We start from the raw sequence: 114,912 nt of genomic DNA, 5'->3' as shown, positions 1-114,912 counted from the left end.
GATAGTCCACCGCCGTCCGGCCCCGCTACGAGCCGTCGTCGTCCTCGACGTCGTACGAGAGGACGACCCCGTCGTCGAGCCGCTCCACGTCCGTGAGCGTCAGGTCGGGGAACGCCTCGATGAACCCGCTCCCGTCCGCCAGCGTGGGCGCATCGCGCCCGCCGACGACCATGGAGCCGACGTAGACGTGGAGTTCGTCGACGACGCCGGCCTCGAAACACGAGAAGATCACCTCGCCGCCCCCCTCGACCATCAGGCGGTCGACGCCGCGGTCCGCGAGCTTCTCCACCCCCGCCCCGATGTCGACGCGCTCCTCGCCGGCGACGATCACCTCCGCGCCCGCGTCGGCGAGCGCCTCGCGACGTTCCCGGTCGGTCGCCTCCGAGACGAGCAGATACGTCGTCGCCGCGTCGTCCAAGATCCGGGCGTCGGTCGGGGTGCGCCCGGTGGAGTCGACCACGACGCGGGCTGGGTCCCCGGACCGACCGGCCCGCAGGCGCTCGACGCGGCGGTCCTCCTCGTCGAGCGTGAGGTGCGGGTCGTCGGCGAGAACGGTCCCGACGCCGACGAGGACCGCGTCCGCGGCCGCTCTGACGCGATCGACCCGGTCGAAGTCCTCCGGGCCGGAGATCCGGAGCTGTTCCCGGCTACGGGTGGCGAGCTTCCCGTCGACGCTCTGGGCCGCGTTGACGACCACGTACATACGACAACCCTCTCGGGGCTCCCGGTTGGTCGTTTCGGTGGGGCGGGCGATCCCGGCGCAATACCTATCCGACGAGCCCTCATGATTGGAACAATGAGGCTCTCGACAATTCTCATCGTCCTCGGCGCGGTCGTGTTCGTCCTCCCGATCCCCGGTACGTTCATTCTCGGTGCGCTGATCGTGCTCGCCGGCCTCGCCGCTCGCCTGTTCGGGCTCTGACTCGACACGGTTTTCCCGACACCGACCGATCGGCCACCCGTGTCCGACCCAACCGCGCACCACGTCGGGGTCACCGTCGCCGATCTGGACCGCGCCGTCGACTTCTACACGGAAACGTTCGACCTCGACGTCGTCGCCGAGTTCTCCGTCGGCGGCGACGCCTTCGCCGAAGCGGTCGCCGTCGAGGGCGCGTCGGCCGAGTTCGCGCACCTCGACGCCGGCGACGTGGTCGTCGAACTCGTCGCCTACGAACCGACGGGCGAGGGAAGCACGGATCCCGAACTGAACCGCCCGGGCGCGACCCACCTCGGTCTCGGCGTCGACGATGTCGAGGCGTTCTACGAGGACCTCGCGGACGACGTGGAGACGCTCTCGCCGCCCCGGACCACGTCGAGCGGGACGACGATCTGTTTTGTCAGTGACCCGGAGGGGAACCTGATCGAAGTGCTCGACGCCTGAGGAGGCGGTCCGCGGTCGACCGCACCGCGGCCGGACTACCGGTTCATCTCGCGAATCACCAACATCGACATCGGGAAGCTCGCGGCGACGAGTCCGTACACACCGCCGAGAACCGGCTCGACGCCGAACTCCGGCGCGAGCAGGTAACCGGCTCCGAAGCCGATCGGGTCACACACGAGCGCGACGAGGATGAGCTGCGTCTGGAAGGACTTGGACTCGAACCAGTGGGGAAGGAGGGCCATTACGGGCGTCCGTTGGCCGGCCGCGACATAAAACTTCGAGAAACTGACCGGTCCGCGGGGGACGCTACTTCACCTTCGTGCCCGGCCCGGCGTCCTCGTAGGTGGTGAGGAGGTCGGCCTCCTCGCCGGCGGCCAGCACCATGCCGTTCGACTCGACGCCGAACAGCTCTGCCTTCTCCATGTTCGCGAGGACGATCACCTTCGTGTCCGGCAGGTCGTCGACGTCGTGAAGCTGCTTGAGTCCCGCGACGATCGTCCGGCTCTCCGCCCCGAGGTCGACGGTGAGTTTCACGAGGTCGTCGGCACCCTCGATCCCGTCCGCCTCCTCGATCCGGCCGACCCGGAGGTCCAACTCCTGGAACTCGTCGAAGCTGATGCGGTCGTCGCTGAGGGGTTCGATGTCGCTCATGTCGGTGTCTCGGGTTGCGTCGCCGTCGTCGTTCTCGTCGTTCTCGTCGTTCTCGTCGTCGCTGTCGTCGCTCTCGTCGTCACTGCTGTCGGCGTCGTCGCCGTCGTCACTCTCCGACTCGGCGACTCGGGCTTCGAGCTTCTCGTTGAGCGCCTCGACGCGCTCGTCTTCGATCTGTTCGAACAGCTCGGTCGGCTCGCTCAGGTCGCCGGCGGGGGCCTCGCCGGCCGCCTCGACGGTCGCGTCGTGGACGGAGCCGGGCTCGCCGAGCTGGTCCCAGAGCCGCTCGCTCTTCTCGGGGGCAAGCGGCTCGAAGAGGACGGCGATGGCCTTCGCGAGCGCGACGCAGTCGTAGATGACCTGCTCGGCCTCGTCGGGCTCCTCGTCGACGAGCTTCCACGGCTCGTTGCGCTGGATGTACTCGTTGCCGAAGCGGGCGAGGTCGGTGACGGCGTCGCCGAGCGCCCGGACGGAGTAGTCGTTGACCGCGGCGGCGACGTCGTCGACCGCCTCGTCGATCCGCGCCGCCACGTCGTCGCTCGGGGCGTCGGCGTCGGGACCGTCCTCGTAGTTGCGGTGGGCGAAGAGCAGGGAGCGGTAGAGGAAGTTGCCGACGGTCCCCACCAGCTCGGTGTTGACGCGCTCGGCGAACTTCTCCCACGAGAAGTCCACGTCCTGCTGGAACCCGCCGTTGGTCGCGAGGTAGTAGCGCAGCGGGTCGGGGTGGAACCCCTCCTCTAAGTACTCGTCGGCCCAGACGGCGCGGTCGCGGCTCGTCGAGAACCCCTTCCCGTCGAGGGTGACGAAGCCGCTGGCCATCACCGCGCGCGGCTCCGCGTGGTCGGTCGCCTCCAGCATCGCGGGCCAGAAGATCGTGTGGTGCTGGATGATGTCGCGGCCGATCACGTGGACGATCTCGCCGCCCTCGGGGAACTCCTCACTCGCGCCCTCCTTCCAGGCGGTCTCCCAGTCGAAGGCGTCGGGACCGACGCGCTCGGAGAACTGCTTCGTCGAGGCGATGTACTCGATCGGGGCGTCGACCCAGACGTAGAGCACTAGATCCTGCGGATTCTCTCCGGGGTAGTCCACTCCCCAGTCCATGTCGCGGGTGATACACCAGTCCTGTAGCCCCTGCTCGATCCACTCGCGGGGCTGGTTCCGGGCGTTCGGCGTCCCTTCGAGCCGGTCGAGGAACGCGGAGAGGTAGTCGGCGAACTCCGAGACCGCGAAGAACTTGTGGGTGCGTTCGCGGTACTCCGCGGGGTTGCCGGTGATCGTCGACTCGGGGTCCTCGATCTCGCCGGGTTCGAGGTGGCGCTGGCACCCCTCGTCACACTCGTCGCCGCGGGCGTGCGCGCCGCAGTACGGGCAGGTGCCCTCGACGTAGCGGTCGGGGAGGTACTGGTCGTCGACGGGGTCGTACGCGACCATGATCTCCTTCTCGTAGAGGTGGCCGGCCTCGTCGAGGTCGCGGACGAGCTCCTGGGTCAGCTCGACGTTCGTCTCGTCGTGGGTGTGGCCGTAGTTGTCGAACTCGACGTTGAACTTCGGGAACGTCTCGGCGTAGCGCTCGTGCCAGTCGAGCGCAAAGTCCTCGGGCGAGACGCCCTCCTGTTCGGCGTTGACCGCGACGGGCGTGCCGTGCATGTCGGAGCCGGAGACGAACGCGGTCTCCTGTCCGAGTCGTTCGAGCGCGCGGCTGTACACGTCGCCGCCGACGTAGGTGCGGAGGTGACCGATGTGGAGGTCGCCGTTGGCGTACGGCAGTCCACAGGTCACCACCGCCGGGCGGTCGGTGGGGAAGTCGTCGTGGCTCATGTGGTGTGTATGTCGTGTGTCGGTCGATCGGGTCTAAAGCCCGCTGGTTCGGGGCCGTCCGCGGAACGGTCCGTTCGCGTCGGCGGTCTCGCTCGCGTCTCGTCGATCACAGCGCGTCGCTCGCGTCTCGGCGGCGGCCCGGGCGCTACGGGAAGGCGACGGGCTTCGCCGCCGCGCCGCCGCCGACCGCGTTACCGGTCGTCGCCGACGCGACGGGTCCACCCGTCGCTAGAAGGAACGCATCCGCATCGCGGGCCGCCGGTGTCGCGTCACGAACGGTCGTTCGTCGTCGCGGAAAATAAAAGCACCCGTGTCGGCGGCTCACGGCGGGCCGCGGGCGATTCGCCCAGACTCACAGCGGGCCGCGAACGATTCGACCCGGCTCACAGCGGGCCGCGAACGATTCGCCCAGACTCACAGCAGACCGCGGACGATCCGCGCCGCCTCCGCCGCGGTCGGCGCGAGGACGTAGACGATCGGCTCGACGCCGACCGCGCCCGTCTGGTACACCACGAGCGACTCCCCGTCCTCGTCCCCCGAACGGTCCACGCCCGCGACCGCGTCGGCGACCGCATCGCGGGTCGGCCGCTCCGCGTCGAACTCGACGGTCGGGTGGTCGGCCGCGAGCGTCTCGACGGTCTCGGGGTCGTACCGCACGTTGACCGCGCCACGGACGTTCGCGCCCCCCTCACGCGCCGCGAGCAACACCGTCGCGACGTGTTCGCTCACGCCGAACTCCGGCTCGCCGGGGACCATCGCCCGGCCCTTCACGTCGACGAGCCGACCGGGGACCGCGGCGACGTCGTCGACCGTGGCCGCGTCGGCGAGACACTCCGCGACGTTCGCGCCGACGTTCGGGATCAGCCCGGCAAAGCCGGAGGCGTTCGTCAGGGTGCGGAGCCCCCGCCGGACCGACGTGAGGACGCGCTCGCGCTCGCGGAGGCCGCTGTCCGGGTCGTGGACCGAGAACTCCACGTCGGCGTCGGCGAGGGCGGGCATCGCCTCCTCGTGGAGGTCCGCGAGCAGGTCACCCTCCTCCAACTGCCGGATCAGCACCTCGATCTCGACGAGCGCGCCGACCGGCGTGAGATCGCCGCTCGCGAGCCCCTCGCCCACGCGCTCGACGAGTTCGCGCACGCGCTCGTCGGCGACGATCCGGTCGTGTCTGGCCACGTCGCCCGCGGCGTACTTCGAGACCGCCGACTGCGAGATGCCGAGCGCGTCGGCGACCTCCAACTGGGTGAACCCCCGGTCGCGGAGGTCCTCCGCGAGCATCGAACGGACGGTCGGGAGGAACTCGTCGACGACGACCTCCTCGATGAACTTCATGGCTCTCCCTCCGCGGCGTTTCGCTTGTCACCTGCGAACTCCGGATCGTCGCCGATCCGCGACGCCTGCGGGCCGTCCTGTCCCTGATACTTGGAGCCGCGCTCGGCACCGTACGGGCGGTCGGCCGGTCGTTTCAGCTCCGTGAAGGTGAGCTGCGAGACGCGCATGCCCGGCGAGAGCGCCACCGGCGCGGTCCCGAGGTTCGACAGTTCGAGGGTGATCTGCCCCTCGTAGCCCGGGTCGCACAGCCCCGCGGTCGCGTGGACCACGATAGCGAGCCGCCCGAGCGAGGAGCGCCCCTCGACGTGCGCGACGAGGTCGTCGGGGATCGCGACGCGCTCGACCGTCGTCCCGAGGACGAAGTCCCCGGGGTGAAGGATGAACTCGTCGCCCTCGGGGACGGTCGTCTCCGTGACGTACTCGCCGACCTCGTCCGCCTCGGTCGGGTGGATACACGGGATGTTGGTGCGCTGGAACTCTAAGAATCGCTCGCCGAGCCGCAGGTCGACGCTCGCGGGCTGGACCTGCTGATCGACGTCGTCGAGCGGCTCGATCGCGAGGTCGCCCTCCGCGAGCCGGTCGAGGATGTCGGCGTCCGACAGGATCATGTCGGAAGGGCGAGCGCCGTCGGCTTAAAAACTCCCGAAGTTCGCGGGCACGGCGAGCAGGAGGGCGACGGCGGCGAAGACCGTCGCCACGCCCGCCGCCGCCCCGCGGTCGAGGTCGTGGTGGGCCTCTAACCCCCCGACGACGATCACCCACTGGACCGCTATCGCGACCGCGGACGCAACGAGCAGGGGGCCGGTCGTGCCCGTTATGGCGGCGACTATCTCCTCCGCGATCGCCTCGAACGTCGACCCCGTGATCGCCGCGTTCGAGAGGGCGACCCAGATCGCCGCGACGCCGGCGATCACCCGAAGCAGTTCGCCGACGAGCGCCCAGCCGGCGATCACGAAGGTGTCGCCGACGGAGCCGGACCCGCCGGCGAACAGCGCGCCCACGTGGAGCGCGAGCGAGAAGATCCCCCACCAGACCGGCACGCCGATCAGGCCGTAGTGGAGGTAGCCGTTCGCGGCGTCTCGGAGCTCTTCCCCGGCGTCGACGTCGATCCGCGCCGGCTCGTCGCACCGCTCGCCGAACACGGAGTCGGGGTCGTCCCCGAACCTCTCGCAGGTCGACTCGGGCGGGCGGTCCGGGTTGTCGACGGTGACCTGCTGGTCGACGGTCGCGTCGAAGATTCCGCCGAGCGCGACGATCCCGAGTGTGGTACCGATCGTGACGACCACGAGGATCGCGACGGCGATCGCGCCGGCACGGGGGGTGTCGAAGGCGTCGCGGACGCGGTCGAGAACGCTACCGATCGGTCGCGAGAGGAGGGCGAGCGGGGAGGGCATGGTCGAGCGTCCCGACGCGAGCGGTAAGTGTTTTGCTCACCGGCGGCGCGCGCCGCGGCCCGAGGTCGGCCCGTCACTCCCGCTCGACTTCGGTCTCCGCGTCGGCCTCGCTCTCTTCGGTACTCTCCACGTCGGCCTCGCTCGCCGCGGCCTTCCGGGCGCGGTCGGCCGCGAGCTCGCGGTCGATGTCGTCCTCGACGTATCCCATCGACTCCACGGTGACGACGTTGCCCCCGCCGGGGTCGACGACCATCACCTCCTCGCCCTCGTCGATCTCGCCGTCCATCGACCGCGCCGAGTAGTGGGGGTTGAACCCGCCGCCGGCGAGTTTCACCTCGCCACCCGTGGGGGTCACGCGCTCCGTGACGGTCCCCGTCTTCCCCTTCAGCGAGTCGCTGTCGCTCGTCTGTTGCTGTCCCTTGCCGCCGTAGAGGTCGAACTCGTGGTACCCGTAGAAGGCGGCAGCGCCGAACGCCAGCGTCAGGAGCGCCATGAAAAGCGTGAGGAGCGCGCCGGCGACGCCGAGCGAGGTCAGGAGTAGCCCCCCGAGTCCGGCCCCGATGAGCGCGATGCCGACGACGATGAAGTTCGCTCCGGGTGCCAGCGCCTCCGCCATCGAGAGCAGCAGTCCCGCGGTCAACAACAGGAGCGGGAGGGTGTCCGGCGAGAGGAGGCCGGCCTGTGCGAGCGCGTCCATGTTCGGTCCTACGGCCGCGGCCTGATAAGTGGTGGTGCGCGCGGTCGCGGCACGAAGCGTCGGTGCGCGGCCGCGGCGCTCGCGATCAGAACCCGCCGACTAGGACGCCGACCGTGAGCGCGACTCCGAGGACGACGAAGACCGCGTGTTCGAGGGTGACGTCCCCCGGCTCTATCGGCTCGCTCTCCGGCGTGGCGGTGTCTTCGGTGACGCCGTCCGGCCCGACGTCGTCGAGCGCGAAGCGCCACTCTCCCTCGTCGCCGTCGGTCTCGTCGCCGGCGTCGTTGGCTCGGCTCCTGTCGCCCGAGACCGGGGCGTCGTCGCCGGCGTCGGCGGCCGGCCCCTCGTCGCGGGCACCGTCGCCGGATTCGTCGCTCATGGACGCACCTACGCGGTTCCGTGATAAATGGCTGGCGGGCCGGCGGGGATCGACGCGGCCGGGGCGGACGCGGGCCTACCGCTTCCGGGCGGCGGCGATCACGTCGCCGTCGTACACGACGCCGCGCTCGCCGTCGAGGGTCACGACGGTCCCGTCCGCGACCGACTCGGGCAGGCGAGCGCCGGAGACCATCGGCACGCCGAGTTCGCGGGCGACGACGGCCGGGTAGCCGGTCATCCCCTCGCGGGCGTCGACGATGCCGGCGATCCGGTCGAGGTCGCCGGAGAACTCGCCGTCGAAGTCGGGGCCGAGCGCGACGACGGAGCCGTCAGGGAGCGCGTCGATGTCGCCGTCCGCGGTCCGGTGGACGGGGGCGGAGACGTGGCCGGCGACGACCGCCTTGCCGGTCACGAGCGTCTCGGCGGCGACGTGGACCTTCAGCGTGTTCGTCGTGTTCGTCCCCTCGAACTCGGTGAGCATCCCGGAGAGGACGACGAGCGTGTCCCCGGACGCGGCACCGCCGCGGTCGAGCGCGGCGTCGACCGCGTTGTCGAGGATCCCCTCCATGTCGTCCGCGTACTCGGTCAACACGGGGCGGACGCCCCACGAGAGCGCGAGCTGCCGGCGGACGCGGTCGTTCGGCGTCGTCGCGACGACCGGGACGCCCGGTCGGAACATGGCGGTCTTGCGCGCGGTGAAGCCCGACTCGGAGACGGCGACGACCGTCGAGGCACCGATGTCGCGCGCGAGGTAGCGCGCCGAGCGCGCCAGCGCTTCCGTGCGGGACCCCTCGTCCGCGGTCGGGACGCGCTGTTCGCGCGTCTCGGCGTACTCGTCGCTGGACTCGACCCGCCGGACGATCCGGTCCATCGTCTCGACGACGTTCACGGGGTCGTCGCCGACCGCGGTCTCGCCCGACAGCATTACGGCGTCGGTGCCGTCGAGGACGGCGTTGGCCACGTCGGAGGCCTCCGCGCGGGTCGGCCGCCGCGAGGAGACCATCGAGTCGAGCATCTCCGTCGCGGTGATGACCGGGACGCCCTCGTTGACGCAGCTGCGGATGATCCGCTTTTGAATCACGGGCACGTCCTCAAGGGGGCACTCGACGCCGAGGTCGCCGCGGGCGACCATCACGCCGTCGGCGGCGTCGACGATCCCCTCCAAGTTCTCGACCGCGCCGGCGCGTTCGATCTTGGCGACGATCGGGATGTCGTCGCCGCCGCGGGCCTCCAGCTCGTCGGCGATCTGGTAGACGTCGTCGGCGTCGCGCACGAACGAGGCGGCGACGAAGTCCGCGTCGGTGCGCGCCGCGAGGTCGAGTTCGGCCTCGTCCTCGGGGGTGATCAGGTCGACGTCGATGGCGACGCCCGGGAGGTTCACGCCCTTTCGCGACTTCAGCGTCCCGCCGGAGACGACCGTTGCGACCACGGTCTCGCCGTCGACGCGTTCGACGCGACACTCGATCCGGCCGTCGTCTAAGAGGATCGTGTCGCCCGATCCGGCGGCCGCGATGGAGTGGGAGAGACCGACTCGCTCGGGTGTCGCGTCGTCGCCCTCGACGAAGGCGACCTCGGAGTCGGTCGGGAGTTCGATCGGTTCGTCGATCTCGGCGGTCCTGACCTCCGGTCCCTTCAGGTCGACCATCACCGCGAGCGGGTCGTCGATCTCGTCGTCGACGGTCCGGGCGCGCTCGATCACCGTCTCCCGGTGGTCGGTCGTTCCGTGGCTGGCGTTGAGTCGGACGACGGACATCCCCGCCTCCGCGAGGTCGCGGATCGTGTCCCGGTCGTCCGAGGCGGGACCGATCGTACAGACGATCTTGGCATTGCGCATACCGCCGGGTTCGGCGCAGGGGCGGAAAAAGGGCCACGATTGAATCGTTCCCAAGTGAACGTTCGTGAGGAACAGCGACCACGAGACGGTCATACCCACAGACGCCGCGACGAGGCAGACCGAAATCCGCGGTGGCGCGCGCCTCCGAGCGCCCTTTTATTGGCGCGAGGAGCGCCGCGCGAGGGAGTCAGTCGCCGGAGCAACGCGGAGGCGACCGACGAGGCTGGGGAGGCGTGAGGTGCGGTGCTGTCGCGGGGCGGGAATCGAAGGGGCAGCCGCGAGGACGAAGCACACCGACGTAAGCACTGGAAGGAGTGAGCGAAGCGAACGACTGAAGCGCGCAGCGAGGTGCGCGAGTCCTCGCGGCTGGGGCTTCGGCGGTCTCGGTCAGAGCATCGGTAGCGACTACGTCGTAGCGAGCGGCTGGAGGGCCGGAAGGGGGTGGATCTCGCCGATCGTTCCGATCTGATCTCGGAACCGCGATCCGCGTCTCAGTCGTCAGCGGGGGCGGGCGCGCCGCCGGTCGATAGTTCGACCTCGGGCGCGTCGGAGCCGAGTTCGTCGAGCGCCGTCTGCGCCGCCTTCTTTCCGGAGACGAGCATCGCGCCGAACGTCGGTCCCATCCGCGGGAGGCCATGGGCGGTCGCGACCGCCATCCCGGAGGCGATCAGGCCGTCGTGGACGACGCCGGTGTGTTCGACCACGGCGTCCTCGCTCTCGCCCACCCACATCGAGTCGTGGCCGGGCGAGTCGTGGCCGGGCGCGCCGTACTCGCCGTCGCCGGTCTGGTCCATCCCGGTGTTGTGCTCTTTCGCGTGTTCGATGCCGGGCGCGGAGAGCACGCCGCGCTCGTCGAGCTTGCTGATCGCGACCGCGTCGTGTCCGGTCGCGTCGATGACGAGGTCGGACTCGACCGCGATGGGGTCGACGCAGGTGATCTCGCGCGGGAGCGCGTGGACCGGCGTCCAGTTCATCACGATCCCGCCGACGCGGTGGTCCTCGCGGACGACGAGGTCGGTGAACTCGGTCATGTTCTGGACGCGCGCGCCGGCGTCGCAGGCCGCCTTGATCAGCCCGGAGCAGGCCTCCGGCCCCGGCGCGGTGTAGAGGCCGTCGACGTCGTCGACCGGCTCGTAGTCCACGTCGAGGTCGTCGAGGATCTCCTGTGCGGGGTCGCGGACCGTCACCGTGTTCATCAGGAACCCACCGAGCCAGAACCCGCCGCCGAGGTAGTTGTTCTTCTCGACGATCATCACCTTCACGCCGCGCTCGGCCAGCTCCTTCGCGGCCATCAGCCCGGAGGGACCGCCCCCGAGAACGATGACCTCGGAGTCAGTGAAGTCTAAGAAGCCGTCGGTCCACTCGGTACCGATAGCCCGCGTTACGTCGGTCTCGCTCACGTCCGCAAAGCCGTTGAATCCGTCCATACAACTCGGTAGTATTACTCAGTTGTGAAATGTGTTGCGGTCGAAAGACGCGTCTCCCCATCTCCGAACGACGGAGAGAGCGGTCGACGTGCGTGATCGGAGTCCAGACCGGCGAAATCGTGAAAACAGAACTCCCGAATCAGACGACGTGCGGCTCTTCGAGCGACGCGTTCGCCTTCGCGTCGACCGCGAACTCGAACCGAGCGCCGCCCGCGTCGCTCTCCGTCACGTCGACCGCCCACCCGTGCGCGTCGGCGATCCGTTTGACGATCGTCAGTCCGAACCCGGTGCCGTCGGACGCGGTCGTGAACCCCGGCTCGAACACCGCGTCGACCATGTCCTCGTCGATCCCCGGACCGTCGTCCTCGACGTGGAACCCGCCGGCGTGTTCGCGGACGCGCACCGTCACCGGGGACTGCCCGTGGTCGACGGCGTTGCGCAGAAGGTTCTCGATCAGCTGTCGGACCCGGGCGGAATCGCCCTCGACGACCAGCTCACCGTCGGGCAGTTCGAGCTCGTCGGTCGGACAGCCGAACGACTTCCACGCCTCCGACGCGACCGCACCCACGTCGACGGGCTCCGTCTCCGACACCGTCCGTCCGTTGCGGGCGAGCCGCAGCAGGTCTCGGATCATCTGCTCCATCCGTTCGTGTTCCGACGCGAGCCGGTCGAAGTGTTCCTCGTCGCCGTCCAGTCGGGCCAACTCCGCCGCGGCCTCGGCGTTGTTCAGCGGCGTCCGGAGGTCGTGGGACACCACCGAGGTGAACTCCTCTAACCGCTCGTTCTGCCGGAGTAGCTCCTCGCGCCGCCGCTGTTCCTCGGAGGCGTCCCGGAGGATGCCGACGGATCCCCGGAACTCCTCGTCGAACGGTAACGCCGCCATGTGGTCGTAACACGGGATTTCCTTCCCGTCCTTTGACCGGATGTCGACGCTGAACTTCCGTCTCTCCGGTCCCGTCGACGACACGATCTCCGCGAGCTTCTCGTTCGCCTTCTTCACGTCCGATTCGGTCTTGATCAACCCCGGCGAGCTCCCGATTATCTCCTCGCGGTCGTACCCGGTGAGATCGACGAACGGCTCGTTGACGTACTCGAACTCGGCGTCCTCGTTGACGACGTATATCGGGTAGTCGAGCGCCTTCAGAACCGTCGAGTACCGCTCGGACTCGATCTGGCTCCGGTACTCCACCGCCGCGTGCTCAACCCGGTTGGCGAGCCGTCGGATCTGGTCCGGGCCGCCCTTCTGAAGGTAGCCGGTGACTCCGGCGTTGATCGCCTCGGCGGCGATCTCTTCGCTCCCCTTCCCGGTGTACAGGATGAACGGGAGGTCCGGGTACTCGTCTCGCACGTCACAGAGCACCTCCAGCCCGTCGCGGCCCGGCATGTCGTAATCGCTGATCACGCAGTGGAACGTCCCGGCCGCGAGGTGGTCGATCACCCCCTCAGGCTCGGTCGTCGTCGTGACCGCGACCCCGTCCAGCTCCGCGTCGAGGAAGGATTCGGTCAGATCGAGCACCGACGGATCGTCGTCGACGTGGAGTACTTCGACGGGCGCGGTCGCTGCCTCTTGAGGGTCTTCGATAGACATGGAGCTACAGTTGTAAGGGGATACACAGTATAAAACCCTACGACGAAGAAACGGCATCGAGACGGTTTCAGGACCGACGTGCGTCGCGTATCGGCCGTTCTGTCTTCAATAAAAATACTTCGGATTCTCGCGGCGGTAACGAACCCGGCCGGACGGCGCGGGCCGACGCGGCTCGCGGCCGTGTCGCCCGCTGCGACTCGTAGCCTTTTTACCCGCGCTGGCGGTAGACGGACTCACTATGGCTGAGGACAAGGCACGAAGCACCGGAAGTGCGGGCCGATTCGGTGCCCGCTACGGCCGGGTCGCGCGCAAGCGGGTCCAGGACATCGAAGCGGAGATGCGCAACGCGACCGTCGACGGCGACGACGTCACGCGCAAGGGTACCGGCATCTGGGTCAACGAGGAGACCGGCGAGACGTTCACGGGCGGCGCGTACCGCCCCGAGACGCCCGGCGGTCGCACCGTCCGCCGCTCCATCCGCGCCGCGCTCGCCGACGAGGAATAGGACGATGAGCTACAAGTGCTCCCGCTGTAAGCGCGACGTCACCCTCGACGAGTACGGCGGCGTGCGCTGTCCGTACTGCGGCCACCGCGTCCTCCTGAAGGAACGCGGCGGCGACGTCAAGGAAGTCAACGTCGAGTAACGCCGCTTTCTCTCCGGACCGTGACGGCGACGCGACCACACGAGACGGTCCTCTCCGTTACCTACCCCTCCGAGCGACGCGCTCGCGTCGTGGCCGACGCGCTCGGTCCCGAAGTGGGCGAAATCGACGACGCCCGCTCGACCGCGACCGTCGACCGCGACGGCACCGCGGTCCGCGTCCGGGTGCGCGCCGACGACCTCGTCGCCCTCCGCGCCGGCGTCAACAGCTGGTCGCGGCTCGTCGCGGTCGCCGAGCGCGTCGGGGGGAGGCCCGATCGGGGGTAGCGCGGAGACACCGATAACGGCCTCTTCCGGGGCTGTCACGCCCGCATTGGCCGTCGTCGGAGAAGTCGGGGGTTTTTCCGTCCGGGCCGCGTCGTTCCGTCCATGCAAGGGAACATGCCGCCCGAGGCACAGGAGAAGATAGAGGAGCTGCAGGAGCTTCAGGAGACGGCCCAGCAGGTCTCCGAGCAGAAAGAGCAGGCGCAGTCCGCCTTGAACGAGTCGAAGACCGCCCTCGACGCCCTCGAAGATGTCGACGAGGACGCGGGGATGTACCGAGAGATCGGCGAGGTCCTCGTCGAGACGGACTACGAGTCCGCCTACGACGACTTAGAGAACAAGGTCGAGTCGCTCGAAGTCCGCGTCGAGCAGCTCGAAAAGCAGGAGGAGCGCGTCGAAGAACAGTTCGACGAGCTTCAGAGCGAGCTCCAGCAGATGCTTCAGGGCGGCGCGGGCGGCGGCGGCCCGATGGGACCGGGCGGCCCGGGCGCTGGCGGCGCGTAAGGCCGTGACCGACGACACGAGCGACGCCTCAGAGTCGATCGACGCGGACGGGCCGGACGACGACGAGGTCGTCCGCACCGCCGCGGAGGCGGCCGAGGGGATCGTGTTCAAACACTACGACCAATCGGCGGTGACGGACCTCGACATCACCGTCACGTTCGAGGAGGGCGTCCTCGACGTCGACGTCTACCTCAACGCCCCCGAGGACGCGGACCCAGACCGGGAGGCGGTCGCGCAGGAGGCGGTCGAGACCGCCGGCGAGGCGGTCGACGAGCTGTTCGCGGAGTAGCCGCCCCACCGGCTCCGAACTCCGCATATTTCCGTCGCCTTCGATTCACCGACCACCGAGCCGCCGCTGTCCGCTCCTCGCGCGTCGACGCCTCAACTCACAGCGGTACAAGTGCGGAAGCCAACGAGTTCAGTCGTGGGGGGAAGGCCGACATGGTGATGGAACAACAGATTGACACCTCGTTCTCGCAAAAACGCTCGTAATCCCTGACAGCCACATGTGTTGGCAGGGATGGGCTGTCCGTCAGCCAGCCCCAACATCGGGGGCACGCCTGGCCCACCGATAATTAAATTGGCGCTGGCCCTGCGGTGTAGGGCCATCCAAGCCCACGACTTCAGTCGTGGGTAGCTGACACGCAGTCCTTTTTACCCTCTCGCTCCGATAACAGAGCGTATGGACCTCTCGGTCGTCGTCCCGACGCTCAACGGTCGGGACCGGTTGGCCGCCTGCCTCGACGCGCTGGCGGCCGAGGCCCCCGACGCCGAGGTGATCGTCGTCAACGGTCCCTCGGCCGACGGCACGACCGGCATGGTTCGCGACCGCGACGACGTGGACGTGTTAGTCGAGATCTCCGACCGGACGGTGAACGTCGCCCGCAACGCCGGCATCGAGGCCGCGACGGGCGACGCGGTCGCCCTGGTCGATTACGACAACCGGATCGAGACCGGCTGGCGCGACGCGGTCGCGGCCGGTCTCGACGCGGCCCCCGTGGTCTCGGGACCGGTGACGCCGATCCCGCCGGGCGAGACGCCTTCCGCCGACACCGACTTCGGCGAGGGGGTCGGGCCGGAGATCCCGGAGGGCACGGACGCCGACGGCCCGGACGAGCCGGAGCGCAGCCGGATCGCGGGTCGAGACGTCACCTACTTCGAGGGCGGCAACGTCGCCTTCCGACGGGACGCCCTGCGCGACCTCGACGGCTTCGACGAGTACCTCCGGGTCGGCGGCGCGCGCGACGCCGCCCACCGGCTCGCGCGCATGGACCGCGAGGTGGCGTGGCGACCGGACCTGTCCGCGCGGAAGGAGCTCCCGAACCCGACCGCCGCCGACGGCGGGCGGAGCGCCCACGAGTGGGGCTGGAAGTACCGAGCGCTCGCCTACCGGCTGTTGAAGAACTACGGCGTGCGGCCGACGGTCCTCCTCCGAACGGGGTCGCACGCCCTGGGCGACGCGCTCGACGCGGGCCGAGACGTGGCGCGCGGCGAGTCGACACCCTCGCGGTGGGCCGCGACGGGCCGCGACGTGCTGTTGGGCCTCACCGGCGGGAGCTCCGACGGACTGGTCGCGCGGCGGCGGGACCGGAGCCCCGCGCGGAACCCGAACGGCGTCTCGACGCGCGCGGACCGCGCCGTCGCGAAGTACGACAGGCGGGAACAGTCGGGCGGGACCGAGGCGGCGACGACCGAGATCGACGACGCCGAGTGAGGTCGCGTCCGTGGCCCCCGACGAGTAGTGGCGCGTTCGCGGCCCCCGACGAGCGCGCCCCGCGCCTTTTAACCCGGCCGACGGCCAACGCTCCGGCAACGAATGGGACTCACGAAGCGCATTATCCCCTGTATCGACGTCGACCTCGACGAGGAGGGCGACGCCGCGGTGTACACCGGCGTCAACTTCGAGAACTTGGAGTACACCGGCGACCCCGTCGAGCTGGCGAAGAAGTACAACGCGGCGGGGGCAGACGAGTTCGTCTTCCTCGACATCACCGCCAGCGCGGAGGGCCGCGAGACGATGCTCGACGTCGTCAACGCGGTCGCCGACGAGTGTTTCATCCCGCTGACGGTCGGCGGGGGGATCCGGACGAAGGCGGACATCAAGGAGACGCTCCGGGCGGGCGCGGACAAGGTGTCGATCACGACCGGGGCCCTCGAACGCCCCGAACTCATCGACGAGGGCGCGGCCGCGTTCGGCAGCCAGTGCATCGTCATCTCCGTCGACGCGCGGCGGCGGTACGACGACGCCGGCGAGCACTTCTACGAGGACGAGGACGGCGAGACGGTGTGGTTCGAGTGCACGAAGAAGGGCGGCCGCGAGGGCACCGGGATCGACGCCGTCTCGTGGGCGCAGGAGGCCGAGGAGCGCGGCGCGGGCGAGCTGTTCGTCAACTCCATCGACAAGGACGGGACGAAGGACGGCTACGACGTGCCCCTGATGAAGGCGGTCGGCGAGGCGGTGTCGACCCCCCTCATCGCCTCCTCCGGCTGCGGGAGCCCCGAGGACATGTACGAGGTGTTCACCGAGGCGAACGCGGACGCCGGGCTGGCGGCCTCCATCTTCCACTTCGGCGACTACTCCATCGAGGAGACGAAGGCGTACCTCGACGAGCGCGGCGTCCCGGTCAGGCGCTGACGGAGCGTTCACTACCTTCGTAGTGTTCCTTTTTCAGCGGTCGAAACCAACAGTTATTATCAGACGGAGCGCGAATCGTGACGTATGTCCACGTCCACGTCATCCGCACGTGTTCGCGACGGGTCGCCGGAACTCGTCTGTAAACGGACCGATGACGACGACGGCACCGGCGAGGTGACGTTCTTCGAGCGGGACGTCGACCCGGACGAGCGGACGACCCGGTGGGTCACGGTCCGCGAGTCCGACTGCGTTCCGCGCGACGAGTGGCGATAAAACCGGTCTTTTCGCGGTTTCGGTGTGTATGTGTGACTCGTCGGTCGTGACCGGATAGCGGCTGCTTTCGAATCCCCGAACGTTCATTCATACGCGGCCGTTCTCGTCACGACCGAGACCGCCGAAGCCCAAGCCGCGAGGAGTCGATGCGCTCGTTGCGCGCTTCGGTCGCTCACTTCGTTCGCTCCCTCCAGTGCTTACGTCGCGCGTCTTCCTCCTCGCGGCAGCGAGGCGCTACGCGCCTCGGGCAGCCGGCGGCGAAGCCGCCGGCGACTGCCCCTTCGATTCCCGCCCGACAGCTCCGCACCACAACCTCACGCCTCCCCAGCCTCGTCGACCGGTCTCCGCGTTGCTCCGACCGGTCGACTCCCTCGCGCGGTGCTCCTCGCGGTCGCCGCTGGCGACCGCTCGGAGGCACGCGCCACCGCACTTGTTCGTTTATAAGTAGCCGTCCCGTGTTCGGTCAGTCGTCCGCGGCGGCGCGGTCGGCGAACTGCGGGAGTTCGTCGTCGAGCAGCGCGACGGTCGCCAGCCGGATCGCGTGCGGCCAGCCGAGCGGCGTCGCGCTGTCGGGCGTTCCGTCGTCGAAGAACTGCTCGGGGAGGTACGTCGTCGGCTCGCAGAGGCTGCCCCCGGGCGAGACGTGCGCGAGCAGGTCGCGGGCGCGCTCGACCAGATCGGCGGCGCGGGGGTCGTCGTGCGCCGCGAGCAGCGCGGCGAGCTCCGCGCAGGCGTTCGCACCCCACGCGGTCGAGACGGTCCACACCTTCTCTGACGCTTGGCCCGCGCGCCGCCAGCCGTCGCCCTCGTAACGGGTCAGCCCGGTGATCGCGTCGGTCTCGTGGTAGAGCCCGTCGACGACCGTCTCGACGTGCGAGACGAGGCGGTCGAGACGCTCCGCGTCGACCGCGCCGGTCGCGTCCTCGCCGTCGCCCCCGTCGCCCGCCCGTCCGAGCGCGTCGAACGAGCGGTGCGCGGCCGCGAGCCCCAGCGTCGCGGAGTCGAGGCGGTCGTCGATCCCGCCGTCGACCGTCTCGCGGAGCGCGTAACAGCCGCGCTCGGGCACCCACAGGTCGTCGAGCGCCTCGTACACCTCGCGGGCCCGGTCGCGGGCGTGCGCGGCGAGGTCGTCCGGCAGCGACGCGGCACCGGGCACGGCGTCGGGGTCGTCGAGCGCGTCGACGGTCAGCCCCTCCCCGTGGCGGCCGAGTTCGCTGTACGCCTCGAGGAACGTCGCGGCGGTGTGGGTGAACCGACCGGCGGAGTCCTCCCACGCGTTCTGACAGACCACCGGCCGGCCGTCGGGTTCGAGCGTCCGGTCGAGACCCGCGAGTGCGGCGACCAGCGTCTGGTCGAGCCCGTCGACGTCGGTGCCCGCGTCGCGGGCCCGCGCGAGGTACGCGACGACGCTGCCCGTCTGGTCGGCCTGGTAGTCGACGTCCGGCCCGTCCTCGATGCGGGCGTTCGCCCACCCGGGCGCGAGCGCGCCGTCGCGGGGCCACACCCGGTGGGGCCACGAGCCGTCCGGGCGCTGCGTGGCGACGTACATCCGCGCGGAGCGGGCGTGCCGGTCGTCGAGGTCGACGCCGACCGCGTCGGCCGCGCCGAGCAGGAACCCGGATATCTCCGCGTCGTCGCGGAACCACGTGTAGCCGTAGCCGCCGGAGTGCTCGTAGTACGGGTCGAAGTCCGGGCCCGCGATCCGGAGCCCGGACGGCGCGGACAGAAGCGAGAGGACGCGCAGGTCGGCGACCACGGACTCGCGGGCGGGGGCCGACTCCGGGACCGACGGGAGCGCGTCGGCGGCCGCGTCGGCGAGCGCGTCGACGCTATCGAGGTCGGCGAAGAGCGCGTCGAGGCGCTCGCGGGCCGTCTCGCGGTCGGTCTCGCTCCGGTCCGTCAGGAGCGTGGCGACCGTCGCGACCCCGTCTTCGAAGGGCACGTCGGCGATCACCTCGCCGGAGAGGCGCTCCTCCTCGTAGCGGTCGCCGTCGCGGTCGCGGGGGAGGTCGGTCGGGTCCTCGTCGAGCAGTTCGGGGAAGGTGGCCGGGAGCTGGCCGCGGAGGTCGGCGAAGCCGGTCGCGCTCGCGAGGAAGTCGTGCTCGTCGGCGTGGTACACCTCGACGGCGTCGTCGTACCGGAGCTGTCCCACCCGGTCGTCGCGGCCGTCGGGGGCGAACCGGACGTAGACGACGAGCGAGAGGGCGTCGGGGTCGACGTTCGCGTGGCCGTCCTCGCCGACGTCGAGCGTCGCGCGCGTGAGGTGCGCGTCGCCGAGCGTGAGGTCGTGGCGAGTCACCGTCGCCCACGGCGTCTCGTGGACCGTCTCGACCAGCGCGGTGTCGCCGACGTACCGCTGGGTCGTGTCGGCCTCGTCGAGCCACGTCACCTCGCCGTCGACGGCGAGACCGATCCGCGACCGGACGAGACCCGTCTGGCCCGTGAGCGGATAGCCGAAGTCGCGGAGTTCGCCGTCGCCGCCGACGTGGACGAGCCGCCCGTCGCCGCCCGAAAACCGGCCGGAGACGGTGCGCCGCTCGCCGGGGAAGCGCGTCCCGTCGCCGGCGTGGCGCTTGTAGTCGTCGAGCGCGTCGCGAAGCTGCATTACGCGAACACACGCGGTCGCCCGGTATGAAGTTTTGGTGTAATTCTTGTTCACGAGTTTCGAAAACGGAAACCCTCAAGCCCCGGCGAGACGAGAGACCGGGCGTGTACGAACCCGGCCCCCCGCGGACGACGAGCGTCGGCGAGTCGGTCGAGCTTGCGCCGCGGTCCCCGGACCCCGACGGGACGTACCGGTGGACCGTCCGCGACGCGCCCGGCGACAGCGCGCTGTCGGCCGGCGACGGCCCGGACGCGACCGGCCCGCCGAGTTCGGCGACGACGGTCGGAGCGGACGGCTCGAACGGCTCGGAGCGCTCGGACCGTTCCGACGGCTCGGTCGCGGCGTTTCGAGCGGGCGAGACGAGCCGCGACGACGACCCCGTCGTTCACCTCGTCCCCGACGCCCCCGGCACCTACGTGCTCGCGCTCGACGCGCCCGACGGCGTCCACCGCCAGCGGGTGCGCGCCTTCCCCGACGAGCGGCGCGAGACGGAGATCCGAGTTCCGGCCGCCGATCTCGCCGGCGGCGACGGTGAGAGCGGCGGCGACGAGACCGACGACGGCGAGAGCGGCGGCGACGGAACCGACGACGCCGGTATCGACCGCGTCTCGCTTTTGTGGCCGCTCAACGAGAACCGGCTCGCCCGCGACCGGGCCGAGCGCGACGGCGACGACTGGGTCGCGCGGGTACGCGTCCCGCCGGGGAGCCACGGCTTCGCCTTCGTCCCCGACGACGACCGGTCGGCGGCGCACCACGGCGTCTGCGAGGTCCCCGGTCCCGGTCGCCCACGGGTTTCGCTCGACGCGACGGTCGTCGGGACCGACGACCCGGACGAGACCGCCCGGCTCCGCCTGACCGCCGCGGTCGAACCGGCCCCCGCGGTCGACGAGGTCGAGCGCGGCGGCGACCCGGACGCGCTCGACGCGACGTTCCTCGTCGACGACCGCGACGCCGACCCGGAGGCGGTCGCGGCGGTCGAGTCGCGGGCGGACGGTCGGACGCTTGCGGTCCCGCTCGACGAACTCCGGGCCGACGGCGTCGACGACGCCGTCCGGATCCACGCGGTCCCGCACGGCGAGCGGTACGGGGCCGCGGAGACGGTTCGGGTCGAGGCGGGCGGTCGGGGAGCGACCGAGAACGGGGAGGCCGTCGCGGTCAGCGATCCGAACCCGACGCCCGAGTGGGCGGAGTCGCCGACGATCTACGAGGTCTTCGTCCGGTCGTTCGCGGGCGACACGCTCCCCACCACGTTCCGCGAGATCGAGCGCCGGGTCGAGTACCTCGATCACCTCGGCGTCGACACGCTCTGGCTCACGCCCGTTCTCGCCTCGCCGACGGACCACGGCTATCACGTCACCGACTACTACGACACCGCCGCCGACCTCGGCTCCCGCGAGTCGTTCGAGTCGCTCGTCGAGACGTGTCACGACGCCGGAATCCGGGTGATATTCGATCTGGTGATCAACCACACCTCCCGCGATCACCCCGCGTTCCAGCTCCACTCCGCGGGCGTCGACGCCTACGCCGACCACTACCGCCGGACCGACGCCGCCTTCGACGTGACCGGGATCGACTGGGCGCAGCTCGGCGACGGCGACATGCCGGACTACTACTTCGAGTGGGGCCGGATCCCGAACCTCAACTACGACAGCCCGGCGGTCCGCGAGTGGCTGCTCGACGTCGTCGACGAGTGGGCCGGCGTCGTCGACGGGTTCCGCGCCGACGTGGCGTGGGGCGTCCCGCACGGCTTCTGGAAGGAGGTCGCCGACCGCGTCCCCGAGGACGTCCTGCTCCTCGACGAGACCCTGCCGCACGACCCGTTCTACGGCGAGGGAGAGTTCGACCGCCACTACGACACCTCGCTGTACGAGACGCTTCGCGCGGTCGGTGCGGGCGAGGAGCCGGCGGACGCGGTCAAGACCGCCCTCGCCCGCGGCGAGTGGCTCGGCTTCGGCGACGGCGGCCGCTCGCAGATGCGGTACGTCGAGAACCACGACGAGGACCGATACCTCGCGGAGTACGGCCGCGACGCCCTCCGGGCGGCCGCGGCGGTGACGTTCACGCTGCCGGGCGCGCCGATGATCTACGCCGGACAGGAGCGCGGCAACGAGACGTACCGCGGTCCGATCCGGTGGCACGACGGCGACAACGGCCTCACCGAGTTCCACCGCGAACTGGTCGGGCTGCGCGAGGCCGAACCGCTGCTCCGCGAGGGGGAGGTCGCGTTCGACGGTCGCGCGGCCGACGTGCGCGTGGTCGAGGGAGACGCCGAGCGCGTCACCGCCTACGAGCGGACGCCTGCGAGGGGAGGCGACGCCGACGGGCCCGACCCGGAAGACCGCGACGCGCTCCTCGTCGTCGTCAACTTCGGCGCGGAGCCGGCGACCGTCGCCGTTCCCGACTCGGTCGACGCAGACCTGTTCGGTGACGGCGCGGTCCGCGGCGGGGACGGAAGCGACGACGGCGGGGCCGTGATCGCGGTCGACTCGGCCGCCGTCCTCCGGTAGTCGCTGGCGAGGGACGATCCTCGACCGGCGAACGCGGGCGGTCCCGGACCGGCACGGACGGTCCCGGACCGACCCTTATAAGTGCCGCTCGGACCGGGAACGCGTATGGACGACCGGACGCTGACGGACCTCCTCCGACGCTTCGGACTCTCCGACAAGGAGGTCGACACCTATCTCAGTCTGCTCGAACACGGCGAGGCGAAGGCCAGCACCGTCGCCGACGCGGCGGGCGTCTCGAAGCGGTACGTCTACAGCGTGAGCGAGTCGCTCGAAGAGCGCGGCTTCGTCGAGGTGAACGACCACGTCGTGCCGACCACCATCCGCGCGAACCCGCCCGAGGAGGTGATAGAGCGACTACGCTCTGACGTCGACGCGATGCGGCCCGGGCTGGCCGAGCGGTACTCCCGCGTGGAGCGGCAGGCCGAGCAGTTCGAGGTGATCAAGTCGCGGGTCACCGTCCTCAAGCGGGTCCGCTCGCTGCTCGAAGACGCCGACTCCGAGGTGACGCTGTCGCTCACCGCCGGGCAGGTCCCGGAGGTCAGCGAGGCGCTCGCGGACGCCGTGGACCGCGGCGTCCTCGTCCTGCTCGTCGTCTCCGACGCGGACCTCGACGCGGACGACCCCACCCTGTCGGGGGTCGCGAACGTCGTGCGGACGTGGGGCGAGGCGATGCCGACGCTGCTCACCGTCGACTCCGCGGCCGGCGTCGTCGCCCCGCCAGAGCTCCTCCGTCGGTCGACGACCGACCGGCAGGCCATCGCCTTCGCGCAGGAACAGCTCGCGCCGGTGATCGTCGGGTCCTTCCTCGGGAACTACTGGCCCGCCGCGACCGAGGCCCGCGTCGCCGACTCGGCCCCGCTCCCGGCCGAGTACACGAACTTCAGACACACCGTCCTTCAGGCGACGCTGCGGCTCCGCGCCGGGGACCCGCCCAGAGTGACGATCGCCGGCCGGCGGACCGACGACGACGAGCCGGTCGATATCGTCGGCCGCGTCGTCGAGACGAGACAGGGGATGGTGGAGCCGACGAACAACGAGTTCCCGGTCGAACACTCGCTCGTCGTCGAGACCGACGACGGCGAGGTCACCGTTGGCGGACAGGGCGCGTTCGTCGAGGACGTCGAGGCCGACCTCGTTCGGATCGAACCGGACGACGAGTAGGGGCGGACTGCGGGCCGGTCGAGACGCGTGCCGACCGGGACGCGCGCCGACCGCCGTGCGTCCGCCGACACTATTTCTCGGAGGGGATCGACGCGGTTACCGGGCCGCCGTCGCGGACGGGACCGTCCCGAGCGACCCGGAACCACCAGTCCGGGCCGATCGCCTCACTCCCGGCCGCGAGGAGCCCGACCCCGGCGGGCCGGCTCCGCGGGTCCCGTCGCGTCACCGCCAGCGCCACCGGGAGCGTCGGGAGACGACCGTCGGTCGGCGACAACGCGTACCCGGAGACCCGAACCGCCGCGCCGTCCGCGGTCGGAGACCGCGACTCGGGGGGTAACTCTTCGGGGGCGACGCGTTCGTAGCCGTCGACGAGACCGACCGCGGCGAGTCGGTCGAATGCCGCGGGTACCGGGTCCGCTGGCTCCGACCGATCGGAGGCCGATGGCTCCGGCGGATCGGAAGCGGTCGACCCCGACCGATCGGCGGCTGTCGACTCCGCCGGGTCGGGGAGCCGCTCGGCGGCCGCGGACAGCACCGCCGCCTGCGTCTCGGGGTCGAGGTGGCGTTCGAGCGCCGTCGCCATCGCCTCGAGGAGGCAGAGACAGAGGTCGTCCGGGTCGGAGCGCCGCTCCGCGAACGCGAAGTACGCGTCCATCACCGCCGACTCGACGCGGTCGTGGCCGCCGGCGGAGAGCGCCTCGAACGTCGCCGCGGCCGCGGCGTGACAGAACTCGATGCGGTCGCGGTGCGACCCGCGACCGGACGGCTCCGCCCGGCTCGGCTCGTGGGGGTTAGAGTCCGTGTCGCTCTCGGGGCCGTTCCCGTCGCCACCGGCGGCGTCTCCTCCGCTCTCGCCGGGGCGATAGCCGGCGGTCTCCACCACGCGATCGGTCAGCTCTCCCGGCGCGCTGGCGTCGGGGCCGGGGACGAAGCGGTCGAGGCCGCGGCCCTCGGCCGTCGCCTCGGGTCGCGACCCGACAAACTCCTGTCTGACGACGACGTCGTAGAAGGGAAGCTGCGGGTCGTATCGGCGGAGCGCGTCGCGGTACTGCTCCGTCGCCCGGGCGGCCGCGCGGGCGGTCTCTCGGCTGTCGAACCGCAGCCCCGCGGCGGGGACCGGGCGGTCGCCGTACCGCGCGCAGACGAGCGAGAACTCGCCGTCCGCGGCCGCGAGCGATTCGATGTGGTCCGCGATGTCCAGCAGCGTAGTTCCGATCACGGTGGGTTCCTCACGGGCGGGGCGTTCGACGCGGTCCCCCTCGGACGCGAGCGAAGCCGGACGGTTGCGGTCATCCCGGTCACCGACGCACCCGAACCGGGTTGGCCGCGGCGATGAACGGCTCGTCGCCGTCGCCCGCGGCGAACGCGATGTCGCCACCTTCGCCGCGCTCGACGCGCCACGTCGGCAGGGCGGGCACGTCGTAGTCGGTCGGGTCACCGTACGTCGCCGCGACGGCCCACTCGCGGGCGCGCATCTACAAGTCCCCGTTGATGGCGTCCGCGACGCGCCCCCGGTCGAACAGGCGCTCCGCCTCCGGGATCTCCGGGTACGGGCCCTCCTCGTACCGCGGCCACGCGCCGAAGGCGTCGGGGTACAGCTGCTTCGCGGTCATCTCCAGCTGGAAGAGATTGAGGATCGGTCCCTGATACCGAGCGCCCTGCGGGTGAATGCGGTCGTTCTTGACCGCGGTGACCTCCGAGCCGACGGGGTCCTCCTCGAAGGCTGTCCGTCGGCCGGCCATGTCCGTCCCCGGCTCCATGCCGCCGAGGTATAGGATTACGTCGGGGTCGGCGTCGAGTATCGTCTCGAAGTCGATTACGGTCCCGGACTCGATGCTCCCCTCGAAGGCGTCGCGCGGCCCGAGCGGGCGGGTGTGCGCCGTGAGGAAGCCGGGGTTGCTCAGCGTGTACGCGTAGATCTGCTCGATGTCGGCGGCGGCGACCATGATCGCGCTCGGTCGCTCCTCCGCCGGCGGAATGTTCTCGTCGATCGTTGCGAGTAGCTCCTCGCGGACGCCCGCGAGCGCCTCGTAGCGCTCGCGCTCCTGAAACGCCTCGGCGACGAGCTCGAACTGTTCCCACAGGCCGTAGTACTGATAGCCGTCGGCCCACTCGTCGGTCGGTTCTTGGTGTCGGTCGGAGAGGGAGTTCCCGAACCACGGGGAGACCCGCTCGGCGACCTCGTCGATGTCCTCGCGGCTCCACGCGTCCTGTTGAGTGATCCACGCCGGGTCCGCGAGGTGGACGTCGCTGTCGAGGGCGTACAGCTTCTCCTTGCTCGGCTGCCACGAGGAATAGAGCCCCGTCCAGTCGAGCGAGACGCCCGGCAGGCGCTCGACGTACTGGTTCCAGAGCCCGTCGTAGTAGTCCGGCGCGTGCATCGCGGTGATCCCGTCGCTCCGGCCGAGCGCGAACGCCATATCCGCGTGGTGGGTGAGCCGCGTGAACACCGTCTCCGGCGGCGACTCGAACGTCACCTCGCCCATCGGCGCGATGGACGTCGTGTAGCTTCCGTCGACCTTGTCGGTCTCGGCATCCTCGTCCGTGTCGCCCCCGGACCCCGCTGAATCGCCGCCGCCGGAGCCGGTCCCGTCGCCGCCGTCGTCCGCGGAGCCGGCGGCGTCGCCACCGCCGGTACAGCCGGCGAGCAGGCCGCCGAGAGCGGCCGCGCCGCCGTACTTCGCGAACGCTCTGCGGGTCGGTTCGGCTGGTACCTCGTCTCGGTTGGGCATATTTTTAGGCCCACCTAAAAAGACTTAACCCTTCCGATTCTTAGGCCCACCTAAAATAATTCGAGCCGGTCGTCGCTCGGACGCGTCGAGCCGGCTGACCGCAACCTGACCGCGCCGAGCGGGGCTACTCCTCGTGTCGCGCCCGGATCGGCGTCACTCGCGGACCGCGGTCGGTGTCGACGACCTCGGCGTCGACGCGGAACACGTCGGTGAGCAGCTCCTCGGTGACGACCTCCTCGGGCGGGCCGCGCGCTCGGATCTCGCCGTCCTTCAGCGCGACTACCCGGTCGGCGAGCCGCGCGGCCTGTTCGATGTCGTGGAGGACGACGACGACGGTGACCTCGCTCTCGGAGCGGAGCGTCTCGATGATCTCCATCACCTCCATCTGGTGGTGGAGATCGAGGAACGTCGTCGGCTCGTCTAAGAGGAGTACGTCGGTGTCCTGCGCTAAGATCATCGCGATCCACGCCAACTGCTTTTGCCCGCCGCTCAGGCTCCCGACCTCCCGGTCCCGCAGGTGGCCGCAGCCGGCGAGGTCGATGGCGCGCTCGACTGCGCGAGCGTCCTCGTCGGTCGTCCGTTCGAAGAAGCCGCGGTGCGGGTAGCGGCCGTGATACACCAGATCCTCGACGGTGATGCTGCCCGGCGACGTACTCTCCTGTGAGAGCAGTCCGAGCTTCTTCGCGAGCGCCTTCGTCCCCATCGAGTGGACGTCGCGCCCGTCGAGGAGTACCGAGCCGCCCTCGGGTTCGAGCTGGTTCGCCAACCCCTTCAGCAGGGTGCTCTTCCCGGAGCCGTTCGGGCCGACGAGGGCGGTGACCGCGCCCGGCTCGGCCGCGACCGACTCGCCGTCGATCACCGGTTCCGGGGCGGTCGGGTAGCCCAACACGAGGTCCTCGGCGTCGAGGTCGCTCGCGTCTCCCGCGCCGCCCGTTCCGCGGGGTCCGTCCGCGCCGCTCGGGGTGTTCGTACCGCTCGGCTCGGTTGCGCCGTTGGGCTCGCTTACACCGCTCGATTCGTCCGTCTCCGTCGCGTCCGCGTGTTCAGTCGCCATTCAGAGGTCACCCATGTTCTGCTGTCGACGCATCAGGTACAGGAAGTACGGCCCGCCGACCAGCCCGGTGACGATCCCGACCGGGACCTGCGCGTCCGCGCCGGTCAGTACGCTCATCCCGAGGCGCGCCCCGACGTCGGCACCGACCATCAGCGCCGGGCCGACGAACAGGCAGCCGACGATCACCCGCTTGTAGTCGCTACCGACGAGGTTCCGAACCACGTGGGGGACGATGAGCCCAACGAAGCTCACGATGCCCGCCACCGCGATGCTGGCGGCGGCCGCCAGCACGGCGACGCCGGAGAGCGCGAACCGCACCCGCTCTATCGACATCCCCAGCGACTTCGCCGTCTGCTCGCCGAGGAGGAGGAGGTTCAGCTGCCGCGAGCCCGCGAGCGACAGGGTCACCGCCACGAGCGTCCACGGGAGCGCCATCCGGACCTGTTCCCAGTCGGTCCCCGTCAGCGAGCCGGTGGTCCACTGGATCGCCGACTGGACGACGCCGATGTCGTCGGCGAAAAAGAACAGCCCCGTCTGGAGGCTGTTGAAGACCGTCCCGACGATGACGCCCGCGAGCACGAGCCGCACGGGGCTGGTCCCGTTCTTCCACGCGATGGCGTAGACGACGAGGAACGCCACGGAGCCGCCCAGCGCCGCGATGATGGGGAGAAACGCCGAGAGGCCGCCGAACACGACGAGCGTGAGCAGGATCATCAGCCCCGCGCCCGAGGAGACGCCGAGGATGAACGGGCTGGCCAGCTCGTTCCGCGTCACCGCCTGAAAGATCGCGCCCGAGACGGCGAGGTTCATCCCGACGACGACGGCGACGAGCACCCGCGGGAGCCGGATGTTCCAGACGACGAGCGTCTCGCGCGCGAGCTGCGGTAGTTCGCCCTGAAATCCCGTGACCGCCCGCATCAGCTCCTCGCCGAGGAGGAAGTTGAGGAACCACCGCGGATCGAGCAGGACGGCGGGGTCGAGGACGGCCCGCCACGCCTGCCCGACCGTCATCGAGTACGTGCCGAAGCTCACCTGGACGAGTCCCGCAACGACGACGAGGGCGAGGCTCCCCGCGATCACCGCAGCGAGGCGAGGCTCGAACAGCCACCCGAGCCGGTCCCCCTCGACCGGTCGCCGGGGGGAGCCGCCGCCGATCGCCCGACCCTCACCGTCGGCGACGGACCCGCCGTCGGTCCTCGTCTCCCCGCCGTTCATGGCGACGCCTCGTCGGATCGGTCGGCGTTCGGTTCGTCCCCCGCGACGTACGCCGCGACGGCCTCGTCGTCCATCGCGTCGAGCAGCGCGTCGGTCCCGTGGGCGTCGACGACCGCCTCGGGGTCGAGCCGCTCCGCGAGCGCGCGGTGTCCGGCCGCGGCGCGGGCCGCCTCCTCGTCCGCGTCGACGTACGCCGACAGCGCCTCGTCGACCGCGGCCTCCCGGACGCGTGTGAACCGCTCCGAGTCGGGATCGACCGGGCCGTCGGCGTGGCGCTCGTCGAACCACTCGACCCACCGGTCGCGGTCGCTCCACTCGTCGTCGAGTTCGGTCTCCCGGCGGACCCAGTCGACCCCCTCCGCCGCGTCCGGCCACCAGCCGGCGTCGGTCCGGGCGTCGGCGACGACCCGCTTGCCGACCCGCGCGCCGCGGCCGGCGGCGGTGATCGCCTGCCGGTCCGCGTCGGAGGGAGATGCCACGTACAGTCCGTCGACGGGAGTCGTTCCGTCGCGGTCGGCGTACTCGCGGTCGAAGTGCTCGTGGGTCTCGTCGCCGTGGTCGTGGACCTCGAACATCGCGTCGTCGTCGTCGAGCCCGCGGAGGTACTCCCCGTCGTAGCGCGTCGCCGCGATCACCCGGCGAGCCGCGACCGGGTCGCCCTCCTGCGGGCGGACGACGAACCGCGACTCATCGGGGTCGTCGGAGCTATCGGAGTCGTCAGAATCAGCGGAGCCGTCGACGGGACGCTCGACGGACTCGACGAGGTCGTCGACGAGCGCACAGCCCGCCCGCTCCGCCTGCGCGCGCATGAGGTCGGAGAGCGTCCCGACGTCGATGCCGGCCGGGAACCCGGGGTAGTTCCCGAGATGCGCGCAGCGCGCGAGCGACGACCGGCCGCGGTCGAAGACGGCGACGTCGAGGCCGTCGCGCGCCGCGAACACCGCGGCGGCGCAGCCCGCGGGACCGGCCCCGACCACGACGACGTCGCGGTCGTCGCCGCTCATTCCGACCCTCCGCTGACGATCGAGGCGACCTCGTCGCGGTCGAACAGGCGCTCGCCTTCGGGGATGTCGGGGTAGTCGTCGCCGTGTTCGTACCCCGGCCACTCGCCGAACCGCTCGGGGAACAGCTGCTTCGCGGTCATCTCCAGCTGGAACAGGTTCATGATCGGTCCCTGAACCGGGTCGCCGGAGGCGTAGAACCGATCGTTCGCGATCGCGGAGAGCTCGCCGGCGACCGGGTGGTCGGCCAGCTCCTCGCGGACGGCACCGACGTCGTAGTAGGAGGCGATCCCGTACTGGTGGAGGACGACGTCGGGGTCGACCTCCAGCAGCTGCTCGTGGTCGTAGGCCGTCTCGTAGGTGATATCCTCGGCGGCGAACGCGTCGGAAACGTCGAACGGACGCACGTGCGCGTTCGCGAACCCCGGCTCGTCGGTCCGCGAGGGGTAGTAGGTCCCGTCCATGTACAGCAGCGTCGCGACCGTCGGGCGCTCCTCGGCGGGCGGGAGGTCGCTCCGGATCGACTCAAGCAGCCCCTCGCGGACCGCGTCGAGCGCGGCGAACCGCTCCGTCTCACGGAACGCGGCGGCGACGCGCTCGCCGATCTCCGGGAGGGTGTAGTACTCGTACGTGTCGCGGCACGGCTCCGGGGGTTGCGCGCGTCGGCGGCTGTAGATGTTACCGAACCACGGGCCGATCCTGTCGCGGACCTCGTCTACGTCCCCTTCGTCCCAGCCGTCGAAGGAGACGAAGAGGCACGGGTCCGCGAGGTGGAGATCCGAGTCGAGTTCGTAGAGGAGTTCGCGGTCGACGGAGATACCGCCGCCCGACCCCGTGTTGAGCTGCGCGAGACCCTCGCGGTCGAAGGAGACCCCGTCGAGGTCCGCGTAGTAGGCGTCCAGCGTGTTTCCGCCGGCGTCAGCGTCGAAACCGAGGGAGTTGACCGCGTCGCCGTGACCGAGCGCCACCGCGAGGTCGGCGTACAGCAGGCTGTACACCATGACGTTCTCCGGGACGGCGTCGAACTCGACCTCGCCGACCGGCGCGATCTCGGCCGTGTACGAGCCTCCGTCGTCGCTCCCGCTCGGCGAGTCGTCGCCGTCGGAGCCGCCGTTCACGGAGCCGTTTCCGTCCCCGGATCCGGACCCGCTCGGCGTCGACTCGGTGCCGCTACACCCGGCGAGCAGTCCCGCGCCGGCGACGGCCCCGCAGTACCTGATCGCGTCGCGTCGCGTGCCAGCGAGCCGGTCCGCGTCTCGTTCCATGCGGTTTAGGCCACCCTAAAGGATTAAAGCGGTTTCGAATCTTAGGCGAACCTAAACGGTTGCTGCGTTCGTCGATTCCGTGCGAACTCCGGTACGAAGGCGAGCCGTACGGTCTCAACGGGTGGATCTGGTGTGTGCGTTCCGTCGGCGACTTACCGCGACGCGTCCCCGACGAGAACAGGTTTTGTATATCGGTATTTAGTTTATCCGCCGCCGAACGCCCGAACCGTCTCGAACGAGCCGTCGGCGATAGCGGCGGCGATCCCGTCGGTATCGGCGTCTCGGGGCACCTCGTGGGGATACTTCCGGGCGAAGTACCGGAGGAGGTTCTCGACGTCGCGTTCGAGGAACTCCCGGGCGTTCTCGTGGTCGACCGACACCGCCTGCGGCCAGTCGAAGATCGTGACGCCGCTCTCCGCGACCGCGACGTTGTGTTCGGAGGCGTCGGCGTGGACCCAGCCCAGGTCGTGGGCGGTCGCGAGTTCGCGGAGTATTAGATCGAGGACGCCGACCGCCTGCTCGGGGTCGAGCGACGCGCGCGACAGCTCGACGCCCGCGAACTTCTCCATCACGATGGCGTGGCGGTTGTGGTCCACCGGTCGCGGCACGCTCACGTCGGGGTACAGTTCCTCCATCGCCTCGTACTCGCGTTCGGCGGCCTTGCGGGCGGTATAGAGCCACGAGACGTGGTCGCGGTCGGCGGTGTACTCGCGGTCGCGGTTCACCTCGCGGAAGTTGGTGTACCCCTCGCGGTGGTACTTCAAGGCGAGCGGGCGGAACGACTGCGCCTCGTACACGTCGCCCTCCTTGCCGAGCCCGAGCGGCGATCCCACGCCGTCTATCGTCTCGCGCTCGGCGAACGTCCGGAGCGCCAGGGCGTCGTACCCCTCGAAGGTGAGCTGGTACCCCTCGTACTGGATCGTCTTCCGCTCGATCAGCTCCCGGTCGAGACACCGGTCGATGCGGTAGTCGACCTCCTCGCGCGTCAGGTCGGCGTAGTCCGGGAGCTTGTCGCGGCGGACCCACTCCGAGAAGCGCATCCCCTGCTCGACGCCCGAGAGGAGGTAGAAGTCCTCGGGGTCAAGCTCCGCCATGTCGCCGGCGACGTTTCGCACCATACGCGCCCTTACTCCGGCGAATCCTAAAAGGGGCGTGCGTTCGGTGAGAGGACTCGTATAGTACATAGCGCGATACCAAATTGTCTATGTAGTTGAGACTGGCTGTCTCAACGCATATAGTGACAGGGACCGGATTGCTTCAGCGTGACTGGCCTCAATCGACTGTCCTACGGGAGTGCGAATTCACTGCCTGTTTAACGATAAACTTCCTCTTTAAATAAGGGGTGAAAATTAAACATTGGGGGTTTTGACTGTGTAGCAAGGAGTCATCAACATGATTCCCTCACGTAGCGCTGTATTCGGATTCGTGATGGGTATTTCTCTCCACATATGAATTCCAACTCCAAGAGTGTCCTTGACGATTCAACTATCGTCGTCGGCGGCGATACAGCGTGGATAGCCGCGTACACCGAACAACTCGATGTCCAGTATGACGCGATTGTACAGTCAGTCTCGACAGCTACAGCCGCGCAAGAAACACTCCACGAAACCACCGTCGACTGTATCGTTACCGACTACAGTCTCCCCGAAACTACCGGTATCGATCTCGTCCACGAGATTCGCGACACAACGACGACACTTCCGCTGATAATGGGGACAGCGGACGGAAGCGAAGTCGTCGCAAGTGAGGCGATCCAAGCCGGTGTCACCGACTACATCGCCGTTGCTGACCCACCCGAGGAAACCGTTCCTAATGCGCTACAGCGAACCGAACAAGCTCTCCGAGACGCCCAGCGGTCGGCAACCGAGCGTGAGCGTGCGCGACAGTTCGACACCATCTTCCACGATACCAGATCGGCAACCTGGGTACTCGACCCCGACGGCACACTTACGCGCGTCAATCAGGCCGCTCGTGACATAATCGACATCGACGCTGACGCCGTTGTCGGCGACCCATTCTGGACGCTCCCCTGGTGGCCCAGTGATACGCAAACCAGCGACGACATCCGCCGGCTGATTACAACAGCGCAGCGCGGCAGGTTCGGGCACGCCGTTGTCGCGCAGTCAGCGTTAAACGGTGAGCGGATGTTGGAGCTCTCCGTCCAGCCGGTCACAGACGAACGCGGCGACCTCGTCTCCATCATCGTCGACAGTGTCGATATCAGCGAGCGTGTCGAACTTGAGCGCGAGCTCCGGCAGTCAGAGGAACTTCACCGCGTCACGCTCAACAACATGACCGACACCGTCCTCATGACCGACGAGGACAGCGAGTACACGTATGTCTGTCCGAACGTCCACTTCATCTTTGGATACACCGCCGACGAAATCCGCGACTTGGGGACAATCGAGGATCTTCTTGGCGAGGATCTCTTTGACCGGGAGGAACTCGCGAAGAAGGGCGTCCTGAAGAACATCGAGACGACGGCGACGGACAAGGCCGGCCGTGAACACACCTTGCTGGTGAACGTCCGCGAGGTCTCTATTCAGGACGGCACGCTCCTGTACAGCTGCCGAGACATCACGAAGCGAAAACAGCGCGAGCAGGCGCTAGCGACGCTCCAAGAGACTACTCGGGATTTCCTGTACGCTGAAACCCACCAAGAGATTGCTCAGCACGTCGTCGACGACACGCCCGACGTTCTCGGGCTCGACGCTAGCGCGGTCTACCTCTTCGACGCCGACGACAACCACCTCCAACCCGTCGCCCACTCACAGGCACTGCGGGACGCGCACGGTCCACTCCCCGCGGTTCACGCCGATGGGGGTGACCTCACTAGCCACAGTTTCGTCGAAAACGAAGTGCTGTTCTTCGAGGACGTCCACGATACTGACCGGCTCACTAATCCCGCGACCGACATCCGGAGTGCCGCGTACATCCCACTGGGGAACCACGGCGTGTTCGTTGCCGGGTCGACTGAGGTTGGTGCATTCGACGATGTTACGCGGGAGCTCACCGATCTGCTCGCAGCGACCGCGGAGGCGGCACTCGACCGTATCAGTCGGGAGTCACAGCTGCGCGAACAGGACCGCGAGTTACAGCGCCAGAACGATCAGCTCACCACGCTCAACCGCATCAACGAGACCATCCGGGAGATTGACCAAGCGCTCGTGGAAACCGAGACTCGCGAGGAGATCGATCACACCGTCTGTGAGCACCTCACTGCTGACGGCCGCTTCCAGTTTGCGTGGATTGGCACGCTTGACGACGCGGGGCAGACGGTGATGCCACAGGCGTGGGCCGGAACCGATCAGGGGTATCTTGACACCCAATCGTTCAACGTTTCTGAGGGGACAGTCGAGCCGGCAGGTCGAACGGCGACGACAGGCGAGGTGACACACGTCTCGAATATCGCGGCTGACCTCCATGCGGCCTCGTGGCGCAAGGATGCCATCTCCCGTGACTTCCTGTCCGTGTTGAGTGTTCCATTGGTGTACAACGACCTCTCGTATGGTGTCCTGACCGTGTACGCGGAGACGCCCGACGCGTTCGACGAAACCGTTCAGACGGTCGTTTCGGAACTCGGGGAGACGATTGCTGCCGCGATCAGCGCGACCGAGCGCAAGCAGGCGCTGCTCACGACGTCGATGACGCGAATCGAGTACGAGGTCAGCGACCAGTCGTTCGTGCTCACGCAACTGGCTACGGCGGCTGACTGTACGCTGGCGTACGACGGCGGCGTCCAGCAGACTGCTACCGAGAACTATGTGTTCGTCACCGTGGATGACGCGCCACTCGATACCGTCGTCGACGCGACGGACGGGCTCACCGTTGTCGAGGATGTCCAGCGGATTCGTGGCGGCGATTCTGGCGGTGTCTTACGACTCCAGCTGTCGGATCCATTCCTTGCGACGGAGTTAGCTGATCACGGGGCCGTCCTTCGGAGTGCGACGGCAACGACGGCGGGTACAACGCTGGTCGTCGATCTGCCGGCGAGCATCGAAGTTCGGCATGTGACCCAGTTCTTGGCTGATCGGTTCGGTGATCTCGAATTGGTGTCGAAGCAGACCCGTGAACAGGCATCCGAACACGGGTTCTACGCGTCCGTCCTCGACCGGCTGACGGACAGACAGCTAGAAGTCCTCGAGACGGCGTACTATAGTGGGTTCTTTGAATCACCGCGGAAGGCTAACGGTGAGGCTGTTGCGAACTCGCTGGATATTTCGCCGCAAGCGTTCTACCAGCACGTCAGAACGTCACAGCGAAAATTGTTCGCGGCACTCGTCGACGATCACACATCGATACCCGCACAACACGCTGACTGACGACCCTACCGTATCTGGAGACCTGCCAAGCGTCTATCTGGCTAGTAAGTACTCCGACCGTATCGATATCGCCCAAATGCTTGTATAGTAAACGTCGTCCTCCGAGTCAAGGTTCGGTGTTAAACTACTGGATATTTCCTTATATTCTCATTATGGGTAGGTAGAGTACCCCGCCTAACGGTGCTGGGTCTCGCAATCAGTAATGAGAGATACCGATCAGATCCCAGACGAGGAATCGCCATACGAGTGCTTCGAATGTGGAAACATCATCCTCGCAGAGGACAACCCCGGCTCGTGCCCTGACTGTGGCGGCGAGATGCGGAATCGACATACACCGATCGAATAACGATGGCTTCGACAACAACGACACCCGACGAGCCGCAAGAAGAACCAACCGAGGAGGAGTCCGCCCTGGAGACTGCGCGCCGGCAGCTCCAGCACGCTGCTGACCACCTCGATATCGACCCGAATGTCGTCGAGCGACTCAAATACCCCAAGAAGGTCCACGAGGTCACCGTCCCCATCGAGCGCGAGAGCGGCGACGTCGAGGTCTACACGGGGTACCGGGCCCAACACGACAGCGTCCGCGGCCCGCACAAGGGCGGGCTCCGCTACCACCCGGGGGTCACGCGCGAGGAGTGTGTTGGTCTCAGCATGTGGATGACCTGGAAGTGCGCTGTGATGGATATTCCATTCGGGGGGGCGAAAGGCGGCATCGCGGTGAATCCCAAGAAACTGACAGACGACGAGAAAGAGCAACTTACTCGGCGGTTCACCGACGAGATTCGGTCTGCCATCGGCCCGACGAAGGACATTCCTGCGCCGGACATGGGAACGGACCCTCAGACGATGGCGTGGCTGATGGACGCCTATTCGATGCAGGAGGGCGAGACGATTCCCGGCGTTGTCACCGGAAAGCCGCCGATCGTCGGTGGGAGCGAAGGTCGAGAGGAAGCACCCGGTCGAAGCGTCGCGATCGTCGCCCGTGAAGCTATCGAGTACTACGACCGAGATGCCGAGGAGACTACGGTTGCCGTACAGGGGTACGGTAGTGTCGCCGCGAACGCGGCGCGCCTGCTCGACGACTGGGGTGCGACAGTTGTCGCTGTCAGCGATGTCAACGGCGGGATCTACGATCCGGAGGGACTCGACACGCACGCGATCCCGTCTCACGACGAGGAACCGGAGGCAGTCACCCATCAGGACGCTCCAGAGGCCGTTACGAACGAGGAACTACTGAAACTCGATGTTGACGTACTCATTCCGGCTGCGATCGGGAATGTCCTGACGGCGGACAACGCCGACGATATTGCAGCGGAGATGATTGTTGAAGGGGCAAACGGGCCGACGACGACTACAGCAAGCGAGATATTTGCTGAGCGAGATGTTCCGGTGATCCCGGACATTTTGGCGAACGCTGGCGGTGTGACGGTGAGCTACTTCGAGTGGCTCCAAGACATCAATCGGCGGTCGTGGTCGCTAGAGCGTGTCAACGACGAACTCGAAACGGAGATGCTGGCCGCGTGGCAGGATGTCCGCGAGGAGTTCGACGCCCGAGACGTGACGTGGCGTGACGCGGCGTACATCGTTGCACTCTCCCGAGTTGCCGAAGCTCACCAGACGCGTGGGCTCTGGCCGTAGCACCCCGTCACCGGATACGGTCCACCTCGTCGGTGATTCCGTACCACTGGTTCTCGACGCACGTCCCATCCGGAAGGGTGACACTCGCTCAGAGATTGTCGAGGACCTCCTCGACTCGGCAATAGAACTCGTCGACGTTGACCGCGTGTTCATGGACCGGGAGTTCGACAGCCAGCATATTCTCGAAGCGATAGCCGACCGGGGCGTCACGTACGTCGTGCCAAAGCGGATGCACACCAGCGAGAAAGCCCAGGCCAAACAATTGCTTCAGCGCGACCAAGACCGCTCCTCCATGGCGCTGAGTCCGGTCTGAGGAGAGCGGTTTCAGGTCGCCGATACGCAGAGCGGAAAACCGAGATCAGAACGGTCAACGCCGCCCGAGATGGCCGCTATCGGACGAATCGAGGACGGCCGGACAACGTCGCGACCCGTGAGAACACGGTCGACAGAGGGTCTGTGCGGAGTCGGTCTGTACCGCGCGTTCGCCGACACCGACGAGAGTCACTCCCGAGCCGCCGAGACGGCCTCAACAACCGCCCGCGCGTTCGACTCGATCACGTCGAACGCGCCGTCGGCGATCGCCTCGCTGTCGACGATCGAACTCCCGACGCCGACCGCGACCGCGCCCGCCCGGACGTACTCCCCGGCGTTCTCCGCGCCGACGCCGCCTGTCGGGACGAGCGGGATCTGGGGGAGCGGGCCGCCGATCGCCCCGACGTGGTCGGGACCGCCGGTCTTCGCGGGGAACACCTTCACCGCGTCGGCACCGGCCTGATAGGCTTCGAGCGCCTCGGTCGGGGTGTACGCGCCGACCACGACCGGCGTTCCGTAGCGGTTCGCCGCCTCGATGACGTCCGCGTTCACCGTCGGCGTCACGAGGAACTCCGCGCCCGCGAGCTGTGCCGCTCGCGCCGTCTCCGGGTCGAGGACGGTTCCAGCGCCGACCAGCGCGTCGTCGACGCGGTCGGATATCGCCTCGATTGACGAGGTCGCGTTCGGCGTGTCCGCGGTTACCTCTAGGGCCGTCACACCGGCGTCGACGACGGCATCCGCGACCGCCACCGCGTCGTCGCGCGCTACGCCGCGGAGGATCGCGATCACGCCGCCGTCCGTGATCCGGTCGAATCGGTCAGTTCGCATGGTGGTATCTCCCCCCGAGGGGTCTTAAATCGGACCGAGTCGGAGAGCGCGACGCGTTACAGCAGTTCGAGTTCGATCGTCTTCGCGGCGCTGGAGACGAGTCCGGCCGTGTCCTCTTCTAACCGCTTCCCCTGCATCTCGTCGGACGGACCGGAGACGCTGACCGCGCCCACAGGGTCGCCGTCGACGACGATCGGGGAGGCGACGCACTGCCAGTTCTCGTCCAACTCGCCGCGGTCGAAGGCGATGTTTCTGTCCCTGATCGACCGGAGTTCGGAGCGGAGCGTCGCCGGGTCCGTCACGGTCCGGTCAGTCTCCCGGTCGAGACCATGGCGGGAGACGTACTCGTCGACCCGCTCCCGCGACCGGGACGCCAGGATCGCCTTGCCGGCGGCGGCGGCGTGGAGGCGGACGCCGTCGCCCACCGCGACAGGGTGGTCTCGGGTACCGATCCGGTGGAGGTAGACGGCCTCGGCGTCTTCGGGCACCACGAGGTTCGCGACGGCACCGGTGTTCCGCGCGAGCATGCGAATCTCGCTCCGCGCGGCGTGGTAGACCGGGTTCCGTTCTCTCGTTCCGAACCCGATCCGGAGGAACTGGTGGGTGAGTTCGTAGGTTCCCCCGACGTTTTTCACGTATCCGAGGTCACAGAGCGTCGAGAGGTGGTTGTGTACCGCGCTTTTCGAGACGTCGAGCGCGTCCGCTAGTTCGGTGACGCCGCCGCCGTCGCGGTCGTACAGCTCTTCGACGATCCGGAAAGACGTCGCGGTCGCCTGAACGGCGACGGTGTCCGTGTCCCCCATCGTTTCGTAGAGCGGTATGACCGACAGCCGTATAACATTTGTTTAGTATGAGAGAACGACAGCGTGACACGGTGCATAAAACCGAATAAATATATTATAAATGAAATACTTTCAAAGTGGAATTTGTACCAAATCGGGTTGGACAGGTCAAAAGAGTATATAATAGAAATCTGTTCACCCCAAGGAAACGTTCAAATCGTGGTTCTGAGACGATTTTAGCACTCACGCACGGTAGTTTTATATATTTGTGATGAAAGAGACCGATAGTCAGGGACGATCATGACTAACAAACCAGACTACGCACGATACGGGCGACGCCGGCTGATCAAAGGCGCGGGAATCGCGGGGCTCGCGGGGCTCGCAGGGTGTGCCGGAACCGGCGATCCCGGGGACGGGACCGACGGGGGCGACGGCGGCGACGGCGGCGACGGCGACGACGGGATGGACGGCGACGACGGCGGTGACGGGAGCGACGGCGGCAACAACATGGCGTCCGAGATCGACGTGTGGGGATGGGACGTCGCCGCGCGGGCGCTGACGATCACCGCCGACGAGTACGAGTCCGAGAACGACGCGACGATCGCGGTCGAGGAGTTCGGCCGGTCGGCGATGAAAGACCGGCTCCAGACGAACCTCCTCTCCGGCTCCGGCGCGCCGGCGGTCGCCATGCTGGAGTCCGTCGACGGCCCCTCGTTCATCGACACGGGCTCCATCGCGCCGCTCACCGACGAGATCGAAGAGTCCGGAGTCAAGGAGGACTTCGTCTCCGGGAAGTGGGAGGCGCTCACCGTCGACGGCGACATCTACGCGCTCCCGTGGGACACCGGGCCGACGGCCGTCTACTACCGGCGGTCGGTGTACGACGAACACGACATCGACCCGGACAACATCGAGACGTGGGAGGACTTCATCGAGGAGGGGCAGAAGCTCCCGGACGACCAGTACATGCTCAACCTCCCCGAGGGAGACCTCTCCGGCGTCTGGCGGTACCAGTTCCGCCAGCTGTCCGGCGAGCCGTTCCTCGAGAGCGGCGAGGTGAACATCCACAACGAGAAGTCGCTCCGCGTGGCCCGCAACATCAAGGAGATATACGACGCCGACATCGCGGCCAACATCGAGGGGTGGACGTCCGCCTGGTTCAGCGCCTACGGCGACGCGACCATCGCGTCGCTCCCCTCGGCGGCGTGGATGGAGGGGACGCTGCGCGCCGAACTCCCCGACACCGCGGGCGACTGGGGCGTCTTCAAGATCCCCGCGCTGGAGTCGGGCGGCCCGCGGGCGTCGAACTGGGGCGGCTCCAACCTCATGATCGCCGATCAGGTGTCCGACGAGGCGCAGGCGCGCGGGTGGGACTACATGGAGTACTCGCTGGCGACCGAGGAGATGCAGCTGGCGATGTACGACGAGTACGGGCTCTTCCCGGCGCTGGAGACCGTCTACGACGACCCGGTGTTCGACGAGGAGCTCGACTTCTACGACGGGCAGCCCGCGAGAGCGCTCTTCGCCGAGGTCGCACAGGACTCGCCGGGATACCGGTTCACCGCGGACACGCCGGAGGTCTCACAGGCCATCGAGACCGAGCTTCAGCGGATGATCAACGGCGAGCAGTCGCCGGAGGAGGCCGTTCAGGCGGCCGCCGAGACCGTCGCCGAGAACACCGATCGGGACCTCGCGTAATCCGGAGGGACCGATCGAATGGCCACTTCTGACGAGACGGACGAGCGCGTCGGAGAGACGTATCGCCGCCGCGCCCGGACGAGGGTACGACGCACCACGAGACAGATCAGGCGGGCGGCGCGGCCGGGATGGGACCGAGTGCGGTTCGCCAGACAGGACCTGACGGCGGCGGTTCCGACGCTGCCGCGGGTCGCGTACCTGTTCATCGCGCCATTCTTCGTGCTGTTCGGCCTGTTTTTGGCCTTCCCGGTGGCGTACACGCTGTACCTGTCCTTCTTCGAGTACCAGAGCGTCGGCGAGGGCTCGCTGTTCTGGATCGACCTCGGTCCGGTGTACGTCGAGATCCCGCAGATCGCGCAGCTGAGCTTCGTCGGGGCCGGGAACTACGTCCGACTGCTGGGCAACGACCTGTTCTGGCAGTCGATGTTCAACACCTCGTACATCCTCGCGATACAGGTCCCGCTGATGATCGGACTGGCGCTCGCGCTCGCGCTCGCGCTGAACGCGTCGTTCATGCGGTTCAAAGGGGTGTTCCGCACCGCGATCGCGCTGCCGGTCTCGGCGAACCTCGTGGCGTACTCGACGGTGTTCCTCCTGCTTTTCAACGAGCAGTTGGGGTTCCTCAACTACGTCCTCTCCGGCGTCGGACTCGGCCCGGTACCGTGGCTGACGAGCGAGTTCTGGGCCCGGAACACGATCATCGCCGCGGTGACGTGGCGGTGGACGGGGTACAACATGATCATCCTCCTCGCCGGACTCCAGACGATTCCACAGCAGCTGTACGAGGCGGCCGAGATCGACGGCGCGAACCGGTGGGAGAAGTTCCGGTACGTCACGCTCCCGCAGCTCAAGCCGGTGTTGCTGTTCGTGGTCGTGCTGTCGACGATCGGGACGTTCAAGCTGTTCGCCGAGCCGTACGTCATCACCGGCGGCGGCCCGACGAACTCGACGATAACCATCGTCCAGTACATCTACCGGCAGGCGTTCGTCAACTTCAACCTCGGCTACGCGAGCGCGCTCACGGTCGTCTTCGTGGCGGTCGTCAGCGTCTTCTCGATCCTCCAGATCAAGCTCGGGGGTGAGGACTGATGCGCGAGCAACGACGCAAGGACGCAGTCTGGCGGTTCCTCACGTACGCGTTCGTCATCACGATGGTCGTGGTGATGATGGTGCCGCTGTACTGGATGCTGGTGGCGTCGACGCTCCCGCAGGAGCAGTTCCTCCAGTTCCCGCCGCGGCTGATACCCGGGACCGCGTTCCTCGACAACTTCGCGGCGCTACAGGAGCGGCTCGACTTCCTTCGGACGATCCGGAACAGCGTCTTCATCGCCGTCGTCTACACGCTGCTGTCGCTGGTGTTGTGTTCGATGGCCGGCTTCGCGTTCGCCAAGTACGAGTTCAAGTACAAGGAGCCGATCTTCTACGCGATCTTGGCGACGCTCGTGTTGCCGATCCAGCTGCTCGTCATCCCGCTGTTCCTGCTGATGGCGCAACTGGAGTGGACGAACACGTTCCGGGCGATCATCCTCCCGTGGGCGGCGAACCCCATCGGGATCTTCCTCATGCGGCAGAACATGAAGTCGATCCCGGACGCGTTACTGGAGTCCGCTCGGATGGACGGGGCGACCGAGTTCCAGATCTTCTACCGGATCGCCTTACCGACCATGCGGTCGTCGCTGGCCGCGCTGGCGATCATCCTGTTCCTGTTCCAGTGGGACCTGTTCCTGTACCCGCTCGTGATCTTAGAGTCGGCGGACATGTACACGATCCCCATCGGACTGGCGCAGCTGACCGGGTTCCAGCGGATCTACTACGACCAGATCATGGTGGCGGCGACGCTCGCCATCGTGCCGATGGTCGTGTTGTTCTTAGTGCTACAGAAACAGTTCGTCAGCGGCATCCTCGCGGGGTCGCTCAAAGAGTAACCAATGTCAGGAATCAACATCACTGAACTGGACAAGGTGTACGACTCCGGAACCGAGAACGTGGTCGCCGTCGAGGGCCTCTCCGTCGACATCGACCACGGCGAGTTCCTCGTGCTGGTGGGACCGTCCGGCTGTGGAAAGTCGACGACGCTCCGCTGTCTCGCCGGGTTAGAGGACGTGACGGACGGATCGATACGGTTCGGCGACGAGGACGTCACGGACCGTCGCGCCAGCGAGCGCGACGTGGCGATGGTGTTCCAGAACTACGCGCTGTACCCGCACATGACCGTCCGGGGCAACATCGGCTTCGGGCTGAAGCTCTCGACGAAGCTGTCCGGCGACGAGATCGAACGGAAAGTCGAGGGCGTCGCCGAGATGCTCGGAATAAGCGAACTGCTCGACGAGAAGCCGAAGGCGCTCTCCGGCGGCCAACAGCAGCGCGTGGCGCTCGGGCGGGCGATCGTGCGGGAGCCGTCCGTGTTCCTGATGGACGAGCCGCTCAGCAACCTCGACGCGAAGCTCCGGTCGGAGATGCGGACCGAGCTACAGGAGCTACAGGCCGACCTCGACGTGACGACGGTGTACGTCACCCACGACCAGACGGAGGCGATGGCGATGGGCGACCGGATCGCCGTGATGAACGGCGGCGTGCTCCAGCAGGTCGGGTCCCCGGAGGAGGTGTACCGGTCGCCGGTGAACCGGTTCGTCGCGGACTTCATCGGGTCGCCGAGCATCAACCTGCTCACGGCCGACGTCGAGGGGGACACTCTCTCGGGTCCCGGCGAGTTCGCGTACGAGCTCGACGATCCCGAGCCGGTCGCCGGGCGCGACCGCGTCAGCGTCGGCGTCCGGCCCGAGGACATCGAGGTCGTCGAGTCGGGCCGGAGCGCGGCCGACGTGACGGTCGTCGAGCCGATGGGGAACGAGAACTTCCTCTACATGGAGATAGACGGCCACGAGCTCACCGCTCGCGTCGATCCGACGGTCCGACCGGCGGAGGGATCGCGCGTCGCGTTCGACTTCGACGAGACGGCGGTGTACCTGTTCGACGTCGAGACGGGCGACGCGCTGAAAACCAAAACAGACTCCGTCGACAGCGCCGTCGTCGGAGCCACGGAGAACTAACAGGATGTACATCACCGACTACGAGCTGTTCGAGGTACCGCCCCGCTGGCTGTTCTTGAAGCTGACGACGAGCGACGGCACCGTCGGCTGGGGGGAGCCGATCGTGGAGGGCCGGTCGCACACGGTCCTCGCGGCCGTCGAGGAGCTGCTCGACAGCTACCTGCTCGGCGAGGACCCGACGCGGATCGAAGACCACTGGCAGTCGATGTACCGCGGCGGGTTCTACCGCGGCGGGCCGGTGCTGATGAGCGCGATCGCCGGCATCGATCAGGCGCTGTGGGACATCAAGGGCAAGCAGTTCGGCGCGCCCGTCCACGAGCTGCTCGGCGGCCGCGCGCGCAACCGGATCCGCGTGTACCAGTGGATCGGCGGCGACCGACCGGCGGACGTGGGCGAGGCCGCCCGCGAGAAGGTCGACGCAGGTTTCACGGCGCTGAAGATGAACGCGACGGCGGAGATGCGCTCGATCGACAACCCGGCCGCCGTGGCCGACGCGGCCGACCGGATCGCCGCGGTTCGGGAGGCGGTCGGCGACGAGGTCGACATCGGGGTCGACTTCCACGGGCGCGTGTCGAAGCCGATGGTGCGGCGGCTGGCGGCGGCGCTGGAGCCGTACGACCCGATGTTCATCGAGGAGCCGGTGTTGCCGGAACACAACGACTCGCTGTCGGGGATCCGGGAGTCGACGACGATCCCGATCGCGACCGGCGAGCGGATGTATTCCCGGTGGGATTTCAAGGAGGTGTTCGAGGACGACGCCGTCGACCTGATCCAGCCGGACGTCTCGCACGCGGGCGGGATCACCGAGCTGAAGAAGATCGCGTCGATGGCCGAGGCGTACGACGTGTCGGTCGCGCCGCACTGCCCGCTGGGGCCGATCGCACTCGCGTCCTGTATTCAGGTCGACGCCTGTACGCCGAACGCGCTCATCCAGGAGCAGTCGCTCGACATCCACTACAACGAGACGAGCGACGTGTTGGACTACCTCGCCGACCCGTCGGTGTTCGAGTACCGCGACGGCTTCGTCGACATCCCAGACGGCGACGGACTGGGGATCGACATCGACGAGGAGTACGTCCGGGAGCAGCGCGGCAACGTCGACTGGCACAACCCCGTCTGGCGGCACGACGACGGCTCCGTCGCGGAGTGGTGATCCGGATGGCGACGCGAACGCGACGCGGGCGCAAGTCGATGGTCCGCCGGCGCGGGGCGGGTCGATGACCCGCCGACACGAGTCGCCGACCGAACACGCGGCCCCCGGGCGGTTCGCCGGGCAGACCGCGATCGTCACGGGGTCGACCCGCGGGATCGGTGCCGGCGTCGCGGAGCGGCTCGCCGCCGAGGGGGCCAACGTCGTGGTCAGCGGCCGCTCGGAGGCGGCCGGCGAGGCCGTCGCCGAGCGGATCTCGGAGCGGAGCGAGGACGCGGACGACGACCGGGCGACCGGCGAGGCGACGTTCGTCCGCGCGGACATGCGCGACCCCGACGACGTGGCCGCGCTGGCGGAGGCGGCCGCCGAGCGCTACGGGTCGGTCGACGTGCTGGTGAACAACGCCGGCGTCCAGACGGAGACGACCGCGGACGAGGCGACGCTCGACGACTGGGAGTTCGTCGTTGAGACCGACTTCAGGGCGTACTGGCTCGCCGCGCGGGCCGCCCTGGAACACATGGACCGCGGGGCGATCGTGAACGTCTCGTCGAACCACGCGTACGCGACGATGCCCGCGCACTTCCCGTACAACGCGGTGAAGGCGGGGATCAACGGCATGACGCGGTCGCTCGCGGTGGACTTCGGTCCCCGCGTCCGGGTGAACACGGTCGTCCCCGGCTGGGTCGAGGTCGAGCGGACCCGCGAGGAGCTTCCCGAGGGACGACTCGAGGAGGTCGAGTCGATCCACCCGACCGGGCGGATCGGCACGCCGGCCGACGTCGCCGGAGCCGTCTCTTTCCTCGCGAGCGAGGACGCGGCCTTCGTCACGGGGGCGGCGCTGCTCGTCGACGGCGGCCGCGGCGCGGTGATGCAAGACGACGTCCTGCCCGACTATCGGGCGCGAGAGCGCTCGGAGTAGCCGGCGGGCGCAGCTGTCAGCGGGCGCAGCTGTCGGCTAGCGCAGCTGTCGGCGCTTTCGCCGGACGCAGTTGTCCGTGTTTTTGCCGGGGCTTTTCAGCCTACGACCGAGTCGCCCGCAACCCGTCGACGCGGTCGCCCTCGACGACGGCGACGCCGTACGGGCCGACGACGACGCCGTCCGCGACCGCTCCGTCTCCGGAGCCGCCCGACTCCGCCTCCACGGCGTCTCGGTCCGCGTCGTCGACCGCGAGCGCGTTCGGGTCGAGGTCGGGGAGCCGGACCCGGTCGCTCGTGAAGTTTGTCACCCACGTGCGGCCGTCGCGGTGTCCGACGCGGACGCCGTCCGGGAGCGGGTCGGCGCGCCGGACGCCGGCGCGCGCGAGCAGGTCCGACGCGAGCGCGTCCGCGAGGTCCGACTCGGGCCACACTCCGCAGTAGGTGACCGCGCCGTCGCCGACCTCGTTGGCGACGACCGCCGGTCGGCCGTCGCCCGGGCCGTCCACGTCGTACGCGTACCGGGGTTCGGCGGCGTCGGGGGCGAGCCACTCGGCCCAAGTCCGGAACGGGAAGGCGGGGGTCTCGCCGTCGGCGGCGTCCGCGGCGGAGCCGTCGACGGGGCGGACGGCCGTGTCGAGGCGTCGCGGGAGCGATTCGTGCTGGTCGACGGTCGCGCCGACGAGGTCGGCCAGCGGGCCGGGTTGGGCCGCCGGTCGGAGCTTGTTCTCCGCGTCCTTCACGCCGGTTCGCGGGCCCAAGAGGAGCTGTCCGCCGCCGTCGACGTAGTCGGTCAGGCGGTCGGCGGTCCCGTCGGTGACGAGGTGGAGCGCGGGCGCGACGACGGCCGCGTACCCGGAGAGGTCGGCGCTCGGCGGGACCACGTCCACCTGAACGCCGCGGCGACGGACGGCACCGTAGAACGCCTCCTGTAGCGCCCAGTAGTCGAAGTCGGGGGCGTGCGGCTGGGCGTCGAGCGCCCACAGCGAGTCGTAGTCGAACACGACCGCCACCGGGGCGTCGACGTGGCCCGCGCCGCCGAGCGCCGCGAACTCCGCGGCCGCGCGCTGGGCGTCCTCGTACCCGCGGTCGGGCGAGCCGTCCGCCTTCCGGAGTCCGGCGTGGTACTGCTCTTGGCCTTCGAGGCAGCGCCGCCACCGGAAGTAGAGGACGGCGTCGGCCCCGTGGGCGGCGGCGTGGTGGGCCCACAGCCGCATCGCGCCCTCGCCGGGCTGCGGGCAGTGCGGCGGCCAGTTGACGTCGCCGGGCTGCTGTTCCATCACCCAGAACGGGCGGTCGAGCGCGCTCCGGTAGAGGTCGTGGTCCATCCCGACCTGATCCGGGTCCCCGGCGCGAAGCTGGTCCGGCGACGCCTCCCCGTCGAAGCGGTCCTGAACGAACCCCGTGGGGTACGAGTCCCACGCGACGCGGTCGAGGTCGGCGCTCACGTCGTAGGCGTTCAGCGTCGGGAACCGCCCCATGAAGTTGTGGGTGACGAACCAGTCGGCGTCCGCCTCGCGTATCAGGTCCGCGTGGAGGCGGTTGTACTCGACGACGGAGTCGCTGGCGAAGCGCGCGTACGCCAACAGCCGCGAGGGGTGATGCTCCGCGGGGGTCGGGCCGGGCGGGTCGACCTCCTCGAAGGAGCCGTACTGCTGGCTCCAGAACGCGTTCCCCCACGCCTCGTTGAGGCCGTCGACGTCGCCGTACCGGTCCGCCAGCCACGACCGGAAGGCCTCGGCGCAGTCGTCGCAGTAACAGCGGACCGTGCGGTGACAGCCGAACTCGTTGTCCGTCTGCCAGCCGGCGACGTGCGGCGAGTCGGCGTACCGCTCGGTGATCCGCTCGACGATCCGCTCCGTCTCCTCGCGGTAGGCGTCGGAGTTGAAACAGTAGTGCCGGCGGCTGCCGTGTTCCCGGACGGTGCCGTCCGGGTCCTCCTGCCGGATCGACGGCCGCTCGTCGACCAGCCACTTCGGCGGCGTCGCCGTCGGCGTACACAACACCGCCTGCATGCCGTACTCGCCGACGAGTTCGACCGCCTCGTCGAGCCACTCGAAGTCGAACTCGCCGCGCTCCGGTTCGAGGACCCCCCACGAGAACTCCGCCATGCGCACGTATTCGAGACCGGCGTCGGCCATCGCGGCGACGTCGCGCTCCCACTCCTCGTCCGGCCAGTGTTCGGGAAAGTAGCAGACTCCGAGACGCATGGCTCACACTCACGACCGCGCCACCTAATGGTTCGGATGGTGGCGACCGCCGGCCGCCGTCTTGCGGTCCCGCCGCGTGACAGGGTATTTGTGGGATCGACAAGAGGGAGTGGTATGAACGAACGCAGGGCGGGTGCCACCGCGGTCGCGTACGACCCCGACGGGCACGGGATCACGGTCGCGGACGACGCCGGCGACGTGCTCGCCGGGACGGTCCGCGCGACGGCGACAGATCGAAACGACGCCGGAGTGCGGATCGCGGAGGTGTCGCTGTCGACCGAGGGGGGCGGCGTGACCGTGACCCCGACCGTCGAGAACGCGGGCGACGAGCCGGTCCGGGCGGGCGACGTGACGCTCGCGTTCGAGACCGCCTTCGGCGCTGACGCGCGGATCTACCGGCACGGCTATCAGTCGTGGTCGTCGACCGGGACGCTCCCGGTCGGGGAGCGGTTCCCCGCCGAGGACCCGGACAACGCCCCGATGATGAACGACCTCGCGGCGTCGACCGACGACCGGGTGAGCAGCTACCTGACCGGACTCGTCGAGGGGGACCGGAGCCTGACGGTCGGGTTCCTCGAACACGACCGCTACTGCACGCGGTTCGAGGTCGACGACGACGCCGACGGGGTCGCGGCGCTCCGCGCGGTGTGCCCGCTGGAGGGGGCGCGCCTGACGCCCGGGGAGCGACTGGAGCTACCGGCCCTGTGGGTCGACGCCGACCGCGACCTCCGGGCGGGGGTGGCCGCGTTGGCCGACCGCGTCGGCGAGCGGATGGACGCCCGGGTGCCCGAGACCGCGCCGACCGGGTGGTGTTCGTGGTACCACTACTTCACCGACGTCACCGAGGCGGACGTGCGGGAGAACCTCGCGGAGCTCCGCGAGTGGGAGATTCCGGTCGACGTCGTCCAGATCGACGACGGGTACATGGAGGCGTTCGGCGACTGGCGGTCGATCGCTGACGGGTTCGAGGACATGAGCGCCGTCGCGGACGACATCGCGACCGCGGGGTATCGCCCGGGGCTGTGGCTCGCGCCCTTCTACGTGGAGTCCGGCGCGGACCTGTACGCCGACCACCCGGAGTGGTTCGTGACGGAACCGACCGACGCGGGAGACGACGGGCCGGGAACGGCCGACGACGACGGGCCGGGGACGCCCGTCGACGGCGGCTTCCGCGCGGGGTCGGCGCTGTACGGACTTGACACGACCCACCCGGCGGTGTTGGAGTGGCTCCGGGAGACCGTGTCGACGGTCGTCGACGAGTGGGGGTTCACCTACCTGAAGCTCGACTTCCTCTTCGCGGCGGCGCTGCCCGGCGAGCGGTACGACCCCGAGGCGACGCGTATCGAGGCGTATCGCCGGGGCGTCGAGGCGATCGCCGAGGCGGCCGGCGACGACACGTTCCTCCTCGGCTGCGGCGCGCCGATGGCCCCGAGCGTCGGTCTCTTCGACGCGATGCGGGTCGGCCCGGACACCGACCCGACGTGGGAGACGCCGGGGGAGTCGGGGAGCCAGCCGGGGCTGAAGAACGCCGTTCGCAACACGCTCGCGCGGAACGTCCTCCACCGGCGGTGGTGGCTCAACGACCCCGACTGCCAGCTCGTCCGCGACACGAGCGACCTCACCGCGGCCGAGCGCGAGGCGTTCGCGGCGCTCGTCGCCGCGACCGGCGGCGTGAACGTGTTCTCGGACCGACTCGCGGAGATCGGTCCGGCCGGTCGCCGGCTCCTCGAACGCTCCATCCCCCCCGCGACCGACGGCGAGGTCGCGGGACTCGACGGGGAGCGGTTCCCCTCGCGGGTCGTCTGCGACCGCCCGGGCGACGGGGCCGCGACCGTCGCGCTGTTCAACTGGGCGGACGAGCCGTCGACCGTTCGGTTCGACGCGCGCGAGTACGGCCGGGAAGACGGGTCGGAGGCGGATCGGGTCGTCTGGGACGGACTCGCGGGAGAAGTCGTCGAGGGGCCGGTCGTCGAGCGGGAGCTGCCGCCGCACGGGGCCGCGGTGTTCGCCGTCGTCGCCGCCGAGACCGGCGACCTCCTCGGCGACGCCGCGACGCTCACGGGCGGGTCCGACCGCACCGCGGAAGCGACCGTCCGGGACGGGACGCTGGCGGCGACCGTCGACGGGGAGGACGTGACGTTCGCGCTCGATTCCCAGTGACGCGCGGTCCCGAGTGACGCCGCGCGCGGTCGGCGGTCGACGCCGATCACCCCCTCTTATAATCGGGCGAGCGTACCACGAGGTATGAATCCGTTCGCGGCGCGCGCCGTGGGGTGGCCTCGATGACCGACCTCGTGACGTTCGGCGAGACGATGCTCCGACTGTCGCCGCCGCGCGGCGAGCGGCTGGAGACGACCCGCGACCTGACCGTTCAGGCCGGCGGCGCGGAGAGCAACGTCGCGGTCGGAGCCGCGCGGCTCGGGGCCGACGCGCGCTGGCTCTCGAAGCTGCCCGACTCGCCGCTCGGACGGCGGATCGTGAACGAGCTGCGGAGCCACGGCGTTCGGCCGGGCGTCGCGTGGGACGATTCGGAGGCGAGCCGGGCGGGGACCTACTACCTCGAACACGGCGGCGAGCCGCGGGGGACGAACGTGATCTACGACCGCGCGGACGCCGCGATCACGACCGTCGAGCCGGACGAACTCCCGACGGACGCCGTGAGGGAGGCCGAGTGGTTCCACACGACGGGGATCACGCCCGCCCTCTCGGAGGCCGCCGCGAGGACGACGACCTCGCTGTTGCGGACCGCGGGCGACGCGGGGGCCACGCGCTCGTTCGACCTGAACTACCGGTCGAAGCTCTGGGAGCCGGAGGCGGCGCGGGCGGCGTACGAGGACCTGTTCGAACACATAGACACCCTGTTCGTCCCCCGGCGCGACGCGCGCGAGGTGCTCGATCGCGAGGGGAACGCCGTCGAGATCGCGCACGGGCTCGCCACGGAGTTCGGGTTCGATACGGTGGTCGTCACCCGCGGCCTCGACGGGTCGGTCGCGCTCCACGACGGGTCGGTGTACGAGCAGGACGTGTTCGAGGCGGAGACGTTCGACGCGATCGGGACCGGCGACGCGTTCGTCGCCGGGTTCATCGCGGAACGCCTCGACGGCGGCAACCTCCCCGCGGCCCTCCGGTGGGGCTCGGCGACGGCGGCGCTGAAACGCACCACCGACGGCGACCTCGCCGTGACGACCCGCGCGGAGGTCCGAGACGTCATCGAGGGCGAGGGCGGGATCGACCGGTGAGTCGCAGTGTCGACCGGTGAACGCCCAGAACGACCGTGAACCGCGAGCGCAACCGCTTTCGGAGCGGCGGCCGAGGGTGACGGTATGACCGCGCCCGCCGTCGACTGGCGGCTGATACGCGAGGAGGCCCGCCCCGGCCCGCTCCAGATGGCGCTCGACGAAGTCGCCGCCGAGACCGCCGCCGCGGGCGGTCCCGCCACGCTCCGCACCTACCGGTGGGAGCCGAGCTGTCTCACCCTCGGTCGCCATCAGGACCCGGAGACGGTCGACTGGGCGTTCTGCGAGCGCGAGGGGATCGACGCCACGCGCCGACAGACCGGCGGCGGCGGGATCTACCACGACGGGCGGGGCGACGTGGCGTACTCGATCGCGGTCCCCGCGGAGACGGTCCCGGGCGAACTGCTCGACTGTTACCACCTGCTCTGTGAACCCGTCCTCGACGCGTTCGACCGGCTCGGGATCGACGCCGACTACGTCGACGAGGCGGTCCCGGAGCTGTACCACCCCGCCTGCTACCTCCGGGAGCTTCACCCGGCACACGACGTGGTCGCCGCCGGACCCGGCAGAGGGCAGCGCCGGAAGGTCGCCGGCAACGCCCAGTACCGCAAGCGGGAGGCGGTGATCCAGCACGGGTCGCTGTCGTTTTCGGTCGACGCCGCGAGACACCTCGGCGTCTTCGCCGACCCGCCGGTGACGCCCGAGGCGTTCCGCGAGCGCGTCGTCGGGATGGAGGATCTGGTCGACGTCGACCGCGCGGACGCCGTGGCGACCGTCGAGGCGGCGCTGGCCGACTGGGCGGGCGCGACGCCGGGAGCGACCGTCGAGACGGACGGCTCGTGGACCGACGCGGAGCTGGAGCGGGCGGAGGAGCTCGTCGCGGAGAAGTACCGCGACGAGGAGTGGGTCCGGACGCGACCCGGGAGCGGCGGGCGGTAGGCGACTTCGGGACGCGGCCCGGGAGCGGCGGGCGGTAGGCGGCTTCGGGGCGCGAGTCGGGGGGCGGCCGGTTCCGAAGGGGCTTTTTCGACCGGTCCCGTGTGGCCGGTATGAGTCTCAAGGTCGGTGCGCACGTCTCCATCGCCGGCGGCGTGGACAACGCCGTGGAAAATCAGGTGGAGGTCGGCGGCAACTGCGGACAGATATTCACCCACTCGCCGCAGGTGTGGCAGGACCCGGACATCGGCGACGAGGAGGCCGCGCGGTTCCGCGAGGGGACCGAACGCGACCTGGAGGGCCCGTGGGTGATCCACACTTCCTACCTCGTGAACCTCTGTACGCCCAAGGAGGGGCTCCGCGAGAAGTCGCTCGACTCGATGCAAAAAGAGGTCGACGCGGCCGCCGAACTGGACATTCCGTACGTGAATGTCCACCTCGGCGCGCACACCGGCGCGGGCGTCGAGGGCGGGCTGGACAACGCCGCCTCGGTGATCGACGACCTCGACGTCCCCGACGGCGTCACGATCCTGATCGAGAGCGACGCGGGCGCGGGCACGAAGCTCGGCGGCGAGTTCGAACACCTCGCGGGGGTCATCGACCGGACGGAGACCGACATCGACGTCTGCGTCGACACCGCCCACGCGTTCGCGGCGGGCTACGACCTCTCGACGCCGGAGGCCGTCGACGAGACGGTCGCGGAGTTCGACGACGTGGTCGGGTTGGAGCACCTGAAGTACGTCCACCTCAACGACTCGAAACACGAGTGCGGCACCAACAAGGACGAACACGCCCACATCGGCGAGGGCCACATCGGCGAGGCGGGGATGGAGCGGTTCCTCAACCACCCCGACCTGACGGACGTGCCGCTCGCTCTGGAGACGCCGACCGAGGACGGCAGGAGCTTCGCGTGGAACATCGACCGAGTGCGCGAACTCCGCCGCGACTGAGGCGGGCCGTCGCGCCGACCGACGCCGTCCGTCCGTCGCGCCGGGCGACGCCGTCCGTCCGACGCGGATTTAAGTTTCCCCGAACGGGATCGGCGGACATGCCCACCACGAAGGCGCTGCTGTTCGGACGCCGCCGCGACCGCGCGGTCGGGCTGGTGGTCGGGTTCGCGGGCGTCGTGACGCTGGCGCTCGTCGCCGCGTTCGTCGCTGGGTCGACCGACCTGACGGCGGCGAGCGCGCTCACGGACCGGCTCCTCCCGCTGTTAGTGTTCTACGCGCCGGGGCCGGTGGCCGCCGCCGGGGCGTACGCGCGCTGCGGTGGACCCGCCTGTCTGGCCGTCGGCGTCGTGCCGGCGGCCGTCCTCGGGGGGTTCGTCCTGCTCGGGACGGTCGTCGGCGTCCCCGGCGTCAACGGCGGGACCCCCGCTATCGGCGACGTGACGGTGAGCTTCGCCGCGGTCGGGGTGACGAGCGCGTTCGTCGGCTACTGCGCCGGCGTCACCGCCGTCCTCGCCGCCGACCTCCTCGGGTTCGGGATCGACGACGGCGACGGGGGCGTCGGCGACGAAGACGCCGACGACGCGACCGCTGGCGACGAGTGAGACGAGCGAAGCGAGACGCCGACGATCTCCTGACGTTTATTTCGGCCCGCCGCGAAGCGGGGCCGTGCGACGTTTCTCCGCCGAGTACCTCGAACACACCCGTCGCGGGATGTGGGAGGACGGCCGCGACGCGCTGACCGACCTCGAACTGTCGAGCCGCGAGCGCGTCCTCGACGCCGGCTGCGGGACGGGCGAGCTGACCCGCGTGCTGGCCGCGGAGGCGACCGAGAGCGGGAGCGGCGTCGGTGCGACCGAGGACGGCGTCGGTGCGACCGTGATCGGCGTCGACGCGGACCGCGACCTCCTGTCGGTCGCCCGCGAGGAGAGCGACGGGCGGATCGAGTACGTGGCAGGAGACGCGACGCGGCTCCCGGCGGGCGACGACGCGGTCGATCTGGCCGTCTGTCAGGCCCTTCTGATCAACCTTCCGGACCCGAGTGCCGCGGTCCGGGAGCTCGCCCGCGTCTCCGACGACCTCGTCGCCGCGGTGGAACCGAACAACGCGGACGTCCGGGTGGCGTCGACGGTCGACGCCGAGGAGCGACTGGAGCGGGAGGCGCGCGAGGCGTATCTCACCGGCGTCGACACCGACGTCGCCCTCGGCGACCGCGTGCGCGACGCGTTCGACGAGGCCGGACTGGTGGACGTGCGGACCCGCCGGTACGTCCACGAGAAGCGGACCGAGCCGCCCTACGCCGAGGCCGCGCTGAACGCCGCGGCGCGGAAGGCCTCCGGCGCGGGACTCGCGGACAACCGCGAGGAGCTGGTGGCCGCGACCTCCGAGGCGGCCTACGACGACCTCCGCGGGCGCTGGCGCGAGATGGGTCGCGAGGTGGTCGCGGCGATACGCGACGGGGAGTACGAGCGCGTCGAGTACGTCCCGTTCGACGTGACCGTCGGGCGGGTTCCGGACGGGGACTGACGGCCGGCCCTCCACGTTCACTTCCGCTCCGGGTCCGTGGCTCGCGGTTTTCCGACGGGCACCCCTCCCGATCGCATGGACGAACGAGTCCGACGCCACGCCGAGGTACTGGTCGACCACTGCATCGACGCCGGACCCGACGACGACGTGGAGGTCCGGGCCCCGACCGCCGCCGAGGACCTCGTCGTCGCGCTGTACGCGGCGCTCGGCCGGCGCGGCGCGCGCCCGACGACGGTGTGGCGGAACCCCCGAGCGACCCGGGCGTACGCCCGAGAGATGGACCCGGACGACTTCCGGCCGAAGGGCCACCGCGTCGCCGCGCTCGCGGAGACCGACGCGGTGATCCTGATCAAGGGCGCGCGCAACGCCGCCGCGACGAGCGACGTCGGCGGCGAGACCGGCGCGGCCGCGAGCCGGGCGAAGGAACCGCTGCTCCGCGAGCGACTGGAGACGCGCTGGGTGATCACGCAGCACCCGACCGCGGCCGACGCGCAGCGCGCCGACCTGAGCGCCCCGGCGTGGCGCTCGCTCGTGTACGAGTCCGTGGACCGCGACTGGGCCGCGGTCCGGGAGCGGCAGGCGCGGGTCGCGGACCGACTGGCGGCGGCCGACGACCTCCGACTGGTCGTCGGTGACGACACCGATCTCCGGTTCGACGTCGCGGGGATGGGCGCGTACAACGACGCCGGCCGGGAGAACATGCCGGGCGGCGAGGTCGCCACCGTTCCGGCGGTCGACGGCGTCGAGGGAACGGTCCGGTTCGATCGCCCGCTCCGACGCGGCGGACGGGAGGTCGACGGGATCCGGCTCGACTTCGCCGACGGGCGGGTGGTCGACTACGCGGCCGAGCGGGGCGAGACCGTCCTCGCCGACCTGCTCGACACCGACGCGGGCGCGCGTCGCGTCGGCGAACTCGGGATCGGCACCAACGAGGGGATCGACGCGGTCACCGGGAACGTCCTGTTCGACGAGAAGGCGGCGGGCACCGTCCACGTCGCGCTCGGCGACGCGGTGGCGGAGTGCGTGCCGGACGGCAGGACGGCGAACGAGAGCGCGGTCCACGCGGACCTCGTCCGCGACGCGAGCGAGGACGCGCGGATCGAACTCGACGGCGAGACCGTCTACCGGAACGGGTCATTCCTGATTGGCGAGTGAACGGCGGGTGAACGACGGGTGAGTCGAACGCGGCGGTCACACCATGTCGCCGCGGACGGACGCGCCCTCCTGTTCGGCCCGTCGCCGCTTCAACACGTCGGCGGCCTCGTTCGCGGCCTCCTCGTCGGCACCGAGCATCCCGAGCGCTGCGGGCAGCGTCGGCATCGCGAGGGAGGCCTCCCGGAGCCGCTCGAACGCCTCCCCGTCGCGCTCGCCGTCGACCCACAGGCAGACCCCGCGGGGGTCGAGCACCTCCTCGTAGGCTTCGCGGGCGAGCGCCCCCTTCAGCCGCTGGCGGACGTTGTCCTCGAAGCCCGCGTTACACACCTCCAAGTGAATCGGCTCCGTATCCTCGACGAGTTCGGCCGCGAGGCACTTCTCGGGGGCCGCGTACCCGTTGTCGCTCGTCCGCACGCGGTCGGGGTGCGCCTCGGCCCACGCGGCGTCGACCGTGGTCCCGACGCCTTTCACGCCGTACTCGGCCTCGAACTCGGCCGCCGCGTCGGCGTCGCCGCCCATGATCACGTCCTTCGTGAGGTAGACGTCGAGCCGGTCGACCGGATCGAGTCCGAGCGCGACGTCGCCGAACGCCCATACCTCGCGGACGGGCACCGGCATCGGCTCGCTCGCGACGCGGTCGACGAGCGTCTCCAAGCGGTCGACGGCCCGTTCGCGTTCCATTGCCGACTGCTACGCGACGGGCGGGCAAACCGGTTACGCTCGGCCGGTCACATCCGGTCGATCCGGGCCGCTACGGCATCCCAGTGGCCGCCCTTCCAGAACCACTGCCCGCAGTCGGCACAGCGCCACCCCGGCCGGTCCGTCCCCACGTCGTCCGGGACGTAGTCGGGGCGGTCGGCGGGGGCGACGGCGTCGCCGGCATCGGTCTCCTCCTCGGTCAACGCGACCCGTTCGACCGGACCGTTACACGACCCGCAGCGGCTCGGCTCCGCGGCGAGTTCGATCCGGAAGCCGACGGCGGCGAGCTCGCGGAGCTGATCGAGCACGTCGCGTTCGGTGAGGAGAACGGCGTCGACCGCGGGGTCGGCGTCGGGGGCTCGGTCCGCGAGGTCGCGGTCGCGGGTGATCAGGACCCGGTCCTCGGCGGCCGCGAGCGACAGGAGCCGGTCGTCGGCCTCGATCCCGCGGTCGAGCGCGTAAGCGGCGTCGTACCCGCAGATCCGGAGGTAAGTGGCGAGCTTCCCGCACATCACGTCGAGGAGGACGGGCGGGCGGTCGACGCCCCCGCCGTCCGCGTCTCCGGGATCGCTCGGCTGGCCTGCCATCTACAGCAGGAACGTCCGAAGCCCGTTGAGCGACCGGGCGTTGAGTACCTGCGAGGTCTCGGCCCACCCCCGCCGCGCGGTGTGGACACCGTACCGCGCGTTGTCGAGTTCGCGGGGGGCGTGCGCGTCGGTGTCGACGGCGATCGCCGCGCCCGCCTCGATCGCGGCCCGGACGAACTCGCCGTCGGCGTCGAGCCGGGCGGGGTTCGCGTTCACCTCGATCGCGGTGCCGTTGGCCGCGGCCGCCTCGGCGACCGCCTCGATGTCGGGGTCGAGGCCGGGACGCTCGTTGATGAGGCGGCCGGTCGGGTGACCGAGAACGTCGACGTGCGGGTGTTCGACGGCCGTCACTAGCCGCTCGGTGGCCGCGTCCGCGTCCTGTCCGAGCGCGGCGTGGGGCGACGCGACGACCAGATCGAGGGCGTCGAGGACCTCGTCGTCGGTCGAGAGACCGCCCTCATCGTCGATATTCGCCTCGATCCCGTGGAAGATCGGGATGTCGACCTCCTCGCGGGCCGCCTCGATCGCCGCCGCCTGCTCCTCGATGTCGGACTCGTCGAGGCCGACGCCGCCGACCATCCCCGGACCCGTCGCGTGGTCGGTGACGACGTGGTAGTCGTAGCCGCGCTCCGCGGCGGCCGCGGCCATCTCGACGATCGAGAAGCCGCCGTCGGACCAGTCGGTGTGGGTGTGGAGGTCGCCGCGGAGGTCGCCCTCGTCGACGAGGAGGGGGAGCCGCCCCTCGGCGGCGGCGGCGACCTCTCCGCGGTCCTCGCGAAGTTCGGGCGGCACCGGGTCCATGTCGAGCGCGCGGTAGACCCCCTCCTCCGTCTCGCCCGCGACGCGGTCTCCGACGCGCGTCGCGTCCGCCTCCTCGGCGGCTCCGTCGTCGGCGTCGGCGTCGTGCGTGTCGGCGTCGGCGTCGTCCGTGTCGGCATCGGCGTCGTCCGTGTCGGCATCGGCGTCAACATCGGTCCCCTCGCCGTCGACGTCGCTCACGTCGAACAGGCCGTACTCGTTCAGCTTCAGGTCGCGGTCGATCGCGCGGTTGCGGACGGCGACGTTGTGCGCCCGCGAGCCGGTGAAGTACTGGAGCGCCGCGCCGAACTCGTCGGGATCGACGATCCGGAGGTCGACGCGGGTGCCGTCCGCGCGGACGCTCGCCTTCCCGGTGCCCGCCTCTATCGTCGCGTCCGCGGCCGGCCAGTCGGTGAACGCCTCGACGATCGGGTCGCGCTCGTCGCTCGCGACGAGCAGGTCGACGTCGCCGATGGTCGGCTTCCAGCGACGGATCGAGCCGCACACCTCGGCGGCGGCGACGTCGTCGCGGTGGGCGAGGTGCGCGAGCGCGTCGTCCGCGAGGGGGCGCGCGTCGCCGAGGCGGGTGCGCTCGCGGGACTCCCGGGCGAACGGGACGTTGTCGAGGATGTTCTGTTCCGTCTTCGCGCCGAACCCGGAGACCTCCCGGATCTCGCCCGCCTCCGCGGCGGCCTCCAACTCGTCGAGATCGGAGATTCCGAGCGCGTCGTACAGCGTTCCGACCGTCTTCGGCCCGACGCCCTCGACCGCGGTCAGACCCGCCATGTCGACGGGGAGCTCCTCGCGGAGGTCGGTCAGCTCCTCGATCGCGCCGGTCTCGACGTACTCGACGATCTTCGCGGCGATGGCGTCGCCAACGCGGTCTATCTCCGCGACCGCGTCCTCGCCCTCGGCCGCGAGCCCCTCGATCGGCGCGGGGTGGTCGCGGACGTTCTCGGCCGCCCGTCGGTAGGCGGTCGGCTTGTACTCGACGCCCGTCGCCTCCAGGAGGTCGGCGAACTCCTCCAACCGGGTCGCGACCTCGTCGTTCCGGCTCATCTGTGCGGAGTTCGGCCGCCCGCCGCTTATATCGTCCGGCGGCGTCCCGGGGGGCGAACGGACCCCGCCGCCAGCGACAAGTCGCGCGCGACCCGAGGGGTCGACGTGTCCACCGACGATCCGAACTCCGGTTCCGACGACCGCTCCGATCGCAACGTCCTCGGCGGCGACCTCGAACCGTGCGGCGGCGACCCGACGACCGGCTACCTCCGGGACGGGCACTGCCGCGACGTCGAGGGCGACGTCGGCGAACACACCCTCTGTGCGGTCGTCACGGCCGATTTCCTGCGGTACAGCCGAGACCGGGGGAACGACCTGATCACGCCGCGCCCCGAGTTCGACTTCCCCGGTCTCGAACCGGGCGACCGCTGGTGTCTCTGCGTCGGGCGCTGGGCCGAGGCGGCCGAGGCGGGCGTCGCCCCACCGGTCGTCCTCGAAGCGACGGACGAGTCCGTGCTGCGGGCGATCGACGCCGACCGGCTCCGAGAACACGAGTTCGACCCGGAGGCGTTCGATCCGGGCGCGCTCGGGTGAGCGGCGCGAGCGGCGGGACGGCCCGCCGCCCCAGAGGCTTTTTCGCCCCGGAACGGGAGGTGCGGGCATGGCGAACGGATCGGGCGAGACGCCGGACGACAGCGTCCGCGAGCGCGCCGGGCGCAGCCGAGCGACCATGTGGCTCCTGCTCGACGCCGACCGCCGGCTCGTGGCGGGGCTCATCCTCGCGGCGGTGGTCTCGGGGCTCGTCGCGGTCGGCCACCTGCTCCCCGGCGCTGCGGAGAGCCTGCGGGGCGGCGACTCGGTCGACACGCTGTTTCAGGGGCTGCTCACGGCGACGATAACCGGCGTCACGCTCGTGCTCACGCTGAACCAGCTCGTGCTGTCACAGGAGCTGGGGGCGGTCGGCGACCAGCGGGAGCGGATGGCCGGCGCGACGGAGTTCCGGGCGGACGCGGCGGACGTCCTCGGGACGGGCGTAAGCCCCGCGGAGCCGGCGGCGTTCCTCCGCGAACTCGTCGCGGCGACGGGCGAGCGCGCCGAGGCGTTCCGCGACGCCGTCGACGACCGGAGCGGGTCCGAGCTGGCGGCGGCGACCGCGGAGCTGACCGACGCCGTCACCGAGAACGCGGACCGGACGACGGCCGATCTGGAGGGCGCGCGGTTCGGCTCGTTCGAGGTGATCTCCGCGGCGCTCGGATTCAACTACTCGTGGAAGCTCGTCGCCGCGCGGCGGATCCGCGAGCGGCACGCGGACGGCCTCGGCGAGACCGCGGACGCCGCGCTCGACGACCTGATCGAGGCGCTCCGGCTGTTCGGCCCCGCCCGCGAACACTTCAAGACGCTGTACTTCCAGTGGGAGCTGATCGACCTCTCGCGACAGATGCTCGCGTCGGCGGTCCCGGCGCTCCTCGCGGCCGCCGCGATGGTCGCGTTCTTCGACCCCACCGCGTACGGCGGGTCGGTCGGCGGCGCGCAGACCGTGGTCGTCGCCGTCGCCGTCGCGACCGCGGTCTCGCTCGTCCCGTTCGCGATCCTCTTGGCGTATATCCTCCGGATCGCGACCGTGACGAAGCGGACCCTCTCGATCGGACCGTTCATCCTCCGAGAGACGGACGCGGAGCCCGGATCGGGCGAGGGAGACAGCTGATCGGCCCGCGCGACCGCCGCCGGATCCGGGCCGGCCGACGCGTTCACTCCGTCAGCCAGAGCCCGGCGGCGACGACCGCCGCGACCCCCATCGACCCGGCGAGCAGCGCGAACGCGGGCCGGAACCCGACCGCGTCGGCGACGACGCCGACCGCGCCGGGCGCGAGCGCGCCGGCACCCATGAGCAGCGTCCGAACGACGCCCAGCCCGCCGCCGGCGAGCCGCTCCGGGAGCAGTTCCATCAGGTAGGCGCTGCGGACGGGCTGGAAGCCGTGCGAACCGAGTCCGAACGCGGCGACGACGACCGCGGCCGCGACCGCGCCGCCGCCGAATCCGGGGAGCGCGACGAGCGCGACGAGCGCCGTCGCGGCCAGCCCGAGCGTCGCAACCATCACCGGGAAGCGGCCGACACGGTCGGAGAGGTCGCCGGTGGCGAGCTGGACGAACGTCACCGCGAACACCAGCGAATACAGGAGGTTCGCGGTCGACGAGGGGAGCTCGGCGGCCCGCGAGAGGTACAGCGGGAGGAACGCGACCAGCCCGTTGTGGGCGAACGAGAACCCGACGGTCACCAGCACGAACGCCGAGAACCGCGGATTGCGGAACAGTCGGAAGTACTCGCCCGCGCCGGGCGAGTCGTCGCCGTCGGCGTCGTTCTCGGCCCCCAGACGCTCGTCGCCCCGGAGCCGGAGCCCCGTCGCGACCGCGAGCGAGACGGCGAGGACGCCGGTGAGGAGGAAGGGGGCGCGCCAGTCGGCTCCGGGAAGCCGCGCGAGGACGGCCGCGACCGCGGGGGGTGCCGAGAGGACCGCGACGACGACCGCGGGCGCGGCGACGCCGCCCATCGCGCCCAGCGTGTCGTGCGCGCCGAGCATCCGCCCGGTACGGACGGGGTAGACGCGGGCGATCAGCCGCACCGAGACGGTCTTGTGGACGCCGGTTCCTGCGCCGATGACGAGCATCGCGGCGACAAGCGCGGCGAAGGGGGCGTCGAAGACGACGGCGAGCGATCCCGCGCCCGCGACGACCGCGCCGGCGACGATCACCCGCACCGGACCGAGCCGGTCCGCCACCGCGCCGCTCGGGAACTGGAGCAGGGCGTACACGACCATGAAGCCGGTGAACGCGGTCCCGACGGTGGCGTTGCTCACGCCGTACGCGCCCTGAATGGACTCGAACAGCGGCGGGAAGAGGTAGCGGACGAACTTCCCGAGGAACCAGACGAGCGAGACGAGGACCAAGGCGTCGTACTCGCCGATCCGGTCGCGGTTCATCGCCAAGCCGTAGCCCGGTCATCCGTATAAAGGGCCTGAAGCGCTCGGTGGCTGCCGGTAGGGGTCGGTCTGGACATCTCGGTGTTCCACGGTGGCGCGCGCCTCCGAGCGGTCGCCCTCGGCGACCGCGAGGAGCGCCGCGCGAGGGAGTCGGCGGTCCGAAGCGAAGCGGAGGACCGCCGACGAGGCTGGGGAGGCGTGAGGTGCTGTGCGGTGCGGGGTGGGAATCGAAGGGGCAGTCGCGAGGGGGCCGCAGGCGATGTAAGGACCGGAGGGAGCAAGCAACGCGAGCGACTGAGGACCGCAGCGAGCGTGCGGCCCCCTCGCGACTGGGGCTTCGGTGGTGTTCGTGTCGATCGGCGATTTATCAGAGACAGCTACGTATCGCCGAGCGGCTGGAATTTCGGCGGTGCTATCTACCGATCTGCCAGCAACCGTTTATACGCAAACGGCTGGAGCTTTGAGAGAGTTCACCGTCGCCCGACTGCGACAGATTAGAAACGAACGATCGGCCCTCGGACAACAGATTATTTAAAACGGCCCTTTCCCGCCGCCCATCATGTCGCCGAGACCGCCGCCGCCCTCGCCGCCCATCTTCTTCATCATGCGCTGCATGTCGCCCTCGCCCATCCCCTGGAACTGGCCGATCGTCTCCTCCATCATCGAGTGCTGCTCTAAGAGCTGCTGGATCGTCTCCTCGTCGGTGCCGGAGCCGCGGGCGATGCGTTCGACGCGGGACTGGCCGATGACGCGGGGGTTCTCAAGCTCTTCCTCGGTCATCGAGTCCATGATGCGCTCGAACCGGCGCATCCGGTCTTGGGTCACGTCCATCGCGTCGTCGGGTAGCTCGTCCATCATCCCGCCGCCGAGTCCGGGGATCATGTCCATCACCTGATCGAGCGGCCCCATCTTGTTCATCGCGTCCATCTGGCGTTTCATGTCCTTCAGGGTGAACTCTCCCTGAAGCATGTCCTCGGGGTCCCAGTCGTCGTCCTCCTCTTGGGTCTCCTGCATCGCGCGCTCGACGCGCTCGGAGAGCTGCTTCAGGTCGCCCATCCCGAGCAGCCGGGAGATGAACCCGGACGGCTCGAAGCGCTCGATGTCCTGAACCGTCTCGCCGGTACCGAGGAAGGCGATAGAGGAGTCGGTCTCGTTGACCGCGGTCAGCGCGCCCCCACCCTTCGCGGTCCCGTCGAGTTTGGTGATCATCACGCCCTCGATGCCGATCGACGCCTCGAACTGGCGGGCCTGCTCTTTCGCGCCCTGCCCGATCGCGGCGTCCAAGACGAGCAGCGAGCGGTCGGGGTCGACGACGCCCTCGATCTCTTCGATCTCGTCGATGAGGTCGTCTTCGAGCGCGTGGCGACCCGCCGTGTCGACGATGTGGACGTCGGCGTCCGCGGTCTCCTCCAGTCCGGTCCGCGCGATGTCGACCGGGTCGTCGTTGTCGGGGTCCCCGTAGAACTCGACCTCGGCGCGCTCGCACATCTGTTTCGCCTGATCGTACGCGCCCGGCCGGAACGTGTCGGTCTGGATGACCGCGGGGCGGAGCCCCTTCTTCGAGAACCACCACGCCATCTTCGCGGCGGAGGTGGTCTTCCCGGACCCCTGAAGCCCGGCCAGCAGGATCGTCTGGTTTTTTAAGGGGAGTTCGGTGGAGTCGCCGACCAGCTCGACCATCTCCTCGTAGACGATCCGGAGGACGTGGTCTTTCGCGGTCGTGCCGCCCGGCGGCTCCTCTTCGAGCGCGCGGGACTTGATCGAGTCCGACAGCTCCATCACGAGGGAGACGTCGACGTCGGCGGACAGCAACGAGCGCTGGATCTCCTTGACGATCTCCTCGACGTCGCTCTCGGAGAGTCGGGACTTCCCTTGGAGCTTGTCGAGGCTGCTCCGCAGGGACGTACCGAGGTCGTCGAGTACCATTTGCCGGAGATAGGCGGGCGACGCGGTAAAGCTTTGTTCGTCGGCGGGCGCGGAATACGTCACTGCTCGCGGGCCGACGGCGAACACCGACAAAGCCCCAGCCGGGAAGACGACTTACGCTCGCTGTCGTTCGAAAGGCGCTTCGCGCCTTTCGTGATGACGAGAGAGCTTCGCTCTCTCGAACCACGCTCCTCAGTCGCTCGTTTCACTCGCTCCGCGCGGTGTCGCCTAAGTCGTCTTCCCGGCTGCCCCTTTGAGTCCCACCCCGCACCTCACACCTCCCCAGCCTCGTCGCTCGCTCCGGGCTCCCTTCGGTCGCCCAGTCGCTCGCGACTCCCTCGCGCGTGCGACTCACACCCTTCGGGTGCTCGTCGGCACGCGCCACTGCTGGGGGAGTCATCCTCTACGAGTCGCGCTCGTGTCCCGACTGGACGACTGACCGCGACCCGTTGGCCTCAGATCTCTTCGGCGATGTACCGCTCGATGCGGGCCACGAGCTCCGGGCGAAACGTCCAGAAGCCGTCCCAGACGTTCGGCTCGTCTTCGAGCGCGAGCAGCGCGACGTGGTCTCCGTCGCCGCCGTCGGGAGGCGTGAACACGACGAACCACGAGCGTCGGTACGGGTAGGAGGTCCCGGAGTGAACGGTCACCGGAAGCGTCGACAGCGACTCCACGTCGCCGACGCCGTAGACGTGGACGTCGACGTCGGTTCCGGCGACGCGCTCGTACACCGACCGGGTGCCGCGCTCGTCGTCGATCCGCGAGAGCCGCTGGAAGGAGGCTCGCAGCGTTCCGTCGCCGTGTTCGGCCGCGATTCGCTCTATCACCCGCGAGATGATGATCAACAGGAGCTTCTCCTTGTTCGAGGCGGGGTAGCTGCGGACCCGAAACGGGACCTCGTCCAGCCCTCGGAACACGTCCGGGAGCGCGACGTCGTCGAGCTCGATCGCGCCGGTCTTGTACAGGTCGGAGTTGATGAGCAGGACCGATTCGAGCAGTTCGTCGAGCGACGACCGCGCGATCACCGTCCCGTCCTCGATCAGCGCGACCACGTCGTCGCCCGCGCCGTCGGAAGCCGCCTCGCCGATGGAGACGGACTGCCCGTCGAGCAGCGAGTCGAGCAGCCCGAGAACCGGGTCGGGAGACGATCGGTTCAGGAGAACGAGGTGCCGGTCGGGCGACTCGAGCTCGTCGAAGAACGAGCGAAGCGATTCAGCCATGCGAACAACTCCGGCCGAACGCGACAAAGAGCTTACTCACGGCCGCGCCCGTCGGGACCTTACTCGCGGCCACGCCCGCCGACGAGCCGCGCGCCCGCGGCGTCGACCCGGCACGCCTCCGGCTCGTACCCCGCGTCGGAGAGGCCGGTCCCGAGCGCGAAGGCGGTGCGCCCGAGCATCGCCATCGCCGCTTCGCCCCCCGCCGCGTCGACCGCGTCCACCGCCTCGGCGACCTCGGGGACGAGGAGGTCCGCCTCGCGTGCGAACTCGCGGGCGGCGGCCATCAGCGTCGGGAGCCGCGGGTCGGCCCGGAGCCGGTCGAGCGCGTCCTCGCCGGCCGCGGAGAGCACCGTCGTGTCGCCCCCCAACACGCCTTCCGTCGACAGCTCGCCGAAGGTGACGTACTCCACGCGCGCGGTCGCCGGGACGCCGTCGAGTTCGCCGACCCCCGGCGCGCCCGGCTCCAGCCGGACCGGGACCCCGCCGCGCGCCTGCGCGACCACGTCGCCGAGCCCGGTCCCGCGCCCAACCTCCGCCGCGTGAGCGGTCCGAACGAGGTCGTTCTCGGAGCGGCCGCGGTCGAACGCGGCGTTCGCCGCGAGGGCGGCCCCGAGCGCCGCGGCACCGGAGACCCCGAACCCGGCACCGATCGGGAGGTCGGTCTCGACCGCGACGTCAGCCCTCGCGGCATCCAGGTCGGTGAGGACGTCCTCGACCGCGCCGATCGATCCGGGCTCGCCGTCGATCGTGCGGGAGCCGGTGCCGTCGACCGCGCCGTCCACCGCCGACACCCGGACCGTCACGCCGTCGGTGAGCGTCACCCCGGCACCGCGCGACCCGGCGACGGCGGGGTCGTCGTCGGGGTGCGCGCTGAAGAAGGCGGTGACGTGACCCGGGACGAACGCGGTCGCCCGCTGGCTGCTCATGTGGCGGCGGACGAGCGGGCCGCGATTAACGGTTGTTATCCGGGACGGAGCGGACGAGGACCCGATGCGTGCGCGGTGAGACGATTTCGTTCGGGCCGACACCGCAGGCCTAAATACCGCCCGGGCGAACTCGAACCGTATGCGAAGCCAGTTGCGTCCCGTCCTCGCCGCCGTGCTCGCGCTGGTCCTCCCGGGACTCGGCCACCTCTCGCTGCGCCGGTGGGGGCGGGCGCTGCTGTGGCACCTCACCATCGTCGGCGGCGGGGTGGCGCTATTCGCGCTGTACGACGTCGAGCCGATCGATCCGTTCGCCGACCCCGCGGCGGTGTCGGCCGCGATCCCGACCGACGTGGCGCTACCCGTCGCGCTTTTGTTCGCGCTGTCGGCCGTCGACGCGTACCTCGTCGGACGGGCCGACGTCGCGGAGCGCGAGCGGGCCGACGCCGCGGCCGAGGCGATGCGACGCCGCACCGCGAGCGCGGACGGCGACGACGCTCCCGGCGACGGGCAGGTCCCGCCGAGCGCGGCCGTCACCGGCGAGGACGGCGAGACGCTCGAAGTGACGTGTCCCAACTGCGGCAAGGAGACCGACGCCGACATCGACTTCTGTCACTGGTGTACCGAGCCGCTCCCGTGGGCCGAGTCAGAGACCCGCTGAACGATGGGATTCGTCTCGCTCGCCGGGACGGTCGGCGGTCCCGCGCTGGTCGCGGTCGCGCTCCTCGTGCCGGGCTGCGCCGGCCGCGACCGGATCGAGACCGTCCTCGGGGACCGCGGACTGCTCCGGGACCGCGCGGTCGGCATCGCGCCGTACGTCGGCGCGCTCGCGCTCGTCCTCCTGATCAATAAGGGCCTCCTGCGACGGCTGGAGGCGTTCTCCTTCGAGTACGGCTACCGCGCGACGACGGCGATCTACGCGGTCGAGGGCGACTTCGTGGCCGCGGTTCAGGACGCGATCCCGCGCTGGGCGGTGTACTACTTCGGGCCGGCGTACGTCGTCGGCTACGTCGTGCTGTTGACCGCGCCGGTCGCGGTGTACGCGTTCGCCGACGACCTCCGGCCGCTGAAGCGGCTGGTCGCGGCGTACGCGGTCAACTACGCGGTCGCGATCGTCTGTTACGGCGGGATCGTCGCCTACGGGCCGCGGAACTACCCGCGGGTCGCGGGCGCGGACCCGAGCGCGGCGACCGTCGAGCCGCTGCTCCTCGACTGGTTCGGCGGCGTGACGGCGCTCACCTCGCAGGTGAACGCCGCGACGAACGTCTTCCCCTCGCTTCACGCCGCGCTGTCGGTGACGGTCCTGCTCGCGGCCGTCTCGACGCGCGACGAGTTCCCGCGGTGGACCCCCGTGGCCGCGTTCCTGGCGGCGAGTATCGTCGTCGCGACGGTGTTCCTCGGCATCCACTGGGCGACCGACGTCGTCGCCGGCGTCCTCCTCGCCGCCGGCAGCGTCGCGGTCGCGAACCGGATCGTCGAGTGAGTCCCCCCGTGGGCGGCGAAGCGACCGCCCCGTAGTTTCTCACCGCTGATAACTGAGGGCCAACTATCATATGATCTCGCCGTGAGGTTCCGAGTACGGACGCGAACGACGGACGGAACATGAGTCTGAATCCACGACGATACGACGTACGAGAACTGCGCCGGATCGCGGACGCGCCGCGAACCGACGGAGAGGGAGCGCCTCGGGAGCGGGCGCTCCGGCAGCCGAACCGGAACCGGGCCGAGCAGGCGGCGCGCTCGGCCGCGTTCACGGAGCTGCTTCAGCGTCAGCGTGGGAAGCGGCTGAACGGCGGCGATTCCGCGGACCGACCGTATCTGACGGCGATCCCGGCGTCGCCCGCGGCGGAACGCGAGATCGGCGAGTGGCTCGGCTACCTCGTCGACGTCGGCGGCCACCTGCGGGCCCGGGACGCGCTGTCCTACTACGGCGAACTCGACTGGGTCGGCGACGACGCGGTCGCGGCGCTGCGGCGGCGGCTGGAGGGGTTCGACGCCCCTCGGCGGGACCGACCGTTCACCCCCGCGGACCACCGGATCAGTCTCGTCTCCATCGTCCGGATCGCTTCGTGTGCGAGTGACCAATGAGCGACGACGAATCCACGGACATCAACGAAACGGACGAATCGGCAGCGGTCGGCGTGAAACTGGGCAGCACCCGAACGGTGCTCGACATCCCCGACGGGCGGGGCGGCCGCGAGCGCCACTCGGTGCTGACCTGTCTGGCGACCTACGAGGACGCCATCACCGGCGAGGAGAAGGTGCTGTTCGGCGAGGAGGCCGCGGTCGAGTACCCGGACCGGGTGCGCTTCATGCTCCGATCCGGACTCCCCGAGGACGACGACAGCGTCGCGGACGCCGAGCGCTTCTTCGAGGCGGTCGTGGACGCCCACGACGTGCCCGAAGACAGCGCGGTCGTCTACGCGGTGCCCACCATCGACAACGAGGCGGGCGTCGAGAACCTCAAGTCGGTGATCGAGGGCTCCTCCATCGGGCAGGTCGAGACGCGGAGCTACCCCGAGTCGCTGTGCGGGGCGATCCCCGCCTACGGCGACGACCTCGACGCGATAGACGAGGTGTTCGTCTCCATCAACCTCGGTTCGACGACGATGGAGGCGTGCGCCTACCGACGCGGCGAGCAGCTCTCGCCGTTCTCGACCGGCTCGGTGACGGGCAACGAGGTCGACCGCCGGATCGTCGCCGCCGTCGAGGAGGAGAGCCAGGGTCGGGTCCACATCGACCGGACGACCGCCCGCGAGTACAAGGAGCAACACGCCGACGTGTACGACTTCGAGCCGTTCACGGACGTGATCCAGCAGCCCGGCGGCGGGAGCCACGAGTTCACCGTCGACCGCGGCGTGCGCGAGCCCGTCGACCGGTACATCGACGAGGCGGTCGACGTCGTCGCCAACGAGTTCCTCCCCGAACTCGCGAACGACCACATGAAGCCCTACCAGCTCGCGCTCGGTCGCCCCATCGCCGCAACCGGCGGCATGGCGTGCATCCCCGGGCTGACCGAGGAGTTCGAAAAGCGGCTCTCGGCGGAGCTCGACCGCGACGTCGAGGTCGTCTCGCCCGACGACCCCGCGACCGCGGCCGCGGAGGGCGCGGCGCGGATCGCGGCGCGACTGGTCTGAGCGGCGAACGAGCGTTTCGGCTTTTTCGACCGGTAGACAGCGTGAACGGTCGCGACAATCAGTTACGAATAGCGGTGCGGTGGCGCGTGCCTGCGAGGCCGCCTCGCGGCCGAGCAGCACCGCGCGAGGGAGTCGCTGGCGGCCGGAGCGAAGCGGAGGCCGTCAGCGACGAGGCTGGGGAGGCGTGAGGCTGTGCTGTGTGGGTGGGACTCGAAGGGGCAGCCGTGAAGCGGTCAGAGGCGACACCAAGCACCGCAGGAACGAGCAGCGCGAGTGACGAGGAGCGCAGCAAGCGTCTGGCCGCTTCACGGCTGGGGCTTCGGCGGTCTCGGTAGTGGGCCTACAACGTCATATCGAAGGTCTGGGCTTTCAACGGTAGCGGTGTACGAACTTACACCTCGAATAGCCGCTCCGCGTCTTCGGCCTGCCGCCGGTAGATCCCCCGTCCCTTCAGCCGCGGCACCTCGTGGCGGTGAAGTCGCTCCCCCTCCGTGTCGTACACGAGCGGGAACACGTTCGTCCGCCGCTTCGCAACCGTGAACCCGGACATGGCGTCCAGAAGCGACGCGTCCGGGTCCGGGACCGCGAACGTCACGTAGCCGATAGGCGTCGGCGACTCGCCGCCGTCGGCGCGCTCCGGCCGCGGGCCCGTCTGCTCGGCGAGCGCGTCCCGGAACGACTCCGCGGTCTCGACGAGCGTCTCGGCGTCGATGTCCGGGGCCGCGACGGCGGTCGCCACCACCGCGACCGCGCCGAGGGTGTCGTCCGTCTCGCGGGTCGCCCACAGGCGGTCGAACCCCGCCGTCGGCTCGTCGATCGCGTCGAAACCGTGTTTACGCCGGTTCGCGGCGACCGCGTCCCCGTACTGGGTCAGATCCATGAGCGTCCTAACGACCCGGGTGGTAAAAAATGACACACATGGACGACCGACCGCGAGTCGTGCCACTACCCGACAGGGATATCTCCCGTCGAATCCTGTACGACCCATGAATCCGACGCGACGACGCTATCTTCGCGGTGTGTGCGGGATCGGCGGAGTCGCCTGTCTCGCCGGCTGTGCGTCCGACGGCCCCGGAGACGGTGACGGCGAGAGCGACGACAGCGGGGGCGACGCCGGCGGCACTCGACCGGAAGGCACCGGCGGGCCGGGGGTCAGTATCGTCTCGACGGACGGCGACGTCGGGCTCCCGGTCGACCTCGGCGTGGAGGTCGTCAGGGAGGCGGCGACGGCGGACCACCCGCCTCGGCTCCGGACGACGCTCACGAACGCGAGCGACCGGCGCGTCAGGGTCGGCGAGGGGCGGGCGGTCCACTTCGAGTACGTCAGCGACGGCTCCGGGGCGCTCACGTTCCTCCCCGTCGACATGGAGGCACCGGCCGAGCCGGACTGCTGGCGGCTCACCGACAGTATCGCCGTGACCGAGGAGTACCGAACGTTCGAACTCGGAGCCGGCGAGTCGCGGAGCCGCTCGATCGACCTGTACGCGACCCCCGCCGACACCGACGCCTGCCTCCCGGTCGGCGAGTACCGGTTCGAGACGACCGTCTCGATCGTTTCCGACGACGCCGAGCCACAATCGTCGGCCGAGTGGGGGTTCTCCGTCGTGTTGGAGTGAGAGGAACAGCTGCTCGCCGGCCGCGTTCGGCGGCCGAGAGGCGCGGCTCACAGAGCTGAGTTCGTAGAATAGTCCCGGGCGGATTCGAACCGCCGTCAATGGCTGACTTCGGGCATCCGACCGCGTGGCGCGGTCGAACTCCCTCCAAAGGCCATTATGATTGGCCACTACACCACGGGACTACAATTCCGGCTAACCGGCGGGCACTCAAGTAGGTTACTCTCTCCGGCGGCTGAGCGCGGTCGCTCGCCAACTACGCCCCTTCCTCGATCCGGTCGAACCGCTGTTCGAAGTTCTCCCGGCAGGAGCCGCAACAGAAGTGGTACAGCGTCCCGTCGATCCGGGCGGACTCCCCCTCGGCGGTGACGGTGTTCCCGCACTCGACGCACTCGACCGCCAGATCCGCGTCGCCGACGGCCGGCGACCACTCGTGGGCGTCGACCGGTCGCACCGACAGCTCGCGGACCGCGTCCAACCCGACCGCGTCGTCGACGAGGTCGCGGGCGGTCCCCTCCTCGATCCGCGCCGCGACCGTCACCTCGCCGTCGGCGGTGAGGAACGCGTGTTCGACACGCTCGTGGTCCGCGACCGCCTCGTGGACCCGTTCGGCGTCCGCGGGCGCGACGGACAGCGTCGCGAGGACGGACAGCCCGTCCGAGAGCGCGTCGCCGTCGATCCGGAGCGTGAACCCCTCGATCACGCCCACCTCGCGGAGGCGGTCCACCCGGTCCGACACCGCGGGCGCTGACAGGTCCACGCGCTCGGCGATGTCGCTGTACGGACGCCTCGCGTCGGCCAACAGCAGCCGAAGTATCTCCCGGTCCGTCTCGTCGAGGGTGCGCATGGCCGACCGTTCGGCCGGCGCGGCAAAAAGGCGTCCGGGCGGGGGCGTCCGAGCCGCGGACGACCGACCGGGGCGGATCCGAGGAACCGGTCGCCCGCGGGGGCGACGAAAAGGCAGTTGTGTCCGCGCTGCCAACGGTGCGGTATGACGACAGTAGACGTCGACGGCATGTCGTGTACGGGCTGTGAGGACAACGTGACCGACGCGCTCGGCGAACTGCCGGGCGTCGAGTCGGCGAGCGCCGACCACGAGGCGGGCACCGCGACCGTCGAGGGCGACGTGGACGTCGACGCCGTCGTGGCCGCCATCGAGGAGGCCGGCTACGAGGCGACGGCGTAGACGGCGACGAGACAACACACGCGCCCGGATCGCGTCCCTTTTCACTTCGATCGCGTTCGCGGAGACATGGACACCGTACTGGTGACCGGCAGCGACGGCGGCGTCGGCGGGTGGACCGTCGACGCGCTCGCGGACGCGGGTCACGAGGTGGTCGCCGTCGACCGCCGAACGCCCCCGGAGCGCGAGCGCCGTGACGGCGTCGACTACAAGGCCGCGGATCTGACCGACTACGGCGAGACGCGACAGCTGGTGGACGCGGCCGCGCCCGACGCGGTCGTTCACCTCGCCGCGATCCCGAACCCCGAGGACCACGCCGGCTCGCGAGTGTTCGCGAACAACGTCGAGAGCGCGTACAACGTCTTCGACGCGGCCGGAACCGCGGGTGCGCGGATCGTCTGGGCGTCGAGCGAGAGCCTCTACGGGACCGTCTTCGCCGCGGAGGACTGGCTGCCAGACCGGCTCCCGATCGACGAGGAGACGCCGACGCGACCGGAGGATCCCTACGGGCTCTCGAAGGTCGTCGGCGAGGAGGTCGCCGCGGCCGCCGCCCGTCGACACGGTGTCCCCGCCGTCTCGCTTCGCCTCTCGTGGGTCACGTTCCCCGGCGACGAGCGACGCCGCGAGGCGCGGGAGACGTTCGACCCCGCGACCGCCGACCCGAGCGGGAACTGCTGGTCGTACGTCGACGTTCGCGACGTCGTCTCGGCGGTCGAGACCGCGATCGATCCCGAAACGCCGATCGAGGGACACGAGGCGGTGCTGATCGTCGCCGCGGAGAACTTCCTCGGCCGCGACACCGCGGCGACGATCGAGGCGGTCCGCGGCGAACTGCCCGCGGAGTGTGACCTCGACGGCGACGAGTCCGTCTTCGACTGCGCGAAGGCGGAGCGACTGCTCGGCTGGACGCCGGAGCACTCGTGGCGCGACGATGTCTGTAGCGATGAGACACGGCTCTCGACGGATGACTGAGTTCGGCTGATGGGGGCGTGGTGTCTGTCGAAGCCAGATCGCCTCGACGGGAAGCGAGGCTCAACCCGTCTCCGTCAGTCGTCGACGGACTCGTGATACGTCTCGGCGGGCGACCGAGTGCCCGTGTACAGTCGAACGTCGGGGAAGAGCAGTAGCACCCCGAGTATCATCCAAGCGCTGCCCACCGCGAGCGCCCATCCCCATCCGGCAAAGACACCGAACGCGAACTGGAGTCCCCAGAGCGCAGCGCCGATAAGAAGGACGACGACGCCGAACCCGACGCTCGTTTCGGCCGTTCCGGTCTGATAGCTCATACGCATCACTGTATCGTTAGAACGGATAAACGCGTCTCACGAGTTATTCACGCCGAGAATTGGAACGTCAGCGAGACGGACCCGAGGATCGTGAGAGTCGACGCCGGCACGCGAGACGGCGACCGGCGGTTACGAGTCCGCGTCGAGCGTTTCGGAGGGATCGACGGCGACGGCGATGTCGTCGCTGTGGTTCCGCGCGAGACCGACGCCGACGACGACGCCGTAGACGGCGATCGCGACCCAACCGTAGCCGACCACTTCAAGTCCGGCCGCACTCATCCCGCCGAGAACCCAGCCGAAGGAGACGGCTGCCCACGCGCCCAGCGACGCGACGTAGAGGTTCAGCGGCCCCCCGGAGAGAGCGCTCTCCTCGAACTCCTCGACGCGTTCCGTGTCCGCGTCCTCCTCAACGACTTCCGGCTTCCGTGTGACCATCCCCGCGGCGACGACCGTTCCGACCGCGGCGACAGCGAACCAGGCGTATCCGACGATCGGAACGGCCACGTCGATGACGCCGAGTGCCCACAGCGCGGTGAATCCCGCGACGATGACCGCCAATACGCCGTACGTGCGGAACAGCTGTGTCACGAGTTGTCTCATGTGAGTCTAATTATTCAATTAATCTGTAATAAATCCACCGTTAAACAATGGGAGGTGACATAAAAGCGCGTGCGAATCGTGAGTCCGCAGTTCCTCGGCGAAGGTCGCCGACCGATGACGGCGATGTTCCGACCGTTCGTCACCCGGTCGGGAGGAACCGGACGTTCCGAACGACGGGAAAGACCGCAAAGAACGCGAACACGCCGGCAAACACGCGGAGACCGGTCAGAATAACGGTCCGCCACGAGAAACCGATCTCGGCCGGATCGAGAAACGCCCCGACGACGAGAACGGAGACAAGCGCGAGCACCCAGAGGGCGGCACCGATCCGCTCGATCGGCGGCCGGTAGAGCGCGTTCGGCGGCCACGTCGTTACATCCGGATCTCCGCCCGACGGGTCGCCCATACTCGATAGTTCTCACCTATTGACAAATAAGCCACTAATAATTTCTCGGTGAACAGGATTGTTTTTGCGTTCTGAAACGAACACCTTGCGTAAGGACACACGCTGCGTCGCTGGTAAGCCATCGCGGTTCAGCGCCACAGGGCGCTCCCACGGACCACCGGCCGGTTACAGGAGGCGGTCAGATCGGTCCGCGAGCAGCGAGACGTAGACGACGGTGTATGCCAGCGCGTAGCCCAGAAAGTGGATGTAGATGTTGACTCGTGGGCCCCCGGGCGTCGGCGTCGGGAAGCCCACGAAGGGGTATCCCAGCAGTACGACGACGGAGACGGCGAAGAGTTCCCCGTACACGGGGGTGTCGAGGGCTTGCGCGACCGTCCGTCGAAGCGATTGCGTCGAGTGGCGCTCCGCGAAGCGTCCGTAGGGGATTGCAACGGCCAGAGCGACCGAGGCGAGCCCGACCGAGGCGGCAGACACGGGGAGCGCGTGTACTGCGACGTACCCCGCGGAAGCGAGAAACAGCGCCGGCAGGTATCGACACGTATCGGCCTCGAACCGGTCGCCGACGACCGTCACGAGGGCGACGGCGACGTACCCGAACAGCGCCATGTTGATTCCGGAGAATCCGAAGCCGATCGCGTTCCGTGGGATTGCGAGGTTCAGACCGGACAAGACGAACGGGAAGGCGATCAGGAACGTCGCCATCGAGGCGAAAAAGAGGCGGCGACGCCCGCCGACGAGGCTGAGTCCGTAGGCCAGCGATGCCAAAAGGAAGAATCCGGTGAGATTCCCCACGAGGTGGTCCAACGTGAGGTGGACGTAGTGAGCGGTAAACGCCGTCAGCACCGTCGGCTCCGTGTACGAGAAGGCGTACGCCCGCTTTATCTCGGTCGGCAGCGAGAACACCCCGACCATGACGAGCGGCACGACGAGCAAGGCGAGCGCATCGGTAGCGACCCGTGATCCGTCGATCCCACCGAATCGAGAGCGAGATTGGGCCCGGCCGCTGGCGGGCAGTTCGCGAGCCTCGACTTCGCTGTTCGGAACGGTCACGAATCCCGATTATCGGGAGATCGGTATATCAGTTTGTCACAAATTATTGAAAATGAAATTCAGAGTGAGTATCGTATATGGCCTTTGGAAATGCTTTAGATGAGTTTTAGAGGGTTTCAGAGTAGCCTGTAGTATCAAAATTATTAATCTTGAGCGCGGGGAGTTTTGTGTTTTGAACGAAATGATAGTGGGGCTCACGCGATCGTTCGCGACTCGGCAATTCGTCCGTCGAGTGTCCGAAGCGGAGATCGCACAGGAGATGTCTCGTTGTGATCAGAGGGCCCGCGCGGTCCCTGTGGTATGACGCAGAAAAATCCGACCGAGTCGTCCGTCGACGGCTGCGGTGCGAACGAGAGGCGCGGACCGGTACGGTCCGACCTCGGTCGCTAGTTCTCTCTGCGGATCCAGACGACGGCCGCGGCCGCGAGCAGCGCCAACACCAGAAGGAGCGCGATCACGCCGGGGTTGAGTCCGGCGGGCTCCTCCGCGGGCCCGTCGGTGCCGTCGCCCGTTCCGTCGGTGCCATCACCCGCCTCCTCGACGGTGACGGTCGCGGTCGCGGTGTCGGTCTCGCCGGCGTCGTTCGTGACGGTCAGCTCCGCCGTGTACTCGCCCGGCTCGTCGAGCGTCGCACTGACGGTCTCGCCGGAGAGCGACCCGCCGTTCAGCGTCCAGTCGTACGCGGTGATCTCGCCGTACTCGGTCATCGACTCACTGCCGTCGAGTTCGATCTCGTCGCCCGCGGCCAGGGTGTCCGGCGTGACCGTGGCACTTGCCTCAGGCGCGCTCGTGGCGCTCACGGCGAAGTACGAGAATCCGGGCGTCTCCGTCTCGATGACGACGCCGGAGCCCGTCTCCGACACGATTTCGGTGTCGAGGGGCTGCCACTCGCTGTCCGAGAACCGGAAGACGCTGAGGTCCTCGGCGTCGGCACTGGTCTGGTCGAGTCGGCTCTGTGAGACCCGCTTGCGAATCGTCGCGGAACTGTCTTCGAGCGCCTCGTCGACGGTAATCTGCGAGACGGTCACGGACGCGCCGGGCGTGGGACCGGTCTCGTCGGACGTCCCGCTCAGCGACCGGACATTGACCGAGCCGGAGGTCTGGAAGTTGAACCGGATCGACTCGATATTGCTTTGCTCGCCGAACGTAGCCGTCGTCTGTCCAGTCTCCTCATCGAACTGGAGCGACGCCGTCTCCTCGAACTCGACGTCGACATCGGCCGGTGGCTCCGGCGGTTGGACATCGTCCGGCGGCGTCGCACCGCCGCCACCGTCGCCACCGACACCACCGCCGCCATCGCCACCGTCATCGCCGTCACCGTCTCCGTCACCATCACCATCTCCGTCACCATCACCATCTCCGTCACCATCACCATCTCCGTCACCGCCACCGCCGTCCGAATCAACGAGTGTGATGTCCTCGCGGGTCGTGCTGATCTCGCCCGTCTCCTGATCAGTGGCTACGTGGACGACGGTGTAGTTGCCGGTGTCCCACTCTTCGAGCGTCTCGACATCAAATACTGCCTGATCCGACTGGTCTCCGACCGCAGTCATCGATGACTGGATAACCGTGTTACCGGTAACATCAAGACTGGCTGCGTCGCCAGCCTGCTCACGGAAGTCGAGACCACTGACGAACGCGTTACGGAAGCTGAAGAACGTGTCCGCGCCAGACTGGATGTCGACCGTTCCGTTGAAGCGTTCGTCACTGAGTGTGTTCCCTCTGATCTCGGCGTTGGGCTGAACGTTTGCGACGCCCTGAACCGATTCAACGTCTGTTTCGAGCGTCACGTCTTCGGTACGGAGATCCGTCGAGAGATCGCCCGAAACGGAAATGGTGTGCGTCGTGGCGTTCACCGCGCCCTCGTCGAACACGAAAGCGGCGTGAGAGACCTGTTCCGCGTCGAGATTCGCCGTCGCGTCGACCGTCACGTTCTCACCGCGGACGACCTCGTCGTCGACGAAGATCTCCGATTCGGCCGCCTGTGCCACGGCGGTGTCGACCCCGACGACCGTCGTGTCGTTGAAGTCCGGTTGGTCCGCACCGTCGTCGAGGACTGCTCCGCCGACGTGTCCGATGACCACGTACGAGCCCGGTTCGTCGAACGTGACATCGGCCGTGGCACTGCCGCCTTCAATGGAAGTAGGAGACACCGTCTCGAACGTCACGAACTCCTTGACCTCATCGGAGGTCAACGTCTCGATCGTATTGTCGACGCTGATCTCTCGGTCCTCGGCTACTTTTTCGCCGAACTGCTCGAACTGGTCGGTTCCTTCGAAGTACTCGCGTACCAGCCCGAAGCTCACCTCCTCGCGGTTGTTGACCTCATCCTCGAAGGCTTCAAATCCGTCGACCTCGCTGAACGTCTCTCGAACCTCGTCGACGGTGACGTTTTCCGCGTCTAAGAACGCTCTCGTTTCGTCAGCATCCGGGTCGATGTGTGCGACGAGAACCCGGAGATTATCGCCATCAAAGTCAGAGGTCGCTGCGCCGTTGCGACCGCTGAAAGAGAACTCAACAGTCTCTGAATCATCCACAGTAAACACTCCCTCCTGTTCCGTGTTTATTGAAGGCTCAAAGGGAGCTACTTCCGAACGCACCCTCACAGTCGGACTCCCCACGGTTGTACTCGCGGCGGACCGATCGATCACGGCGGGACGCAGTGCTACACCCTCCCAAATTTCCAAGTTATCCGTGATGTTGATCACGGCGTCGGTGTTTGAGTGTCCGTTTGAGACGGAAGCGTCGGACAACGCGTCATGGTGCTGGCTCCCACTCGCGAGAGCCGCTCCCGCGGCCGGCCCGATCATCGAGATCACCATCAAGACGCTGAGAATTACTGCTAAAGTCCGCTGTGGGGCCCGACGTGTCATATTTCCTAATTCTATTCCGCATACAAAGATTTTTTGCTCCGGTATGATTACCAAGCGCGGTTGGGTTTCGGATCACTGGACGTCCGTTTTTGCGATATCAGACAGTACGACGTTTGTCCGTGTGGATCTTACATTTTGGACCAAAAGGCCCATTACGACACTAAGTATTGAGTGACATATGAGAACACGATCAGTGCTGTTCATTTTTTTACTGCTGTTAGGGATAGTCACGACGGTGGGACTGGTAACAGCCGCCGATTCGGGGTATGATATCGAGACCGAGTCAACCATCGCCGTTCCTGAAGAGAGTGAAACGATCAGTCAGGGAGGATTCAGCGTAACCGTCGAGAGCGCCAAAATCGCTGTTATCGGACCTGACGAGGATCTCGTCGTCGAGACCACCAGTCCGCGAGAGAACTCGTACAACGTGATATTTCTCAACGCGCAACAGGACGAGATCGGTAATAATGACTCCGTACAGGGAGACGCCGAGGTGGAGTTCTCGGCGGCGAGTGAACCGCCGGGGAGTTACGCCGTCATCATCAACGACCAGTCGATCGTTGACGCATTCCTCCCTGTAGTTATCGAAGCTCATCAAGTTGACAGTTTCACTCTCAATGGAGACCCCGCCGACGGCAGCGATATTGCTGCTGACGAGGAGGTCGACGTACGCGTCGAACTCACGGAGCTTTCTGACACCTCGATCAGCGGTGTCGAGCTAGTTCTGTGGACCGACGACTCAGACGAGGTACACGAGCTTGAACGGGTCGACGATCACACCTACGAGACTTCGATAGACCCCCCAGAGGAAGGAGAGTACCGAGCACACGTCAGGGTCCGCGGTGAGGAGTCCGCCGAAGGGGAGAAGGAACTGATCGGGCTAAGTGAGAATCGGGATGTCACTGTGTCCGCGTCGGACGGCGGGACCGGGGGAACCGGAAACACCGGTGGATCGACAGGGGGAGAAGACGGAACCGACGGTGGTTCAGCGCCTGACACGGGGACAGACACTACGGATTCCGCGAACGGGACCGATACCACGAACGGCACTGACTCCGCGAACGGGACCGATACCATGAACGGCACTGACTCCGCAAACGGGACCGATACCACGAACGGCACGGACACGGCGTCGGGGGCGACCGATGATTCAGCGGACGACTCGTCCGGTGGTGGTACGGATTCCGACGGGTCGACGACAGATACCAGCGACTCCACCGACTCGACGAACGACGACGACGGACCGATCGAACCGAACAATGAGACCGATTCGTCGGACGAAACGGCAGACAGTACGCCGCTGTACGCGATTCAGGGCGTCCTTCTGGCACTGATAGCCGGGGGAACACTGCGACGACTGCGCCGGGGCCGGTGACCGGTTCGCCGACTGACGAACTCCTCGCTGGGTTGTTCCATTCGAGCGGAAGGCGATCTCGCTTATTGGGCGCGACAGGAGACATCGCCGGGAGAGTGTTCGCAGGGTCTCTCACTGAAGCAGCTCGTTCGCGGAGGCCAGCCGCGTGACGCGCACCGCACCGACGACGCCGCCGACGAGCGCGAACCCGACGGCGACGGCCGCACCGGTGCCGTAGGCGTACGCGGGGACGCGAACGAGACCCTCGAACCCGGTGACTTCGAATGCGACGCGGTTGAGCCCCGCGGCGAGCGGGGGCGTCGTGACGGCACCGAGGAGGAACCCGACGATCGCGATCGCGAGCGCCTGTGCGACGGCCACGCCGACGACGCCGAGCCGCGTCGCGCCGACCGCGCGCAACACCGACAGCGTCTCGCGTTGGACGTAGACGATGGACAGGAGGAGGTTCAACGCGAGCGCTCCGCCGGCGACAACGCCGAGTACCGCGAGGCTCGCGCCGGCCGCCAACACCACCGCCTGCCGTTCGAGGACCTCAACGAGCTGTTCCTGATTCGTCCGGAACGTGTACGCAGGATGTTGCGCCGCGAGCTCCTCGCGGACGGCCGCCGGGTCCGCGCCGTCGACCGTCTCGATGGTGACGATCGTGGCCCGGTCGTCGTAGGCGTTGCCGGTGAGCGTCTGGAGCTCGCTCAGGCGGAGCGTGACGGTGCCGGTGCCGAGGAAGTTCGCGAACGTGGGCGAGATCCCGACGACCTCGAACTCGTTTTCGCGCGCGGTCTGGACCGTCCCGCCGACGTGGATCGTGTCGCCGACGCTGAGGTTGTACTTCTCCGCTAACGCGGGCGAGATGAGCGCCTGATACGTCATCTTGCCGGTGTAGTTCCCGCCGGCGTAGTGGGTGTCCGGTCCGGTGAACCCCTCCCCCTCGGCGATCGACACGGAGCCGCCCGCCCCGGGGGTGCCGCTGCCCATCGTGGTGTCGAACGCCTCGCCGTCGGGGCTGACGTACACGACCTGAAACGCCAGCGGGGTGGCCGTGCGAACGTCCTCGTGGGCGGCGATCTCGTCGGCGAGCGGGTGGGCGTTCGGGATCGGGTTCTGGAAGCCGCCGACCGTTCCCGGCGCGATATCGATCGGCCCGCCGGAGACCCACAGGTCGCGGCCGGACTGGTCGAAGGTCTCGCTGCCCGTCTCGACGACGCCGGCACCGACGCCGACGAGCAGCGTGACCGAAAGCACGGCGAGGGTCACGCCGAGGACGGCCAGCAGCGTGCGGGCTCGATCCGAGCGGAGTTGGCGGAGCGCGATCCAGCCGGTCCCCCAGAGGCGACGGAGCCGTTTCATCCCGTCAACTCCTCCAGCGTGTCGGTGCTCGCGGCCAGATACAGCGGGTACGGGGCCGCACAGAGACCGACGACGACCGCCGCGGCGAGGGTGTACGCGGCCAACCACGGCGGTCTCTCGGCGAGCGATCCGACGCCGATCGCGGAGGCGACGCCCGCGTTCACGCCGGCGGTCGCGACCAGTCCGAGCGCGACGCCCGCGATCCCGCCGAGGACGGCGACGGTGATCGTCTCGGAGACGACGACCGCGGCGCGCATGCGACCGGAGAACCCGACCGCGTCGAGGACAGCGAGTTCGCGGCGACCGGCTGTCAGTTCGAGCCCCATCATCGTCGCGACGAACGCGACCCCGATCCCGCCGGCGACCAGCGCCGCGGCCAGCGCCATCGCCAGCGGGAGATTCGTCGGCGTCGCCTCGGCACCGGCGATACCGGTCCGCGAGACGACTTCGGTGCCCGGGTAGATGTCCGCGAGGTCGGACTCCACCGACGGATTGGTCGTGCCGACGAGGATCTGGTCCGCCTCGTCGCTCTCGGCGAGGCCCGTCATCGACTGAAGCTCGGCCAGCGGTACGGCGATAGCGGGGACCTCGCCGAATCCGGCCGCCATCTCGCGGTCGTTGACCGCCGCGACCGTGAGCGACCGGTCCGAGCGAGCGACGCGAGCGGTGTCGCCGCGTTCGAGCCCCAGATCCGCGGCGACGCCCGGCGAGACCACGAACTCGTCCGACCGCTCGCCGCCGTACGTCCCGTTGGCGTAGTGAGCGTACGCGGCGTCGAGCGCGCTCACGTTCAGGTCGGCGACGCGACGGGGACGGTCGGGCGGGATCACCCCGACCGCGATCACGTAGGTCCGGTTCCCCGTCTCGGGGTTCTCCAGCCGCAGGGGACGTAGCGCCACCGGCGAGGCGTAGTCGATCCGGTCGTCGTTACGGAGGCGCTCGGTGACGGTGTGGACTTCGCTCAGCCGAGCGCCCTCCGCTTCGAGCGGGACGCTCCCGGACCCGCTCTCGTCCGGGACGATCCAGTAGTCGATGTCCTCGCTCTCGACGGTCGCGCCCGCGGCGAGCCCGAGCGAGATCCCCGTGACGACGAACAGCAGGCCGACCGCGACGGCGACGCCGGCGATACACACGGCCGTGCGGCCGGGAGCCGCCCCGCGCAGTCGCCCGATCACGCGGCGGACGCCGAGCCCGCAGGCCGCGAGGAGGCGACGGAGTCTCGCGGTCATGACTCCCGGCTCCCGTCCAGTAGTCGGACGACGCGGTCCGTGCGGTCGAGCGCGTGCGCGTCGTGAGAGGCGATCACGACCGCACGGTCGTCGCTGATCTCCGTGAGCAGGTCGAGCACCCGTTCGCCGGTGTCGTGATCGAGTTCGCCCGTCGGCTCGTCGGCGATCACGACCGCCGGGTCCGCCGCCAGCGCGCGGGCGATGGCGACGCGCTGCTGTTCGCCGCCGCTGAGCGTCCCCGGTCGATGGGCTTCCCTGTCGGCGAGTCCGACCGCGTCGAGCAGCTCGCTTGCTCGATCCCGGCGGCGACCGCGTGGAACGCCCCGCTGGACGAGCGGCAGGGCGACGTTCTCGCGCGCCGTCAGCGCCGGGAGGAGGTGGAACCGCTGGAACACCATGCCGAGGTTCGCGCTCCGGAACGCGGTCCGTCGGCGTCGCGACAGCGTCGCCAGATCCGTCCCGCGTATCTCGACGGATCCCTCCGTCGGCGTCGCGAGCCCCGCCAGCACGTGCAACAGCGTCGACTTGCCGCTCCCGCTCGGGCCCGCGATCCCCACCACCTCGCCGTCGTCGACGGCGAGCGAGACGCCGTCGAGGGCCGTGACCGTCCGGCCGCCGGACGCGAAAAGCCCACTGTCGCCGTCGTATCGCTGGGTGACGTCGGTACAGACGATCGCCCGGGAGGCCGCGGAATCCGACGACGTCGGCGTGGAAGGCTCGCTCATTCGGACGGTGGTGACCTCGGAGCGATCGAATAAAAACCCGCGGTCTCAGTGGGTCGGTGCGTGCGGTTCGTCGGCAACGGACTCACTCGACGTCGACCCAGAGGTGAAGCTCGCGGTACGCGTTGTCGCCGGTCGGCTCGGCCGGTGGCTCCCCCCGATAGAGGAGGTACTGGACGCGGAGGTCCTCGCCGGTCCGCGTCGGGCGGAGCGCGTGCCGCTCGTGGTGGGTCTCGTTGTGCGCGACGGTCGCCGAGAACCGGTCGAGTTCGGTCCGGTCGAGCACCGTCGTCGAGTTGTTCGCCGTCTCGGCGTCCTGAAGCTGGACGACGACGGTGTAGCTCGTTGCCTCGTACTCGTTGTTCCCGATGCCGACGGTCAGTTCGGCGGCCTCCCCCCGCTCCATCGTCTCCGGATAGCCGTCTGCGACGAGCTCGCCGTCCGAGTTCTCGGTGAGGAGATAAAACTCCGTAAACTGCTCGCCCTGCGGCGGGACCGCGACCGCGTAGCCGACGCTACCGACCGCGAGGAGCACGGAGACGGCGAGGAGGGCGTTGAGCGCCGCGTCCGTCCGGTCGTCGGGCTCGAACAGCTCCCGCCGGCCGGCGGCGAGCCACTCGCGGTACGGGACCGCGAACCGCTCGGCCTCGGGGAGGTCCCACCGACGCCGCGCGGCGACGGCGACGCAGCCGAGCGTGAAGCCGGCGACCGCGGTCGCGACGGGAACGAGCCGAATTCCCCACGGGGTGAAGTTCAACACGAGCCCGATCAGCGGGACGACCGCGATTGAGAGCCCGAACGACAGCGCAACGCGTTCGATCCCGTCGATCCCCGACCGGTCGGACGACCTGAGGCCGGCCGTCGCACTCGTCGAGTCGGCCTCCGACGCGCGTTCGGCCGCCGCGGTGCCGGGTACGGGACTGGGCTCGTCACCGGCCTCCACGGTCGATCCCGCCGCGTCAGACGCGTCCGCGGTCGACGCCTCCGCGTCCAACGCGTTCTCGGAAGTCGACGACTCCCCGTCGGACGCCCCCGTCCCGGCCTCGGGGAAGAGCGCGGCGATGAAGGCGTAGCCGGGGAGGAACAACACGAACGCGAGCCCGAAGGCCGCGCGGAGCGGGGTCTCGTTGACGACGGGGACGAACACCGTCGCGAGCGTTGCCAGCGTGAACACGACCGTCGCGGCGAGGTCGGCCGGGAGCCGGCGGACCGGCCCGGGGAGCAGCAGCCACGCGTCGCGTCGGTCGACCATACATCACGCAAACGACACGGCGGACAAAAGCGACTCGGTCACCGCGGCGATCGAGTCCGGTCACCGCCGGGAGGAAACGGGGTATCGTACCACAGGATTGATATCTTCTCGCGCGAAGTCGGGACACAATGGCACTCGGGAGGCGGCAGCGGTTCGTGTACGGGGTCGTCGCCTGGATGCTCGCGGCGATCCTCCTGCTGGCCGCGCTGGGATCGCTGTCGCTGGAGCTGTTCTTCGTGGTGTCGCTCATCGGCCTGCTCGTCGTCGTCGAGCTGACTGCGCCGTTCAACGTGACGCCGCGCTGGCGGCGTCGGCTGCTCCCGGTGATCGCGGTCGGGCTCGCCGGGTTCGGCTACATCGTCGTGCGCCGGATCCTCGAGATTCTCCCGGAGGGGCTCGTGTAGATGGACACACCACCGATCCCGCGGCTGGTCCTGTACGCGCTGGCGCTCGTCCTCGCCGTCGCGCTGGTCGTCGCCGCGAGCACGACCACGGCCGCCTTCGGCGCGTACAACGTCGAGTGGGACGGGACGAGCGACTTCCGCGAACTCGCCGATCAGGAGTCAGAGAGCCGTGTCGCGCTCGGGACGGGTGCGTACGAGACGGCCGACCCGAACGGAACCGTCGCGGTCGCGCTCGCACCCGCGAGGGAGTACGGCGAAAACGACTCGCGGCGCGTCCGCGAGTTCGTCGCGGCCGGCGGCACGCTGGTCGTCGCGGACGACGTCGGCCCGCACGGCAACCGGCTCCTCGGCGACGTCGGCGCGACCGCGCGGTTCGACGGGGCGCAGCTGCGCGACGAGCGCAGCTACTACCGAGCGCCGTCGCTGCCGATCGCGACGAACGTCACCGAGACGCGGTACACCGCGGGCGTCGACCAGTTGACGCTAAACGGGGCGACCGCGGTGGCGATCGGGACCGCGACGACCGGAAACGGGACCGGGCCCGCGAACGGAACGACGAGGAACGCGACCGGACCCGCGAACGCGACGAGAACCGGAAACGCGACCGGACCCGCGAACGCGACAGCGATCGTCACCACGTCGCCGTTCGGCTACCTCGACCGCAACGCGACCGGGAACCTGTCGGCCGACGACGAACTGGGGGCGTACCCGGTCGTCACCGTCGAGTCGGTCGGCGACGGGCGGGTGATCGCCGCCGGCGACCCGAGCCTCTTCATCAACGCCATGCTCGACCAGCCGGACAACGAGGCGTTCGCGAGCGGGCTCGTGACCGCCGGCGACCGCGTCCTGCTCGACTACTCGCACGCGGGCGACCAGCCGCCGGTGGCCGTCGCCCTCTTGGCGTTCCGGTCGTCGTCGCTCCTCCAGGTGCTGGTCGGTCTGCTCGGCGTCGGCGTCGTGTGGGGATACGGACACCGTGGCGGCGGCCTCGGCCGCGCGGTCGGCCAGCGGCTCGACGCCCTGCTGTCGCGACGCTTTCAGGCACGGCTTCCGCCGTGGCTCCTCGGCTCGGGAGAGCGGGGAGGGCCCGCGGTCGACGAGGCGGCCGTCCTCGACGCGCTCCGGAATCGCTACCCAGAGTGGGACGAGACGCGACTTCGCAACGCGATGACAGACGTTTTGTCCGAGCGGGACGCAGGGAGAGAAGATGAGTAGCCCCGAGGCGGTGTACGACGCGATCCGGGAGGCGACGAGCGACGTCGTCGTCGGCAACGACGACGTACTCGAGGGACTCACGATCGCGCTGCTCACGGACGGCCACGTGCTCTTGGAAGGGGTCCCCGGCGTCGCGAAGACGACGATCGCGAACGCGTTCGCCCGGGCGCTCGGCCTCTCGTACGGTCGGATCCAGATGACCCCGGACATGGTCCCCGCCGACGTCTCGGGGACAAACGTCTACCAGCAGGCGACGGGGGAGTTCCAGCTCCGCAAGGGGCCGGTGTTCTCGAACGTGGTGGTCGCCGACGAGATCAACCGCGCCACGCCGAAGACCCAGAGCGCGCTCTTGGAGGCGATGGAGGAGTCGACGGTCACCATCGAGGGGGAGACGCTCCGGCTGCCGCAGCCGTTCATGGTCGTCGCCACGCAGAACCCGATCGAGATGGAGGGGGTCTTCGAGCTACCCGAGGCCCAGCGGGACCGCTTCCAGCTCAAGTACACCGTCGAGGTGCCCGGTCGCGCCGACGAGCGGGAGGTGCTGGATCGGTTCGACGACGCGCCGGGCCTCGACGCCGACGCGGTCCCGCAGGTGATCGAGCCGGAGGACGTGCGGACCGCAAGCGAGGCCGTCACCGACGTGTTCGTCGCGGATCCCGTCAAGGAGTACATCCTCGACATCGTCGCCGCGACCCGCGAGTCGCCCGCGCTGCGGTACGGCGGCTCGCCGCGCGCGACGCTCGCGTTCCTCGCCGGCGCGAAGGCGCGGGCGGCGATCCGCGGCCGGTCGTACGTCATCCCCGACGACGTCAAGGCGCTCGCGCCGCCGGTGCTCGTCCACCGCGTGATCCGGACGACCGACGCGGAACTGGCCGAGCGCTCGGTGGCCGCGATCGTCGAGGAGGTCGTCGAAAGCGTCGCGCCGCCGGGCGCTGACGCGTCGTTCGCCGAGACGGAGACAGCGAACGACGGAACGGAACCGATCAAGGAGAGCGACGAGGGGAAACAGGACCCGAAGCCGTTGACCGACGGTGCGGAAGTGGAAACGGACGAAGCGGAATCCGAGACGGACTGAACAGACACCAGACATCCGGGCGAAGCGTCGGGGATGTCTCCGCAAATGACATGATCGAGGAGCAACGCGATTCGGTTTCCCCACCGATCACGCCGAGTCGGATCCGGGTGCGAACCTGAACTACGACGCCGTCGACTCCGTCCGCCGCTGCGTTTCTTCCTGCTCCGCCGTCGCCGTCGAACGCTCGTCCGCCGCGTCCGCGTGTGGCTCGTACCGACAGGTGACCGTCAACGGGTCGTCGTCGGTCACGTCGACCCGGACGGGCGCATCGACGGTGCGGACCAGCGCCACGGCGAGTACGGACGGGATCGGGTGATCGAAACCGGTGGGGTCGCCGAGGCCGGCCCCCTCGATCTCGAACGTGACGCGGTTCGTCTCAAGGTCGACGTCGTGAGCGACGCTGTCGGCGAGTTCGAAGAGCTCGACGAGCGCGTCGGCCGCCACCGCGGCGGTCGTCTCGGGCGTCGCGTCGACCGACCGGTCGTGAGCCGCGTCCAGATCCTCGAACAGCGGTTCCCCGGTGGGGTGAAACGCCACGCCGCCCCGCTCGTCCGCCTCCGGAACGACGAACAGGTCCGTCAGGTCGGTCGGATCGGGAAGAGGCTCGTCCGCGCGTCGCGGGACGAACAGCCGGACGCCGTCCGATCGGTCGGACCCGTCGGTAGGCACGTAGGCCGGGTCCCCGCGGAGTCCGAGCTCGTCGATCGCGGCGTCTCGGTCGGCGCGCAGCGCCTGAACCACGCGAGCGCCGACCCGGGCCGAGACGAACCGCTCGGGGGTGAGGACGTACGTGAGCACGCCGGCGAAGACGCCGGTCCCGCCGAGCGCGAACAGCACCGTCCGGGCGTCGGGTAACGCGAGCCCGCCGACGAGGCCGACGAGTCCGACGGCGAACAGCCCGAGGGCGGTCCGGCGGTAGGCCGCCTGTCGCGCTCGGGCGTACTCCTCGCGGAGCTGCCGGTTCTCCGCTTCGAGCGCGGCGAGGCGGACCTGTCGGTCGGGGAACTCTCTCGGGTCCGGCGCGTCCGACTCCCCGGAGTCGGATTCTTCTGCCGTCGCCGCGCCTCCAGGAACGTCCATACTGTCTGCTCTGGATTTCGGGGGTCGCGGGTTTACTCTTTTGGCTCCGCACCGACCAGTCCGAGCCTGACCAGCGTCAGCCGGCGGGCGAGGTAGGTCCCGAGCGCGACCGCCAGACAGAGGAGCCCGGCCGCCGCGAAGTGACTCTCTCGCAGACCGACCGCGACGACGCCCAGCAGAACGGCGTACGCGGCGAGCGTCCCGACGACCGCGTTCGGAAGCGATCGGTCTCGCGCGGGCTGGGTGAGGACGACGAGGAGCGCGAGCTGCGCAACGCCGACGGCGATCCGGTCCTCGACCGTCACCGCCACCGACAGCGCGAGCTGGCCGACGACGAATGCGAGCGAAGCCGGGAGCAGGAGCGCCACACAGAGCAGGACGCCGGCGAGGACGGCGTCGCGGACCGTCCCGGTCGCCAGCACCGCGCCGAAAACGACGAGGAGTCCGGCGACGCCGAGCGGATCGCGGGCGACGCGAGATCCGACCGATCCCGTCAGATCTCCCGGCGCGTCGCTCGGCGAGGACGCCATCAGCGGACCGCCGCCGGTCGTTCCCGACGGTGTGCGAGGACCGCGTCGACGCGCGTTTCGGGAGCGACTTCGAGCGCGGTGACGCGGGGGTGTGCGTCCAGGTCGCGACGCAGTTGTTCGAACGCGAGGTACCGGTCGTACGCGCCGTCGAGGTCGGTCACGTCGGTCGACTCGAACAGACAGCGCGGCGTCAAAAAGACCATCGCCCGCCCGCCGCCGGCGATCGCCGTCTTGACCGCCTCTCGGAGCGCGGCGGGCTCGTCGTCGCTCGTGGCGATCACGACCAGTCCGCCCGTCTCGATCCGGTTGCGGATCCGCCGGACGCTCCCGACGAGCGGGTCAGCGCGGGCGCGCCTGACGTACCGGGTCGGATCGCCGACGTACGCGCCGAGCACGCGGGCGAAGGCGCTGTCGTCACCCTCGATCCGGTCGGCGATCGCTCGGACACGGGACGCAGATTGCGCGCCGTACGCCGCCTCGTCGGCCGTCGGAACGAGGTCGTACAGCGCCGCCTCTGTCTGCGCGTGCGGCTCCGTGGTCGTGTTCGAGCGAACGGACTCGGTGACCCCCTCGCGGCCGACCGCGTCGAAGTCGATCGGATCGTTCCGGTCCGCAGCGGTTCGGACGATGCCGACCGCGACCTCGCGAGCGTAGTCCAGCATCGTCTCGCCGGGCGGTCCGACCGCCATCCGGCCGCGGTGGTCCACGACGAGCGCGGTGCGACGGTCCGTCTCTCCCTGCGTCTCACGGACGTAGACGTCGGCCAGCCGGGCGGTCGCCTTCCAGTCGATCCGCCGAACGCTGTCGCCGGGGACGTACTGTCTGATCTCCTGTGTCGTCACCCCCGGGCCGGGCCGTTCGGACTGGTGTTCCCCGTACGCGTTGCGGATTGCTTCCCCGCCTTGGCCGACGTGGACATCGAGCGGCTGCGGTCGCACCGTTACGGTCGGCGTCGGCCCGCGATCGACCGTCGTGCGATACAGCCCCGTCGGATCGCGCATGTGTATCCTCGGCACGGGAAACGCGAACCGACCGGCGACGGGAAACGACACGTCGAACGCGGCCTCGCCCGCCACCTCATCCGGATCGAGTGCGACCGTTTGCTCCCCGGCGCTGCGTTCGACTCCCACCGGAGCGTCGGCGCGAACCGACAGCGGAACCGTCGCCGTTTCGGGCGGGCGACGAGCCGCGAGGGCGACGGACACGGGGGCGTCGACGAACGCGTCCGCGGCGGAGATGGTGTACTCGACCGTGATTCGGTCGCCGAGGCGGGCAAAGGCGCGGCTCGACGCGGCGGCGACGCCGACGAGCCACGCGCCGACCCCCGCCGCCGCGACCAGAAAGATCGGCCGCTCGGCGACGACGCCGAGCGCGGCGAGCACGAGTCCGGCCCCGACGGACGCCCACCAGCGGCTCGTGACCTCCATTGGCTGTGACTCAGGGCGTGATCTCTTGAAAGTTGGCTTCCGGACGGCGACGAGACGCCGCCGATCGCCGCGTCGGGTTCGACGTGCCGGCGAGTCGTCCGATCCGGGGTCTCGTACGCTTTATATCGGTCGGGGTCGGAATGCGAATGTGTCGGCACGCTATCAGGGGCTCGCAGTGTTCGCCGCGGCGATCGTCATCGTCGTCGCCGTCGTCGGGGGAGTCGGTGCCGCTCCCACGCCCGGTCCGGGGGCGGACTCCGGCAACGAGACGGCCGACAACGGGACGCTCGCCCCGCACCAGGACCCCGATGAGGTCCGGGAAGACGGCGATCCGGGACGCGTCGCGGACTACCTCTCGGCGCGGCTCGGCGCGCGGTTGAACGAGAGTGCGGTCGCGATCAGCGACAGGGAGTTCGAGCAGGCGCAAGCGCTCCTCGACGAGGGGTACGACGAGGACCTCGCGAAGTACGCGACCGTCGCCAGCGACATCGACGAGGAAGAGCTCGCGACGCAGTTCAACCTGACCCGCGAGGAGCAGGCGTCGCTGGCGGAATCGCTCCGGGAGTCGGAGGAGCTCGCCACGGAGTACCAGCGCGCGGCCGGGAACGACGACGAGCGCGCTCGGGAACTGGCGCGGGAGCTGGTAGCGCAAGCCGAGGAGATCAATCAGACGACAGCCGGACTCGAAGACCGATACGGCGTCCTCGAAAACGGGACCGGCGTCGAACTCGACGGAGCACAGACCGCGATCGAGGAGGTTCGTCAAATGACCGGCGAGGCGGTGGCGGCGATCCAAGCCCGAGAGTTCACCGAGACGCGCCTCGTCGCCGAGACGAACCGGACCCGGATCGCGGCCGACGAACCGGCGAGGATCTCGGGCCGACTGACGACGGCGAACGGAACGCCCATCGAAAACGGCACCGTGCGCGTGCGACTCGGCAATGACACCGTGACGACCGAGACCGGACCAAACGGGACGTACACCGCGACGTACCGACCGATCTTGGCACCGTTGAACGCGTCGGCGGTCACCGTTGGGTACGCTCCCGAGCCGAGCGACCCGTACCTGCCTGCGACCGACACGGTCGCCGTCTCGATCACCGAACAGGCGGAAACGTCGATCGAACTGGAGAACGCGAGCGCGACGGCCGGGTTCGACGACACCGTTCGCGCGACCGGGGCCGTCGATGTCGCCGGCGTCGATCCGGGCGCAACCGGCGGGATCCCGGTGACGCTCAGTCTCGACGGGCGGCGACTTGCGACCGGTGAGACCGGTCCGAACGGACGCGTCGACCTCCAGGGGACGGTTTCGGCAACCATCCCGACGGGGGAAAACGAGTTCCGGGTGGCGATCGACCGGCGAAACGCGGCGATCGCTCGATCCACGGCCGTGACAACGCTTTCTGTCCGAGAGACGGCGACGGCGCTCTCGGTCGACGCGTCGATCGACGCGGCTGACGGTGGGAGTGAGGAAGGAAGTGACGGCCCCGACGACGGAGAGGCGGACACCCTGACCGTGTCCGGGCGTCTGACCACCGACGGCGGGGACGACCCCGGGCGCGGACTCGCGGGCCGGAGCGTCGCGCTCGCGGTCGACGGGACCGACATCGGTTCCGTCGAGACGGACACGGACGGGACGTACCGGACCACGGTCGCGGTGCCGGAGACGGTCACCGGCGGCGATCAGGTGTCGCTCACCGCGAGCTTCGACGGGACCGGAACGAACCTCGCCGAGAGCGTCGCGGAGGGCCAAGTCACCGTGCCGGCGACCGGCAGCGAGACGGATTGGCCGGAGATCGACCCCCTCGTCGTCGCCGGATTCGGAGCAGCACTCGTCGCGCTGGGGGCCGTCGTTCTTCTCCGGCGACGGACGGGAGATGCGCTCGAAGGCGCGAGACCGGGCACGGACGCGACGAGAGCCGGCACGGCGACCGCAGGCGACGAGACGAAAACGCAGACCGCCGCGACTGACCCCGTCACATCGCTGGTCGAGCGCGCACGAGCCGAACTGGCCGCCGGCCGGCCGGACGAGGCCGCCCGGATCGCCTACGCGGCGGTCCGGGCTCGACTCAGTCGGTCGACGGACGACACCGCGGCGACCCACTGGGAGTTCTACCGGCGGCGGCGCGACGACGACGGAGTGGATTCGGACGGGCTCAAGGCGGTCACGGAGGCGTACGAGCAGGCGGCGTTCGCCCCGCACAGCGTTCCTTCGGAGACGGCCGACAGCGCCGTCGACGCGAGCGACGACGTCGCCGATACTCGGTCGTCAGTGAGCCGAAGCGACGACTGAACGAGGCCGTCTCGCGGGCAGCCTCCGCGCTCTTTCGGTTCTACGGAGAGCCCGACCGAGACGACCGCTCCCGGCGGCGGCGACACTTCGCACAGCGCGCGGCCGCGGAGAGCCCGCGCACGATCGGTCGGCCGCAGTCACACCGCGGTCGAGATGACGATCCACCCATGCGTCACCGTCGCTACCGCGCGTATATAAACATCGTCTGGTGAAACATATTAATTCCTAAACCATTGTCCGGCGAACGGGTTCATGCCGGGGGCGGGTCCGTGGTCGTCGGGCCGCGCCGTGGTCGTCGGCCGCGCGCAGAAGCCCAGTGCCATCCGGACGGTCGTGGATCAAAGAGCGGTCGAGATTGTGGATCGTTCCCACTTCACTGGAGTTCCGGTGATCGATCGGGTACCTCACCCGGACCAGACCGACAGCGATTCCAGTACGGTTATATTGATGACAGTACGGGGAGTAGACATGCAGGACGCTCGAATTCTGGTGACCGGCGGCGCGGGCTTCATCGGGTCGAACCTCGCGAACCACCTCGCCGACGCCGGCAACGACGTGTTGGCGCTGGACAACGGCTACCTCGGCACCGAGGGGAACCTCGACGAGGCGGTCGAGTACGTCGACGCGGACGTCCTCGACGAGGATCTCCCGACGGACGTCGACGTCGTGTTCCACCTCGCCGCGCTGTCGAGCCGGCAGATGCTCGAAGAGAACCCGCGAGAGGGCGCGCGCGTGAACATCGAAGGGTTCGTGAACGTCGTCGAGCAGGCGTACGCGGACGGCTGTGACACGGTCGTGTACGCCTCGACCTCGTCGGCGTACGGCAGTCGAACCGAGCCGAGCCCCGAGGACATGGACTTGGAGGCCGCGACGGGATACGACGCGTCGATGCTCGGGCGGGAGCGCTACGCCGAGTACTACAACAACTTCTACGACGACCTGACGTGTGCGGGGATGCGCTTCTTCTCGGTGTATCAGGGCTACGCCGGCAACGAGGCGCACAAAGGCGAGTACGCCAACACCGTCTCGCAGTTCGCCGACAAGATCGCGAACGGCGAGTCGCCCGTCCTCTGGGGCGACGGGAGCCAGACGCGCGATTTCACGCACGTCGACGACATCGTCCGCGGGCTGATCGCGACGGCCGACCACGGACTGACCGGCGTGTACAACCTCGGCACCGGCGATCCGTACTCGTTCAACGAGATGATCGACCTGATCAACGACGCGCTGGGGACGGACGTCGAACCCGAGTACGAGCCGATTCCCTTGGAGAACTACGTCCACGACACGTGCGCGGACATCTCGAGGATCCGCGAGGCCACCGGGTGGGAACCGGAGATCGACTTCGAGGACGGCGTCGCACGGGTGTGTGAGCCGTATCTAGACGCGTAGCGATCGAACGCGTCGAAGGTCTCACGACAGCGAGTGGATGTCTGTAAGATTATTCACTCAGAAAGAAAATTTCATATAGTTGTACTGATGTACGACACGTATACGATCTTTGTAGCTCATGGCGTCCACTACTACCGCTCCATCGGAGTCGGAGTCAGAACTTGCCCGTGACGACCCGCTTAGCGCCGACGAACTCCTCGTCGACCGAGAGTCGGCGACGACACCGGAGCTGTCGGTCGTCATGCCGACGCTGAACGAGGAAGAAGGAATCGAGACGTGTCTCAACTGGATCAAGAGTGCCGTCGAGGAGCTCCAGCTCCCGACGGAGATCATCATCAGTGACAGCTCGACGGACCGCACGCCGGAGATCGCCCGAGAGATGGGCGCGATCGTCGTCGAACCCGACGGGAAAGGGTACGGCTACGCCTATCGGTACGCCTTCGAGCGGACGCGTGGCCAGTACATCGTCATGGGCGACGCCGACACCACGTACGACTTCACGCAGATCCCGCGGCTGCTCGACCATCTCGAGAAGACGGGCGCTGACATGGTGATGGGGAGCCGTCTCGACGGAGAGATCAAAGACGGGTCGATGCCTACGCTCCACCAGTACGTCGGAAACCCACTCCTGACCCAGTTCCTGAACGCGTTCTACGAGGCCGGCGTGAGCGACGCCCACAGCGGCTTCCGGATCTTCACCCGCGAGGCGTACGAGCGGATGGAGTTAGAGACCGACGGCATGGAGTTCGCCTCGGAGATGATCATGGACGCCGGCGCGAAGGACCTCCGGATCGCCGAGGTACCGATCGTGTATCACGAGCGGGAGGGCGAGGAGACGCTCGACAGCTTCCGTGACGGCTGGCGACACGTCCGGTTCATGCTCGTGAACGCGCCCGGCTACCTGTTCTCCGTGCCCGGGGTGTTGCTGGCGCTGTTCGGCGCGGCCGTGATGGCGGTCGCGCACACGGGCGTCGCGCTCGGCGAGGTGACGCTCGGCGTGAACTCGATGATCGCCGGGAGTCTCTTCACGATCCTCGGGATTCAGGTCGGGACCCTCGGCGTGTTCGCGACCGTCGCCAGCGACCCGATCCAGAAACCCGGCGACGCGGTGACCTCGTGGGTGTCGACGTACGGAACGCTCGAACGCGGCGCGACGGCCGGCCTGATCGTGTTCGCCGCCGGGGGCAGCTACGCGACCTGGCTGATCGTCGACTGGGCGCTGAACGGCTTCGCCGCCGTCCCGTTCACGACGAGCGGGCTCGTGGCGTTCACCGCGATCGTGGTCGGCGTCCAGCTCGTGTTCTCGTCGTTCTTCTTCAGCGCCGTGAACTAGGGCAGCCCGCTCGGAGCGGGCTCCGAAGACGGAAGAGTCCGTCTCCGTGACGATCAGTCGGCCGACGGATCGGAATCGACGTTGGTGAGTTCGAACCGTGCGCCGCCCGCGGTCCCGTCGGTCACGCGGATCGTCCAGCCGTGCGCCTGGACGACTCGGTTCACGATCGACAGTCCGAAGCCGGTTCCCGCCGCGGCGGTCGAGTATCCGGCCGTGAACACGTCGCCCCGGTCGTCCGCGGGGATCCCCGGTCCGTCGTCCGCGACGTAGAAGCCGTCGGGCAGGTCCCCGACGGTGACGGTGACGCCCGTTCCGGCGTGTTCAACGCTGTTCCGGAAGCAGTTCTCGAACAGCTGCCGGAGTCGACTCGGGTCAGCGCGGAGCGTCAGGTCGGTCTCGTTCACGAGCGCGGCATCGGCGGTCTCGACGGTCCCCCAACAGTCGTCGACGAGCGGCGCGAGGTCGAGCACCTCCGTCTCGGTGACCTGGTCGCCGAGCCGCGCGAGCCGCAGGAGGTCGTCGATCAGTTCCTCCATCCGGTCGAGCGCGTTCATCGTGTCGTCGAGGTACGCGCTGTCACGCTCGTCGGACGCCAGCTCCACGTTCCCCGCCGCGACCTGAAGCGGGTTCCGGAGGTCGTGTGAGACGATACTGGTGAACTCCTCAAGCCGGCGTTTCTCCCGTTCGAGCTCCCGCTCGCGTCGCTTCTGGTCGTCGACATCGAGGTGGATCCCCACCGCCCGGACCGGCTCGCCGTCGTCGCGCTCGACGATCGTTCCGATATCGCGGATCCACTTCCAGTCGCCGTCCGCGGTGCGCATCCGGTGTTCCGTGTCGTAGTACTCGGTCTCGCCGTCGACGTGCTCCGCCAACGCCGCCTCGACGGCGGCGAGGTCGTCCGGGTGGACGCGATTCTCCCACGTTTCGAGCCGCGGCTCAAGCGCTGACAGCGAGTAGCCGAGCATCTCGGCCCACTTGTCGTTGAACCGCACGGCGTCGGTCCGCATGTCCCAGTCCCAGACGCCGAGGTTGGCTCCCTCGATGGCGAGTTCGAGGCGAGTCGTCGTGCGTTCGAGCCGCGACGCCTGATCCTCGCGGTCGGTGACGTCCCGAACGGTACAGACGAGTTCGCCGCCGTCGGTCAGCGAGACGGCCCGATCCGCGGTGAACGTGCTGCCGTCCGCCCGGCGACCGACCGTCTGACCGTGCCAGCTCCCGGCTTCCCGTACGGTCGATCGGATCTCGGTGCGGAGGTCGGGGCTCACCTCGTCGGGAAAGACACGCTCCCAGTGGTCGCCGATCAGGTCCTCGGCGTCGTAGCCGTACAGCGCGGCGTACGCCTCGTTCACGAAGGCGAATCGCTCGTCGTCCAAGATGGCGATCCCCTCCTGTGCGGTTTGGATCGCGTCGATGTGGCGTCGTCGTTCGCGCTGAGCGACGACGCTGTCGACGGCGTTGTGGATCCGGTTCGCGAGCACGGCGTACTGGCTCGAATCGCCTCCCTTCTGGAGATAGTCCGTGACGCCGGCCGCGATCGCGTCGCTGGCGACGGCCTCGGACCCGCTTCCCGTGAACAGGATCACGGGGAGGTCGGGATACTCGTCGCGGATGGCTTCGAGGAACGCGACCCCGTCTCGGCCCGGCAGCTCGTAGTCGGAGACCACACAGTCGATAGCGGTGGCAGCGAGACGATCGAGCCCCGTGTCCGCATCCGTCGCCGTCTCGACCGTCAGGCGTCCGCTCTCGGCTTCGAGCAGGGCCGCCGCCGTCTCGACGAGCTCCGGGTCGTCGTCCACGTAGAGCACGTGAATCGTCTCCGAACGCGTGATCGCAGACGCCGCCATTCGTCACCAACACATCAACCAGACAATATAAATGTTACAGATAAGCGGTGGTCGCCGGGTGAGTACGCGGCAGCCGGTGATCCGCCCGCTTGCGATCGTCAACGGTTAGCCGCGTCCGAGCGACGGAGACGATATGGATCCGGTGACACACGGCGCGGTCGCGTATCTGCTGTACGTCGCGTACGCGGCGGCAACCACCCGCCGGCTGCCGGTCCGCTGGGCGCTCGTGCCGCTGGCGGTCGGCAGCCAGTTCCCGGACCTGATCGACAAACCGCTCGCCTACTGGGGCGTGTTAGTCTACGGTCGCTCGCTCGCGCATTCGGTGTTCGTGCTGTTCGGCGTGTGCGGCGGTCTCTGGTGGGTCATGCGGTCCGAGTCGACCCCGGTCGGCGATCGGATTCCCGACCGGCTGCGTGAAGTCGCGCCGGCCGCGTTCGCGGTCGGGTACGTCGCGCACCTGCTCGGCGACGCCTGGGGTGGACTGCTCGCCGGCGACCTCGCGTCGATGCGGTTCCTCGCGTACCCGTTGGTCAGCGTCCCCCGAAGCCCGAGCGACGACATCGCCCCGTGGGTTCGCGTCCTCGAGATCTACCGCGACCCGGCCGCGGCGGTCCAGATCGAGATCGTCGCGGCCGCGCTCGTCACGTTCGTCGGGCTGCGGCTGTGGGCGGCTCGACGCGGCCAGTGGCCGAGACGCGAACCGTGAGCCGATGGAACGTAGTAGTTGACGAGCGCGAGAGAAATCGACGAAGAGCGAACAGCCCAGACGACTCGCCGAGACTGCGAGCGACAGGTCGAAACTACCCGTCGAGCTCGCGGGCGAACACGCGCTCGTCGCACGTGTCGCATTCAAGCGCGGTCTGCCACCCCTCGTAGGCGTGGTCGCTTGGCGGCACGCTGACGACATCGATGTCCGTGTCGCCACACTCGGGGCACTCGGCGGGGAGGGGCATACGCCGCCCTGTCACGTCATCACATATTAATGGTCCGTATTAGGAATCCAAGTGGTTTCAGTTTGATACTATGTGTGTCGCCGGTCCGGTCGTTGGACCCGGGACGCAGGCACGCGTCGTCACCGAATTCAGTGGCAGTAAGTACTAACATGTCGGACCAATAGCGTGGTGCTGGTGGTTAATTCACAGCGGTACAAGCCCGGAAGCCCACGACTTCAGTCGTAGGTCACTGACGGTTGATCTGGATCTGCTGGGTCCGCCCGTCCGGTGCGGTCTCTACGAGATCAAGCTCGGAAAGCAGTTTGACCGCCTTTGAGATCGTTCCCTTATTCGCCCCGGTGAGGCTTACGAGTTCCCTCATCGTATATTTCGCATACGGCCGGTCGATGAGAACAGCAAGAACGTCCTGTATCGCTTGGTATCGGAATACCCGCTCCTCCGGAAACGGGTCCCACAACTCTATCGAGACCGACACTTTCCGATTAGGAAACAATAGCAAAACTCTGCTAGTGAACTGGTCCAAGTACAGTGGGCAACGATCGACGCGATAGGGGTAGAGTGCTGGCGGTTCGACGTGGAATATCTCGAGGAGTGGAGGAGGTAGAGCGGCGGTTGTAGGAGAGTAGGAACGTACCTCTCGACAGCGAGGGAGACCGCTCGCGGATCCTATATCCATGAACAATCGTGTGAGACAGAGTTATATCATGGGAGTTGTTGACAAGCCATCATATGACCGAAAGTGCTCGCGGTGAACTTGAGCGGGTGACCACGCTCGTCAGTGGCCTCGAGGCTGCTGGCCACGCTGTTACAGATCTTGACGTGTCGGTGGCACCGGCGACCGAGAGCACAGTCACCGTCGAGATTGCGCTCGGTGGCACGGCAGCACTCGATGAGACGGCACTCCGCATCGACGACGCACGGCTCGTCGGAGACACCTTAGAGCTCACCGCTGCGGTTGGGGATGCTACCACGGACGCGTCCGAGACCGATCGCGACGCGGAGACCGAACCCACGGAGAGTGTTACGGCCGGCCGGCCCACCGACGACAACGCAGACGCCAGCGACGACCCCGCTCCGTCACGCGACAGCACTGACGCACCATCGCCCGATCACGCGGCCGCCGTCGACACGCCAGCGACGGAGACGGACGGTGCCGGAGCCCAGGCCAGCGATCGAGCCACCGCCGAGGACGCCCCGTCACCATCCGGATCGGGGCCTGATACCGCCCCGCCGGCCAGCGGCGAGGCCGAGCGCGGGACCGAGACTGCGTCGGGAGCACCGAACGAGCCGACACCGGGCGAGACAGCCGATTCCGTCGGCGAGGCGACCGGGACAGACGCGACCGCTGTGAGTGACGGTGGTGACGCCGAGGTCACGGCCGACGGTCCCGTCCATCGTGACCCCGATCAGCTCGCAGCGGTGTACGACCCGGACGCGACGTTCACGGAGATGACCGAGGCGCTCGGCGCTGACGTGACCCCGCAGACGGTCCGGAACTACATGATCGAGTACGGGCTCCACGAACCGTCACCACGCGGGATCGCCGACTCCACGCACGATGACGGCGACGACACAGCAGCGAGCGGCATCGCTACTGCGGCCCGCGCGAGGGATGCCGACACCGAGTCCGATCCGGAATCCGAGGCGGCGGGCGCTTCGACGGCCGACAGCGCCGACACGCCGGCCGGGGCGGCGTCGGCAGCCACCGCCACAGAGGACGCGTCTCCCGACGAGCAGGAAGGGACGGCCACCGAGGCGACAGCTGCCAACAGCTCGGCGGCTGACGCGTCACCGGATCACAGCCGCGCGGAGCCTGCCGCATCGGTCGGCAACGAGTCGGCCGAGCCGCTCACGGTCGCGGCCGTTCGCGACCGGACAGGGCCGCTCAACCTTCCGGCCGACGTCGAACCCGACCAGCTCGTCGCTGCCGTCGCCGGCTCGCGAACGGTGTACGAAGTGCGGAAACACCTCGGGCTCGACGACCGGGAGACGCGGACGCTGCTGAAACGCTGTGGGCTGATCGACCTCGTCACGGGACGTATCACCGGGGGGAGCACCGCACCCGACGAACAGGACGTGATTCGTCGCCTCATCGACGCGTCCGACGGCACCGACTCAGCAGAGCCCTCGACGACGACGAGCTAGTCGCACATACGCATCTCACACGTCAGTTGGCGAGTGGTCACTGGAGACCGGAGCCGTGCGGGATAGTATCATAATTACATGTAATTAGCTTTATTTGGCTGGCGACATCGTGTCATCCCAATGATCGATACCGCTGTGTACATTCTCCAGTCCACGTTTGCTGGGGGGACCGGGGTGATCTCCACAATCGATCTGCGTCCCGCACTCACAGACCCACCCGAGCATATGAAGGTAAACACACCGGGTGTGGTCGACACGCGTCTGGGGGCTGGGCGCATCAGAGCGGTCTCCAACTCACCGCACTCGACTCGACGGGGACCCAGCAATGAGCGATAGAGTCCAGTTTCCACCTGGCGACACCGTCACCCGTGCCGATCTCGTCTTAGGTGGGCTTCCACTGGCGTTTGCCACCACGTACGGCGTTGGTGTTGTCGTGCTTAATACGCAGCTGCTGGCAATCGGGATCGCATCGGTTGTGTGTCTCTTGATGATGGTTGATGCGCTTGTCTTTCACCCCCCGTCTCGTTGACGTTCCGTCGGCTCTGTACGGCGAAGCGCCCCAGTCGTATCGCTGGGCGCGTTCGACGGGATCGTTGCTGGTCGGTCCTCAAGGAGGATCTTGAACACGGCGTTTTTCGAGAGCCGTCCTCGGTTCACGCCATTCGGATATCGATGACTCGCTGTCTCCACCTCCGGTCGCCGGCCGGATCGACCGACTGAACGAGAGAGAACCGTCCGAGTTCATCGCGGATCCGCAGAGCTGAGATCAGCCATCTCTGTCGCTTTATCAGCCGTTCGGCACGATAGCGGAGTCCGTGTCAGGTCCGGACAAATAGCTGTTGTCAGTAACAATGGAAGATCGCTTGCCCACAGACTCGGCGTCTACTCATCGAGTTCCCGGACGAACATGCGGTCGTCGCACGTGTCGCACTCGATCGCCGTCTGCCATCCCTGAGAGTCGTTTTTGTTCGGTGGGATCGAAACGACATCGACCGGGTTCTCGCACTCGGGACACACTGAGGGGATCGCCATGCGAGAGCCGACTATCTCTATCTTCATTGTAACCGTCCGAATTACGCGGGTAGGCACTCATTACTTCGAGCTGTTCGTCTACTCCGAAAACTACCAGAGCGTCTCTCACCTGACGAACGACCGCCAGCACCGTTCTCACGTCGCCCCCCCAGAGGTTCTCCCGGGGATCGCCGGTGGTCATGGTGGTGGGTACGTGGCGACGTATACAACTCGCTTTGCTGGAGAACACGATAGGTGGGGAGAGTCCTCAGCAGGTGTCGTGAACGCGATGGAACGCAACACGGGCATCAGGGCGGACAGCACTCCCTGTTTGAACCCCGGATCTCGGGACGACCATCGACGTCTTCGGGAGAACGAGCGGCTGAGTGCTGTGAGGGACCGCAGTACTGCGTAGCGAATTATCCGGACATGGTGGGGTCTCGGGCTGCGGACGGGGCGTGTGTGGCTTCCAGTGAAGGTCGGCGAACAGCTCCCGTTCACCACTCGCCGTTGACGGCGCGCCGGTACGCCCGTTCGGCTTGGTCGGCGACGGCGTCCCAATCGTATCGCTGGGCGCGTTCGACAGGATTCGTGGCGGGTCGGTCGCCACGGAGTGTGCCGTGGAGTGTGTCCGTCACGGCGTCGACAGTCGGGTCGACGAGAAAGCCCGCGTCGCCGATGACTTCGTCTGCGGCCGAATCCGGGTGGTCGGCGGCGATCACCGTACAGTCGGCGGCCATCGCCTCCGCGAAGGTGAGGCCGAACCCCTCGCGGGTGCTCGGCGAGCAGAACATGTCGGCGGCGCGCATGTGGCCGAGGACGTCTTCGTAGTCGTCGAGGAAGCCGAGGAACTCGACGCGGTCGGCGTGGATCAGCTCGTTTGCTTGCGCTTCCAGTGCGTCGCGTTCCGGCCCGTCGCCGACGATCCCGAGGGTGGCGTCGGTGTCGACGGCCACTCGGTCAAATGCTTCTAAGAGGAGGTCGACGTTCTTGTGTTCGATCAGTCGGCCGGCGAAGAGTACGTCGTAGCCCTGTTCGGGGAGTGGGGCGTTATGGATCTGCTTGACATCGATCCCGTTCGGGACGATCTCGATTCGACCGCGATCGGGGCCGATGGCGGCGAGGCGGTCCGCGGTGACCCCGGAGATCGCGGTGGGATGCTGGGGCGTCCGGGCGGTGACGTGTTCGGTGACTTTCCCGAACGGGGCGAGCCGCCCGAGATACTCCTCCCAGTAGTCGCCCCACACCTCGTGCCAAGTCGTGACGAGCGGCGTGTCCGTGCCGAGGCTTGCGAGTTTGGTGCTGAGGACAGGGAAATAGGGAAAGACGCTCGCGACGACCACGTCGTGTTCGTCGTTGCTGAGGCGGCGACGGAGGGGCGGCAGCGCGCGCGCCGCGAAGTCGAGCGCCTCCGTGATCGAGCGGCGGTCGTCTGCGTACAGGTCCGCCTCGGGCGCGACCGCGCGGAGGGTGATTCCCTCGTGGGTGATCTCTTCAGGACCGTCCCAGAAATGCCGGCCGTACACGGTGACCTCGTGGCCGCGCTCGGCGAGGCGGGTGCCGATCTCGTGGATGCGCTTTTCGGCACCGCCGGTAATAAACGGGTACACAACGTTGGTCACGAAGGCCACGCGCATTTGCTCATGACTTAACGGGTAAGAATAATACCGTTTCGGATGATATGACCAGTAAGGCAACATTCCGGGTCTGTTAGAGTACTTCAGAAAGAGGATCCACCACTAATATCATAAATATGGAAAAAGAAAATCAGAGCAGAAATCAAGAAAACATACAGGTGAGTATTATTATTCCAGTGTACAATCAGCCAGACTTACTCGCTGACGCGTTAGATAGTATATACAGACAGACAATAGACAATTATGAAGTCATTGTTATTGATGATAATTCGGATGTAGATTATGGACCCATAATTGACTCATACGATAGTCGGGTAACTCTGGTTGTACATGATGAAAATAAGGGGGCAGCAGAAGCGCGAAATACGGGTATTGACGCTGCAAAGTCAGATTTCCTCGCTTTCCTAGATGCTGATGATCTATGGCGACCAACAAAGCTAGCAAAACAACTTTCGGTTTTTCAGAGAGGGAGTGAAAAACTTGGACTAGTCTATACGGGCTATGTCCAACAAAATATAGATGAAACAAATAAGAGAGTACTTCCAGAAGCTTCTGGTGAAATCTATATTAGTCAATTAGAGCGGGATCAACTCCACCCTACCTCAACAGTTATGCTGAAACGGGAGTGCTTAGAACAGGTTGGTGGATTTGATTCGTCCCTTCCGAGTAGGCAGGACTATGACCTTTGGATCCGCATAACAGAAAGATTTGAAGTAGACTACGTTGATGAAATTCTAGTTGAAAAAAGAGAACAAGAGGATAGCATATCTAAAAACTTTGAAAGTCGGATTAAAGGGGATTTGGGTGTATATAGGAAAGTCTTGAAACGGACAAATAATCTGGGCTTTCTAACCCGTAATCGGATTCTTTCACATCATCATTATGTGATTGGGCGAGATTATGGTTTAAAAGGTAATCGGACGAAGTCATTAAATCACTTATTACGTGCTATACTTAGATATCCTATTCACCCACTCCCTTGGGCCTTGTTCACGATCAATATAATTGGCCTTGACAGAGAGGGGCGCCTATTTTCATTTATAAGGGATATATACATGAAATTATGACCAAGTGATTTGGCTTCGTTAATCTTGGATACGTCAGTTGGATAGATGGAGAAAGATTTATCAAAACATCCGTAATACAACACTACAGTGAACTTTCTATTTTACTCAACTGATTATAAACCAAACACCGGTGGAATATCAGAACATACTGACCAAATAGCAAGAGAGCTGTATGCCAAGGGGCACACAGTAACCCTGATTGCTCCAAGCATGGTAGGGGATGAAGATATAGATACCAACCGTCCTTTTACGATATACCGAATGCCCAACTATCCACTCATCCTTCACTTATCGCTTCTCTTGTTTCCTCTCTGGCTGTCCCGAAAACAAAAAATAGATTACATATATTGTCCAACATGGTTCCCTACCGGATTATATTCAATTATGATATCCAAAATTACTGTGGCAGAAAGTATAATTGCAGTTCATGGTCGAGAAGTAGTTTATTCAGATGAAAATCTTCGAAAAAAGTTGATCCAGCGTTTGAATTCAGTTCAATCATTAATACTTCGATCAGCCTCAATAGTAGTTACGGTGAGCTCGTATACGAAGAACAAGTTAGTAGAAATTGGAGTTCCAGCAGAGAAAATACATATCATTTATAATGGAGTCAAGCCATCTGACTTCGAAACGGATGAGATTCACCCAGTTATTGAGAGAGAAGGTCTTAGTTCAGACAATATCTTGCTAACAGTCTCCCGACTGGAATCGAGAAAAGGGCATGACACCGTAATTAGGGCATTGCCAAATATATTAAAAGATCAACCGGACACGACATATTTAATCGCTGGAACCGGTAGTGAAAAAGAGAGCCTAAGGGAACTAGCAAAAGAGATCGGTGTATATGATCATATTTTCTTCTTAGGATACGTCCCTCAAGAAGACCTCCCCAAATTATATAACTCATCTGATGTTTTTGTGATGCCAGCTCGGCGCGATGGGGACAGTGTCGAAGGCTTTGGAATCGTCTTCTTAGAAGCAAATGCAGCAGAAAAGCCAGTCATTGGAGGAAGACATGGTGGTATCACAGACGCGATTCAAAATGGCGAATCAGGTCTCTTAGTCGAGCCAGAAGATGAAGACGAGTTGGCAGGGAATGTAGTTGAGCTATTATCCAACAAAAGAAAAGCTATATCAATGGGTAAAGCAGGATTAGAGAGGTGTAAGAATAAGTTTACTTGGGGTCATGTAGCTGATAGACTAGTTGGTGCCATCCATGAGACTAATCAATAGCTTCGTAGAGAGTAGGTATCCTTATTCACACGTTTCCACTAAGTACTTCAAAGTAGTTCCCTAAGATATTCTTAAATTCTTTACAACGGATCTTTCATTAGCACCCCGCACTACATATGTACTATGGATGTAGGTATCATAACCCCAAGATATCCGCCTAATACCAGAGGAGGTGGAGAAGTGAGTGCTAAACTTCTTGCTGAACAGTTATTAGAAGAATTAGATTATACGACTACAGTACACTCATTTGATGGGAATAGCAGGGAGACAGTGAATGGCGTAAATGTGATACGTCACGGGAATCTTCCTCAGATCCCGGAACTAGCGTCTATCTTGTCAGTTATGAAAATATCAGATATAGAGGATCATGACATCCTCCATGGGTATAATATGGAATTACATCCTCTGGTTGGTTTTCTATCTAAGATGACATCGAAACCAACTGTCGCCCACTTAAACTCATATACATATATTGATAAACGAGATATTGGGATGGACCTTCATGGGAAAGAAAAAGCATATAATAACATACTTCGGCCGGTTTCATCACCAATTATCTTTAAATTTATCTCATATATTGATGAACTGGTTGCAATTAGTGATACTATAAACCAGATCTACTCTCCCCATGTGGGAACTAATATATCAACAGTCAGCAATATGGTTGATCCTTCTTTCACCCCTGATAAAATAGATACCAAGATGTCAGAGACACCTAAAATTCTCTATGTAGGCTCGGTAAATAATCATAAAGGTGTCGGATCTCTTTTGAATGCGGTTGAATATGTTGACCGAGAAGTCGAGCTGATCATTGTAGGTGGCGGAAACAAACTCAATGAAGTCAGAAAAGAGGCTTCAAGCATGAATGATATTGATACACGTATAGTTGGTCATGTTGAATATAGTCAAGTTGCTCAATATTATTCGGAGTCAGATATATTTGTTCACCCCGGCAAGTGGCCAGAACCTTTTGGTCGGACAATCTTAGAAGCTATGCAATATGGACTAACAGTAGTTTCAACAAATATCGGCGGTCCTTCTGAAGTTATAGAGGATAGCAGATTACTTGCTGAGCCAGGAGAGCCAAAAAACATTGCTAATGCGATCGATTACGCGATTGAAAACAGAAAAAGAATTGGGAGACAACAACATAATCGAGTTGTCCAAAAGTACTCGCCAAGTAGTGTTCTGTCAGATTTAGAAGACATATATAACCGGGCTTGATTGTTAGATGTGATAATAAAGAGTGTTAATATCAGGTGTAAACAGTAGTGTTCCCAGAGGAGTATATCTGGTGCCTGCTTTCTGGGCTGTCTAAACCAAAAGCTGTAGAATAGTAGTCCAGATATAATGACATTTTCCCAGAATCGAGTCCTTCCTGAAATTCATTAATTGAACTCTGCGAATTTTGGTTAAAACCTCGATGAATCACGGGGTCAGGATCCTTACCAGACATGGCATCTGTGTAGTAGTTATAATCAGCAACATAGGGACCTGAAGCGGTAGATTTTGTATATAATATAGCGAAATCGGCAGCAGCTACTTGATCATCATTCAGATACTTATGAAAATCATCGTCAGACCATTCTGCTTTGGCTACAAGCGGTGTGAGGACACCAGAGGTGACAACAAGAGCTATCAGAATAATTGCTAATATAGGACGGCCAAACTTTCCTTTCCATCTTGACTTTATACCAACATATCCCAGAACAGGCGATAGAAAGATTACAATAGCGGGGAGAGCTCTTACGGCATTTTCACTACCAGCTGCAAATACGCCTGCTAAACCTGCAAACATAAAGCTAGCAAAGAACGCATACTGTAGAGGAGGCTTCGCCTGATCATCAGTAATCAATTCAGATAAAATTACATACCCAAAGATGATCAATATTAGTGCGTTAGCTAGTATAGGCGCACCCCACATTAGGATACTTGGCAATTCTAAATTAAATAACTCAACAGTCGGGACTCCAGAGGCAGTGTCAGTCTGCGTATTACTCCCACTTTCTGTAAAGAGCAAGATGTTCAAAACCCTCCCAACGTCGTAGTGGAAATAGTTGGCCAAAATATGCCAGTAGATCCCAGAGATGATGAAGAATGATAAGAGTGTAGGTTTTATTTTATATTTAACAGCGTGACTAAATCTAATTCTGATTATTCGTACGAATATGGTAGATCCAATAATTATAAAACCAGCAGATACCAGAACAAGTGGGGCGATATTTTGTGTTACCACTGCTACTAGAGTTAGTCCAAGAAGGATCCCGGATCGTCTTTTTGAGGTCACCGATCTAGTTTCGAAAACCAGATAGAATATAATGGGAATAAGTGCGATCAAGAGCGCCTGTGCAAAGGGCTCACCTCCAGATTTTAAATGGAACCCTGCTACTGCGGTATAGAGGCTTCCTAGAAGGGCCCCACGGTTAGAATTAAGTATACTCCTACAGAATATGAATACCCCAATTATTGATATAGCCTGTGATACCCCGAGGACAAAGTACCCAGTTGATAAGGGGAGATTACTGATTAATGTTGACGAGGCAGAAAGTACGTGGGCAGGAGGAAAATTATGATAGTACGTAACAGAAGGTGGAACTATCTCGCCATTGGCAACAATCCATCCAACTGCGGCAATATGAAACTTATCTGCCCCAAAATAGGGATAAGCAAACCAAATAGTTGAACGGAGAGTGATCGCCAATAGAATTATTTGGGAAAGAGCGATGGGTGTATTAACAGAAAATGATGTTAGCCGATACGCCAATAGAATTGCAGTACAAACAGCGATTGGATAGTAGATGTCGTATATTCCAGTGGGTTTAGCGTGACCCACAAATACTGTTAGAGATATTGATAAAAATGCCAACACATCAACGAATTTGCTAAGTCTCTTCCTTGATGTTATATTCGTCCCTGAACGAAAAGTGTAGAAAATAGAAAACATAATGGAAGCTATCGCTACAGTATATATCGGATATTTAATAAAGGGGCTTGTTACAAATCTTGAGCCCATTAATGTCAAAACCGATATGATGACTGGGAAATAGATGAAACGTTTCGAAAACCGGTTCATCATATTGGTACTCTTACATTCTCGGCGCTATTAAGCAATTTGGTTCTGAGGGAGAGGAGAAAGAGGAGAGTGTGGAGTGTATATTATATATAAATGCCAATATTATATCCACAGGTTAGATGTTGAAATATTATCAACCAGTATAACTCCAAGGTAAATGCGGTACAGACACATGTATATCCTCGATAGCAGCGTATAAGTCACATCAAATAGATAAATAGACTAGGTTCAATTATGCGAATTCTGTATACTGTTAATGAGTTCCCAAAACTCTCTGAGAGCTTCGTTATTAACGAATTGTACGAGCTCAAACAACGAGGACACGACATCGTGGTTTTCTCGTTTACTCGCCCAGACGAAGAAGTTACACACGAAGAGATATCAGGAATGGATATTTCGGTATATTATGCAAAGCAGCCATCTCTTACTTCGCTACCAGAGCTATTCTCTAAGTCGGTTTTAAATCCCAAGGTTCTTCGCCACGCAGCCTTCTTTGAGGGACCTCTCCATCATGCATATTACTTGCACTTTGGAAAGCAGATAATAGAGGTGATAAACAAAGAAGAAGAGATAGATTTGATTCACGCGCACTTTGCAGCACCGAATCGACTCGCATGTACTTACGCCGCTGTATATTACGAAATACCTTGTACAGTTACCGCACACGCTTACGAGATCTTCTCTCCCCCGAGTCTCAAACGATTACAACGCGTCTGTTCCCGCTTTGACCATGTAATCGTCCCGTCGGAGTACAACAAACGATATCTCTCCGAGGAAATCGGCGTCGAAACAGACATGACCGTGGTACCGGCCACTACGAGTGTCGACAAATTCGAGCCGTCCGATGGCTGCGTCTCCGGACGCCTCCTCACGGTTGCGCGACTCGTCGAGAAGAAAGGGTACGAGTACGCAATCGACGCAGTCACCGAGCTCATCGACCGAGGTTACGACGTAGAGTACCACATCGTCGGTACTGGCGAACGCGAGGAGACTCTCCGCAGCCGGGTTCGTGAACACGGAATCGAAGACTATGTCAAGTTCTTGGGGCACGTCTCAGACGAGCGGCTGGAGACCGAACTACATGAGGCGGAACTGTTCGTGCTTCCATGCGTCATCGCTTCGGACGGCGATCGAGATGTCGCACCCGTCGCGTTGAAAGAGGCGATGGCCACCCAAACCGCGTGTGTCTCCACGTCGATCTCGGCCATTCCGGAGTTGATCACGGACGGACACGACGGGATTCTGGTTGAGCCGAATGACTCGGAAGCTCTCGTCGACGCGTTATCCTCTCTACTCGACGACCAGAATCGCCGGAAGGAGATCGCAGCCAACGGTCGTAAAACTGTGGAGTCCAAATTCGACATCTCACAGGCGGTCGACGAACTCGTGAGTGTCTTCCAGTCATGTATACAGTCCCACAATGGTCACGGGACGAGAGTCGTCGACGGCGACTAGGACAGGAACCTCTTCGCACGCTTTAGGTAGGGCTGTGCCGGCTGAGTCGGTACGTACCCGGCCGTGATATTGATACCGAGGAACAGTACCAATCCCAACAGGGGGAACACGAGCAGCGAAGGCCACGGTGAGAGATCAATAAATCTGACGAGACCGAGAAAGAGAACAGCGAAGATCCCTTGCGTCATTGCGAGCTTGCCGGCCCACCTCAGCGGAACGATGTCGAATGGAGAGTACTTCCAGAGCGTGACATTCCCGACGAATATGGCGACGTAAGACAGTCCAGTCGCGATTCCGGCCCCGATAATACCGTATCGAGGGATGAGGGTAACGTTCAAGAGGACGTTAAGAATGAGCGCACCAAACGTAATGAGTTCCGTATGTCGTACCCAGCCTGCTGCTTGGAACACAGGAACGATGACTCTAGTAATACCGAAAAAGAACGTCCCGAAGACAAGTACCTGGAGCGTTGTAGTCGCATCCGTGTATTCCGGGCCGAAATAAGCAGTTAGGAATGGCTCTGCGAGGACCACCAAGCCGACACCGAAGAGTGTCAACGAGAGGACGGCATATTTGACTCCCGTTTGTATATTCTCATTGATTTCGTCGATCTGATCGGAGCTCCAGAGGCTCGCCGTGTGCTGGAGGAACGCCATCTGTATCGCGGACGGGACGAACCAGATCATCTCAGCGGGGGTTATTGCACTTTGATAGAGGGCGGTAAACGTCCCCCCTTTGAAGAACTCAACGAGAAGGATGTCAGTTCGGTACAGCAACATCGCACTCAGTCCGCCAACCAATTGATACCCACCAAAAGTCGAAATCCCCCGACCATATGTTACAAGATCGTCTCGTCCCGGTAATCCAAATGAGGAATATCTCGTCAGTACGACGGCTCCCGATATACTAAGAAGCAAAAATGAGAACGCGTACGCGGCGAACACACCTACCACGTCGTACCCAATGTATGCGAGTGACAACGCGCCAGCCGTGTATATCAGCCGGCGTGCGATGTTTAGGACTTCACCGACTGACTCTTTCTGGAGGCCGTAGAAGGCTCCTTTGACGATCGCGAAGACGTTCGTGAAGAGTATCGCACCGGTGAGTACCCAGACATACGGCGTGTATCGGGAGGGGACAATCTCCAAGCGGAGACTCAGAAATACGAGAGCAGTGGCGATCAACCCGTAAATCACGCTAAGGAGCAACGACGTAGAGATGACCGACGAAATCTCAGTTGGGTTGTCGATGTGTTCAGCGACCGTTTTCCGGGTCGCGTCAAACAGCCCCCCTTTAGAGAGCAGCGTTACAATACCAAATCCAGCCAATACACTTGCATACAAGCCGTACTGCGCTTGAGAGATAATTCGGACAAGAATCGGAGTGAACACCAAGCTAATCAGTATGCCGACGACTTTCCCTGAAAAGATAGAGAGTATCGACCGAAGAAGTGAGGCCATGACGTTCGGTTTACATTATACGCGTGGACTTAATTCGACCGAAAAGTCCAATCGATACCGAATCAAGAGTAGGCTGAGTTAATTGAGTCAACAGATTTTGTCAGGCTTCCACTTCCCCTCCCTGTGACCGCCGCTCAGCCTCCTCTCGATCTTCGGGATACCCTGCGTCGATCCGCCAGCCCTCTAGTCCGATCGCGTCGATCGTCCGCCCGCTCTGAATCAGTAAGTCGATAGCCTCGCTGATCTCGTACTCACCACGATTCGACGGCTGAACGAGATGACACGCGTGGAAGATTGTGTGGAGCCGCCCCACACCCACCCCACCGCTTCCGCTGTTAGCACGGAACAGACACCACCGCAATCGAACCCTGCTTAAGCCGACTCCAACAACGTCGATAACCCACTCCGAACTGCCGAAACGGACTGTGTCAACCGGTGTTCGTTGTACTTTCCGCCGCCTTTCCCGCGGTTGTGTTCCGTCGAACTCGTGATTCCCAGCTGCGCCAACTCGCCGAGATAGTCACGTACCGAGCGCTCCGACACCGGACTCACCCCCTCCGAGTGAGCCACCTCCCGGTACGTCTCAACGACTTCGCGCGTCCGTGCTGGCGTCTCATCACGTTCGTGGAGTAGCGTGAGTGCGTACAACACGAGCTTCCCGTGCTCGGAGTAGTTCTGGATGCCCTCTACCACTTGATCCATCTGCACGCGCTCACGGGCCTTCTGAACGTGCGCCTCGGTCACGACGTCCGACCCGCTCTCGCGTGCAACGTCTCCGGCCTCCAAGAGGAGATCCAACGCCTTCCGTGCGTCACCGGAGTCCTTTGCGCCGTACGCTGCACACATCGCGATAACTCCGTCTTCGAGAACGCCGTCCTGAAACGCGACCCGCTCGCGTTGTTCGAGGACGAGTCGGAGCTCGTCGGCGTCGTACGCGCTGAACGACACCTCCTTCTCACAAAGCGACGATCGAACCTTCGAGGACAGCTGCGTCCGGAAGTCCAGATCGTTCGAGATGCCGATGACGCCGAGCTTCGCGTCGCTGATGTCGCCGTTCGAGCGAGCACGCGGCAGTTTGTACAGCAACGAATCGTCACCAATGTGATCGACTTCGTCGAGGACGATGAGAACCGTTCCCCCACACGTGTCGAGTTCGTCGAAGAGGAACTCATACACACTCGCCTGTGGATACCCCGTGTTGGAGATCTGCCGTCCCGGCTCCCGGAGTTCATTAACGAGTTTTACGGCCACCTGATAGGACGTGTTCAGGCCGTCGCAGTTGACCTCGATCGTCGTGAGTTCGAGTTCCGGCACGTCGGTTGCGTCCCCTTCGAGCGTGCGGAGAAGATAGCGCGTGGCCGCAGTCTTTCCCACCCCGCTTTTTCCGTAGAGAAAGACGTTCGAGGGAGTCTCGTTGTTGATGACGGGTTGGAGAGCGGCGTGGTATCGGGTGAGCTCCTCGTCCCGCCCGACAAGGCTGTCCGGCGTCCACTCTTCGAGGAGCGCCTCCCGATTTTCGAAGATAGCGTCGTTCGGAGTGAACGAGAAGTCGGCCATATTCATAGTACGATCCCCGTTTCTATATAAAACCATTACTTCCGTTGCTTCCGCTGTTGTCGATATTTTATATATCCCTAACCCCGGCAGTTCCGCTGTTAACAATTAGGTTCGTCGAGAGATCGACCTCTCTGTCATAACAGCGGAACCGATGGGGGTATAGGCAGATACATCTCTCCGCGAGGGGAGACTGGAACAGCGGAAGTGGTGGGGTGGGGGTACTGTGCGTCTCATCACTCACCATTTGCGACGAATGCCCCCACTGCTTCCGCTGTTAGCGGTCACCTCTGTCTCGTTCATGTCTTCGTTCCCGACACCCCTATGCTAACAGCGGAACCGATGGGGTGGGGGGTTCCTCGCAGCCCTTCGACGTTCCGTCCCGGGACTACGAGATTATGCGATGGACCGCGTATGATCCACTCCCCGACGCCGTTCCGAGAGAACCGTCTGTCCCCGTCTTACGGAGAATCAAGGAGAAAGCCTCGCGTTTCAGCGCGGAGAGGATGTCAAGCCTCTACCTCCTCGTCCTGCAACCGCCGCTCGGCCTCGTCCCGGTCCTCGGGATACCCCACGTCGATCCGCCAGCCCTCCAGTCCGATGGCGTCGATCGTTCGGCCGCTCTGAATCAACAGGTCGATCGCCTCCGAAATCTCGTACTCCCCACGGTTCGACGGTTGGACGAGGTGACACGCGTGGAAGATCGCGGGCGTGAACGTGTAGAAGCCGGTCATCACCAGATTCGACGGCGGGTCGTCGGGCTTCTCCACCACATCCGTGATCTCGCCGTACTTGTTCGTGTCACACACCCCGTACCGCGACGCGTCCTCCCAGTCGACCTCCTCGACGAGAAACGCCGCGTCCGCGCGGTCCTCGCGCTGGCGTCGCACCACGTCCTCTAAGTTCGCCTGGAAGACGTTGTCGCCCAACATGAGCATGAAGTCGTCGTCGACGTGCTCTTCGACGGTCAACAGCGCGTGAGCCAACCCCTGCTGGTCGCGCTGGTGGGCGTACGTGATCGGAATGCCGTCGAATTCGTCGCCGTAGTGGTCGATAATCGCCTCTTTGAGATACCCCACGACGACGACGAACTCGTCGGCACCGAGGTCGGCGAGCTGCTCGAAACAGTGCGTCAGGATGGGCTTCCCGTCGACCTCGACCATCCCCTTCGGTTTGTCCTCCGTGAGCGGGCGCAGCCGTGTCCCCTCGCCGGCGGCCAGTACGACGGCTTGCATGGTCGAAGGGTGTCGTGACGCCGGCATATGTCTTTTCACTCTGTCAACCAGTCAGACGCGACACGCGCAGAATCCGGTACGCAAGGACGCAGTTAGTTCCGTTCTGAGAGAGGCGAAGACACAGGAAGCGAGGACAGCTATTCCGTAAAGTATGGAACGGAACGTCGAAGCCCGTCTCGAAGGTCTACCGTCGGTTCCCACTCCAACTCCTCACGCGCTTTCGTAATATCCGGTCGGCGAACCTGCGGATCCTGTGGCGGCAACTCCTTGTGGGTGATCCCGCTCTCGCTCTCGGTCACCTCACGCACGACTTCCGCGAGTTCGTTGATCGTTCGCTCGTCGGGGTTCCCGATATTCACTGGCTCCTGTACGTCGGACTCCAACAGCGCCACCAGCCCGTCGATCATATCCGAGACGTAACAGAAGCTCCGCGTCTGCTCTCCGTCACCGTACACGGTCAGATCCTCCCCAGTTAGCGCCTGTTTCATGAAGTTCGGGATCACACGCCCGTCATCCAACCGCATCCGGGGCCCGTACGTGTTGAAAATCCGGGCGACGCGCACGTCCAGGTCGTGTTGATCCCGATACGCCCGCACCAGCGATTCCCCGTAGCGTTTCGACTCGTCGTAACACGACCGCGGCCCGTACGAATCCACGTTCCCGCGATACGACTCCGGCTGCGGGTTCACTTCGGGGTCACCGTACACTTCGCTCGTCGAGGTGAACAGGTACGTCGCGTCCTTCTCTTTCGCCAGCCCGAGCGTCTTGTGCGTGCCGAGCGCGCCGACCTTCAGCGTCTTGATCGGGTGATCCCGGTAGAACACCGGCGACGCGAGACTCGCTAAGTGTAGCACCGCGTCCAACTCGCCGGAGACGTGGATGAACTCCGTCACGTCGTGTTCGTAATACGAAAAATCGTCGTGATAGAACGCGTCGTCGAGGTTCTCCGTCCGTCCGCTCACCTGATTGTCCATGCCGATGACCTCGTGGCCGTCCGCCAGCAGCCGGTCACAGAGGAACGACCCGAGAAAGCCCGCAGCCCCAGTGACGAGGATCCGGCTCATAGCGACTGCTCTCTGAGGAGTGCCTCCACGGCCTCGTTGATCTCGCCGTCGTTATGGTGGAGCGACATCTCGATGTTCGCCCGCAGCCAGCTCGGGATGTTCCCGATGTCGTAGCGGTCGCCGTCGAGTTCCACACCCCGTACGTCGTCGAGCTCTCGGAGCGCGTCCGTCAGCTGGAGTTCGCCGCCCACGCCCTTCTCCGTCGATTCGAGCAGCTCGAAGATCTCCGACGTGAGCACGTATCGACCGGTGATCGCGAGGTTCGACGGGGCCTCGTCCTGTGGCGGTTTCTCGACGAAGTCGTTGACCGGGAAGCTTCCGGCACTTGACTCCACGTCACCGGTGTCCGCAACGCCGTACGACGGGACCTGCTCCCAGGGCACGCGTTCCAAGGAGAGCACCGAGGTCTCGTGAGCCTCCGCCTCGTCGATGAGCGTCTCCGTACACGGCGTGTCGTTCTCGATGATAGTGTCCCCGAGCAAGAGCGCGAACGGTTCGTCACCGACGTGCTTGCGCGCGTATCGGACCGCATCACCCAGTCCGTCGCGTTCCTTCTGTCGGACGTAATGGATGTCCGCCAGGTCGGCGATCTCCTGAACGCGGTCGAGCCGATCGAGTTTGCCGTCGGCTTCGAGCGCCTCTTCGAGTTCGTAGGACTTGTCGAAGTGACGCTCGATCGCCTGTTTGCCCCGCCCGGTGATGATGAGGATGTCGTCGATGCCGGCCTCGACGGCCTCTTCGACGACGTACTGGATCGTCGGCTTGTCGAGAACGGGCATCATCTCCTTCGGCTGGGCCTTCGTGACGGGCAGGAATCGCGTCCCGAACCCGGCCGCAGGGATGACTGCTTTGGTGACCTCCATGAATTACTCTGATGTCCACACCCCCGATAGATATTTTTTATCATTAGATTTGAATACTGACGAGCTACGATCGCTATCATTCGTCGAAACTAAGCATCTGAAAACTGGTCGAGCCGCTAACGAGACGTTTCTTGTCACCCACCCGTGGACGACCACGCAAGATGCGTCTATCGATCATCGGGAGCGGCGACGTTGGGCGACCGTCGCGGCGTGCGTCACAGACCGCAAACACATAGGCAACGTCGATGTCGACGCCGACAGGGTCACCGACTGAAACGAGTTCACC

105 protein-coding genes, 1 tRNA gene and 2 pseudogenes are annotated in these 114,912 nt (G+C 66.6%); 51 read left to right on the top strand and 57 right to left on the bottom strand.

The window, feature by feature from the left end; genetic code table 11:
- Positions 1-25 precede the first annotated feature (25 nt).
- Positions 26-703: a 2,5-diamino-6-(ribosylamino)-4(3H)-pyrimidinone 5'-phosphate reductase gene (locus tag QOL69_RS12245; protein WP_283403394.1), complete on the bottom strand. Its 678-nt coding sequence runs from the start codon at positions 701-703 to the stop codon at positions 26-28.
- Between the two features lie 93 nt (positions 704-796).
- On the opposite strand from QOL69_RS12245, the gene QOL69_RS12240 reads away from it, so the two are divergent.
- On the top strand, positions 797-922 hold the full coding sequence (locus QOL69_RS12240; RefSeq protein ID WP_283403393.1) for a hypothetical protein: 126 nt from the start codon (positions 797-799) through the stop codon (positions 920-922).
- A gap of 39 nt (positions 923-961) precedes the next feature.
- On the top strand, positions 962-1,381 hold the full coding sequence (locus QOL69_RS12235) for a VOC family protein (protein ID WP_283403392.1): 420 nt from the start codon (positions 962-964) through the stop codon (positions 1,379-1,381).
- Positions 1,382-1,416: 35 nt separating this feature from the next.
- Here QOL69_RS12235 and QOL69_RS12230 read toward each other — a convergent pair whose 3' ends face one another.
- From QOL69_RS12230 to QOL69_RS12185, 10 genes are all read right to left on the bottom strand, one after another.
- On the bottom strand, positions 1,417-1,623 hold the full coding sequence (locus QOL69_RS12230) for a DUF8141 family membrane protein (RefSeq protein WP_283403391.1): 207 nt from the start codon (positions 1,621-1,623) through the stop codon (positions 1,417-1,419).
- Positions 1,624-1,687: 64 nt separating this feature from the next.
- Positions 1,688-3,850 (bottom strand): methionine--tRNA ligase, encoded by a 2,163-nt coding sequence (gene metG / locus QOL69_RS12225; RefSeq protein WP_283403390.1) that lies wholly within the window; start codon positions 3,848-3,850, stop codon positions 1,688-1,690.
- Between the two features lie 414 nt (positions 3,851-4,264).
- A complete protein-coding gene (locus QOL69_RS12220) occupies positions 4,265-5,179 on the bottom strand; it encodes a thiamine-phosphate synthase family protein (protein ID WP_283403389.1) in 915 nt (304 codons plus the stop codon).
- Entirely contained in the window at positions 5,176-5,787 is a 612-nt protein-coding gene (gene dcd / locus QOL69_RS12215) for a dCTP deaminase (RefSeq protein WP_283403388.1), read from the bottom strand. Before dcd ends, QOL69_RS12220 begins: the two co-directional genes overlap by 4 nt.
- Before the next feature lie 24 nt (positions 5,788-5,811).
- Positions 5,812-6,573, bottom strand: coding sequence for a YIP1 family protein (locus QOL69_RS12210; protein WP_283403387.1), 762 nt, complete (start codon positions 6,571-6,573; stop codon positions 5,812-5,814).
- Positions 6,574-6,646: 73 nt separating this feature from the next.
- Entirely contained in the window at positions 6,647-7,270 is a 624-nt protein-coding gene (locus QOL69_RS12205) for an NfeD family protein (protein ID WP_048078452.1), read from the bottom strand.
- A gap of 85 nt (positions 7,271-7,355) precedes the next feature.
- On the bottom strand, positions 7,356-7,649 hold the full coding sequence (locus QOL69_RS12200; protein ID WP_283403386.1) for a DUF7312 domain-containing protein: 294 nt from the start codon (positions 7,647-7,649) through the stop codon (positions 7,356-7,358).
- A gap of 75 nt (positions 7,650-7,724) precedes the next feature.
- Entirely contained in the window at positions 7,725-9,482 is a 1,758-nt protein-coding gene (gene pyk / locus QOL69_RS12195; protein ID WP_283403385.1) for a pyruvate kinase, read from the bottom strand.
- 491 nt (positions 9,483-9,973) lie between these two features.
- Entirely contained in the window at positions 9,974-10,909 is a 936-nt protein-coding gene (locus QOL69_RS12190) for a thiazole biosynthesis protein (protein ID WP_048078291.1), read from the bottom strand.
- Positions 10,910-11,048: 139 nt separating this feature from the next.
- Positions 11,049-12,497: a hybrid sensor histidine kinase/response regulator gene (locus QOL69_RS12185; RefSeq protein ID WP_283403384.1), complete on the bottom strand. Its 1,449-nt coding sequence runs from the start codon at positions 12,495-12,497 to the stop codon at positions 11,049-11,051.
- 238 nt (positions 12,498-12,735) lie between these two features.
- Between QOL69_RS12185 and QOL69_RS12180 the strand changes: the two genes are divergently transcribed.
- The 8 genes from QOL69_RS12180 to QOL69_RS12145 all read left to right on the top strand — a co-directional run bounded on the left by QOL69_RS12180 (position 12,736) and on the right by QOL69_RS12145 (position 16,834).
- Positions 12,736-13,002 carry an eL43 family ribosomal protein gene (locus QOL69_RS12180; protein WP_048078289.1) on the top strand — a complete coding sequence of 89 codons (267 nt, stop codon included), beginning with the start codon at positions 12,736-12,738 and terminating at the stop codon, positions 13,000-13,002.
- A 4-nt stretch (positions 13,003-13,006) separates the two neighbouring features.
- Complete coding sequence (locus QOL69_RS12175; RefSeq protein ID WP_004049526.1) at positions 13,007-13,141, top strand: DNA-directed RNA polymerase subunit P; 135 nt, start codon at positions 13,007-13,009, stop codon at positions 13,139-13,141.
- A 20-nt stretch (positions 13,142-13,161) separates the two neighbouring features.
- Positions 13,162-13,425, top strand: a complete 264-nt coding sequence (locus QOL69_RS12170) for a KEOPS complex subunit Pcc1 (protein ID WP_283403383.1) — start codon at positions 13,162-13,164, stop codon at positions 13,423-13,425.
- A 114-nt stretch (positions 13,426-13,539) separates the two neighbouring features.
- Positions 13,540-13,926, top strand: coding sequence for a prefoldin subunit beta (locus tag QOL69_RS12165; protein WP_283404241.1), 387 nt, complete (start codon positions 13,540-13,542; stop codon positions 13,924-13,926).
- Positions 13,927-13,930: 4 nt separating this feature from the next.
- Entirely contained in the window at positions 13,931-14,215 is a 285-nt protein-coding gene (locus QOL69_RS12160; protein ID WP_283403382.1) for a DUF3194 domain-containing protein, read from the top strand.
- Positions 14,216-14,608: 393 nt separating this feature from the next.
- Positions 14,609-15,640 carry a glycosyltransferase family 2 protein gene (locus QOL69_RS12155; protein WP_283403381.1) on the top strand — a complete coding sequence of 344 codons (1,032 nt, stop codon included), beginning with the start codon at positions 14,609-14,611 and terminating at the stop codon, positions 15,638-15,640.
- Positions 15,641-15,742: 102 nt separating this feature from the next.
- A complete protein-coding gene (hisF, locus tag QOL69_RS12150) occupies positions 15,743-16,561 on the top strand; it encodes an imidazole glycerol phosphate synthase subunit HisF (RefSeq protein WP_283403380.1) in 819 nt (272 codons plus the stop codon).
- A gap of 84 nt (positions 16,562-16,645) precedes the next feature.
- Complete coding sequence (locus QOL69_RS12145) at positions 16,646-16,834, top strand: DUF7511 domain-containing protein (protein ID WP_048078304.1); 189 nt, start codon at positions 16,646-16,648, stop codon at positions 16,832-16,834.
- Positions 16,835-17,297: 463 nt separating this feature from the next.
- Here the strand turns inward: QOL69_RS12145 and QOL69_RS12140 are convergent, their stop codons facing one another.
- Positions 17,298-19,439, bottom strand: coding sequence for a DUF7997 domain-containing protein (locus QOL69_RS12140; RefSeq protein ID WP_283403379.1), 2,142 nt, complete (start codon positions 19,437-19,439; stop codon positions 17,298-17,300).
- Positions 19,440-19,543: 104 nt separating this feature from the next.
- Between QOL69_RS12140 and QOL69_RS12135 the strand changes: the two genes are divergently transcribed.
- Together QOL69_RS12135 and QOL69_RS12130 are read left to right on the top strand one after the other, a co-directional pair.
- The gene (locus tag QOL69_RS12135; protein ID WP_283403378.1) at positions 19,544-21,946 is read left to right on the top strand and encodes an alpha-amylase family glycosyl hydrolase; all 2,403 of its coding nucleotides are present in this window, start codon (positions 19,544-19,546) and stop codon (positions 21,944-21,946) included.
- A gap of 105 nt (positions 21,947-22,051) precedes the next feature.
- A complete protein-coding gene (locus QOL69_RS12130; protein ID WP_283403377.1) occupies positions 22,052-23,107 on the top strand; it encodes a TrmB family transcriptional regulator in 1,056 nt (351 codons plus the stop codon).
- A gap of 70 nt (positions 23,108-23,177) precedes the next feature.
- On the opposite strand, the gene QOL69_RS12125 is transcribed toward QOL69_RS12130, so the two are convergent.
- The 8 genes from QOL69_RS12125 to QOL69_RS12090 form a co-directional block, all read right to left on the bottom strand.
- The gene (locus QOL69_RS12125) at positions 23,178-24,326 is read right to left on the bottom strand and encodes a DUF7551 domain-containing protein (protein ID WP_283403376.1); all 1,149 of its coding nucleotides are present in this window, start codon (positions 24,324-24,326) and stop codon (positions 23,178-23,180) included.
- Positions 24,327-24,405: 79 nt separating this feature from the next.
- Positions 24,406-24,582: a hypothetical protein gene (locus QOL69_RS12120; protein WP_283403375.1), complete on the bottom strand. Its 177-nt coding sequence runs from the start codon at positions 24,580-24,582 to the stop codon at positions 24,406-24,408.
- Positions 24,583-25,839, bottom strand: a complete 1,257-nt coding sequence (locus QOL69_RS12115; RefSeq protein ID WP_283403374.1) for an ABC transporter substrate-binding protein — start codon at positions 25,837-25,839, stop codon at positions 24,583-24,585.
- A 124-nt stretch (positions 25,840-25,963) separates the two neighbouring features.
- Positions 25,964-26,893, bottom strand: coding sequence for an ABC transporter ATP-binding protein (locus QOL69_RS12110; protein WP_283403373.1), 930 nt, complete (start codon positions 26,891-26,893; stop codon positions 25,964-25,966).
- Positions 26,894-28,108 (bottom strand): FecCD family ABC transporter permease, encoded by a 1,215-nt coding sequence (locus QOL69_RS12105; RefSeq protein ID WP_283403372.1) that lies wholly within the window; start codon positions 28,106-28,108, stop codon positions 26,894-26,896.
- Positions 28,105-29,112, bottom strand: a complete 1,008-nt coding sequence (locus QOL69_RS12100; RefSeq protein ID WP_283403371.1) for an FAD-dependent oxidoreductase — start codon at positions 29,110-29,112, stop codon at positions 28,105-28,107. Before QOL69_RS12100 ends, QOL69_RS12105 begins: the two co-directional genes overlap by 4 nt.
- The gene (locus tag QOL69_RS12095) at positions 29,109-30,374 is read right to left on the bottom strand and encodes an ABC transporter substrate-binding protein (RefSeq protein ID WP_283403370.1); all 1,266 of its coding nucleotides are present in this window, start codon (positions 30,372-30,374) and stop codon (positions 29,109-29,111) included. The genes QOL69_RS12100 and QOL69_RS12095 overlap by 4 nt, the downstream gene beginning before the upstream one ends.
- Before the next feature lie 203 nt (positions 30,375-30,577).
- Positions 30,578-31,492: a serine/threonine-protein kinase RIO2 gene (locus tag QOL69_RS12090; RefSeq protein WP_283403369.1), complete on the bottom strand. Its 915-nt coding sequence runs from the start codon at positions 31,490-31,492 to the stop codon at positions 30,578-30,580.
- Between the two features lie 330 nt (positions 31,493-31,822).
- Between QOL69_RS12090 and QOL69_RS12085 the strand changes: the two genes are divergently transcribed.
- From QOL69_RS12085 to QOL69_RS12070, 4 genes and pseudogenes are all read left to right on the top strand, one after another.
- Positions 31,823-34,696, top strand: coding sequence for a bacterio-opsin activator domain-containing protein (locus QOL69_RS12085; RefSeq protein ID WP_283403368.1), 2,874 nt, complete (start codon positions 31,823-31,825; stop codon positions 34,694-34,696).
- A 202-nt stretch (positions 34,697-34,898) separates the two neighbouring features.
- A complete protein-coding gene (locus QOL69_RS12080) occupies positions 34,899-35,042 on the top strand; it encodes a rubrerythrin-like domain-containing protein (protein ID WP_154018076.1) in 144 nt (47 codons plus the stop codon).
- Positions 35,043-35,044: 2 nt separating this feature from the next.
- Positions 35,045-36,337 carry a glutamate dehydrogenase GdhB gene (gdhB, locus tag QOL69_RS12075; RefSeq protein ID WP_048077079.1) on the top strand — a complete coding sequence of 431 codons (1,293 nt, stop codon included), beginning with the start codon at positions 35,045-35,047 and terminating at the stop codon, positions 36,335-36,337.
- A gap of 16 nt (positions 36,338-36,353) precedes the next feature.
- A pseudogene (locus QOL69_RS12070) lies at positions 36,354-36,623 on the top strand (transposase); the annotation flags it as partial.
- 215 nt (positions 36,624-36,838) lie between these two features.
- On the opposite strand, the gene QOL69_RS12065 reads toward QOL69_RS12070, so the two are convergent.
- On the bottom strand, positions 36,839-37,477 hold the full coding sequence (locus tag QOL69_RS12065; RefSeq protein WP_283403367.1) for a bifunctional 4-hydroxy-2-oxoglutarate aldolase/2-dehydro-3-deoxy-phosphogluconate aldolase: 639 nt from the start codon (positions 37,475-37,477) through the stop codon (positions 36,839-36,841).
- Between the two features lie 56 nt (positions 37,478-37,533).
- Positions 37,534-38,280 carry an IclR family transcriptional regulator gene (locus QOL69_RS12060; RefSeq protein ID WP_048077077.1) on the bottom strand — a complete coding sequence of 249 codons (747 nt, stop codon included), beginning with the start codon at positions 38,278-38,280 and terminating at the stop codon, positions 37,534-37,536.
- Between the two features lie 279 nt (positions 38,281-38,559).
- Between QOL69_RS12060 and QOL69_RS12055 the strand changes: the two genes are divergently transcribed.
- The 6 genes from QOL69_RS12055 to QOL69_RS12030 all read left to right on the top strand — a co-directional run bounded on the left by QOL69_RS12055 (position 38,560) and on the right by QOL69_RS12030 (position 45,076).
- Complete coding sequence (locus QOL69_RS12055) at positions 38,560-39,957, top strand: sugar ABC transporter substrate-binding protein (RefSeq protein WP_283403366.1); 1,398 nt, start codon at positions 38,560-38,562, stop codon at positions 39,955-39,957.
- A gap of 18 nt (positions 39,958-39,975) precedes the next feature.
- Entirely contained in the window at positions 39,976-41,046 is a 1,071-nt protein-coding gene (locus tag QOL69_RS12050; RefSeq protein WP_283403365.1) for a carbohydrate ABC transporter permease, read from the top strand.
- Positions 41,046-41,882, top strand: a complete 837-nt coding sequence (locus tag QOL69_RS12045; RefSeq protein ID WP_048077074.1) for a carbohydrate ABC transporter permease — start codon at positions 41,046-41,048, stop codon at positions 41,880-41,882. Before QOL69_RS12050 ends, QOL69_RS12045 begins: the two co-directional genes overlap by 1 nt.
- 3 nt (positions 41,883-41,885) lie before the next feature.
- A complete protein-coding gene (locus tag QOL69_RS12040; RefSeq protein ID WP_283403364.1) occupies positions 41,886-43,007 on the top strand; it encodes an ABC transporter ATP-binding protein in 1,122 nt (373 codons plus the stop codon).
- Between the two features lie 4 nt (positions 43,008-43,011).
- A complete protein-coding gene (gene dgoD, locus QOL69_RS12035) occupies positions 43,012-44,160 on the top strand; it encodes a galactonate dehydratase (protein WP_283403363.1) in 1,149 nt (382 codons plus the stop codon).
- Positions 44,161-44,224: 64 nt separating this feature from the next.
- Positions 44,225-45,076 carry an SDR family NAD(P)-dependent oxidoreductase gene (locus tag QOL69_RS12030; RefSeq protein ID WP_283403362.1) on the top strand — a complete coding sequence of 284 codons (852 nt, stop codon included), beginning with the start codon at positions 44,225-44,227 and terminating at the stop codon, positions 45,074-45,076.
- Between the two features lie 100 nt (positions 45,077-45,176).
- Here the strand turns inward: QOL69_RS12030 and bga are convergent, their stop codons facing one another.
- On the bottom strand, positions 45,177-47,282 hold the full coding sequence (gene bga / locus QOL69_RS12025; RefSeq protein WP_283403361.1) for a beta-galactosidase Bga: 2,106 nt from the start codon (positions 47,280-47,282) through the stop codon (positions 45,177-45,179).
- Between the two features lie 114 nt (positions 47,283-47,396).
- Here bga and QOL69_RS12020 point away from each other — a divergent pair, with 114 nt between their 5' ends.
- The 7 genes from QOL69_RS12020 (at position 47,397) to QOL69_RS11990 (ending at position 55,083) form a co-directional block, all read left to right on the top strand.
- Positions 47,397-49,442, top strand: a complete 2,046-nt coding sequence (locus QOL69_RS12020) for a glycoside hydrolase family 36 protein (RefSeq protein ID WP_283403360.1) — start codon at positions 47,397-47,399, stop codon at positions 49,440-49,442.
- 122 nt (positions 49,443-49,564) lie between these two features.
- A complete protein-coding gene (kdgK1, locus tag QOL69_RS12015) occupies positions 49,565-50,521 on the top strand; it encodes a bifunctional 2-dehydro-3-deoxygluconokinase/2-dehydro-3-deoxygalactonokinase (RefSeq protein WP_283403359.1) in 957 nt (318 codons plus the stop codon).
- Positions 50,522-50,605: 84 nt separating this feature from the next.
- On the top strand, positions 50,606-51,457 hold the full coding sequence (locus tag QOL69_RS12010) for a lipoate--protein ligase family protein (protein ID WP_283403358.1): 852 nt from the start codon (positions 50,606-50,608) through the stop codon (positions 51,455-51,457).
- A 110-nt stretch (positions 51,458-51,567) separates the two neighbouring features.
- A complete protein-coding gene (locus tag QOL69_RS12005; protein ID WP_283403357.1) occupies positions 51,568-52,404 on the top strand; it encodes a deoxyribonuclease IV in 837 nt (278 codons plus the stop codon).
- Positions 52,405-52,502: 98 nt separating this feature from the next.
- Positions 52,503-53,006, top strand: coding sequence for a hypothetical protein (locus tag QOL69_RS12000; RefSeq protein WP_283403356.1), 504 nt, complete (start codon positions 52,503-52,505; stop codon positions 53,004-53,006).
- A 64-nt stretch (positions 53,007-53,070) separates the two neighbouring features.
- Entirely contained in the window at positions 53,071-53,928 is an 858-nt protein-coding gene (locus tag QOL69_RS11995) for a class I SAM-dependent methyltransferase (protein WP_283403355.1), read from the top strand.
- Positions 53,929-54,003: 75 nt separating this feature from the next.
- Positions 54,004-55,083, top strand: coding sequence for an aminopeptidase (locus tag QOL69_RS11990; RefSeq protein WP_283403354.1), 1,080 nt, complete (start codon positions 54,004-54,006; stop codon positions 55,081-55,083).
- Positions 55,084-55,119: 36 nt separating this feature from the next.
- Here the strand turns inward: QOL69_RS11990 and QOL69_RS11985 are convergent, their stop codons facing one another.
- Genes QOL69_RS11985 through QOL69_RS11975 form a run of 3 tightly spaced genes read right to left on the bottom strand, consistent with a single transcriptional unit; the run spans position 55,120 to position 58,226 of the window.
- Positions 55,120-55,764 (bottom strand): DUF7095 family protein, encoded by a 645-nt coding sequence (locus QOL69_RS11985; protein WP_048077070.1) that lies wholly within the window; start codon positions 55,762-55,764, stop codon positions 55,120-55,122.
- A gap of 47 nt (positions 55,765-55,811) precedes the next feature.
- Complete coding sequence (locus tag QOL69_RS11980; RefSeq protein ID WP_283403353.1) at positions 55,812-56,369, bottom strand: Mut7-C RNAse domain-containing protein; 558 nt, start codon at positions 56,367-56,369, stop codon at positions 55,812-55,814.
- Positions 56,370-58,226 carry a DNA polymerase/3'-5' exonuclease PolX gene (locus QOL69_RS11975; RefSeq protein ID WP_283403352.1) on the bottom strand — a complete coding sequence of 619 codons (1,857 nt, stop codon included), beginning with the start codon at positions 58,224-58,226 and terminating at the stop codon, positions 56,370-56,372.
- A gap of 105 nt (positions 58,227-58,331) precedes the next feature.
- On the opposite strand from QOL69_RS11975, the gene QOL69_RS11970 reads away from it, so the two are divergent.
- On the top strand, positions 58,332-58,760 hold the full coding sequence (locus tag QOL69_RS11970) for a DUF2237 family protein (protein WP_283403351.1): 429 nt from the start codon (positions 58,332-58,334) through the stop codon (positions 58,758-58,760).
- Between the two features lie 67 nt (positions 58,761-58,827).
- Positions 58,828-59,871: a DUF7972 family membrane protein gene (locus tag QOL69_RS11965; protein ID WP_283403350.1), complete on the top strand. Its 1,044-nt coding sequence runs from the start codon at positions 58,828-58,830 to the stop codon at positions 59,869-59,871.
- Between the two features lie 43 nt (positions 59,872-59,914).
- Here QOL69_RS11965 and QOL69_RS11960 read toward each other — a convergent pair whose 3' ends face one another.
- The 4 genes from QOL69_RS11960 to QOL69_RS11945 all read right to left on the bottom strand — a co-directional run bounded on the left by QOL69_RS11960 (position 59,915) and on the right by QOL69_RS11945 (position 65,216).
- Positions 59,915-61,144 carry an MFS transporter gene (locus QOL69_RS11960; protein WP_283403349.1) on the bottom strand — a complete coding sequence of 410 codons (1,230 nt, stop codon included), beginning with the start codon at positions 61,142-61,144 and terminating at the stop codon, positions 59,915-59,917.
- A 531-nt stretch (positions 61,145-61,675) separates the two neighbouring features.
- A complete protein-coding gene (locus QOL69_RS11955; protein WP_283403348.1) occupies positions 61,676-63,070 on the bottom strand; it encodes a signal recognition particle protein Srp54 in 1,395 nt (464 codons plus the stop codon).
- 455 nt (positions 63,071-63,525) lie between these two features.
- Positions 63,526-64,290 (bottom strand): DICT sensory domain-containing protein, encoded by a 765-nt coding sequence (locus tag QOL69_RS11950; RefSeq protein ID WP_283403347.1) that lies wholly within the window; start codon positions 64,288-64,290, stop codon positions 63,526-63,528.
- A gap of 59 nt (positions 64,291-64,349) precedes the next feature.
- Positions 64,350-65,216, bottom strand: coding sequence for a pantoate kinase (locus QOL69_RS11945; protein ID WP_283403346.1), 867 nt, complete (start codon positions 65,214-65,216; stop codon positions 64,350-64,352).
- Between the two features lie 139 nt (positions 65,217-65,355).
- Between QOL69_RS11945 and QOL69_RS11940 the strand changes: the two genes are divergently transcribed.
- From QOL69_RS11940 to QOL69_RS11925, 4 genes are all read left to right on the top strand, one after another.
- Positions 65,356-65,874, top strand: a complete 519-nt coding sequence (locus QOL69_RS11940) for a DUF7575 domain-containing protein (protein WP_283403345.1) — start codon at positions 65,356-65,358, stop codon at positions 65,872-65,874.
- Between the two features lie 3 nt (positions 65,875-65,877).
- Positions 65,878-66,696 (top strand): phosphatase PAP2 family protein, encoded by an 819-nt coding sequence (locus QOL69_RS11935; protein ID WP_283403344.1) that lies wholly within the window; start codon positions 65,878-65,880, stop codon positions 66,694-66,696.
- A 119-nt stretch (positions 66,697-66,815) separates the two neighbouring features.
- Positions 66,816-67,301, top strand: coding sequence for a FlaD/FlaE family flagellar protein (locus QOL69_RS11930; protein WP_283403343.1), 486 nt, complete (start codon positions 66,816-66,818; stop codon positions 67,299-67,301).
- The gene (locus QOL69_RS11925) at positions 67,298-68,350 is read left to right on the top strand and encodes an actin-like salactin (RefSeq protein ID WP_283403342.1); all 1,053 of its coding nucleotides are present in this window, start codon (positions 67,298-67,300) and stop codon (positions 68,348-68,350) included. The genes QOL69_RS11930 and QOL69_RS11925 overlap by 4 nt, the downstream gene beginning before the upstream one ends.
- Positions 68,351-68,741: 391 nt before the next feature.
- Here the strand turns inward: QOL69_RS11925 and QOL69_RS11920 are convergent, their stop codons facing one another.
- Entirely contained in the window at positions 68,742-69,230 is a 489-nt protein-coding gene (locus QOL69_RS11920) for a hypothetical protein (protein ID WP_283403341.1), read from the bottom strand.
- A gap of 106 nt (positions 69,231-69,336) precedes the next feature.
- On the opposite strand from QOL69_RS11920, the gene QOL69_RS11915 reads away from it, so the two are divergent.
- The gene (locus QOL69_RS11915; RefSeq protein WP_283403340.1) at positions 69,337-69,966 is read left to right on the top strand and encodes a hypothetical protein; all 630 of its coding nucleotides are present in this window, start codon (positions 69,337-69,339) and stop codon (positions 69,964-69,966) included.
- A 69-nt stretch (positions 69,967-70,035) separates the two neighbouring features.
- Here the strand turns inward: QOL69_RS11915 and QOL69_RS11910 are convergent.
- Positions 70,036-70,148: transfer RNA gene (locus QOL69_RS11910), tRNA-Gln, on the bottom strand.
- Between the two features lie 71 nt (positions 70,149-70,219).
- A complete protein-coding gene (locus QOL69_RS11905; protein WP_283403339.1) occupies positions 70,220-70,810 on the bottom strand; it encodes a winged helix-turn-helix transcriptional regulator in 591 nt (196 codons plus the stop codon).
- Positions 70,811-70,954: 144 nt separating this feature from the next.
- Between QOL69_RS11905 and QOL69_RS11900 the strand changes: the two genes are divergently transcribed.
- Together QOL69_RS11900 and QOL69_RS11895 are read left to right on the top strand one after the other, a co-directional pair.
- Positions 70,955-71,149, top strand: coding sequence for a heavy-metal-associated domain-containing protein (locus QOL69_RS11900; protein WP_048077063.1), 195 nt, complete (start codon positions 70,955-70,957; stop codon positions 71,147-71,149).
- 66 nt (positions 71,150-71,215) lie between these two features.
- On the top strand, positions 71,216-72,118 hold the full coding sequence (locus tag QOL69_RS11895; RefSeq protein ID WP_283403338.1) for an NAD-dependent epimerase/dehydratase family protein: 903 nt from the start codon (positions 71,216-71,218) through the stop codon (positions 72,116-72,118).
- A 74-nt stretch (positions 72,119-72,192) separates the two neighbouring features.
- On the opposite strand, the gene QOL69_RS11890 is transcribed toward QOL69_RS11895, so the two are convergent.
- The 5 genes from QOL69_RS11890 to QOL69_RS11870 form a co-directional block, all read right to left on the bottom strand.
- Complete coding sequence (locus QOL69_RS11890) at positions 72,193-72,432, bottom strand: hypothetical protein (protein ID WP_283403337.1); 240 nt, start codon at positions 72,430-72,432, stop codon at positions 72,193-72,195.
- Positions 72,433-72,561: 129 nt separating this feature from the next.
- Positions 72,562-73,032, bottom strand: a complete 471-nt coding sequence (locus QOL69_RS11885) for a hypothetical protein (RefSeq protein WP_283403336.1) — start codon at positions 73,030-73,032, stop codon at positions 72,562-72,564.
- Between the two features lie 139 nt (positions 73,033-73,171).
- A complete protein-coding gene (locus QOL69_RS11880) occupies positions 73,172-73,438 on the bottom strand; it encodes a hypothetical protein (protein WP_048077059.1) in 267 nt (88 codons plus the stop codon).
- Between the two features lie 165 nt (positions 73,439-73,603).
- Entirely contained in the window at positions 73,604-74,488 is an 885-nt protein-coding gene (locus QOL69_RS11875; protein ID WP_283403335.1) for a rhomboid family protein, read from the bottom strand.
- Between the two features lie 386 nt (positions 74,489-74,874).
- Positions 74,875-77,025 (bottom strand): PGF-pre-PGF domain-containing protein, encoded by a 2,151-nt coding sequence (locus QOL69_RS11870; RefSeq protein ID WP_283403334.1) that lies wholly within the window; start codon positions 77,023-77,025, stop codon positions 74,875-74,877.
- Between the two features lie 514 nt (positions 77,026-77,539).
- On the opposite strand from QOL69_RS11870, the gene QOL69_RS11865 reads away from it, so the two are divergent.
- Complete coding sequence (locus tag QOL69_RS11865) at positions 77,540-78,736, top strand: hypothetical protein (protein WP_283403333.1); 1,197 nt, start codon at positions 77,540-77,542, stop codon at positions 78,734-78,736.
- 111 nt (positions 78,737-78,847) lie between these two features.
- Here the strand turns inward: QOL69_RS11865 and QOL69_RS11860 are convergent, their stop codons facing one another.
- The 4 genes from QOL69_RS11860 to QOL69_RS11845 form a co-directional block, all read right to left on the bottom strand.
- Positions 78,848-80,080, bottom strand: a complete 1,233-nt coding sequence (locus QOL69_RS11860) for an ABC transporter permease (RefSeq protein ID WP_283403332.1) — start codon at positions 80,078-80,080, stop codon at positions 78,848-78,850.
- Positions 80,077-81,309, bottom strand: a complete 1,233-nt coding sequence (locus QOL69_RS11855) for an ABC transporter permease (RefSeq protein ID WP_283403331.1) — start codon at positions 81,307-81,309, stop codon at positions 80,077-80,079. Before QOL69_RS11855 ends, QOL69_RS11860 begins: the two co-directional genes overlap by 4 nt.
- Positions 81,306-82,034 (bottom strand): ABC transporter ATP-binding protein, encoded by a 729-nt coding sequence (locus tag QOL69_RS11850; RefSeq protein ID WP_283403330.1) that lies wholly within the window; start codon positions 82,032-82,034, stop codon positions 81,306-81,308. Before QOL69_RS11850 ends, QOL69_RS11855 begins: the two co-directional genes overlap by 4 nt.
- Positions 82,035-82,116: 82 nt before the next feature.
- Positions 82,117-83,283, bottom strand: coding sequence for a DUF1616 domain-containing protein (locus QOL69_RS11845; RefSeq protein ID WP_283403329.1), 1,167 nt, complete (start codon positions 83,281-83,283; stop codon positions 82,117-82,119).
- 128 nt (positions 83,284-83,411) lie between these two features.
- On the opposite strand from QOL69_RS11845, the gene QOL69_RS11840 reads away from it, so the two are divergent.
- From QOL69_RS11840 to QOL69_RS11830, 3 genes are read left to right on the top strand one after another with little or no spacing between them, the layout of a single operon-like run.
- Complete coding sequence (locus QOL69_RS11840; protein ID WP_283403328.1) at positions 83,412-83,687, top strand: DUF8044 family membrane protein; 276 nt, start codon at positions 83,412-83,414, stop codon at positions 83,685-83,687.
- Positions 83,688-84,902 (top strand): DUF4350 domain-containing protein, encoded by a 1,215-nt coding sequence (locus tag QOL69_RS11835; protein ID WP_283403327.1) that lies wholly within the window; start codon positions 83,688-83,690, stop codon positions 84,900-84,902.
- Entirely contained in the window at positions 84,895-85,977 is a 1,083-nt protein-coding gene (locus tag QOL69_RS11830; protein WP_283403326.1) for an AAA family ATPase, read from the top strand. Before QOL69_RS11835 ends, QOL69_RS11830 begins: the two co-directional genes overlap by 8 nt.
- Positions 85,978-86,097: 120 nt before the next feature.
- Here QOL69_RS11830 and QOL69_RS11825 read toward each other — a convergent pair whose 3' ends face one another.
- The 3 genes from QOL69_RS11825 to QOL69_RS11815 are packed head-to-tail and all read right to left on the bottom strand — an operon-like array spanning position 86,098 to position 89,014.
- On the bottom strand, positions 86,098-87,057 hold the full coding sequence (locus QOL69_RS11825) for a DUF7982 domain-containing protein (protein WP_283403325.1): 960 nt from the start codon (positions 87,055-87,057) through the stop codon (positions 86,098-86,100).
- A 32-nt stretch (positions 87,058-87,089) separates the two neighbouring features.
- A complete protein-coding gene (locus QOL69_RS11820; protein WP_283403324.1) occupies positions 87,090-87,587 on the bottom strand; it encodes a DUF8163 family membrane protein in 498 nt (165 codons plus the stop codon).
- The gene (locus QOL69_RS11815) at positions 87,587-89,014 is read right to left on the bottom strand and encodes a DUF58 domain-containing protein (protein WP_283403323.1); all 1,428 of its coding nucleotides are present in this window, start codon (positions 89,012-89,014) and stop codon (positions 87,587-87,589) included. The genes QOL69_RS11820 and QOL69_RS11815 overlap by 1 nt, the downstream gene beginning before the upstream one ends.
- A 148-nt stretch (positions 89,015-89,162) precedes the next feature.
- On the opposite strand from QOL69_RS11815, the gene QOL69_RS11810 reads away from it, so the two are divergent.
- The 3 genes from QOL69_RS11810 to QOL69_RS11800 all read left to right on the top strand — a co-directional run bounded on the left by QOL69_RS11810 (position 89,163) and on the right by QOL69_RS11800 (position 94,032).
- Positions 89,163-91,307, top strand: coding sequence for a peptidase associated/transthyretin-like domain-containing protein (locus QOL69_RS11810; protein WP_283403322.1), 2,145 nt, complete (start codon positions 89,163-89,165; stop codon positions 91,305-91,307).
- Between the two features lie 468 nt (positions 91,308-91,775).
- Positions 91,776-92,699, top strand: coding sequence for an NAD-dependent epimerase/dehydratase family protein (locus QOL69_RS11805; RefSeq protein WP_048077047.1), 924 nt, complete (start codon positions 91,776-91,778; stop codon positions 92,697-92,699).
- A gap of 241 nt (positions 92,700-92,940) precedes the next feature.
- The gene (locus tag QOL69_RS11800; protein WP_283404240.1) at positions 92,941-94,032 is read left to right on the top strand and encodes a glycosyltransferase; all 1,092 of its coding nucleotides are present in this window, start codon (positions 92,941-92,943) and stop codon (positions 94,030-94,032) included.
- Positions 94,033-94,085: 53 nt separating this feature from the next.
- Here QOL69_RS11800 and QOL69_RS11795 read toward each other — a convergent pair whose 3' ends face one another.
- Positions 94,086-95,876 (bottom strand): hybrid sensor histidine kinase/response regulator, encoded by a 1,791-nt coding sequence (locus tag QOL69_RS11795; protein WP_283403321.1) that lies wholly within the window; start codon positions 95,874-95,876, stop codon positions 94,086-94,088.
- A gap of 133 nt (positions 95,877-96,009) precedes the next feature.
- Between QOL69_RS11795 and QOL69_RS11790 the strand changes: the two genes are divergently transcribed.
- Positions 96,010-96,582, top strand: a complete 573-nt coding sequence (locus QOL69_RS11790; RefSeq protein WP_283403320.1) for a metal-dependent hydrolase — start codon at positions 96,010-96,012, stop codon at positions 96,580-96,582.
- 94 nt (positions 96,583-96,676) lie between these two features.
- Here QOL69_RS11790 and QOL69_RS11785 read toward each other — a convergent pair whose 3' ends face one another.
- On the bottom strand, positions 96,677-96,829 hold the full coding sequence (locus tag QOL69_RS11785) for a hypothetical protein (RefSeq protein ID WP_154018074.1): 153 nt from the start codon (positions 96,827-96,829) through the stop codon (positions 96,677-96,679).
- 226 nt (positions 96,830-97,055) lie between these two features.
- Positions 97,056-97,352 carry a MarR family transcriptional regulator gene (locus QOL69_RS11780; protein WP_283403319.1) on the bottom strand — a complete coding sequence of 99 codons (297 nt, stop codon included), beginning with the start codon at positions 97,350-97,352 and terminating at the stop codon, positions 97,056-97,058.
- Positions 97,353-97,558: 206 nt separating this feature from the next.
- Between QOL69_RS11780 and QOL69_RS11775 the strand changes: the two genes are divergently transcribed.
- Positions 97,559-98,974, top strand: a complete 1,416-nt coding sequence (locus QOL69_RS11775; protein ID WP_283403318.1) for a DUF8073 domain-containing protein — start codon at positions 97,559-97,561, stop codon at positions 98,972-98,974.
- Positions 98,975-99,856: 882 nt separating this feature from the next.
- Here QOL69_RS11775 and QOL69_RS11770 read toward each other — a convergent pair.
- Together QOL69_RS11770 and QOL69_RS11765 are read right to left on the bottom strand one after the other, a co-directional pair.
- Entirely contained in the window at positions 99,857-100,033 is a 177-nt protein-coding gene (locus QOL69_RS11770) for a hypothetical protein (RefSeq protein WP_283403317.1), read from the bottom strand.
- A 449-nt stretch (positions 100,034-100,482) separates the two neighbouring features.
- Positions 100,483-101,622: a glycosyltransferase family 4 protein gene (locus QOL69_RS11765; protein ID WP_283403316.1), complete on the bottom strand. Its 1,140-nt coding sequence runs from the start codon at positions 101,620-101,622 to the stop codon at positions 100,483-100,485.
- A gap of 116 nt (positions 101,623-101,738) precedes the next feature.
- Between QOL69_RS11765 and QOL69_RS11760 the strand changes: the two genes are divergently transcribed.
- From QOL69_RS11760 to QOL69_RS11750, 3 genes are all read left to right on the top strand, one after another.
- The gene (locus tag QOL69_RS11760; RefSeq protein WP_283403315.1) at positions 101,739-102,689 is read left to right on the top strand and encodes a glycosyltransferase family 2 protein; all 951 of its coding nucleotides are present in this window, start codon (positions 101,739-101,741) and stop codon (positions 102,687-102,689) included.
- Between the two features lie 87 nt (positions 102,690-102,776).
- Complete coding sequence (locus tag QOL69_RS11755) at positions 102,777-103,922, top strand: glycosyltransferase family 4 protein (RefSeq protein ID WP_283403314.1); 1,146 nt, start codon at positions 102,777-102,779, stop codon at positions 103,920-103,922.
- 123 nt (positions 103,923-104,045) lie between these two features.
- Positions 104,046-105,146 carry a glycosyltransferase family 4 protein gene (locus QOL69_RS11750; protein WP_283403313.1) on the top strand — a complete coding sequence of 367 codons (1,101 nt, stop codon included), beginning with the start codon at positions 104,046-104,048 and terminating at the stop codon, positions 105,144-105,146.
- Between the two features lie 31 nt (positions 105,147-105,177).
- On the opposite strand, the gene QOL69_RS11745 is transcribed toward QOL69_RS11750, so the two are convergent.
- The gene (locus tag QOL69_RS11745; RefSeq protein ID WP_283403312.1) at positions 105,178-106,998 is read right to left on the bottom strand and encodes a hypothetical protein; all 1,821 of its coding nucleotides are present in this window, start codon (positions 106,996-106,998) and stop codon (positions 105,178-105,180) included.
- A 231-nt stretch (positions 106,999-107,229) separates the two neighbouring features.
- On the opposite strand from QOL69_RS11745, the gene QOL69_RS11740 reads away from it, so the two are divergent.
- Positions 107,230-108,450, top strand: a complete 1,221-nt coding sequence (locus QOL69_RS11740) for a glycosyltransferase family 4 protein (RefSeq protein WP_283403311.1) — start codon at positions 107,230-107,232, stop codon at positions 108,448-108,450.
- Here the strand turns inward: QOL69_RS11740 and QOL69_RS11735 are convergent.
- The 6 genes and pseudogenes from QOL69_RS11735 to galU form a co-directional block, all read right to left on the bottom strand.
- The gene (locus tag QOL69_RS11735; RefSeq protein WP_283403310.1) at positions 108,447-109,910 is read right to left on the bottom strand and encodes a flippase; all 1,464 of its coding nucleotides are present in this window, start codon (positions 109,908-109,910) and stop codon (positions 108,447-108,449) included. The two genes, QOL69_RS11740 and QOL69_RS11735, sit on opposite strands and share 4 nt — an antisense overlap.
- A gap of 100 nt (positions 109,911-110,010) precedes the next feature.
- Positions 110,011-110,205: pseudogene (locus tag QOL69_RS11730) on the bottom strand (UTP--glucose-1-phosphate uridylyltransferase); the annotation flags it as partial.
- 77 nt (positions 110,206-110,282) lie between these two features.
- Positions 110,283-111,467: an orc1/cdc6 family replication initiation protein gene (locus tag QOL69_RS11725; protein ID WP_283403309.1), complete on the bottom strand. Its 1,185-nt coding sequence runs from the start codon at positions 111,465-111,467 to the stop codon at positions 110,283-110,285.
- 506 nt (positions 111,468-111,973) lie between these two features.
- Positions 111,974-112,699 carry a UTP--glucose-1-phosphate uridylyltransferase AglF gene (aglF, locus tag QOL69_RS11720; protein WP_048077013.1) on the bottom strand — a complete coding sequence of 242 codons (726 nt, stop codon included), beginning with the start codon at positions 112,697-112,699 and terminating at the stop codon, positions 111,974-111,976.
- A gap of 137 nt (positions 112,700-112,836) precedes the next feature.
- Complete coding sequence (locus tag QOL69_RS11715; RefSeq protein ID WP_048077012.1) at positions 112,837-113,763, bottom strand: UDP-glucuronic acid decarboxylase family protein; 927 nt, start codon at positions 113,761-113,763, stop codon at positions 112,837-112,839.
- The gene (galU, locus tag QOL69_RS11710; RefSeq protein ID WP_283403308.1) at positions 113,760-114,626 is read right to left on the bottom strand and encodes a UTP--glucose-1-phosphate uridylyltransferase GalU; all 867 of its coding nucleotides are present in this window, start codon (positions 114,624-114,626) and stop codon (positions 113,760-113,762) included. Before galU ends, QOL69_RS11715 begins: the two co-directional genes overlap by 4 nt.
- Positions 114,627-114,912: the final 286 nt, after the last annotated feature.

This window comes from Halorubrum sp. DM2, from assembly GCF_901686465.1.
GTDB lineage: Archaea > Halobacteriota > Halobacteria > Halobacteriales > Haloferacaceae > Halorubrum.
Note: the sequence above shows the minus strand (reverse complement) of the source record. Positions and strands in the feature narration are given on the sequence as shown.

Coding starts and splice junctions, on each gene's coding strand:
- QOL69_RS11915 (WP_283403340.1), top strand. CDS start 69,337: ATGAATCCGACGCGACGACGCTATCTTCGCGGTGTGTGCGGGATCGGC.
- QOL69_RS12220 (WP_283403389.1), bottom strand. CDS start 5,179: ATGAAGTTCATCGAGGAGGTCGTCGTCGACGAGTTCCTCCCGACCGTC.
- QOL69_RS11750 (WP_283403313.1), top strand. CDS start 104,046: ATGGATGTAGGTATCATAACCCCAAGATATCCGCCTAATACCAGAGGA.
- QOL69_RS11765 (WP_283403316.1), bottom strand. CDS start 101,622: ATGCGCGTGGCCTTCGTGACCAACGTTGTGTACCCGTTTATTACCGGC.
- QOL69_RS11975 (WP_283403352.1), bottom strand. CDS start 58,226: ATGAGCCGGAACGACGAGGTCGCGACCCGGTTGGAGGAGTTCGCCGAC.
- QOL69_RS12185 (WP_283403384.1), bottom strand. CDS start 12,497: ATGTCTATCGAAGACCCTCAAGAGGCAGCGACCGCGCCCGTCGAAGTA.
- QOL69_RS12045 (WP_048077074.1), top strand. CDS start 41,046: ATGCGCGAGCAACGACGCAAGGACGCAGTCTGGCGGTTCCTCACGTAC.
- QOL69_RS11940 (WP_283403345.1), top strand. CDS start 65,356: ATGCGAAGCCAGTTGCGTCCCGTCCTCGCCGCCGTGCTCGCGCTGGTC.
- QOL69_RS12200 (WP_283403386.1), bottom strand. CDS start 7,649: ATGAGCGACGAATCCGGCGACGGTGCCCGCGACGAGGGGCCGGCCGCC.
- QOL69_RS11835 (WP_283403327.1), top strand. CDS start 83,688: ATGGACACACCACCGATCCCGCGGCTGGTCCTGTACGCGCTGGCGCTC.
- QOL69_RS11790 (WP_283403320.1), top strand. CDS start 96,010: ATGGATCCGGTGACACACGGCGCGGTCGCGTATCTGCTGTACGTCGCG.
- QOL69_RS12030 (WP_283403362.1), top strand. CDS start 44,225: ATGACCCGCCGACACGAGTCGCCGACCGAACACGCGGCCCCCGGGCGG.
- QOL69_RS11800 (WP_283404240.1), top strand. CDS start 92,941: ATGCCGACGCTGAACGAGGAAGAAGGAATCGAGACGTGTCTCAACTGG.
- QOL69_RS11725 (WP_283403309.1), bottom strand. CDS start 111,467: ATGGCCGACTTCTCGTTCACTCCGAACGACGCTATCTTCGAAAATCGG.
- QOL69_RS11770 (WP_283403317.1), bottom strand. CDS start 100,033: ATGAAGATAGAGATAGTCGGCTCTCGCATGGCGATCCCCTCAGTGTGT.
- QOL69_RS12155 (WP_283403381.1), top strand. CDS start 14,609: ATGGACCTCTCGGTCGTCGTCCCGACGCTCAACGGTCGGGACCGGTTG.
- QOL69_RS11965 (WP_283403350.1), top strand. CDS start 58,828: ATGGCGAACGGATCGGGCGAGACGCCGGACGACAGCGTCCGCGAGCGC.
- QOL69_RS11820 (WP_283403324.1), bottom strand. CDS start 87,587: ATGGCGTCCTCGCCGAGCGACGCGCCGGGAGATCTGACGGGATCGGTC.
- QOL69_RS11840 (WP_283403328.1), top strand. CDS start 83,412: ATGGCACTCGGGAGGCGGCAGCGGTTCGTGTACGGGGTCGTCGCCTGG.
- QOL69_RS12055 (WP_283403366.1), top strand. CDS start 38,560: ATGACTAACAAACCAGACTACGCACGATACGGGCGACGCCGGCTGATC.
- QOL69_RS12240 (WP_283403393.1), top strand. CDS start 797: ATGAGGCTCTCGACAATTCTCATCGTCCTCGGCGCGGTCGTGTTCGTC.
- QOL69_RS12085 (WP_283403368.1), top strand. CDS start 31,823: ATGAATTCCAACTCCAAGAGTGTCCTTGACGATTCAACTATCGTCGTC.
- QOL69_RS11760 (WP_283403315.1), top strand. CDS start 101,739: ATGGAAAAAGAAAATCAGAGCAGAAATCAAGAAAACATACAGGTGAGT.
- QOL69_RS12050 (WP_283403365.1), top strand. CDS start 39,976: ATGGCCACTTCTGACGAGACGGACGAGCGCGTCGGAGAGACGTATCGC.
- bga (WP_283403361.1), bottom strand. CDS start 47,282: ATGCGTCTCGGAGTCTGCTACTTTCCCGAACACTGGCCGGACGAGGAG.
- QOL69_RS11805 (WP_048077047.1), top strand. CDS start 91,776: ATGCAGGACGCTCGAATTCTGGTGACCGGCGGCGCGGGCTTCATCGGG.
- QOL69_RS11955 (WP_283403348.1), bottom strand. CDS start 63,070: ATGGTACTCGACGACCTCGGTACGTCCCTGCGGAGCAGCCTCGACAAG.
- QOL69_RS12100 (WP_283403371.1), bottom strand. CDS start 29,112: ATGAGCGGCGACGACCGCGACGTCGTCGTGGTCGGGGCCGGTCCCGCG.
- QOL69_RS11900 (WP_048077063.1), top strand. CDS start 70,955: ATGACGACAGTAGACGTCGACGGCATGTCGTGTACGGGCTGTGAGGAC.
- QOL69_RS11865 (WP_283403333.1), top strand. CDS start 77,540: ATGAGAACACGATCAGTGCTGTTCATTTTTTTACTGCTGTTAGGGATA.
- QOL69_RS12120 (WP_283403375.1), bottom strand. CDS start 24,582: ATGCGCGCCCGCGAGTGGGCCGTCGCGGCGACGTACGGTGACCCGACC.
- kdgK1 (WP_283403359.1), top strand. CDS start 49,565: ATGACCGACCTCGTGACGTTCGGCGAGACGATGCTCCGACTGTCGCCG.
- QOL69_RS12005 (WP_283403357.1), top strand. CDS start 51,568: ATGAGTCTCAAGGTCGGTGCGCACGTCTCCATCGCCGGCGGCGTGGAC.
- QOL69_RS12080 (WP_154018076.1), top strand. CDS start 34,899: ATGAGAGATACCGATCAGATCCCAGACGAGGAATCGCCATACGAGTGC.
- QOL69_RS12060 (WP_048077077.1), bottom strand. CDS start 38,280: ATGGGGGACACGGACACCGTCGCCGTTCAGGCGACCGCGACGTCTTTC.
- QOL69_RS11935 (WP_283403344.1), top strand. CDS start 65,878: ATGGGATTCGTCTCGCTCGCCGGGACGGTCGGCGGTCCCGCGCTGGTC.
- QOL69_RS11845 (WP_283403329.1), bottom strand. CDS start 83,283: ATGGTCGACCGACGCGACGCGTGGCTGCTGCTCCCCGGGCCGGTCCGC.
- QOL69_RS12065 (WP_283403367.1), bottom strand. CDS start 37,477: ATGCGAACTGACCGATTCGACCGGATCACGGACGGCGGCGTGATCGCG.
- QOL69_RS11990 (WP_283403354.1), top strand. CDS start 54,004: ATGGACGAACGAGTCCGACGCCACGCCGAGGTACTGGTCGACCACTGC.
- QOL69_RS12245 (WP_283403394.1), bottom strand. CDS start 703: ATGTACGTGGTCGTCAACGCGGCCCAGAGCGTCGACGGGAAGCTCGCC.
- QOL69_RS11950 (WP_283403347.1), bottom strand. CDS start 64,290: ATGGCTGAATCGCTTCGCTCGTTCTTCGACGAGCTCGAGTCGCCCGAC.
- QOL69_RS12140 (WP_283403379.1), bottom strand. CDS start 19,439: ATGCAGCTTCGCGACGCGCTCGACGACTACAAGCGCCACGCCGGCGAC.
- QOL69_RS11830 (WP_283403326.1), top strand. CDS start 84,895: ATGAGTAGCCCCGAGGCGGTGTACGACGCGATCCGGGAGGCGACGAGC.
- QOL69_RS11815 (WP_283403323.1), bottom strand. CDS start 89,014: ATGGAGGTCACGAGCCGCTGGTGGGCGTCCGTCGGGGCCGGACTCGTG.
- QOL69_RS11905 (WP_283403339.1), bottom strand. CDS start 70,810: ATGCGCACCCTCGACGAGACGGACCGGGAGATACTTCGGCTGCTGTTG.
- QOL69_RS11825 (WP_283403325.1), bottom strand. CDS start 87,057: ATGGACGTTCCTGGAGGCGCGGCGACGGCAGAAGAATCCGACTCCGGG.
- gdhB (WP_048077079.1), top strand. CDS start 35,045: ATGGCTTCGACAACAACGACACCCGACGAGCCGCAAGAAGAACCAACC.
- QOL69_RS11775 (WP_283403318.1), top strand. CDS start 97,559: ATGACCGAAAGTGCTCGCGGTGAACTTGAGCGGGTGACCACGCTCGTC.
- metG (WP_283403390.1), bottom strand. CDS start 3,850: ATGAGCCACGACGACTTCCCCACCGACCGCCCGGCGGTGGTGACCTGT.
- QOL69_RS11945 (WP_283403346.1), bottom strand. CDS start 65,216: ATGAGCAGCCAGCGGGCGACCGCGTTCGTCCCGGGTCACGTCACCGCC.
- QOL69_RS12020 (WP_283403360.1), top strand. CDS start 47,397: ATGAACGAACGCAGGGCGGGTGCCACCGCGGTCGCGTACGACCCCGAC.
- QOL69_RS12000 (WP_283403356.1), top strand. CDS start 52,503: ATGCCCACCACGAAGGCGCTGCTGTTCGGACGCCGCCGCGACCGCGCG.
- QOL69_RS12110 (WP_283403373.1), bottom strand. CDS start 26,893: ATGGCGACTGAACACGCGGACGCGACGGAGACGGACGAATCGAGCGGT.
- QOL69_RS12165 (WP_283404241.1), top strand. CDS start 13,540: ATGCCGCCCGAGGCACAGGAGAAGATAGAGGAGCTGCAGGAGCTTCAG.
- QOL69_RS11860 (WP_283403332.1), bottom strand. CDS start 80,080: ATGAAACGGCTCCGTCGCCTCTGGGGGACCGGCTGGATCGCGCTCCGC.
- QOL69_RS11925 (WP_283403342.1), top strand. CDS start 67,298: ATGAGCGACGACGAATCCACGGACATCAACGAAACGGACGAATCGGCA.
- hisF (WP_283403380.1), top strand. CDS start 15,743: ATGGGACTCACGAAGCGCATTATCCCCTGTATCGACGTCGACCTCGAC.
- QOL69_RS11985 (WP_048077070.1), bottom strand. CDS start 55,764: ATGGAACGCGAACGGGCCGTCGACCGCTTGGAGACGCTCGTCGACCGC.
- QOL69_RS12095 (WP_283403370.1), bottom strand. CDS start 30,374: ATGGAACGAGACGCGGACCGGCTCGCTGGCACGCGACGCGACGCGATC.
- QOL69_RS11880 (WP_048077059.1), bottom strand. CDS start 73,438: ATGGGCGACCCGTCGGGCGGAGATCCGGATGTAACGACGTGGCCGCCG.
- QOL69_RS11785 (WP_154018074.1), bottom strand. CDS start 96,829: ATGCCCCTCCCCGCCGAGTGCCCCGAGTGTGGCGACACGGACATCGAT.
- QOL69_RS11890 (WP_283403337.1), bottom strand. CDS start 72,432: ATGAGCTATCAGACCGGAACGGCCGAAACGAGCGTCGGGTTCGGCGTC.
- QOL69_RS12180 (WP_048078289.1), top strand. CDS start 12,736: ATGGCTGAGGACAAGGCACGAAGCACCGGAAGTGCGGGCCGATTCGGT.
- QOL69_RS12105 (WP_283403372.1), bottom strand. CDS start 28,108: ATGAACGGCGGGGAGACGAGGACCGACGGCGGGTCCGTCGCCGACGGT.
- dgoD (WP_283403363.1), top strand. CDS start 43,012: ATGTACATCACCGACTACGAGCTGTTCGAGGTACCGCCCCGCTGGCTG.
- QOL69_RS12190 (WP_048078291.1), bottom strand. CDS start 10,909: ATGGACGGATTCAACGGCTTTGCGGACGTGAGCGAGACCGACGTAACG.
- QOL69_RS12205 (WP_048078452.1), bottom strand. CDS start 7,270: ATGGACGCGCTCGCACAGGCCGGCCTCCTCTCGCCGGACACCCTCCCG.
- QOL69_RS12145 (WP_048078304.1), top strand. CDS start 16,646: ATGTCCACGTCCACGTCATCCGCACGTGTTCGCGACGGGTCGCCGGAA.
- QOL69_RS11930 (WP_283403343.1), top strand. CDS start 66,816: ATGAGTCTGAATCCACGACGATACGACGTACGAGAACTGCGCCGGATC.
- aglF (WP_048077013.1), bottom strand. CDS start 112,699: ATGCAAGCCGTCGTACTGGCCGCCGGCGAGGGGACACGGCTGCGCCCG.
- QOL69_RS11735 (WP_283403310.1), bottom strand. CDS start 109,910: ATGGCCTCACTTCTTCGGTCGATACTCTCTATCTTTTCAGGGAAAGTC.
- QOL69_RS12010 (WP_283403358.1), top strand. CDS start 50,606: ATGACCGCGCCCGCCGTCGACTGGCGGCTGATACGCGAGGAGGCCCGC.
- QOL69_RS12090 (WP_283403369.1), bottom strand. CDS start 31,492: ATGGTGCGAAACGTCGCCGGCGACATGGCGGAGCTTGACCCCGAGGAC.
- QOL69_RS12175 (WP_004049526.1), top strand. CDS start 13,007: ATGAGCTACAAGTGCTCCCGCTGTAAGCGCGACGTCACCCTCGACGAG.
- pyk (WP_283403385.1), bottom strand. CDS start 9,482: ATGCGCAATGCCAAGATCGTCTGTACGATCGGTCCCGCCTCGGACGAC.
- QOL69_RS11960 (WP_283403349.1), bottom strand. CDS start 61,144: ATGAACCGCGACCGGATCGGCGAGTACGACGCCTTGGTCCTCGTCTCG.
- QOL69_RS11850 (WP_283403330.1), bottom strand. CDS start 82,034: ATGAGCGAGCCTTCCACGCCGACGTCGTCGGATTCCGCGGCCTCCCGG.
- QOL69_RS11855 (WP_283403331.1), bottom strand. CDS start 81,309: ATGACCGCGAGACTCCGTCGCCTCCTCGCGGCCTGCGGGCTCGGCGTC.
- QOL69_RS11895 (WP_283403338.1), top strand. CDS start 71,216: ATGGACACCGTACTGGTGACCGGCAGCGACGGCGGCGTCGGCGGGTGG.
- QOL69_RS11980 (WP_283403353.1), bottom strand. CDS start 56,369: ATGGCAGGCCAGCCGAGCGATCCCGGAGACGCGGACGGCGGGGGCGTC.
- QOL69_RS11920 (WP_283403341.1), bottom strand. CDS start 69,230: ATGGATCTGACCCAGTACGGGGACGCGGTCGCCGCGAACCGGCGTAAA.
- QOL69_RS12130 (WP_283403377.1), top strand. CDS start 22,052: ATGGACGACCGGACGCTGACGGACCTCCTCCGACGCTTCGGACTCTCC.
- QOL69_RS11795 (WP_283403321.1), bottom strand. CDS start 95,876: ATGGCGGCGTCTGCGATCACGCGTTCGGAGACGATTCACGTGCTCTAC.
- QOL69_RS11745 (WP_283403312.1), bottom strand. CDS start 106,998: ATGATGAACCGGTTTTCGAAACGTTTCATCTATTTCCCAGTCATCATA.
- galU (WP_283403308.1), bottom strand. CDS start 114,626: ATGGAGGTCACCAAAGCAGTCATCCCTGCGGCCGGGTTCGGGACGCGA.
- QOL69_RS11715 (WP_048077012.1), bottom strand. CDS start 113,763: ATGAGCCGGATCCTCGTCACTGGGGCTGCGGGCTTTCTCGGGTCGTTC.
- QOL69_RS12210 (WP_283403387.1), bottom strand. CDS start 6,573: ATGCCCTCCCCGCTCGCCCTCCTCTCGCGACCGATCGGTAGCGTTCTC.
- QOL69_RS12040 (WP_283403364.1), top strand. CDS start 41,886: ATGTCAGGAATCAACATCACTGAACTGGACAAGGTGTACGACTCCGGA.
- QOL69_RS11740 (WP_283403311.1), top strand. CDS start 107,230: ATGCGAATTCTGTATACTGTTAATGAGTTCCCAAAACTCTCTGAGAGC.
- QOL69_RS11885 (WP_283403336.1), bottom strand. CDS start 73,032: ATGAGACAACTCGTGACACAGCTGTTCCGCACGTACGGCGTATTGGCG.
- QOL69_RS12115 (WP_283403374.1), bottom strand. CDS start 25,839: ATGCCCAACCGAGACGAGGTACCAGCCGAACCGACCCGCAGAGCGTTC.
- dcd (WP_283403388.1), bottom strand. CDS start 5,787: ATGATCCTGTCGGACGCCGACATCCTCGACCGGCTCGCGGAGGGCGAC.
- QOL69_RS12230 (WP_283403391.1), bottom strand. CDS start 1,623: ATGGCCCTCCTTCCCCACTGGTTCGAGTCCAAGTCCTTCCAGACGCAG.